General features: G+C 69.3%; 96 protein-coding genes and 1 riboswitch (1 of these 97 running past the window's edge). Of the genes, 43 read left to right on the top strand and 53 right to left on the bottom strand.

The genetic code is table 11. From position 1 onward, the window contains the following. Nucleotides 1–432, top strand: partial view of an HAD-IA family hydrolase gene (locus tag M2317_RS10095; protein WP_429459774.1) — the 3' portion only. The gene continues 219 nt to the left of window position 1, outside the view; 432 of the gene's 651 nt are visible here — the last part of the coding sequence; its start codon lies beyond the left edge, outside the window; the stop codon is at nucleotides 430–432. 8 nt (nucleotides 433–440) lie between these two features. On the opposite strand, the gene M2317_RS10090 is transcribed toward M2317_RS10095, so the two are convergent. After that, nucleotides 441–1502: a winged helix DNA-binding domain-containing protein gene (locus M2317_RS10090; protein WP_429459772.1), complete on the bottom strand. Its 1062-nt coding sequence runs from the start codon at nucleotides 1500–1502 to the stop codon at nucleotides 441–443. Nucleotides 1503–1639: 137 nt separating this feature from the next. Here M2317_RS10090 and M2317_RS10085 point away from each other — a divergent pair, with 137 nt between their 5' ends. Together M2317_RS10085 and M2317_RS10080 are read left to right on the top strand one after the other, a co-directional pair. Beyond that, nucleotides 1640–2641: a LacI family DNA-binding transcriptional regulator gene (locus tag M2317_RS10085; protein WP_429459770.1), complete on the top strand. Its 1002-nt coding sequence runs from the start codon at nucleotides 1640–1642 to the stop codon at nucleotides 2639–2641. After that, the gene (locus tag M2317_RS10080) at nucleotides 2629–3525 is read left to right on the top strand and encodes a glycoside hydrolase family 43 protein (protein ID WP_429459768.1); all 897 of its coding nucleotides are present in this window, start codon (nucleotides 2629–2631) and stop codon (nucleotides 3523–3525) included. Before M2317_RS10085 ends, M2317_RS10080 begins: the two co-directional genes overlap by 13 nt. 17 nt (nucleotides 3526–3542) lie before the next feature. On the opposite strand, the gene M2317_RS10075 is transcribed toward M2317_RS10080, so the two are convergent. Both M2317_RS10075 and M2317_RS10070 read right to left on the bottom strand, forming a co-directional pair. After that, entirely contained in the window at nucleotides 3543–5183 is a 1641-nt protein-coding gene (locus M2317_RS10075) for an MGH1-like glycoside hydrolase domain-containing protein (RefSeq protein WP_429459766.1), read from the bottom strand. Between the two features lie 22 nt (nucleotides 5184–5205). Beyond that, a complete protein-coding gene (locus M2317_RS10070) occupies nucleotides 5206–6531 on the bottom strand; it encodes an ABC transporter substrate-binding protein (RefSeq protein ID WP_429459764.1) in 1326 nt (441 codons plus the stop codon). A 264-nt stretch (nucleotides 6532–6795) separates the two neighbouring features. Between M2317_RS10070 and M2317_RS10065 the strand changes: the two genes are divergently transcribed. The 3 genes from M2317_RS10065 to M2317_RS10055 are packed head-to-tail and all read left to right on the top strand — an operon-like array spanning nucleotide 6796 to nucleotide 10005. Next, nucleotides 6796–7737: a carbohydrate ABC transporter permease gene (locus M2317_RS10065; protein ID WP_429459762.1), complete on the top strand. Its 942-nt coding sequence runs from the start codon at nucleotides 6796–6798 to the stop codon at nucleotides 7735–7737. After that, entirely contained in the window at nucleotides 7727–8629 is a 903-nt protein-coding gene (locus tag M2317_RS10060) for a carbohydrate ABC transporter permease (RefSeq protein WP_429459760.1), read from the top strand. The genes M2317_RS10065 and M2317_RS10060 overlap by 11 nt, the downstream gene beginning before the upstream one ends. A gap of 32 nt (nucleotides 8630–8661) precedes the next feature. Next, nucleotides 8662–10005, top strand: coding sequence for a Gfo/Idh/MocA family protein (locus M2317_RS10055; RefSeq protein ID WP_429459758.1), 1344 nt, complete (start codon nucleotides 8662–8664; stop codon nucleotides 10003–10005). Between the two features lie 6 nt (nucleotides 10006–10011). Here M2317_RS10055 and murQ read toward each other — a convergent pair whose 3' ends face one another. The 7 genes from murQ to M2317_RS10020 are packed head-to-tail and all read right to left on the bottom strand — an operon-like array spanning nucleotide 10012 to nucleotide 16959. Further along, complete coding sequence (murQ, locus tag M2317_RS10050; RefSeq protein ID WP_429459756.1) at nucleotides 10012–10947, bottom strand: N-acetylmuramic acid 6-phosphate etherase; 936 nt, start codon at nucleotides 10945–10947, stop codon at nucleotides 10012–10014. Next, the gene (locus tag M2317_RS10045; protein WP_429459754.1) at nucleotides 10937–11827 is read right to left on the bottom strand and encodes a BadF/BadG/BcrA/BcrD ATPase family protein; all 891 of its coding nucleotides are present in this window, start codon (nucleotides 11825–11827) and stop codon (nucleotides 10937–10939) included. The genes murQ and M2317_RS10045 overlap by 11 nt, the downstream gene beginning before the upstream one ends. A 4-nt stretch (nucleotides 11828–11831) precedes the next feature. Continuing rightward, nucleotides 11832–12935, bottom strand: coding sequence for a DUF998 domain-containing protein (locus tag M2317_RS10040; protein ID WP_429459752.1), 1104 nt, complete (start codon nucleotides 12933–12935; stop codon nucleotides 11832–11834). Nucleotides 12936–12981: 46 nt separating this feature from the next. Further along, the gene (locus tag M2317_RS10035) at nucleotides 12982–13491 is read right to left on the bottom strand and encodes a phosphoribosyltransferase (RefSeq protein ID WP_429459750.1); all 510 of its coding nucleotides are present in this window, start codon (nucleotides 13489–13491) and stop codon (nucleotides 12982–12984) included. 26 nt (nucleotides 13492–13517) lie between these two features. Continuing rightward, a complete protein-coding gene (locus M2317_RS10030; RefSeq protein ID WP_429459748.1) occupies nucleotides 13518–14363 on the bottom strand; it encodes a transglutaminase family protein in 846 nt (281 codons plus the stop codon). Continuing rightward, nucleotides 14360–15286: an alpha-E domain-containing protein gene (locus M2317_RS10025; protein WP_429459746.1), complete on the bottom strand. Its 927-nt coding sequence runs from the start codon at nucleotides 15284–15286 to the stop codon at nucleotides 14360–14362. The genes M2317_RS10030 and M2317_RS10025 overlap by 4 nt, the downstream gene beginning before the upstream one ends. Then, the gene (locus tag M2317_RS10020) at nucleotides 15280–16959 is read right to left on the bottom strand and encodes a circularly permuted type 2 ATP-grasp protein (RefSeq protein WP_429459744.1); all 1680 of its coding nucleotides are present in this window, start codon (nucleotides 16957–16959) and stop codon (nucleotides 15280–15282) included. The genes M2317_RS10025 and M2317_RS10020 overlap by 7 nt, the downstream gene beginning before the upstream one ends. Before the next feature lie 189 nt (nucleotides 16960–17148). On the opposite strand from M2317_RS10020, the gene M2317_RS10015 reads away from it, so the two are divergent. Continuing rightward, complete coding sequence (locus M2317_RS10015) at nucleotides 17149–18885, top strand: thiamine pyrophosphate-binding protein (protein ID WP_429459742.1); 1737 nt, start codon at nucleotides 17149–17151, stop codon at nucleotides 18883–18885. Nucleotides 18886–18989: 104 nt separating this feature from the next. Here M2317_RS10015 and M2317_RS10010 read toward each other — a convergent pair whose 3' ends face one another. From M2317_RS10010 to M2317_RS09990, 5 genes are all read right to left on the bottom strand, one after another. Beyond that, the gene (locus M2317_RS10010; protein WP_429459740.1) at nucleotides 18990–19604 is read right to left on the bottom strand and encodes a response regulator; all 615 of its coding nucleotides are present in this window, start codon (nucleotides 19602–19604) and stop codon (nucleotides 18990–18992) included. Then, nucleotides 19601–20695: a sensor histidine kinase gene (locus tag M2317_RS10005; protein ID WP_429459738.1), complete on the bottom strand. Its 1095-nt coding sequence runs from the start codon at nucleotides 20693–20695 to the stop codon at nucleotides 19601–19603. Before M2317_RS10005 ends, M2317_RS10010 begins: the two co-directional genes overlap by 4 nt. An 18-nt stretch (nucleotides 20696–20713) precedes the next feature. Beyond that, nucleotides 20714–21469: an ABC transporter permease gene (locus tag M2317_RS10000; RefSeq protein ID WP_429459736.1), complete on the bottom strand. Its 756-nt coding sequence runs from the start codon at nucleotides 21467–21469 to the stop codon at nucleotides 20714–20716. 2 nt (nucleotides 21470–21471) lie between these two features. After that, entirely contained in the window at nucleotides 21472–22431 is a 960-nt protein-coding gene (locus M2317_RS09995) for an ABC transporter ATP-binding protein (RefSeq protein WP_429459734.1), read from the bottom strand. 87 nt (nucleotides 22432–22518) lie between these two features. After that, a complete protein-coding gene (locus M2317_RS09990; protein WP_429459732.1) occupies nucleotides 22519–24288 on the bottom strand; it encodes a Na+/H+ antiporter in 1770 nt (589 codons plus the stop codon). Nucleotides 24289–24411: 123 nt separating this feature from the next. Here M2317_RS09990 and M2317_RS09985 point away from each other — a divergent pair, with 123 nt between their 5' ends. After that, a complete protein-coding gene (locus M2317_RS09985; protein WP_429459730.1) occupies nucleotides 24412–24846 on the top strand; it encodes an NUDIX domain-containing protein in 435 nt (144 codons plus the stop codon). Further along, a complete protein-coding gene (locus M2317_RS09980; RefSeq protein ID WP_429459728.1) occupies nucleotides 24843–25661 on the top strand; it encodes an alpha/beta fold hydrolase in 819 nt (272 codons plus the stop codon). The genes M2317_RS09985 and M2317_RS09980 overlap by 4 nt, the downstream gene beginning before the upstream one ends. Before the next feature lie 50 nt (nucleotides 25662–25711). Here the strand turns inward: M2317_RS09980 and M2317_RS09975 are convergent, their stop codons facing one another. Further along, complete coding sequence (locus M2317_RS09975) at nucleotides 25712–26902, bottom strand: Cmx/CmrA family chloramphenicol efflux MFS transporter (RefSeq protein WP_429459726.1); 1191 nt, start codon at nucleotides 26900–26902, stop codon at nucleotides 25712–25714. A 264-nt stretch (nucleotides 26903–27166) separates the two neighbouring features. Between M2317_RS09975 and M2317_RS09970 the strand changes: the two genes are divergently transcribed. Further along, nucleotides 27167–28750, top strand: a complete 1584-nt coding sequence (locus M2317_RS09970) for a DUF222 domain-containing protein (RefSeq protein WP_429459724.1) — start codon at nucleotides 27167–27169, stop codon at nucleotides 28748–28750. A gap of 300 nt (nucleotides 28751–29050) precedes the next feature. On the opposite strand, the gene M2317_RS09965 is transcribed toward M2317_RS09970, so the two are convergent. Then, the gene (locus tag M2317_RS09965) at nucleotides 29051–29464 is read right to left on the bottom strand and encodes a hypothetical protein (RefSeq protein ID WP_429459722.1); all 414 of its coding nucleotides are present in this window, start codon (nucleotides 29462–29464) and stop codon (nucleotides 29051–29053) included. A 652-nt stretch (nucleotides 29465–30116) separates the two neighbouring features. Here M2317_RS09965 and M2317_RS09960 point away from each other — a divergent pair. After that, nucleotides 30117–30524, top strand: coding sequence for a RidA family protein (locus M2317_RS09960; protein ID WP_429459720.1), 408 nt, complete (start codon nucleotides 30117–30119; stop codon nucleotides 30522–30524). Between the two features lie 41 nt (nucleotides 30525–30565). Here M2317_RS09960 and M2317_RS09955 read toward each other — a convergent pair whose 3' ends face one another. The 4 genes from M2317_RS09955 to M2317_RS09940 form a co-directional block, all read right to left on the bottom strand. Then, nucleotides 30566–30922, bottom strand: coding sequence for a TfoX/Sxy family protein (locus M2317_RS09955; protein WP_429459718.1), 357 nt, complete (start codon nucleotides 30920–30922; stop codon nucleotides 30566–30568). An 18-nt stretch (nucleotides 30923–30940) separates the two neighbouring features. After that, a complete protein-coding gene (locus M2317_RS09950) occupies nucleotides 30941–31327 on the bottom strand; it encodes a VOC family protein (RefSeq protein ID WP_429459716.1) in 387 nt (128 codons plus the stop codon). A gap of 80 nt (nucleotides 31328–31407) precedes the next feature. Continuing rightward, nucleotides 31408–33264 (bottom strand): FAD-dependent monooxygenase, encoded by a 1857-nt coding sequence (locus M2317_RS09945; protein ID WP_429459714.1) that lies wholly within the window; start codon nucleotides 33262–33264, stop codon nucleotides 31408–31410. A gap of 42 nt (nucleotides 33265–33306) precedes the next feature. Further along, nucleotides 33307–34680 (bottom strand): MFS transporter, encoded by a 1374-nt coding sequence (locus M2317_RS09940; protein WP_429459712.1) that lies wholly within the window; start codon nucleotides 34678–34680, stop codon nucleotides 33307–33309. Nucleotides 34681–34766: 86 nt separating this feature from the next. Between M2317_RS09940 and M2317_RS09935 the strand changes: the two genes are divergently transcribed. The 6 genes from M2317_RS09935 to M2317_RS09910 are packed head-to-tail and all read left to right on the top strand — an operon-like array spanning nucleotide 34767 to nucleotide 41188. Then, entirely contained in the window at nucleotides 34767–36248 is a 1482-nt protein-coding gene (locus M2317_RS09935; RefSeq protein WP_429459710.1) for a fumarylacetoacetate hydrolase family protein, read from the top strand. Next, complete coding sequence (locus M2317_RS09930) at nucleotides 36245–36925, top strand: GntR family transcriptional regulator (protein ID WP_429459708.1); 681 nt, start codon at nucleotides 36245–36247, stop codon at nucleotides 36923–36925. The genes M2317_RS09935 and M2317_RS09930 overlap by 4 nt, the downstream gene beginning before the upstream one ends. 15 nt (nucleotides 36926–36940) lie before the next feature. Continuing rightward, on the top strand, nucleotides 36941–38437 hold the full coding sequence (hpaE, locus tag M2317_RS09925) for a 5-carboxymethyl-2-hydroxymuconate semialdehyde dehydrogenase (protein WP_429459706.1): 1497 nt from the start codon (nucleotides 36941–36943) through the stop codon (nucleotides 38435–38437). A gap of 25 nt (nucleotides 38438–38462) precedes the next feature. Beyond that, nucleotides 38463–39599 (top strand): 3,4-dihydroxyphenylacetate 2,3-dioxygenase, encoded by a 1137-nt coding sequence (gene hpaD / locus M2317_RS09920; protein ID WP_429459704.1) that lies wholly within the window; start codon nucleotides 38463–38465, stop codon nucleotides 39597–39599. A 36-nt stretch (nucleotides 39600–39635) separates the two neighbouring features. Next, entirely contained in the window at nucleotides 39636–40421 is a 786-nt protein-coding gene (locus tag M2317_RS09915; protein WP_429459702.1) for a 2-keto-4-pentenoate hydratase, read from the top strand. Then, nucleotides 40406–41188, top strand: a complete 783-nt coding sequence (locus M2317_RS09910) for an HpcH/HpaI aldolase family protein (protein WP_429459700.1) — start codon at nucleotides 40406–40408, stop codon at nucleotides 41186–41188. The genes M2317_RS09915 and M2317_RS09910 overlap by 16 nt, the downstream gene beginning before the upstream one ends. Here the strand turns inward: M2317_RS09910 and M2317_RS09905 are convergent. From M2317_RS09905 to M2317_RS09885, 5 genes are read right to left on the bottom strand one after another with little or no spacing between them, the layout of a single operon-like run. Beyond that, nucleotides 41169–42341, bottom strand: coding sequence for an ROK family transcriptional regulator (locus M2317_RS09905; protein ID WP_429459698.1), 1173 nt, complete (start codon nucleotides 42339–42341; stop codon nucleotides 41169–41171). The two genes, M2317_RS09910 and M2317_RS09905, sit on opposite strands and share 20 nt — an antisense overlap. A gap of 9 nt (nucleotides 42342–42350) precedes the next feature. Then, nucleotides 42351–44768: a glycoside hydrolase family 3 N-terminal domain-containing protein gene (locus tag M2317_RS09900; RefSeq protein WP_429459696.1), complete on the bottom strand. Its 2418-nt coding sequence runs from the start codon at nucleotides 44766–44768 to the stop codon at nucleotides 42351–42353. 30 nt (nucleotides 44769–44798) lie between these two features. Then, nucleotides 44799–45686: a carbohydrate ABC transporter permease gene (locus tag M2317_RS09895; RefSeq protein WP_429459694.1), complete on the bottom strand. Its 888-nt coding sequence runs from the start codon at nucleotides 45684–45686 to the stop codon at nucleotides 44799–44801. Beyond that, the gene (locus tag M2317_RS09890) at nucleotides 45683–46693 is read right to left on the bottom strand and encodes a carbohydrate ABC transporter permease (protein WP_429459692.1); all 1011 of its coding nucleotides are present in this window, start codon (nucleotides 46691–46693) and stop codon (nucleotides 45683–45685) included. The genes M2317_RS09895 and M2317_RS09890 overlap by 4 nt, the downstream gene beginning before the upstream one ends. An 8-nt stretch (nucleotides 46694–46701) precedes the next feature. Then, a complete protein-coding gene (locus M2317_RS09885) occupies nucleotides 46702–47991 on the bottom strand; it encodes an extracellular solute-binding protein (RefSeq protein ID WP_429459690.1) in 1290 nt (429 codons plus the stop codon). 152 nt (nucleotides 47992–48143) lie between these two features. On the opposite strand from M2317_RS09885, the gene M2317_RS09880 reads away from it, so the two are divergent. The 6 genes from M2317_RS09880 (at nucleotide 48144) to M2317_RS09855 (ending at nucleotide 55066) form a co-directional block, all read left to right on the top strand. After that, nucleotides 48144–49142, top strand: coding sequence for a LacI family DNA-binding transcriptional regulator (locus M2317_RS09880; protein WP_429459688.1), 999 nt, complete (start codon nucleotides 48144–48146; stop codon nucleotides 49140–49142). 74 nt (nucleotides 49143–49216) lie between these two features. Then, complete coding sequence (gene xylA, locus M2317_RS09875; RefSeq protein ID WP_429459686.1) at nucleotides 49217–50407, top strand: xylose isomerase; 1191 nt, start codon at nucleotides 49217–49219, stop codon at nucleotides 50405–50407. A gap of 1 nt (nucleotide 50408) precedes the next feature. Beyond that, nucleotides 50409–51737 carry a xylulokinase gene (xylB, locus tag M2317_RS09870; protein ID WP_429459684.1) on the top strand — a complete coding sequence of 443 codons (1329 nt, stop codon included), beginning with the start codon at nucleotides 50409–50411 and terminating at the stop codon, nucleotides 51735–51737. A 121-nt stretch (nucleotides 51738–51858) separates the two neighbouring features. Continuing rightward, the gene (locus M2317_RS09865) at nucleotides 51859–53097 is read left to right on the top strand and encodes an MFS transporter (protein ID WP_429459682.1); all 1239 of its coding nucleotides are present in this window, start codon (nucleotides 51859–51861) and stop codon (nucleotides 53095–53097) included. Nucleotides 53098–53119: 22 nt separating this feature from the next. Next, a complete protein-coding gene (locus M2317_RS09860; protein WP_429459680.1) occupies nucleotides 53120–53845 on the top strand; it encodes a DUF6882 domain-containing protein in 726 nt (241 codons plus the stop codon). Between the two features lie 132 nt (nucleotides 53846–53977). Then, on the top strand, nucleotides 53978–55066 hold the full coding sequence (locus tag M2317_RS09855; RefSeq protein WP_429459678.1) for an N-formylglutamate amidohydrolase: 1089 nt from the start codon (nucleotides 53978–53980) through the stop codon (nucleotides 55064–55066). A 13-nt stretch (nucleotides 55067–55079) separates the two neighbouring features. Here the strand turns inward: M2317_RS09855 and M2317_RS09850 are convergent, their stop codons facing one another. Further along, a complete protein-coding gene (locus M2317_RS09850) occupies nucleotides 55080–56423 on the bottom strand; it encodes an anaerobic C4-dicarboxylate transporter (protein WP_429459676.1) in 1344 nt (447 codons plus the stop codon). A gap of 130 nt (nucleotides 56424–56553) precedes the next feature. Here M2317_RS09850 and M2317_RS09845 point away from each other — a divergent pair, with 130 nt between their 5' ends. Further along, entirely contained in the window at nucleotides 56554–57096 is a 543-nt protein-coding gene (locus M2317_RS09845; protein WP_429459674.1) for a phage holin family protein, read from the top strand. A gap of 104 nt (nucleotides 57097–57200) precedes the next feature. On the opposite strand, the gene M2317_RS09840 is transcribed toward M2317_RS09845, so the two are convergent. Further along, complete coding sequence (locus M2317_RS09840) at nucleotides 57201–58082, bottom strand: bifunctional methylenetetrahydrofolate dehydrogenase/methenyltetrahydrofolate cyclohydrolase (RefSeq protein WP_429459672.1); 882 nt, start codon at nucleotides 58080–58082, stop codon at nucleotides 57201–57203. Beyond that, nucleotides 58079–59353: a serine hydroxymethyltransferase gene (gene glyA / locus M2317_RS09835; RefSeq protein ID WP_429459670.1), complete on the bottom strand. Its 1275-nt coding sequence runs from the start codon at nucleotides 59351–59353 to the stop codon at nucleotides 58079–58081. The genes M2317_RS09840 and glyA overlap by 4 nt, the downstream gene beginning before the upstream one ends. A 37-nt stretch (nucleotides 59354–59390) precedes the next feature. Beyond that, a riboswitch (ZMP/ZTP riboswitch) is annotated at nucleotides 59391–59475 on the bottom strand. 63 nt (nucleotides 59476–59538) lie between these two features. Between glyA and M2317_RS09830 the strand changes: the two genes are divergently transcribed. The 6 genes from M2317_RS09830 (at nucleotide 59539) to M2317_RS09805 (ending at nucleotide 67072) form a co-directional block, all read left to right on the top strand. Further along, the gene (locus M2317_RS09830) at nucleotides 59539–61038 is read left to right on the top strand and encodes a beta-N-acetylhexosaminidase (protein WP_429459668.1); all 1500 of its coding nucleotides are present in this window, start codon (nucleotides 59539–59541) and stop codon (nucleotides 61036–61038) included. Continuing rightward, complete coding sequence (gene nagA / locus M2317_RS09825) at nucleotides 61035–62186, top strand: N-acetylglucosamine-6-phosphate deacetylase (protein ID WP_429459666.1); 1152 nt, start codon at nucleotides 61035–61037, stop codon at nucleotides 62184–62186. Before M2317_RS09830 ends, nagA begins: the two co-directional genes overlap by 4 nt. 416 nt (nucleotides 62187–62602) lie before the next feature. Continuing rightward, a complete protein-coding gene (locus M2317_RS09820; RefSeq protein ID WP_429459664.1) occupies nucleotides 62603–64873 on the top strand; it encodes a sigma-70 family RNA polymerase sigma factor in 2271 nt (756 codons plus the stop codon). A 74-nt stretch (nucleotides 64874–64947) separates the two neighbouring features. Next, complete coding sequence (locus tag M2317_RS09815) at nucleotides 64948–65319, top strand: YrdB family protein (protein ID WP_429459662.1); 372 nt, start codon at nucleotides 64948–64950, stop codon at nucleotides 65317–65319. Next, entirely contained in the window at nucleotides 65316–66674 is a 1359-nt protein-coding gene (locus M2317_RS09810) for an FAD-binding oxidoreductase (protein ID WP_429459660.1), read from the top strand. Before M2317_RS09815 ends, M2317_RS09810 begins: the two co-directional genes overlap by 4 nt. After that, nucleotides 66671–67072, top strand: a complete 402-nt coding sequence (locus tag M2317_RS09805; RefSeq protein ID WP_429459658.1) for an NUDIX hydrolase — start codon at nucleotides 66671–66673, stop codon at nucleotides 67070–67072. Before M2317_RS09810 ends, M2317_RS09805 begins: the two co-directional genes overlap by 4 nt. Nucleotides 67073–67113: 41 nt before the next feature. Here the strand turns inward: M2317_RS09805 and nagB are convergent, their stop codons facing one another. The 5 genes from nagB to M2317_RS09780 form a co-directional block, all read right to left on the bottom strand. Then, nucleotides 67114–67893, bottom strand: a complete 780-nt coding sequence (gene nagB, locus M2317_RS09800; protein ID WP_429459656.1) for a glucosamine-6-phosphate deaminase — start codon at nucleotides 67891–67893, stop codon at nucleotides 67114–67116. Further along, nucleotides 67886–68833, bottom strand: a complete 948-nt coding sequence (locus M2317_RS09795; RefSeq protein WP_429460213.1) for an ROK family protein — start codon at nucleotides 68831–68833, stop codon at nucleotides 67886–67888. The genes nagB and M2317_RS09795 overlap by 8 nt, the downstream gene beginning before the upstream one ends. Before the next feature lie 94 nt (nucleotides 68834–68927). Further along, on the bottom strand, nucleotides 68928–70115 hold the full coding sequence (locus M2317_RS09790; RefSeq protein WP_429459654.1) for an ROK family transcriptional regulator: 1188 nt from the start codon (nucleotides 70113–70115) through the stop codon (nucleotides 68928–68930). A gap of 79 nt (nucleotides 70116–70194) precedes the next feature. After that, nucleotides 70195–73437: a family 20 glycosylhydrolase gene (locus tag M2317_RS09785; RefSeq protein WP_429459652.1), complete on the bottom strand. Its 3243-nt coding sequence runs from the start codon at nucleotides 73435–73437 to the stop codon at nucleotides 70195–70197. Further along, complete coding sequence (locus tag M2317_RS09780) at nucleotides 73428–74645, bottom strand: amino acid deaminase (protein WP_429459650.1); 1218 nt, start codon at nucleotides 74643–74645, stop codon at nucleotides 73428–73430. The genes M2317_RS09785 and M2317_RS09780 overlap by 10 nt, the downstream gene beginning before the upstream one ends. 25 nt (nucleotides 74646–74670) lie before the next feature. Here M2317_RS09780 and M2317_RS09775 point away from each other — a divergent pair, with 25 nt between their 5' ends. Both M2317_RS09775 and M2317_RS09770 read left to right on the top strand, forming a co-directional pair. Continuing rightward, nucleotides 74671–75078 carry a RidA family protein gene (locus M2317_RS09775; protein WP_429459648.1) on the top strand — a complete coding sequence of 136 codons (408 nt, stop codon included), beginning with the start codon at nucleotides 74671–74673 and terminating at the stop codon, nucleotides 75076–75078. A 124-nt stretch (nucleotides 75079–75202) separates the two neighbouring features. Further along, nucleotides 75203–76684 (top strand): L,D-transpeptidase family protein, encoded by a 1482-nt coding sequence (locus M2317_RS09770; protein ID WP_429459646.1) that lies wholly within the window; start codon nucleotides 75203–75205, stop codon nucleotides 76682–76684. A gap of 74 nt (nucleotides 76685–76758) precedes the next feature. Here M2317_RS09770 and M2317_RS09765 read toward each other — a convergent pair whose 3' ends face one another. After that, nucleotides 76759–78975 carry an NADP-dependent isocitrate dehydrogenase gene (locus tag M2317_RS09765; RefSeq protein WP_429459644.1) on the bottom strand — a complete coding sequence of 739 codons (2217 nt, stop codon included), beginning with the start codon at nucleotides 78973–78975 and terminating at the stop codon, nucleotides 76759–76761. A gap of 128 nt (nucleotides 78976–79103) precedes the next feature. On the opposite strand from M2317_RS09765, the gene M2317_RS09760 reads away from it, so the two are divergent. Next, complete coding sequence (locus M2317_RS09760; RefSeq protein WP_429459642.1) at nucleotides 79104–79562, top strand: GNAT family N-acetyltransferase; 459 nt, start codon at nucleotides 79104–79106, stop codon at nucleotides 79560–79562. An 81-nt stretch (nucleotides 79563–79643) separates the two neighbouring features. On the opposite strand, the gene M2317_RS09755 is transcribed toward M2317_RS09760, so the two are convergent. The 8 genes from M2317_RS09755 to M2317_RS09720 all read right to left on the bottom strand — a co-directional run bounded on the left by M2317_RS09755 (nucleotide 79644) and on the right by M2317_RS09720 (nucleotide 90306). Beyond that, nucleotides 79644–80447, bottom strand: coding sequence for a hypothetical protein (locus M2317_RS09755; protein WP_429459640.1), 804 nt, complete (start codon nucleotides 80445–80447; stop codon nucleotides 79644–79646). A 53-nt stretch (nucleotides 80448–80500) separates the two neighbouring features. Continuing rightward, complete coding sequence (locus M2317_RS09750) at nucleotides 80501–82309, bottom strand: ABC transporter ATP-binding protein (RefSeq protein WP_429459638.1); 1809 nt, start codon at nucleotides 82307–82309, stop codon at nucleotides 80501–80503. Then, nucleotides 82306–84207 (bottom strand): ABC transporter ATP-binding protein, encoded by a 1902-nt coding sequence (locus M2317_RS09745; RefSeq protein ID WP_429459636.1) that lies wholly within the window; start codon nucleotides 84205–84207, stop codon nucleotides 82306–82308. Before M2317_RS09745 ends, M2317_RS09750 begins: the two co-directional genes overlap by 4 nt. Before the next feature lie 270 nt (nucleotides 84208–84477). Next, nucleotides 84478–84972: a methylated-DNA--[protein]-cysteine S-methyltransferase gene (locus M2317_RS09740; RefSeq protein ID WP_429459634.1), complete on the bottom strand. Its 495-nt coding sequence runs from the start codon at nucleotides 84970–84972 to the stop codon at nucleotides 84478–84480. Next, nucleotides 84969–86483: a DNA-3-methyladenine glycosylase 2 family protein gene (locus M2317_RS09735; protein WP_429459632.1), complete on the bottom strand. Its 1515-nt coding sequence runs from the start codon at nucleotides 86481–86483 to the stop codon at nucleotides 84969–84971. The genes M2317_RS09740 and M2317_RS09735 overlap by 4 nt, the downstream gene beginning before the upstream one ends. A gap of 183 nt (nucleotides 86484–86666) precedes the next feature. Beyond that, on the bottom strand, nucleotides 86667–88274 hold the full coding sequence (purH, locus tag M2317_RS09730) for a bifunctional phosphoribosylaminoimidazolecarboxamide formyltransferase/IMP cyclohydrolase (RefSeq protein ID WP_429459630.1): 1608 nt from the start codon (nucleotides 88272–88274) through the stop codon (nucleotides 86667–86669). Between the two features lie 34 nt (nucleotides 88275–88308). Next, nucleotides 88309–88896 (bottom strand): phosphoribosylglycinamide formyltransferase, encoded by a 588-nt coding sequence (purN, locus tag M2317_RS09725; protein WP_429459628.1) that lies wholly within the window; start codon nucleotides 88894–88896, stop codon nucleotides 88309–88311. A 9-nt stretch (nucleotides 88897–88905) separates the two neighbouring features. Then, on the bottom strand, nucleotides 88906–90306 hold the full coding sequence (locus tag M2317_RS09720) for a cell division protein PerM (RefSeq protein ID WP_429459626.1): 1401 nt from the start codon (nucleotides 90304–90306) through the stop codon (nucleotides 88906–88908). A gap of 91 nt (nucleotides 90307–90397) precedes the next feature. On the opposite strand from M2317_RS09720, the gene M2317_RS09715 reads away from it, so the two are divergent. After that, nucleotides 90398–91822 (top strand): NCS2 family permease, encoded by a 1425-nt coding sequence (locus tag M2317_RS09715; RefSeq protein WP_429459624.1) that lies wholly within the window; start codon nucleotides 90398–90400, stop codon nucleotides 91820–91822. A gap of 256 nt (nucleotides 91823–92078) precedes the next feature. Here the strand turns inward: M2317_RS09715 and sucD are convergent, their stop codons facing one another. Further along, nucleotides 92079–92981 (bottom strand): succinate--CoA ligase subunit alpha, encoded by a 903-nt coding sequence (gene sucD, locus M2317_RS09710; RefSeq protein WP_429459622.1) that lies wholly within the window; start codon nucleotides 92979–92981, stop codon nucleotides 92079–92081. Nucleotides 92982–92999: 18 nt separating this feature from the next. After that, nucleotides 93000–94166 (bottom strand): ADP-forming succinate--CoA ligase subunit beta, encoded by a 1167-nt coding sequence (gene sucC, locus M2317_RS09705; protein ID WP_429459620.1) that lies wholly within the window; start codon nucleotides 94164–94166, stop codon nucleotides 93000–93002. 130 nt (nucleotides 94167–94296) lie between these two features. On the opposite strand from sucC, the gene M2317_RS09700 reads away from it, so the two are divergent. After that, nucleotides 94297–94959 (top strand): TetR/AcrR family transcriptional regulator, encoded by a 663-nt coding sequence (locus tag M2317_RS09700; protein WP_429459618.1) that lies wholly within the window; start codon nucleotides 94297–94299, stop codon nucleotides 94957–94959. A gap of 55 nt (nucleotides 94960–95014) precedes the next feature. Further along, entirely contained in the window at nucleotides 95015–96250 is a 1236-nt protein-coding gene (locus M2317_RS09695) for an acyl-CoA dehydrogenase family protein (RefSeq protein ID WP_429459616.1), read from the top strand. 87 nt (nucleotides 96251–96337) lie between these two features. Here the strand turns inward: M2317_RS09695 and M2317_RS09690 are convergent, their stop codons facing one another. Beyond that, complete coding sequence (locus tag M2317_RS09690) at nucleotides 96338–96850, bottom strand: hypothetical protein (RefSeq protein WP_429459614.1); 513 nt, start codon at nucleotides 96848–96850, stop codon at nucleotides 96338–96340. Nucleotides 96851–96915: 65 nt separating this feature from the next. On the opposite strand from M2317_RS09690, the gene M2317_RS09685 reads away from it, so the two are divergent. From M2317_RS09685 to M2317_RS09675, 3 genes are all read left to right on the top strand, one after another. Further along, on the top strand, nucleotides 96916–98364 hold the full coding sequence (locus M2317_RS09685) for a phytoene desaturase family protein (RefSeq protein WP_429459612.1): 1449 nt from the start codon (nucleotides 96916–96918) through the stop codon (nucleotides 98362–98364). A gap of 46 nt (nucleotides 98365–98410) precedes the next feature. After that, a complete protein-coding gene (locus M2317_RS09680) occupies nucleotides 98411–99460 on the top strand; it encodes an ATP-dependent DNA ligase (protein ID WP_429459610.1) in 1050 nt (349 codons plus the stop codon). 76 nt (nucleotides 99461–99536) lie between these two features. Continuing rightward, on the top strand, nucleotides 99537–100292 hold the full coding sequence (locus tag M2317_RS09675; protein ID WP_429459608.1) for a hypothetical protein: 756 nt from the start codon (nucleotides 99537–99539) through the stop codon (nucleotides 100290–100292). Between the two features lie 3 nt (nucleotides 100293–100295). Here the strand turns inward: M2317_RS09675 and ligD are convergent, their stop codons facing one another. The 6 genes from ligD to M2317_RS09645 form a co-directional block, all read right to left on the bottom strand. Next, nucleotides 100296–101360 (bottom strand): non-homologous end-joining DNA ligase, encoded by a 1065-nt coding sequence (ligD, locus tag M2317_RS09670; RefSeq protein ID WP_429459606.1) that lies wholly within the window; start codon nucleotides 101358–101360, stop codon nucleotides 100296–100298. Between the two features lie 68 nt (nucleotides 101361–101428). After that, nucleotides 101429–102559: an SseB family protein gene (locus tag M2317_RS09665; RefSeq protein ID WP_429459604.1), complete on the bottom strand. Its 1131-nt coding sequence runs from the start codon at nucleotides 102557–102559 to the stop codon at nucleotides 101429–101431. A gap of 46 nt (nucleotides 102560–102605) precedes the next feature. Next, nucleotides 102606–105023: an ATP-dependent helicase gene (locus tag M2317_RS09660; RefSeq protein WP_429459602.1), complete on the bottom strand. Its 2418-nt coding sequence runs from the start codon at nucleotides 105021–105023 to the stop codon at nucleotides 102606–102608. A gap of 140 nt (nucleotides 105024–105163) precedes the next feature. Beyond that, nucleotides 105164–107710, bottom strand: a complete 2547-nt coding sequence (locus tag M2317_RS09655; protein ID WP_429459600.1) for a lamin tail domain-containing protein — start codon at nucleotides 107708–107710, stop codon at nucleotides 105164–105166. A gap of 127 nt (nucleotides 107711–107837) precedes the next feature. Continuing rightward, on the bottom strand, nucleotides 107838–108857 hold the full coding sequence (locus M2317_RS09650; protein WP_429459598.1) for an ABC transporter permease: 1020 nt from the start codon (nucleotides 108855–108857) through the stop codon (nucleotides 107838–107840). Further along, a complete protein-coding gene (locus M2317_RS09645; protein WP_429459596.1) occupies nucleotides 108854–109846 on the bottom strand; it encodes an ATP-binding cassette domain-containing protein in 993 nt (330 codons plus the stop codon). The genes M2317_RS09650 and M2317_RS09645 overlap by 4 nt, the downstream gene beginning before the upstream one ends. A 114-nt stretch (nucleotides 109847–109960) precedes the next feature. Here M2317_RS09645 and M2317_RS09640 point away from each other — a divergent pair, with 114 nt between their 5' ends. Next, the gene (locus M2317_RS09640) at nucleotides 109961–110359 is read left to right on the top strand and encodes a YccF domain-containing protein (RefSeq protein ID WP_429459594.1); all 399 of its coding nucleotides are present in this window, start codon (nucleotides 109961–109963) and stop codon (nucleotides 110357–110359) included. Nucleotides 110360–110375: 16 nt separating this feature from the next. Here the strand turns inward: M2317_RS09640 and M2317_RS09635 are convergent, their stop codons facing one another. Next, complete coding sequence (locus M2317_RS09635; RefSeq protein WP_429459592.1) at nucleotides 110376–111359, bottom strand: glycerophosphodiester phosphodiesterase family protein; 984 nt, start codon at nucleotides 111357–111359, stop codon at nucleotides 110376–110378. An 87-nt stretch (nucleotides 111360–111446) separates the two neighbouring features. Here M2317_RS09635 and M2317_RS09630 point away from each other — a divergent pair, with 87 nt between their 5' ends. From M2317_RS09630 to M2317_RS09620, 3 genes are all read left to right on the top strand, one after another. Further along, complete coding sequence (locus M2317_RS09630) at nucleotides 111447–112358, top strand: Bax inhibitor-1/YccA family protein (RefSeq protein WP_429459590.1); 912 nt, start codon at nucleotides 111447–111449, stop codon at nucleotides 112356–112358. A gap of 108 nt (nucleotides 112359–112466) precedes the next feature. Further along, nucleotides 112467–113684: an ROK family transcriptional regulator gene (locus tag M2317_RS09625; RefSeq protein WP_429459588.1), complete on the top strand. Its 1218-nt coding sequence runs from the start codon at nucleotides 112467–112469 to the stop codon at nucleotides 113682–113684. Between the two features lie 106 nt (nucleotides 113685–113790). Beyond that, entirely contained in the window at nucleotides 113791–115143 is a 1353-nt protein-coding gene (locus tag M2317_RS09620) for an extracellular solute-binding protein (RefSeq protein ID WP_429459586.1), read from the top strand. Nucleotides 115144–115343: the final 200 nt, after the last annotated feature.

The following is a 115343-nucleotide window of genomic DNA, read 5'->3' as shown; positions in this document are numbered from 1 at the left end:
GAGATGCTGCAGCGGGAGAGCGCGGACGTCGACGGTGTCGTGGAGATCCCTGGTGCTGCCGCGTTCCTCCGGGCGCTCGCCCCGTTCCCGCACGCGATCGTCACCTCGGCCGATGTGCGTCTGATGACCGCGCGGATGGGAGCGGCTGGCCTGACCGTTCCTGCCCTGGCGATCACGGCCGAGAGTGTGGCACGCAGCAAGCCGGACCCCGAGGGCTTCCTGCGTGCGGCGGCGGAGCTCGGCGTCGACCCGGCGGACTGCGTCGTCTTCGAGGACTCGGCAGCCGGCATCCGCGCGGGTCTGAATGCCGGGATGACCGTGATCGGTGTCGGCCCGCATGCTCCGTCGTTCGATCCGTCTCATCACGTCGATGACCTCACCGCGGTGCGGATCACCGCGTCGGACGACGGATTCGACATCACGATCGGCTGATCGCCCGGTCAGCCCCGGACGAACGCGGCGTATCCGGCGAGCGCGGCCGCGACGTCTTCCTCCGGGACGTCGACAAGCAGATCGACCGTCGGATGCTCGGTATGACGCCCGAGTGCCGTCGACTGCCGCCACGTGCCGACGATCTGCCCTTCGGCCAGCAGGATCGGCCGGACCATGCCGTTCTTTCCCGGCCCGACGGCATCGAAGCGCTCCGCGGGACCCGCCGCCGATCGGTCGGCGTAGGAGATGTAGTACTCCTCGAACGATGCGAGGGCCCGGACAGCGGGCGCTGCGCTGCGCCGTGGACGGGCAGGTGCCCGATACACGCCATCGTCGATCTCCTCCACCTGGTCGGCCGCGGCGGCGGCCGCCGCTCGTGATGCGGTGAGCGTGAGACCGGACCACCATGCGAAGTCCTGGACGGTCGCCGGACCGTGTCCGCGGATGTAGCGCGCGAAGAGCTCGGCGGTGGGATCGGCGGGCGCATGCACGTCCGTGATGTGCTCCTCGACCAGCACGAAGAACTGCTCGCGGCTGACGCCATCAGGGCGCCGGACGACCGGGCCCTGGCAGATGATCCCCTTCAGGGCGAGGTTGCCGATGGCGTGGGCACCGCGCTGTCCGGTCGGATCGATGCCGATGCCGGTGAGCACCTCGAAGAGCTCCGCACGGGTCATGCGGTTGCCGCCGCTCAGCGCCGCACGCACGGCGCGCTCGATGCGCTCGAGCACCTCGGCGTCGAGGCCGAGCTCGCGATAGCGCGGTGCGGCGGCCTGCAACTGGCGCCCGGCGGTCACCTCCAGCATCCAGCCGAAGTCGCGCGCGCGGACGATGTGCAGCGTGCCGCGCTGAGTCCAGCCCCGCACGAGCGTGCCGTCGTCGAAGAGCGCGTCGACCTGGCGAAGCGTCGGAGCACCGCGTGTGCGAGATGCGAGCGCCCAGCGGCCGCCCCAGAACTCCTGGCTCTGCACCGCGAGCATGTGCCCCGCGGCTTCGGAGAGGCTCGGCGCGGGTGCGGTGAGCAGGTGCGAGCGCAATCGCTCGGTACGCAGCTGTGCGGTCGTGGTCACGGTGACATCCTCGCGGATGCCACGGACACGCACCTCGCGACATGAAGGCGTACATTCGGAGAAAGCGGTTTCAGCGCTACACTGACCGGAACACGGACCGTCGCCCGCCTCGCGGCTCGGTCGGGAAGGACACAGCAGTGGTGCGACGGTCGAGTGCGACGACCATCAGCTCGGTCGCGCAGGCAGCCGGGGTCTCACCCGCGACGGTGTCGCGGGTGATGAACGGACGGTTCTTCGGGGAACCGGAGATCGCGGATCGCGTGCGCGCCGCCGCCAGGGAACTGAACTACTCCCCCAATCACCTGGCGCGCAGTTTCGCCATGGGCCAGACGAACGCGATCGCCTTCCTCGTGCCCGATCTGGCGAATCCGACTTTCCAGGCCGTCCTGACCAGCCTCAGCAAGGCCGCAGCAGAGGACGGCTATCGCGTGCTCGTCGCGGACTCCGCCGAGTCCGCCGAGGACGAGCCCCAGCTCGCCGCCGAGGTCAGGAACCGCTGCGATGCGCTGGTGCTCTGCGCACCCCGGATGTCGGAGGCGGCGCTCGGGAACGCCACCGCGACGCTCGGCCCGGTGGTGCTGCTGAACAGGTCGAGTCCGGCGTCCTCCGCACCGACGCTGACGGTGGACTCCCGAGCCGGATTCGAGCGTCTGGCCCATCACCTCTACGCGCTGGGTCATCGGCGATTCGCCTACGTCGAGGGACCAGAGGGGCCGGCGAACGAAAACCGCCTTCGTGGAATCGGCGATCTCCAGCGCGACGTCGAGGGCCTCCAGCTCGAGCGCGTACAGGGCGGCACGAGCAGCCAGGCCGGCCTCGAGGCCGTCGAGGACGTCATCGCGACCGGTGCGACGGCGGTCCTGGCGTTCAACGATCTCGTCGCGATCGGTCTGGTGCACGGTGCGACCAAGCGCGGCATCCGCGTACCGGAGGACATGTCGATCACGGGGTTCGACGACATCCCGTTCGCGCGGTTCATGACACCGGCGCTCACGACCGCGTCCGTGCCGCACGAGTCGCTCGGAACCCTCGCGTGGAACAGGATGCGGTCGCTGATCGCGGGCGAGACGCCGGATCACGATGTGAAGTTCCAGCCGCGGCTCGAACTGCGCGAATCGACCGGGCCGTGCCCGCGCTGACCTCCGGACCGCGGTCCGTGCGACTCGATCAGATCCAGATCCGGGACCCGTTCGTGCTGCGCGTCGAGGACGGGTACTGGCTGTACGGAAGCACCGACCCGAACATCTGGGATGGACCGGCGACCGGGTTCGACACGTACTGGAGCGCGGACCTCGAGAACTGGTCAGGGCCCTTCCCCGCCTTCCGTCCGGATGACGACTTCTGGTCGCGCACCCAGTACTGGGCTCCTGAGGTGCATCGGTACCGCGACGCGTACTACCTGTTCGCGACCTTCACAGCGCCCGGCCGCCGTCGGGGCACGCAGGTGCTCCGATCCGAAGACCCGCAGGGACCGTTCCGCCCGTGGTCGGACGGCCCTCTGACGCCGTCGCACTGGGAATGCCTGGACGGGACTCTGCACGTCGAAGCGGGGATCCCGTACCTCGTCTTCTGCCACGAGTGGAAGGACGTCGGCGATGGGGAGATCCTCGCGGTCGCCCTGAGCGACGACCTCCGTGCGGCGACGGGCGAGCCCGTGATGCTGTTCCGCGCCTCCGAAGCGGCATGGGCGCGATCGATCCCGCGGCCGGAGTTCCCTGCCGTCTACGTGACGGACGGCCCCTCCCTGCACCGCACGTCCGATGGTCTTCTGCGGATGCTGTGGTCGAGTTTCGGGGATGCGGGGTACGCGCTGGGCGTTGCCACGTCCGCCGACGGCATCCTCGGCCCGTGGGTCCAGGCGCGCGAGCCGCTCTGGCCGGCCGACGGCGGTCACGGCATGATCTTCACGGATGCCGACGGAGTGCTGCGTCTCGCACTGCACGCACCCAACCGCACCCCGGACGAGCGTGCCCGCTTCATCGCGCTCGAGGAGACCAGAGACGGGCTGCGGCTGCACGAGTGAGCGGCGCCGCCCGCGGCTCACTCGAAGACGGGCGCGACGAAGGTCGTGCGATGGCGTGCCACGACGGTGAGGCCATCGAGCTCGACCCGCTCGTTCGGCGCCAGCTCCAGCGCCAGTGCGCGCCCCCGGATGACCAGTTCTCCGGCGACCGGAGCGGATGCCAGATTCACCGCGCCCCGCACGACGCCGTCCGCGTCGGTCATGACGCGCCACCCCCGGGGGAACGAGAAGGCAGGAGCTCCGTCGCGGTGCACCTCCACGAGCTGGTCATCCGCGGCCAGCTCCCAGGCACCAGCGGCGGTCCGTCGCGACACGGCCACGACGGACGCTGCGGCGTCGTGACCGAGGCGGGTCGGAGAGAGCCCCGAGAACCACACATCGCCGTCCGGAGCGGACAGGATGCCGAACCATCGCTCGACGGCGTCGAGAAGCCACAGGATCGACGGCGAATACCCCTCGGCGAAACCGGCCTCGCCGGACCAGGGATCCAGACACTGCGGGAATCGATCGGCCGTGGCGAGGGCGGCCAGCACGGGCTGGGCGGCGAGCGCGAGCTCTGCGGGGTGGCCGTGATGCTCGAAAGCGTCCGATGCACGCAGGAGCGCGAGGAAGTTCACGGGCCCGCCCCAGGAGTTCCGCGACGCGTCGTTGTCGAAGCGCGGATCGTCCATCGCGATCGAGGTGAACCCGTAGTGCGCCAGGAACTTCCTCGTGTTCAGCAGGTAGCGGCGGAGGCTCTCGACGAAGAACTCCTCATCGCCGACCTCGCAGGCGAGCACGCGGAGCAGGACATCCGATTGGACCCGGACGCGACGACCGCGCCGATCGAGGTCGTAGAAGAAGCCGTCGTCCTCGTCGAAGCACTCCGCCCACAGCGCCTGACTGCTCCGCTCTGCGGCGGCCAGCCATGGTTCGCCCTCCTCGCCCAGCTCCTCGGAGATCCGAGCGAGGTAGGCCCGCTGGCAGGCGACGTTGGCTGTGAGATCCGGGGCGATGTAGGGCAGCGTCGCGGAATCCGGGTCGCAGTGCAGCGCGTCCGATCGGTAGGCGCGCTCGGGCGCGAACCAGAACCGGGGCGACAGGTCGTGGCCGGTGTCGTACGTGCAGAATGCCTCGACGGCTCCGGTGCCGCGGGTGTCGCGGTGGCGCGCGAGCCATTCATCGTTTCGCACCATCGCGTCGTACATCGTGCGCAGGAAGGCACGGTCGCGGCCGGTGGCGAGATAGTGCCGCCAGACCACTCGTGCGAATGGCGTCACGATCTGGATCTGGCTGAAGGCGGGCCCGTCGGCCGTGATCTTGTAAGGCAGCAGGCCGTCTTCGCGCTGATGCTCGGCGAAGGCGGCCAGCGTCCGCGTGGCGATCTCCGGCGCCCACCGCCGCACGACGTCGGCGCTGATGGACCCGGTGCTCTCGATCCAGGTGCCGGAGTACCCGCCGCCCTCACGGAGCACGTCCCGCCCGTCCGGTCCCGGTGCGACGCAGGCCGCCAGTTCCGTCAGTGCCGCATGCCACCGCTCCTCCAGCGGCCCTCCGACTGCGGCGAAGCGAATCCCTGCCGCGTCGATGCCCTCGCCCAGACCGGTTCCGGTGATTCCGGCTCGTGAGACCGGGTCGCTCACGCGCATCCGCCGCAGCGCAGCCTCACGAGCCGTCATCGCCGTCCCTCCGAGCCCCGCGTCATTCCAGCGCCGCTCCGAGCTCGGCGACCCACTGCTCGCCCGCCTGCTGCGGCGTCGCACGGTCGAAGAGCACGTCCGCCTCCATCCGCTGGGACAGCTCGTTCATGATCGAACCGCCGGCCGGCTGCGGCGGCGCGACGACTCCGCTCTCGAGGACGACGTCGACGTACTCGGCGGCGACCTGACTCGGGCCCTCGAGGAGCGGGGCGACGACGGCGAGTGTGTCAGGGTTGAACGGCACGCCGCGCGTGTCCAGGATCAGCTCCGCGGCGGCCGGTTCGTTCAGGAACCAGTTCACGAGCATGGCTGCGGCCTCCGGATGCTCGGTCGCGGCGTTGATCGACCAGAATGCCGACGGCAGCAGCGCGACACCTGTGACGTCAGTGGACGTGGGCGGCAGCGAGATCCGCACGTCCTCGCCGGCCGCGCCGTACACGTTCATCAGGTTGCTGTAGCCGAAGGTGATCGCGGCCTGGCCGAGTGTGAACAGCTGCTGATCCGGCGGGAGTGCGACGCCGGACGTCACGACCGACGGGTCGGGCATGCCACCGCCGTCCGAGAGCTCCTTCTCGATGTCGTACAGACCGGCGATCTGCTCGGCATCCACTCCGAGCTGACCGTCCCAGTCGTACATGCCGACCTCGCTGACCTGACCGGAATACGTCCCGATGATGTCGGCGATGCGCATGTCGACCCCGTAGATCGGCTGACCGCCTTCGGTCGTGAGACCGGCCGAGCCGATCGCAACGGCGGCGTCGATGAGGTCGTCCCAGGTCCAATCCTCCTCAGGCAGCGGCACCCCGGCCTGCTCGAACACATCCGCGTTGATGAACGCCGCCGTCGCGTTCCCTCCCGTCGGCAGACCGTACAGGGTGTCGTCGACAGTCGAGTTGGTGAGAGAGAAGTCCGGGTACTGCGACGAGTCCAGGACGTCGCTCACGGTGGCGAGGTCGAGGAGGGCACCGAGCTCGCCGTACTCCTGAGGCTTCGCGCCGCCGAGCGCGAACACGTCAGGCGCCGTGTCTCCCCCGCCCGCGAAGTCCGTGGCCAGACGGTTGAACAGATCGTCTGGCGAGCCGACGGGTGTCTGCGTCACGCTGATGTTCGGGTACTCGTCTTCGAACATCGTGATGACCTCGTCGAACAGTGCCGCACGGGCGTCGTCGCCCCACCAGGACATCTCCAGTTCGATCTCCTCATCAGGGTCGAACCCGTTGCCGGTCGTTCCCGAGTCGCCCGAGCATCCGCTCAGCGCCAGAGCGGAAACCGCAGCGAGGGATCCGAGGGTCAGTACGGTCGCGCGGGACCGGGTGCTACGCGTCATTGCGCCTCTTTCGATAGGGCGGGCTTCGTCCGCAGGAGGAAAGGTCACGATTCATCAGCGGTGAAACCGCTTTCTCGCAAGCTAGCATCGCCCGCCGATGCTGTCAACGATTCCGTTTCTCAATGATCAGCCCAGTACCGAGCAGACGACGTCCTCCGTTGAAACTCCGCGACTTGACTTCCGGATCAGTCGGTGTGAATAATCGTCCTGTTCGTGAAACCGCTTTCTCTTCGCGCAGCGGCTCACGCAGGACAAGGAGGTCGAATGAGCAGTCTCGGCGAACTGCGCACCATCACCCGCGCCCCACGCGGTCCGGGCGTGCGCTTCAGAGAGAAGTACCCCGATAACAAGGCGGCGCTGGTGTTCCTGCTGCCCTGGATCATCGGCATGCTCGGGCTCACCATCGGACCGATCGTGGCCTCCCTGTACCTGTCCTTCACCGACTACAACCTGGTTCAGCCGCCGTCGTGGTCCGGCGTCGAGAACTTCGTGCAGATGTTCTCGGACGCCCGGTTCTGGAACTCGTTCCGCGTCACGGTCGAGTACGTACTGATCGGAGTGCCACTGCAGCTCATCCTGGCGCTCGCGCTCGCGGTGCTGCTGGACAAGGGGATGCGCGGGCTGCCGTTCTACCGTTCGGTGTTCTATCTCCCGTCACTGCTGGGCGGATCGGTCGCGATCGCGATCCTCTGGCGCCAGGTCTTCGGCAAGGACGGCCTGGTCAACGGGGTCCTCGCCTGGTTCGGGATCGACGGTCCCGGATGGATCGGGCACCCCGATTTCGCCCTGGGCACGCTCATCGTGCTGAACGTCTGGACGTTCGGATCTCCGCTGGTGATCTTCCTCGCCGGCCTGCGGCAGATCCCGGCGATGTACTACGAGGCGGCGTCGATGGACGGCGCGGGCCGGATCCGTCAGTTCCGCTCGATCACGTTCCCTCTGCTGACCCCGGTCATCTTCTTCAACCTGGTGCTGCAGATCATCTTCGCCTTCCAGTCGTTCACCCAGGCCTACGTCGTCTCGGGCGGGACGGGTGGTCCGAGCGACTCCACCATGTTCTTCACGCTCCTGCTGTACAAGGAGGCGTTCACCGAGCTCGACATGGGCTACGCCTCGGCGATGGCCTGGTTCCTCCTGGTCGTTATCGCCGCCTTCACCGCCTTCAACTTCTGGCTCTCCAAGTACTGGGTGTTCTATGACGACTGAAACCGAGACCCTCATCCGCCCGGCGGACGCCGCTCCCCTGCGCCGTCGCCGACCAGGGCAGGGGCGGGCGCCCTGGCGCTCGATCCTCAAGCACATCGCGCTGGTGATCCTGTGCATCGTGATGGTGTACCCGCTCATCTGGCTCGTCGCGTCCAGCCTCAAGCCGAACGACGAGATCTTCCGAGACCTCAGCATCTTCACGACGCGTCTGACGACCGAGAACTACGTCAACGGATGGAATGACCTGCAGCATCCGTTCGGACTGTTCCTGCTCAATTCGGCGATCATCGCGTTCGGGGCGATCCTCGGCAATCTGCTGTCCTGTTCGATGGCCGCGTACGCCTTCGCCCGGATGCGGTTCCGATTCCGCAATCTCGCGTTCGCCCTCATGCTCGGCTCGATCATGCTCCCCTTCCAGGTGCTGCTCGTACCGCAGTTCATCATCTACAAGGAGCTGGGCTGGCTGAACACGTTCCTGCCGCTGATCGCGCCGAAGTTCCTCGCCACCGAGGCCTTCTTCGTCTTCCTGATGGTCCAGTTCATCCGCGGGCTGCCCAAGGAACTGTTCGAGGCGGCGCGGATCGACGGCGCCGGACACGCGCGCAGCTATTTCCAGATCACACTGCCGCTGATCGTCCCGGCGCTGGCCACGACGGCGATCTTCACCTTCATCTGGACGTGGGGGGACTTCTTCGGTCCGCTGATCTATCTTCGGCTGCCCGAGCTCTTCCCGGCTTCGCTGGCGCTCAAGGGCTTCCTGGATGCGCAGTCCAGTTCGGACTACGGCTCGATGTTCGCGATGAGCGTGGTGTCACTCGTGCCGCTGTTCCTCGTCTTCCTGTTCGGGCAGCGGTTCCTCATCAAGGGCGCCGCGACCAGCGGCATCAAGTGAACACCGCGACGACCCCATCGAAGGGACCCCGAATGAGCAGGACGCGCTATGCGCTGATCGGCACCGGCTCACGAGCGCAGATGTATCTGGAGGCGCTGGCGGGGGCGCACGCGGATGTCGCGGAACTGGTGGCGGTCGCCGACACGAACCCCGGGCGCATCGAATGGTCCCTGGACCGTCATCCCGCGCTCGGCGATCTGCGGAGATTCGAACCGTCCGAGCTCGCGTCGATCATCCGCGAGCTCGACATCGATCGCGTCATCATCACCTCACCGGATTCCACGCACGCGGATCTGATCGTGAGCGCTGCGGACTCCGGCGCAGACGTCGTGGTCGAGAAGCCGCTGACCACGACGGACGACGGAGTCCGGCGCATCACCGAGGCGGTCGAGCGGTCTGGGCGTGCCGTGACCCTCACTTTCAACTACCGCTACTCGCCTCGGAACAGCGCCCTGAAACAGGTCATCGCCTCCGGGGAGATCGGCGAGGTCACCAGCATCCACTTCGAATGGGTGCTGGACACCGGCCACGGGGCCGACTACTTCCGGCGCTGGCACCGGGACAAGTCGCAGTCCGGCGGCCTGCTGATCCACAAGTCCAGCCACCACTTCGATCTGGTCAACTGGTGGATCGACGACGTCCCGACCCGCGTGTTCGCCTCAGGCGGCCTGCGGTTCTATGGAGCAGCCAACGCCCGTGGGCGCGGGATGGGGCCGCGGCCCGAACGCGGCACGACGGATTCGCCGTTGCGTGACCGCTTCAGCCTCGATCTGCGCACCGACAGCGTCTGGCGCGGTCTCTACCTCGACCAGGAGCATCTCGACGGCTACCTGCGTGATCGCGACGTGTTCGATGACGGAATCACGATCGAGGACAATCTGTCTCTGATCGTCGACTACTCCCGCGGGAGCACCATGTCGTACTCGCTCAACGCGCATTCCCCGTGGGAGGGCTACACGGTCGCCGTCAACGGGACCAGGGGGCGTGCAGAACTGACCGTCGTCGAGCGCGGATCCGTGCTGGTGGACGAGGACGGCAGGACTGTCGTCGACCCGAGCGCCCGACCCGATCTCATCACCGATGACCTCGCCCGTCCCGTCTCAGAGCGTCTGGTCGTGCAGCAGCACTTCTCCACCGCACGAGAGGTGCCGATCCCGGACAGCGGCGGCGGGCACGGAGGCGGAGACGCCCTGCTGCTGCGCGACGTGTTCGTGGGGGAAGACGATGATCCGCTCGGTCGGACCGCGGACTGGACCGACGGGGTGCGCAGCATGGTCGTCGGGCTCGCGGGCAACCGGTCGCTCGAGACCGGTCAGGCGGTCCGCGTCACCGATCTGGACCTCGGCGACGCGCACGAGGCGCTCGTCCGGCGTTGATCCGGTTCAGCTCAGCGCGCTGATCGCCACCCGCAGGATCCCGCTCGCCTCGTCCAGCGCCAGGGCGGCCACCGGAGCATCCGCACCGGTGGCCAGCATCAGCAGCGCGAGCTTGACCGAGCCGTCGGCCCGGCCGAGAGCGTCGGAGGCTTCCGCGACGCCGACGCCTGCCAGCTGCGCCACCGTCCGAACGCTGCGCACGCGCAGCTTCTCGTTCGTCGCGAGCAGGTCGACCATCACTCCGCGATACGTCTTGCCCAGTTTGATCATCGAGAGCGTCGTCAGCATGTTCACGACGAGCTTCTGCGCGGTGCCCGACTTGAGCCTGGTCGAACCGGAGACGAATTCGGGGCCGGTGACGACCTCGATCGCGATGTCGGCTGCCGCTCCGATCGCGGAATCCGCGTTCGCCGCGAGCGCCACCGTCAGCGCGCCGGCCTCGCGGGCGTGCACGAGTCCGCTCACCACGTACGGCGTCCGTCCGGATGCCGAGATCCCGACGACCGTGTCGTCTCCGGTCAGGGACAGCCGGTCCAGGTCGGCGACGGCGGCATCCACGTCGTCCTCGGCGTCCTCCACGGCGGAGCGGATCGCGGTGTCGCCACCGGCGATCACGCCCACGACCATCGACGGATCGGTGCCGAACGTGGGCGGGCACTCGCTCGCGTCCAGAACTCCGATGCGGCCGGCGGTTCCGGCGCCGATGTAGATCAGGCGGCCGCCGCGGCGGAAGCGCTCGGTGATCCCGTCGACGGCCAGCGCGATCTGCTCGGCTGGCTCGGCGACGGCATCCGCGACGCGACGGTCCTCGGCGTTCATGGCCCGCACGAGTTCGATCGTGCCGAGCAGATCGAGATCGCCGCGGTCGGCGGTGTGCGCCTCGGTCGTCAGGCCGGAGAGTTCGGCCAGCATCTCGGCGAAGCGGGAGGAGTCATCCGACACGGTGCAGATACCTTTCGTGGGGCAGATCAGAGCGCGCGGCGAGCAGCAGCGCGCCGTCCAGGGCGTCCCCGCGCGCCGGCACGATCGTGCGGCCTGCGGCGAGCAGAGCGGTTTCGAGAGCGGCGCGGAACCAGGCGTGATCGGTCAGCCCGCCATGGAGGGCGACGTCGGTCGTGGATCCGGATGCCGCCGCAGCGGACGCCGCGAGCAGCCGCACCGCCTCGTCGGCGATGCCGCGGGCGATGGAGTCTCCGGTGGCCGCGGCATCCAGCACCGACGGCGCGAAACTCGCGAGGCGACGTGCGACGGGGACGGGGCCTGCCAGCCAGGCGTGCACATCGGAATCGGGAGCGATATGCGCCTGCAGCGCTTCGGCGAGCGCGGTCGGCTCCGCCAGCCCGGCGTCCGCTCGAAGCACCGCACGGATGCCGGAGCGGCCGAGCCAGGAGCCGCTGCCGAGATCGCCGAGCTCCGGACCCCATCCATCGATCAGCCGCACGCCGTCGCCGTCGACGCCGAGGGCGGCGGCCCCTGTCCCGGCGATGAGCAGCACGCCGGTGTCTCCGCCGAGGGCACCGGCGTGGGCCGTGACGACGTCGGATGCGACCACGACGGATGCCGAAGTGCGCGCGGCGAGCTCCTCGGCGAGTCCGCGGGCGGCAAGAGGAGCGGCCCAGGCGCCGGCGGCGCCGACGCCGAGCACGTCCACGACTCCCCCGGCGGCATCCAGCAGCGGCAGGATGGCGTCGAGCGCGGCATCCACTCCGTCGGCAGCCGCAAGCCCGGGGGCGCCGTCGCCGTCCAGGCGGACCGGAGAATCAGGGTCGGCGATGACGAGTCGGCAGCGCGTCTTGCCGAGATCGATCGCCGCTGCACGCATGGGATCAGTCTACGTTTTCGCGTACCGGCATCCCGACGCTGGCCGTGCGCAGGAACACGATGATCCAGCTGAAGATGAGGATCGCGGCGATCAGTTCGACGGCCGTGAGGTTGTAGTACCCCGTGGCGAAGAAGACGCCGAGCAGGGCGATCACCGCCACATAGATGTAGCCCAGGACGATGAACACGCGCGAAATGGTCGGCAGCAGCCACGGCAGTCCGATCACGACGCCGGCGAAGGCCACGGCCATGCCCGTGGCGACCGTGTTGTGCACGAGGAAGAACTCGTCGACGGGGAAGATTCCGACGCAGGCGAGGAACAGTCCGATCAGCGCCAGCGCGATGCGCACGAACAGGCGCCCCCGCTGCTGCTTCGCCGTCTCGACGGGCAGCTGCGCTGTGGCGTATCGGCCGATCGTGGTGACGATGATCCCCGCGACGATGAGCGTGCCGTTGAAGATCCACGCCGAGGCGTTGCTCGACATGCCCAGCGCCGAGAGGTTGTCCTGCCACCAGAGCGGATCGGTCGCGGTGAGCATGCTCGCGAAGGCGCCGACCACCAGGAAGATCGCGAGCACGAGCGACAGCGACATCGGCGTGAGCGTCGCGGCGCTGAGGTAGCAGACGTACGCGGTCAGAGCGAAGGCCACGGCGATGAGGATCGCCCCGGGGAACGCGAACACCGGTGCGCCGGTGAAGCTGCGCGACAGCAGCACGGCGATCCCGTCCCAGCCGAGCAGAGCCGTGACACCGTACGCCAGGGCGATCGCGGCGCTCTCGTACCAGCGCACATTCGCGTCCGGCAGCGCGAGCCCGTCAGGCCGCACGACCGGTCGCGCGCCGCGCGCGTGCACGCCGACGCGTCCGAGCGCGACCGCGAGCAGGGCGACGATCGCGCCGCCGACCGCGGCGAAGGCGCCGATCGACCCTGGGCCTGCGATCTCGAGCGTGCGGCCCCAGAAGCTGAAGAACGCGACGGGGAAGGCCACCACGAAGAATCCGGCGCCGACGAGCAGCGCCACGGCTTCGAGTGAGATCGTCGTCTCCCCCGGTCGTCGGACGAATCGGCCGACCCAGTCGGTCACGGGATTCACGTCGGCAGTGTGCATGCCCTCACGATAGGGCCTGCACGTGCACCGCCGATGTCACCGGGGGTCACGCCGTCGGCGGGAGCCCTTCATCCTCTTCACGCACGGTGCCCTTGTACGACCACGGGAAGTCGATCCACAGGTCGGTGTCCTTCCAGGCGTAGTCCGGCTGGATGATCGTGGATGGCTTGGTGTAGATGGTCACAGAGCGCACCTCGGCGCCGATGTCCTCCAGCAGGTGGGCGGCGAGCGCGAGCGTTCGACCCGAGTCGGCGACGTCGTCCACGAGCAGGACTCGGCGGCCGTCGAGGTAGGCCATGTCCAGCTCCGGCGGCAGCACGGCCGGCTCATCCAGGACCGTGCCGATGCCGGTGTAGAACTCCACGTTGATGGCGCCGCAGTTCTTGGCACCGAGCCCGTACGCGATCGCACCGGCGGGCAGCAGACCGCCGCGGGCGATCGCGACGACGACCTCCGGCACGAAGCCGCTGTCCAGGATGCTGCGGGCGAGGTCTCGCGTCGCCGCACCGAACCCGTCCCAGGTGAGCGTCTCGCGTTCGATCGCAGCGTCAGTCACTGGCGTTCCCCTCGTATCCGAAGCCCTCACTCTAGCCGCGTGACCTCGACGGACACGAACAGCTCCGAACCGCTCGGACCGGCATACACGCCTCGCAGCGGTGCGACATCGCCGTAGTCGCGGCCGTGTCCGACATACACGTGCGATTCGCCGATCTCGACGAGATTCGTCGGGTCGTAGCCGCGCCATTCCCCCGCGAACCACTCGACCCACGCGTGGGACTCTCCGACCACGGGGTGACCTATGGGAGCCGTGGCATCCGGGTGCAGATAGCCGGAAACGTACCGGGCCGGGATGCCGGCGGCGCGGAGCACTCCGAGGGCGACATGTGCGATGTCCTGGCAGACGCCCGAACGCGTCGGCCATGCATCGCGCGCCGTCGAGCTCACTCCGGTGACGCCGCTGCGGTACTCCATGTCCTTGCCGATCGTGCGGCAGATCTCGCGCGCCGTGATGTCGACCGACGCGCCGGCCGCGCGCATCCTGGCGGCCATGCCGAGCATCTCGTCATCCGGCTCTGTGGCCGGAGTCTGCTCCAGGCTCTCGGCGAGATCGAGCGAGGTCGGGATGCGGGCGGCGAGCTCGTCCCAGCCGAAGTCGGCTTCGGTGAGCGCACTCGGGCGCACATCCACGATGCTCGTCGCGGTGACGGCCAGCTCCTGGTGCGGGGTGAGCACCTCGAACGTCGACACCCTCGTGTCGAAGTAGTCGACGTACGAGTGCTGGGTCGCGGCCGGGGAGATCTCCAGCGATGCCTGCAGCACGAACTGTCCCTCGCGCGAGTGCGGCAGCATCCGCGCCTCGTTGTAGGACGCCGTCGCCGGAGCGTCGTAGGCGAATCCGGTGCGGTGCACGATGCGCAGGCGGCTCATAGCGCCTCCCCGATCCACATCGGCATCGCGATCGAGGGGAAATAGCGTTCCCGGATCGCATCGCTCGCCATCGACACGCCCACCTGGACCTCCTCCATGCTCTCGGACAGCTGCCGGACGATGTCGCCGATCGGGCGGTACTCCAGTTCGGAGCGCAGACGCCCCAGCACCCGCTGCGCGCGGTCGACGCCGCCGAAAGCGACGGCGGGGTCGATGCCGCGCAGGCACTCCTCCGCTCGCAGGACGCTGGAGAGGACGGACCGGGGGAACAGCCGGTCGACCAGCAGGAACTCCACCGCCGACGCGGCCGTCGGCACCGCCCTGTGGCTGCGCAGGTGCGCCTCGTACGCGCCGCAGCTGCGCAGCAGGGTCGTCCAGCTCGGTCCGCCCGCCTCGGTCAGCGAGCGCGTGGCGAGCAGGCGCGCCGTCATGTCGGCGCGCTCGATCGCGCGTCCGAGCGAGAAGAAGTGCCACGCCTCGTCGCGGCTGGTCGACGAGTCGACGACGCCGAACGCGAGCGCCGACCGGTCGCGCACCCAGCGGAAGAACGGGTGGGTGCGATCCGAGGCGACCCGCCGCGGCATCCGGGCGTTGGTCTCGTTCAGCGTCTCCCACAGGTCGGTCGAGATGATCTCCCTGGCCCGCCTCGCGTTCTCGCGCGCCGAGGCGACGGAGTGCGCGATGGATGCCGCGTGCTCACGATCCAGGGCGAGCATCCGCACGACGTCGTCGCGACCGAGCGTCCGAGCGGACTCGACCGTCGTCCCCATCACCGACAGCAGCGCGCGGCACGCGGTGTCCTCATCGACCCAGGGGTCCTCGAGGAGCAGCTGCAGGTGCACATCGAGGATCCGCGCGGTGCCGTCGCCGCGCTCGACGTAGCGGCCGATCCAGAACAGCGCCTCCGCGATCCGACTCAGCATGACGCCACCTCCCCGGCCTGCTGCTGTTGTTGCTGCTGCTGCTGGTGGTGTCGCAGTTCGAGGTCCTCGTCCTGCGGAGACGAGCGGAACGGCGTGTGCGGCTCTTCTCTCGCCGCGGCCACGACCGAGATCGCCCCTGTCGCGAGCGAGACCTCGTCGGATGCCGCATCATCCATCCCGCCCAGGACGGTCGTCGGCGCCGTGAACACCGAGGGGTCCAGGACCCAGGTGTCCTTGGACCCGCCGCCCTGGCTGGAGTTCACGACCAGCTGCCCCTCCGGCAGCGCGACCCGCGTCAGGCCACCGGGAAGCACCCACACGCCCTCGCCGTCGTTGACCGCGAACGGGCGCAGATCGGCATGCCGGGGACGGAAGCCGTCCTCGACGAGCGTCGGGATCGTCGAGAGCTGCACCACCGGCTGCGCGATCCACCCGCGCGGGTCGGCGATCAGGTTGCGGCGCAGTTGTTCGAGCGTCTGCTTCGAGGCATCCGGACCGACCACCAGTCCTTTGCCGCCGGATCCGTCCACGGGCTTCACCACGAGCTCGTCGAGACGATCCAGCACCTCCTCCAGAGCATCCGGCTCCTCCAGGCGCCAGGTGTCCACGTTCGGGAGGACCGGCTCTTCGCCGAGGTAGTAGCGGATGAGCTCGGGAACATAGGTGTAGACGAGCTTGTCGTCCGCGACGCCGTTGCCCACGGCGTTCGAGATCGTGACGTTGCCCAGGCGCGCGGCGAGCATGAGCCCCGGCGCGCCGAGCACGGAATCGGGCCGGAAGTGCTGCGGGTCGAGGTACTCGTCGTCGACCCGGCGGTAGATCACGTCCACGCGCGTGGGGCCCGCGGTCGTGCGCATCCACACCCGACCGCCGGAGCAGAACAGATCGCGCCCTTCGACGAGCTCGACGCCCATCATCCGCGCCAGCAGCGTGTGCTCGTAGTAGGCGGAGTTGTGCACGCCAGGCGTCAGCACCACGACCGTCGGATCCTCGATGCCGTGCGGCGCTGCGGCGCGCAGCGCCTGGAGCAGCCGGCTCGGATAGTCCACGACCGGCCGGACCCGGAGGCTCGTAAACAGCTCGGGAAGCGTCTGCGCCATCACCTGCCGGTTCGCGAGCACGTAGCTGACGCCGCTGGGCACTCGGACGTTGTCCTCGAGCACCCGCCAGGCCCCGGTCTCGTCGCGGATCACGTCGATGCCCGCGACGTGGATGCGCACGCCGTTGGCGCCGACGATCCCTGCCGCCGCGCGATGGAAGTGCGAGGACGAGCTGATCAGGGATGCCGGGATGACCCCGTCGCGCACCGCCGCACGCGGCCCGTACACGTCGGCGAGGAACGCCTCGAGCGCCTTGACGCGCTGCGCGACTCCTGCCTCGACGTACGACCAGTCGTCGGCGGCGATCACGCGCGGGACGACGTCGAGCGGGAACGGCCGCTCCTCGCCCGCGAAGTCGAACGTGACGCCCTGAGCGAGATACGAACTCGCCAGCGCTTCGGTCCGAGCCCGCAGCTCGGCGTCGTCCATGCGCGCCAGCGCCGGGTACATGTCGCGGTACGAGGACCGCACCTCCGCGCCGCCTGGCACCACGCCCGCGGGGAACATCTCGTCCCACGGGGCGGTTCCCTTGCGGATCCGGCCCGTGGCGTATCCGGTGAACAACGACTCCATGAGGGCATGTTTCCGTGCGACGGTTTCGCGCACGTTACGTCGTCGCGTCGCCCGTGCGTCGGGGATAGAATCGGCCTGTCCGGCAGCAGACGCCGGTGCCCGAAAAAGGGGCACGAAGACCGCGGCGATGACGCCGCAGGGCGAGACACATACGGAACCTCATCTCCGTCCGTGTCGAAAGGCCTTCGCATGCCCACCGTCTCCGCCCACGTCGCCAGCACCCTCGCTCAGCACATCGACGCCGTCTTCGGCGTGATGGGCAACGGCAACGCCTACTTCCTCGATGCCATCGAGACCCGGACCTCGGCCGTGTTCACCGCGGTCCGGCATGAACAGGGTGCGGTGGTCGCGGCCGATGCGCACTACCGCGCTTCGGGGCGCATCGCCGCCGGAACCGCGACCTACGGCGCCGGCTTCACCAACACGCTGACCGCGCTCGCGGAGTCGGTTCAGGCGCGCATCCCCCTCGTGCTGGTCGTCGGCGACGAGCCGACCTCGGGCCCTCGCCCGTGGGATGTCGACCAGATCGCGCTCGCCTCGGCCGTCGGCGCGCGGACGTATACGGTCGGACGAGCGGATGCCGCGGCCACGACCGTCATCGCGATCGAGCACGCGCTGCGGTACCGGGTCCCTGTGGTGCTGGCGATCCCGTACGACGTGGCGGCGCTCGAGGTCGCGGCGGTCGCCGACGGCGGGGATCTCCGGCTGCCAGCGCCGCTCGCGCCTGCCGGCGCCTTCGCCGAGGGGATGCTGGACGAGATCGCCGCGGCTCTCGCCGGTGCCGAGCGGCCGTTCCTGCTGGCCGGCCGCGGTGCCTGGCTCGCGGGGGCCGGTGCGGCGCTCGGACGGCTGGCGGATGAGACCGGTGCGCTCACGGCATCCACCGCGCTCGGGCGAGGGATCTTCCCGCGCGGCGAGTCCGATCTCGGTGTGACGGGCGGCTTCGGCGCCGACGGCGCGATGGAACTGGTGTCGCAGGCGGATGTCGCGGTCGTGTTCGGCGCTTCTCTGAACCAGTTCACGATGCGCTTCGGCGCCCTGTTCTCGCCCGGCACGCAGGTCTACCAGGTGGATGTCGCGCCGGCCGCGACCCACGCGCACGTGGGTGGATACGTCCGCGGCGATGCGCGGCTCGTCGCCGAGGAGCTGGTCGCGCGGCTGCGGAGCGCGGCTGCCGCGACGCGCGCTTCGCACAGAACGGTGCGGAGCTCGCGGGACTCCGGAGAGATCGTGCGAGATGAGCGCGATTCTGCGCGACCCTCGTCGGCGCCGTGGCGCGAGTCGGTCGACGTCGCCGCCGCGCGGGCGTACGCGCCCGGCGACGCCCTCGCCGCGGACGGCCGCCTCGACCCGCGTTCGGCCGCGCGCCGGATCGCCGAGCTGCTCCCCGACGATCGCGTCGTCGTCTCGGACGGCGGCCACTTCATCGGTTGGGCCAACATGTACTGGCCGGTGGCATCACCCGATCGCATGATGATGGTCGGCACCGCGTTCCAGGCGATCGGTCAGGGCTGGCCCAGCGTCGTCGGCGCGGCGCGCGCCCGTCCGGAGGCGACGATCGTGCTCACCTCGGGTGACGGCGGCGGTCTCATGGCGATCGCGGACCTCGAATCCGCCGTCCGCACGGCCGGCGGGCGCGGGTGCGCGGTGATCTGGAACGACGCGGCGTACGGCGCAGAGGTGAACCTGTACGGCTTGAAGGGGCTCGCCGAGGAGCCGATGCGCATCCCCGAGGTCGATTTCGCCGCCTTCGCCGCGGCGGTCGGCGCCGAGGGCGTGGTCGTACGCACGCTGGCGGACCTCGACCGGCTGGGCTCGTGGACCGCGGAGGATGCCGCATCTCGGCGCTTCCTGCTGCTGGACCTGCGCATCTCAGGCGACGTGATCGCGCCGTATCAGCAGGAGATCATCCGCGTGAACTCCTGAAACGGCTCGTGCCGGCTCGCCGGGGGTGCCGCCGCACGCGGGCCCGTGCGTGCCTGCCGACCGGCGTCCGCTCCGACCGCACGTGCGGAAGACGAGGACGCGCTTCAGATCCAGCCGTTGTCCTGCGCGATGCGGACCGCCTGGGCGCGGTTGGCGGCGCCGGTCTTGCCGATCGCCGACGACAGATGGTTGCGCACGGTGCCCGGCGAGAGGAACACCTCGGAGGCGATCGCCGCCGCCGACCGGCCGTCCGCCGCGAGCCGCAGCACCTGGCGTTCGCGCTCGCTGAACGGGCTCGTCCCGGTGAACAGGCTCTCCTCGGCCAGCGCCGGATCGACGACACGATAACCGGCGTGCACCCGCCGCACGGCGTCGGCGAGCTGCTCGGCAGGGGTGTCCTTAACGACGAACCCGCTGGCTCCGGCATCCAGTGCCTGACGGAGGTAGCCGGGGCGGGCGAAGGTCGTCACGATCAGCACTCGCGTGCCGGGGCTGGCCTCCCGGATCCGTGTGGTCGCGTCGATGCCGTCGGTTCCCGGCATCTGGATGTCCATCAGGCACACGTCCGGCGCGTGCTCGCGCACCAGCCGCACCGCCTCGTCGCCGTCCGCCGCAGCGCCCACGACCACGAGGTCGCCTTCGAGCTCGAGCAGCGCGGCGAGGGCGCCTCGGACGAGGGCCTGGTCGTCGGCGATCACCAATCGGATGCTGTCGCTCACCACGTCACCTCCACGACCGTGCCACCGGCCGGTTCGTCCTCGAGTCGGAATCGCGCCCCGGATGCGGCCGCGCGCTCGCGCATACCCCGGACGCCGTTGCCTTCGCCGGCGCCGCGGCCTCGGCCGTCGTCCGCGATGGACAGATGCCCTGCGGCGACGCGCACGCGCACGCGGGACGCGCCGGCATGGCGCAGCACGTTGGTCGTCGCTTCGCGGAGGATCCAGGTCGCGGTGAGCGCCTGCGCCGGCGACAGCGCCGCCGGGTCGCCGTCCACCGCGAGCGCAACGCCTCCGGCACGCAGCGCGTCACTGCTCGCGGCGAGCTGCTCGTCCAACGTGACCGTCCGCGCGCCGGAAACCGTCGCTCTGACCCCCGCGATCGCCTCGGCCGTGAGCGACTCGATGTCGGCGAGCTCCGCCTTCGCCCGCTCCGGATCGGAGTCGATCAGGCGCCTGGCGAGCTGCGACTTCAAGCGCACGACCGTCAGCGAGTGACCGATCAGGTCGTGCACATCGCGGGCCACGGCCTCGCGGCCCTCACTCGTGGCCAGTTCGAGCCCGAGCTGCTCGGCTTCGGCTGAGCGCCTGATCAGTGACGTCGACACGGTGTTCATGACGGCGAGCAGCGCGATGATGATGAGAACGGTGACGAAGCCGATGCCGCCGGGGGCGAGGAAGACGAACAGGGCCGCGATGACGAGAGCGGCGGAGGACGTGATCCAGTGCCAGACGCGGGTGAGGCCGAAAGCCGCGAACGACATGATGAACGGCAGGAAGCTCAGCGCAGCGCCGCCTTCGGCCGGCACCGACAGCAGCGCGCAGACGATCAGTCCTGCGTAGAACAGCCACGGTCCCGGTCCGACCGGTGAGCCGATCCGCGCTTCGCTGCGCATTCCACGGACAGCACCGACGACGTAGAGCGCGATGAACAGGCCAAGGGCGACCCAGCCGACGACGATCCACCCCATCGCCGCCTGGGAGCGCACCAGCGCGACGATCGGATAGATCAGGAACACCAGCCAGATGAGGGCCATCACCAGGGAGAAGCGCTCCCACGGGTGCTTCTGCGCATCGGCTCTCTCACTGGTCACGGAACACACCTTGCCACGTCAGCGGCGCGAACGCGCACGCCGCATCCCGGCGAAGACGAGCAGGACGAACACCAGCAGCCACACCGCGACGTTCAGCAGCACCGCCCACAACTGGTCGCTCTGGCCGGACATCAACGCACCGTCCGTCAGCGGCCAGCGGCTCAGCGCGACATAGCCGTACAGCGGCGTGAACCGGGCGATGTCGAGCATGACACCGTCCAACGGCATGAACACGTTGCCGAAGAAAGCGAAGAAAGTCAGCGAGATCGATGCCAGCGCGGCGGCCGAATCGGAGTTGAAGAACAGGCCGACGCCCAGGCCGTAGAGCCCGTAGATCAGGCCGAGTCCGAGGATGATCGCGGCACACGCGCCCCAGCGCCAGAGGTCATCGGCCTCGGCACCGGTGAGGACACCTGCGACGAAGACGGCGAGCACTGCGAGAGCGGCGAAGGCGACGGCGGTGATCAGCTTGGTGGCGGCATACCCTGCGGTGCTGAGCGGGGTCATGGCGAGCTGACGCCCCCAGCCCTGCTTCGCCTCGGCCGCGGCGAGCGAGGTGAGCGAGCTCATGGCGACCGCCGTGCCGTAGGCCGCCATCGAGACCATGACGGAGAACGCGACGTTGCCATGGCCGGCGGACTGGTCGCCGTAGGCGGCGACGCCTCCGAACAGGAGGTACATCACCACCGGCATCGTGAGCGTGAACGCGAGCGTGTAGGGATTGCGCAACTGGCGGACGCCCTCGATGCGCAGCATGGTCGGTGAGATCAGCATGGTCAGTCCTCCGTGAGGGCCGTGAAGGCGGTTTCGAGGGTGGGAGCGGCGATCTCCAGATCGGTCGCTCCGGCGGCCAGCAGGACGCGGGCGACGGCGTCGGAGTCGGCGGCACGCAGGCTGACGCGCTCCGCGTCACGACGCAGGTCGGTGACGCCGTCGTCGGCGTGCAGCGCCGCGAGGAGGCTGTCGACGGCATCCGGTGCATCCTGCGCAAGCGTGGCCGAGACGAGCCGGACGCCCAGTCCGGCGCGCAGCTGCGCGGTCGGCGCGTCCGCGACCACTCTGCCCCGGTGCATGACGACGGTGCGGTGGGCGAACTGCTCGGCCTCTTCCAGGTAGTGCGTGGCGAAGACGATGGTGCGGCCGGCCGCGGCATCCGCGCGCATGACGTCCCAGAAGTGGCGACGGGCCGTCACGTCCATCCCGGCGGTGGGCTCGTCGAGGACGAGGATCTCGGGGTCGGCCACGAGGGCGAGGGCGAACTTGATGCGCTGCTGCTCGCCGCCCGAGCACTTCGACACGCGGCGGCGGGCGAGCTCCGCGATGTCGGCGCGCTCGAGCACCTCCGGCACACGGGCGAGCGCAGCGCGGCCGTACAGGGATGCCACGAGGCTCACCGTCTCCCGCACGGTCAGGTCGGACAGCAGGCCGCCGGTCTGCAGCACGGCGGCGATCGCGCCCCGTGCCGTGGCCTGCCCAGGACGCTCGCCGAGCACGCGCACCGTGCCCTCGCTGGGGTCGGAGAGCCCCAGCAGGATGTCGAGAGTGGTCGTCTTACCCGCGCCGTTCGGCCCGAGCAGTGCCACCACCTCGCCGCGCGAGATGCGGAGCGTGACGTCGTCGACGGCCTGGACGCGACGGTCACCGTGCCCGAAATGACGGCGGAGTCCTGCGATGTCGATGATCGCGCCGGCGGAGGTGCTGGTCGTCGCGGGCTGCGCCTGCGTGATCGTGTTCATGCCTCCAGCCTGGCTGTGCGTCGAGCCTGGATGCCGGAGGGCGATGTCATCAGTCGGGCATGACGCGTGTCATGCCCGTTCGTCTGCTCAGTCGATGTCCTCGATGCCCTGCAGCCGCACTTGTTCCAGATCGAGGCGCGCCGCGATGCGGCGCACGACGACGTCATCGACCGTCCCGGAGCGGCGCAGGCTCAGCAGCACTTCGCGCTTGTGATCGAGCAGAACGAGCTTCAGGCGGGAGTACTCCTCGTGCCGCACGAGCGGCGAGCGCTGCACGAGATCGACCTGGGCCGATGCCGCCACCATCTGCAGGATCGCGCCGTCGCGCGGCGCTGCGGCCGCCGCTCCGGTCGGCTCGAGGTCGGCTCTGCCCTCCTCGGCCTCGGTCGCCCGGGGCGCAGCGAGCGGGTCCGGCGCGTCCAGCAGCTCTTCCATCGCGCCCACCTCGGCGTCGATGAGCGCACGCTCCCTCGCCATCGACTTGGCGTTGGCGAGCTCCAGGGCCTCGTACCCGTCGCGCCGGATCCGATCGCGGACGTCATCGCTGATGCCGTGTTCGGCGGCGAGGGCGTCGAGGGCGGACATTGCGGCGCCGGAGATCGCGCGCTCGGCGAGTTCGTACTCCTCGTCCTCGGCGTGATCCACCGGGAAACCGGCCCAGCGCACGATGGCCGGAAGGAGCGGCCCCTGCACGAGGAGGCTGAGCAGGATCACTCCGGCGGTGACGAAGATGACCTCGTTGCGCCCTTCGAGGGGTGCGCCCGTCGACGTCGTCAGCGGAACGGACAGGGCGATGGCCAGGGACACCGCTCCCCGCATCCCGGCCACAGTGCTGACGACCTGCGCCCGCGTGCGCAGGCCGCGCGGGTGCACGGCGCCGCCGCCCAGACGCTGGAAGGGCACGGAGAGCAGCTGGAAGAGGAACCGCACGATCAACAGGGTCGCCCAGACGACCAGCGTGATCAGCACGAGTCTGCCCACTTCGCGCAGCGATGTCTCGTGGACCACCCACTGCACCTCGAGCCCGATGAGCACGAACAGGGCGCCGTTGAGCAGGAACACGCCGAACGGCCAGACCGCCTCCGCCTGCCTGCGCGAGGCCGCGGTGCTGATCTGCGGGCTGATGTAGGCCGCGATGAGCCCCGCCACGACGACGGCGAGCACGCCCGAGGCGTGCATCATCTCGGCGATCAGGAAGGCGGTGAACGGCACCAGCAGCAGGGCGACGTTGATGGTGATCGTCGTGCGCACGCGTCGCAGCAGCAGCCAGGCGGCCGCGGCGACCGCGACGCCGGTCGCGATGCCCCCGACGTACGAGACGAGGACCGTCCAGGTGACCGACAGCGGCGTCACCTGGCCGCCGACCGCGAGCGACACCGCGATGGCGTACAGGACGAGGGCCGTGCCGTCGTTGGTGAGGCTCTCGGCCTTCAGCTTCATGAAGCTGCGTCGCGGGAGCAGCCGACCGAGAGCGGCCACGGCTGTGGCATCCGGTGGCGCGACGGCGGCTCCGAGGATGAGGGCGATCTCCCACGGCATCCCGAACAGCACGGCGATGCCGGCGACCGCGAACGCCGAGGCGACCACGAGCAGCGTGCTCATGGGCAGGATGTAGCGGAAGTCGCGACGGATCGATCGCAGCGAGGTCGTGAGGCTCTCCCAGAAGAGCATCACGGGCAGGAACAGCAGCAGCACGGTCTCCGGCGGCAGCTGCACTTCGCGCAGCGCAGGGACGAAGCCGAGCAGCAGCCCGAAGACCACCAGGAGCAGCGGCAGCGCCAGGCGCAGTCGCGGCGCGAGCATCGTGCCCACCAGGATCGTCAGCCCGAGCAGGACTGTGATCTCGAGACCTTCCATCTGAACCACCACCTCTGTCGCCGCGTGACGGTCCGCGAACGTGCTCAGGACACAGCGTCCGTCGACGCCAGGGTATTCCCCTGGACCAGCCGGGGCGAGAGTTCGGGGCCGTAGGGTCTTGGTATGCCTGCCATCCGCAACATCAGCGTCGGTCTGCCCGTGAAGGAGGGTCATGTCCTGGTCCTGTCCGGTCGGGACGTCTCGAAAGGACAGGACTTCTATCGTGCGATCGGCGGTGGCATCGAGTTCGGAGAGCGGGCGGACGAGGCGCTGCGGCGAGAGTTCCTGGAGGAGCTGGGCGTCGTGCTCGACGGCTCCCGTGTGCTGACTGTGACGGAGAACATCTTCACCTACGAGAGTTCGCCAGGACACGAAGTCGCGCACGTCTTCGCCGTCGAGTGCGCTGCGCTGGATGCGCTGCCGCTGGATGCCGAGTTGCACATCCTCGACGAGGGATCGCCCGTGCGGTGGGTGCCCATCGAGGATCTGCGGGACGGCGTGCGTCCGCTGTTCCCGGCCGGGGCGCCTGAGGCGCTGTTCGCGCTGGTGGACGGATGACGGCCGTGCGGCGACTCGCGCGCGGGCGCGCGGAGATCGCGTTCGAGGATTCCGGCGGGGCCGGCCCTCCAGTGGTGCTGTGCCATGGCGCTGGGATGGACCGGAGCATGTTCGCGGAACAGGCGGCGGCACTCACGGGTGCGGGGTTCCGGGTCATCGCCTGGGATCTGCCCGCTCACGGCGAATCGATGCTGCCGGCGGGGACCCGCTTCACGGCGTCCGTCGCACTCGAGGACCTGACGGCTCTGCTGGACGCTTGCGGAATCGACCGGGCCGTGCTGGTGGGGCACTCGCTCGGGGGCAACCTCGCGCAGGCGTTCGTGCGTGCGCATCCGCAGCGCGCGGCAGGACTGATCGTGATGGATTCGACGTGGAATGCCGGCCCGCTCGCGTGGTGGGAGCGCCTCGCCCTGCGGCTGGCGGCGCCGTCGCTGGCGCTGGTCCCCGCGCACCGGCTCCCCGGCCTGATGGCGCGGGCCTCCGCCGTCACATCGGACGCGATCGCGCGCACGGAGGCGACGTTCGCACGGATGCCCAAGCCGGTGTTCCTGGATGTCTGGCGTGCCACCGTGTCGTTCGTGGATCCCGATCCGGAGTACCGCACTCCCGTGCCGCTCGCGCTGGTGCGCGGCGCACAGGATCGCACCGGGAACATCGCGACGGCGATGCCTGCGTGGGCTCGGGCGGAGGGCGTCCTGGAGCACGTGGTCCCGGATGCCGGGCACATCGTCACGTGGGATGCGCCGGAGGAATCTGCACGGGTGCTGGTGGGGATTCTCGAGGCGTGGGGATCGGCGGGTCGCGACGGCGCGTGAGGCGCCGCCGCGACGAGCCGGCCCGGTGTCACCGCGTCACCGCCACGGTGTCACCGCATCACCGCGTCACCGCGTCGCCGGCGGGATGGATTCGCTCTGCGCGCGGATCGCGTCGCACCCAGGAGGATCAGGGCGGTCGCGACCAGCATCCCGGCGACCCAGATCGGCGCGGTCGGAACCCGCCAGCCGGCGAGCGCGACCGCACCGAGAACGGGTCCCGCCGCGGCACCGATGTTCAGCGCGGCGGTGGCGTAGGAGCCGCCCATGGTCGGCGCATCCGACGCGGCGTACAGCACCCGCGCGATCAGAGTGCTGCCGACGCCGAACGACAGCATCCCCTGAACGAAGATGATCGCGATCAGCGACGCCGGACAGCCGGCCGTCGACGCCAGCACGACCCAGCCGACCAGGAGCAGTGGTGCCCCGACGGCCAGCACGAGACCCGGCCGGCGATCCGACAGCCGCCCGGCGATGGTGACGCCGAGGAACGATCCGCTGCCGAACACCACCAGGACGACGGGCACCCACGCATCGGGCAGCCCTGCGGTCTCGGTCGCGACGGGGGCGAGGTAGGTCAGCACCGCGAACGTGCCGCCGTTGATCATCGCGCCGAGCACCATCGCGAGGATGAGCGGCGGCGAGGCCAGCACGCCGAGCTCGGCGCGGAGCGTCGGCGTGCCGAGGCCGTGCGCCCGGCGCCCGTCCGGGATGCCGAAGAGCACTCCGAGAGCGGCGGGAACGCACAGCAGCGCGATCGCCCAGAACGTCGCACGCCAGCCCAGCACCTCACCGAGGAGCGCACCGGCCGGAACACCGGCGACGGTGGCGATCGTCGTGCCGGCGAGCAGGATCGACAGCGCGCGTCCTTTCCGATCGGGTGCCACCAGCGCGGTCGCCGTGCTCAGTGCGACCGCCAGGAATCCGGCAGTCGCCACGGCGCTGAGCGCGCGGCTGATGAGCAGGACGGAGAAATCCGGCGTCAGGGCGCCGATCACATGGCATCCGGCGAAGGCGAGCAGGCATACGAGCAGGGTGAGCCGCGGTGGCCACCGACGCGCGAAGGCTGCCATGAGCGGCGCGCCGATGACCATGCCGACGGCGAACGCCGAGGTCAGCAACCCTGCGACGCCGATCGTGACGTCGAGGTCGGCTGCTGCTGCGGGGATCAGCCCCGCGAGCATGAACTCCGAGGTGCCCATGACGAAGACCGCCAGGGCGAGCAGATAGAGGGGAAAAGGCATCGAGTACTCCGAGGTGAGAGATCAGGAAAGGGTTCTTCTCGTCACCACGGCCGGCAACCGGAGTACGCCGCATCGCGCCCGCTCGGAAGGCGGGCGTCGTTTCAGCGGATCATGGGGCTGGCGGTGTGAACGACAGCCCCTGACCTGTCTGATTCAGGACTCGACATGACACAGAACGTTACAGCAGGAGCCCGGTGTCGGAAGTTATCCACAGATCATCTGTTCTATGGTTGAGTGTCGATGGCGGGGTATTCAATAGTAGTTATGAACAGCACCGCGGCAGTTCTCGGAAGGGTCGTCTCCGACCTGGATGGGTCGATCGAGTCCGCGGTGCGTTCGTCCGGGTTGGACGGGATGTCGGATGCGGAGAAGCTGGATGTGCTGCGGCTCGCGGGTGAGGCGCAGCGCCGGTTGGATGCGCTGGTGACCGAGACGGTCGCGTGCGTGGATGGGCGTCCGGCGGGGTCGGGGGTGCCGACGTTCCCGGCGGTGTTCGGATGCCGGAACATGAACGAGTTGCTGCAGCGGGTGCTGCGGGTCGACGCGTCCGGGGCGTCGCGGGTCGTGAAGGCCGCGGACGCGGTGCACCGGAATGCGGAGATCACGACCGGGGCCCGACTGCCGGCCCGGTGGCCCGCGCTGCGGGAGGCACTGCTGGACGGGGTGGTCGGGATCGCGGGACTGTTGGCCGCGATCGATCCGATCGACCGGACGAGGGGCCGGATCGACGGGACGGATCGGTTGCGAGCCGATGCCGCGTTGGCGGACTGCGCCCGCGGCATCGACGACACCGTCACGGACCCCAGCGGCGCGGATGCCGAGACCGACGGGGCGGAGGCGGACGCGGCCGAGGCCCGTCGGGCCGAGGCGGGTCCGGCGGCGACGCCGGACGACCTGCGCCAGTACGCGCAACTGATCGCCACCTATCTCGACCCGGACGGATCTGCACCGTCCGAGGCGCAGGCCGCGGTGAACCGGTCACTCACATTCGGGCGGCTCCGCGACGGCGTCTACCCGATCCGAGGCGCCCTGCTGCCCGAGGTCTACGCGCAGCTGAAACTCATCATCGACGCGCAGACCAACCCCAGAACCACCGGCCCCGCCGACCTCGGCGTCGCCTTCACAGGCAGTACCGACGACGCCGGACTCGGTGCCGGTGCAGGTGCCGGTGCCGGTGCCGGTGCCGGTGCGGGTGCGGGCGATGACCTGGCGGGTGGGTGCGGAGCACCGGAGGACCCGTTCAACTCCGACCCCCGCCACGTGATCGATTCCCGCACCAGGCCGCAGAAGCAGCACGACGCCCTCGCCGCAGCGCTCTCGATCGCAGCCCGCCACGACGAGATGCCCACGTTGGGCGGGGCAGCCCCGACCCTGGTCGTCCAAGTCGAAGCATCCGACTTCGCGCACGGCACCGGATGGGCGCACATCGCCGGCATCGACGCCCCCGTCCCCGTCTCGGTCGCTTCCCACATCACCTGCCAGGGGATGATCCAACGCGTCCTGTTCGACGAGGGCCGCATCGTGGGGATCACGACCACCGACCGCCTCTTCAACGCCTACCAGCGGCGAGCGATCGTGCTGCGCGACAAGGAGTGCATCATCCCCAGCTGCCACGTCCCCGCCACCTGGTGCGATATCCACCACGTCGAGGAGCACTCCCACGGCGGCCCCACCTGCACCAGCAACGGCGTCCCCCTCTGCTTCTGGCACCACCTCACCATCGACAAATCCGGCTGGCACATCCGCATGGTCGACGGCAAACCCCAAATCCGCGGACCCGCCTGGTGGGACCCCGAACAGAAATGGCGCACCCCACGCCCCCTCCTCCCCCAATGGGTCGGCGGATGACGCGCGACATACGAGGGTGGGTATGGAGTCGGCGGTTGATGAGACAAAGCCGACCCCGCCGTAGGGCGCGAGCGGCGCGAGGTCGAGACGGCTCCAAACTCACGAAGCCTCTTCGTTGGAGCGCTTCGGCCCGAGGCCTCGATTCGCATGCCGAAAACGTCGAACGGTCCGTTTTTCAGGGTATTTCGGCAGGGACATAGTCGGCGCCCCTGCACGCGACCGCCCGAGGCCGCCAACCTGCCTTACCGGGCGCGTTCGGCGGCCACGGAGAGAGGTCATTGCCGTCGTCGCTCGAACTCGTCAAGTGCAGGAGAGGCTTGAATACACTTCGATAACTCGCTCCGTATCGGGATAGCCAGCCTCGTCGAGGGCTACCCGCACGTCCTCCCGTACAGATTCGAGGTAGGCCGAGCCCCGGAGCCTGATCTCAGGAACGGAGTCGAGGTCAGGGTCGTCATCGAGGAGGCTGTACCAGTCCGACCATTGCGAATCGCTGACCCTCGCATCTTCGAGAGCCTTGGCAGCAATGCGGCCCGCCTCCGCGGGCGGATCGTCGATCGCCGGGCTGAGCCACCAGCTGATGTCGCACGTGCCACCTGGAACAGGAACCGCTTCCGAACGATCGGGACCACCGACCGGCGGGACGGGCGCACACGCGGTCATTGCCAGCGCACTCGCCATCAGGGAAACACCAAGCAGAGAACGTCCACGCATGCAGAGATCCTAGGTGACCACTACGAGCAGACGCCGTGACCGGTTGAGTCTCAGAACCTTCACCGCAATGATCTTCGGAGGCGATGAGCGTGGGTTGCGGTAGCACCGACCCCCGAGTTCGTCGACACCCTCCTGCGATGCGCGACCGTCGCTCATGGCGCCGGCATAAGCATGCACATGGGGGCGCTGGACTTGACGCCCGACGACGCTGAGGTACTCGATCGAGTCCGCACCGGTGGCCCCGAACCAGTGCGGGGTGCGGGTGCCGAACGCGGCAGCTGGACCGGCCGCAAGAGCGGTCTTGATCGCCGGCACTCGGCGGAAGAGATGAGGCTGAGTCAGAAGCAATCGAATCCGACGGGCAGTCGGCATACATCCATCTGGGATACCACGGGCGACGCCCCTCGCATGATGTTTCACCAGGGCACCCCGATCGTCAACCGTTGACGATCGCTTCTGGCAGCCATCTGGCAGGTTTTCTATCTGAAACTCACCGTGTTCGACACTCACTCGCGCCACCCCGTCCCAGCGCGGTGAGCCGCCGTCTTGACGGACGGCCGCGGCCCGCACCAGCAGCGCCAGGCTCGGAGCTCTCCTTCCGGCAACCCGCGTGGAAGGATGGGAGAACGATTCGTGATTCGGAGGGCGCATCTTGTCCAGAGCAGTAACGCTGATTCGCTCGTCCTCTCTCTCCGATGTGGCCGAGTACGCATACGCCGCGACCGCCCCCGCAGAGGCCAGGTTGATCTTCCTCGCAGGCTCTTGTCCTTTGAATGAAGACGGCTCTACAGCTGGAGTCGGGGACTTCGCAGCACAGGCAGCGAAGTGCATCGAGAACATGGCTCTAGCGCTTGCCGAGGCTGGAGCTGACATCAACGATGTCATCACCACTCGCGTTCTTGTTGCGTCGACGCAGCAATCGGACCTCGTCACTGCTTGGGAGGTCGTGCGCAATGCGTTCGGTGATCATGACGTGCCGAGCACGCTTCTTGGTGTCACTGTTCTCGGCTACGACGATCAGCTCGTAGAGATCGAGGCAATCGCCGCAGTTCACGACTGAGTGAGCGGTCGCGTAGCGCAGGGATGCGCCACCGAACGACATCACACCGCCCCACCCGTCACGGCACGGTTGTACGCCATCGCCGCCGCGACCCAGAACGCCAGCCCGTCGTCCTCCGCGATGACGGCAGGTGCGACCTCGATCCAGCCCGGCCCCATGTCGCGCCCCGCTCCCATCTCGGCTTGCGCAGCGCCAGGCTTCGCGAGGAGCTCCTCGTGCCGATCCGCAGCGACCCGCACCAGCAGCGCCCCGTCGCGCTGCACGGCGACGATCATCTTCTCGTTCACCATGATCGATCTGCCGCCGAACATCGACACCTCGCGCACGGTGGGCTCCGCGGAGAGCAGGCCGCGGAGGCGTTCGACCAGCGCAGCCTGCTCCGCCGTCGTCGTGCTCACGACGCTCGTCCGTCCGCGTCAGCTCTGCGCGGCCGCCGAGTAGTCCGGCAGTTCCTGCAGCGTCCAGGTGTTGCCGTCGGGGTCATGGAAGGTGACGAACCGGCCCCACGCCTGTTCGTCGACACCGTTCGCCTCGACACCCGCGTCGCGCAACTGCGCGAGCGCGGCATCCGCATCCGGCACGACCACCTGGATCGAATCCTGCTGTCCCGGCTCCAGACCTCCCCCGAGACCCGTGCCGAACGCGATCGAGCAGGCCGAACCCGGCGGGGTCATCTGCACGAAGCGCAACTCCTCGTTCACTCTCTGATCGTGGTCGGCGTTGAAGCCGATCTTGACGTAGAAGTCCTTCGCCCGGTCGACGTCGGTCACCGGCACGAAGATCAGCTCGATCTTCCAGTCCATAGCGCACACCTCCACGGCGAGACCGTCCCGCCCGAGACCAAGGTAGGCCCGGCCTCCGACACGCACCACCCCGACGTGGCTCAGGATGCCTGCAGGAACACACCGCTCAAGAACGAGTCCAGCTCCCCCACATCGTCCAGCGGCAGGATCGCCGCCACATACTGATCGGGGCGTACCACCACGACGACGCCGTCCCTGGACAGTTCGCGAGCCTCGTAGATGTCCGTCGGGGTCCATTTCGACGGCCCGGCCGCGTACACCTTCTCCCAGTCGGTCAGGCCGAGAGGCCCGGTCTGCGGCTGGAACAGCGCGGGAACCGACGGGAAGTCCACGTTCTCGAACGGCTGCTGATACACCGCCTTGACGTCGAACACGGCATCCTCATCAGCATCCGACGGGGTGAAGCGGGCGAACACTTCCGACGCCGCAGATGCCCAGGCCGACAGCCCCGCACCATCCCGACCGCCGAACGCGTAGATCCTCCAGCGCCCGTCCGCCCTGGCGTGATGACCGAGGTGCACGACGTTGCCGTCGCAGACCCGCACGACCTCGGCGGACTTGAACCGCTTGCCGAGCGGGAACCCGGCCGCGAGCGCCTGGTGCGCGTCCGAGCTGACCAGCATCGACGGACCGTACTGCGTCATGAATCCCGACGGGAACTCCGCCGTCGCGAGGTAATAGGTGGCCAGGTCGTTCGGGTCCGAGATCTCCTCGGGCTTGCGCGCCATGAGCGATGACCACTCCCGGTCGAAGTCGATCAGCTGCTGCGCCACCGGACGCCGCTCCGCACCATAGGTCGCCAGCAACTCCTCCGGCGAGCGTCCAGTCAGCACCGCCCCGAGCTTCCAGCCCAGGTTGAATCCGTCCTGCATCGACACGTTCATGCCCTGGCCCGCCTTCGCGCTGTGCGTATGGCAGGCATCGCCCGTGAGGAAGACGCGCGGCGTGCGGCCCGATCCGTCGATCACGTCGTCGAAGCCGTCCGTGACGCGGTGCCCCACTTCGTAGACACTGTGCCACGCGACCTCCTTCACGTCGATCGAGTAGGGATGCAGGATCGCGTTGGCCTTGGAGATGATCGACTCGATCGGCGTCTGCCGCACGCGGTGCTCGTCGTTCTGGGGCACCTCGCCGAGATCGATGTACATGCGACTGAGATAGCCGCCCTCCCGCGGGATGTGCAGGATGTTGCCCGCCTCGGCGTTGATCGCGCATTTCGTGCGCCAATCCGGGAAGTCGGTGTTCACGAGCACATCCATCACGCCCCACGCGTGCGCCGAGACGCCGCCGACGTGCGTGCGCCCGATCGCTTCCCGCACGCCGCTGCGCGCACCATCGCAGCCCACGACGAACTTCGCACGCACGGCCCGCTCGCCACCGGCATCCCGCACCCGGACCTCGACAGGGAATGCGCCGTCGTCGTGCACCGTCAGGCCGATGAACTCCACGCCGTAGTCCGGTGCGATGCGCCCTGGTCCGTGCGCCGCCGCCTCGGCGAAGTAGTCCAGCACACGCGCCTGGTTCACGATCAGGTGCGGGAACTCGCAGATGTCGTACGCGTAGTCGGCCGTCCGCGTGGTCCGTCGGATGTTCGCAGGGTTCTCGGGGTCAGGCCCCCAGAAGTTCATCCAGCCGATGTTGTAGGCCTCGGCGATGATCCGCTCCGCGAACCCGAACGCCTGGAACGTCTCGACGCTGCGGGGCTGGATGCCGTCGGCCTGACCGAGCTCCAGCCTCCCGGCGCGCTTCTCGATGATCCGCGTGGTGATCTCGGGGAACTGCGACATCTGCGCCGCCAACAGCATCCCGGCCGGTCCCGATCCGACGATGAGCACGTCGACCTCGTCCGGCAGGTCCCTGGGCCGGTCGACCCCGGTACCGGATGCCGGCAGCACCCGAGGATCCTGCGAGACGTAGCCGTGGTGGTGGAACTGCATAGTGAATGACTCCTGATCGAAGGCGAGGCGGACGGACGCGTCTCAGGCCCTGGCCATCCCGCGGATCGGGCTGGCCGCCTGCTCGGCCTCGTGGTCGGGCCCGAGCGGGATGCCGCTGCGATCGCGCAGCAGCAGCGTCGCGACGAGACCGATCAGGGTCATGCCGGCGAGATACCAGGTGACCGCGTCGGTGGAGCCCGTCTTCTCCACGAGCCACGCGGCGATCATCGGAGCGAAGGCACCACCGGCGATCGCACCGATCGCGTACGAGATCGAGACGCCAGAGAACCGGATGCTGGCGGGGAAGAGTTCGGTGTACAGCGCGGCCTGCGGGCCGTACGTGAAGCCGAGGCCGATCGTGAGGACGGCGAGGGCCGTGAACAGCAGCCAGATGTTGCCGGTGTTCACGAGCGGGAAGAGCAGGATCACGCCACCGAGCTGGAGGATCCAGCCGATGATGTACGTGCTGCGGCGACCGATCCGATCCGAGACCCAACCCGCGAGCAGCGTCGTGATCAGCCAGGTGACTGCGGACCCGGTGACCGCCCACAGCACCGGTCCGCGGTCGAGCGCGATCGGGCCCTCGGGGTTCGTCGAGTAGTTCTGGATGTACCCGCCGGTGGTCATGTACCCGACCGCATTGTTGCCGGCGAAGACGAGGGCGGCGATGACCACGAGCAGAGCATGCTTGCGGAACAGCTGCACGATCGGCATCTGCGCCTTCTCCTTGCGCTCGGCGAGCTCGGTGAACACCGGGCTCTCCTCGACGCGACGTCGCACGTAGTAGCCGACCAGGATCAGCACGACGCTGAGCAGGAACGGAATGCGCCAGCCCCACGCGAGGAACTGGTCGCCCGGGGCGACCGCCGTCATGATCGCCATCACACCGGACGCGAGCAGCAGCCCGAGGGGAACGCCGATCTGCGGCGAGGCGCCGAAGATGCCGCGGCGCGTCTTGGGCGCGTGCTCGACGGCCATGAGCACAGCACCGCCCCACTCGCCGCCGGCCGACAGCCCCTGGAGGATGCGCAGCAGCACGAGCAGGATCGGCGCCATCACGCCGATGGCCTCGGCTGTCGGCAGCAGACCGATGAGCGCCGTGGCCGCGCCCATCAGGACGAGCGTCCACATCAGCACGGTCTTGCGGCCGTACTTGTCACCGAAATGTCCGGCGAGGAACGCGCCGAGCGGACGGAACAGGAAGCTGATCCCGACGGTGGCGAACCCGAGCAGGACGCTGTTCGCGCCGAGCGCGGAGAAGAACAGCTCGTTGAAGACCAGCGCCACCGCGGTCGCGTAGATGAAGTAGTCGTACCACTCGACGGTGGTGCCGACGACCGTCGCGAACACGACGCGTCGCCGGTCGGCGGATGTCGCGATCGTGCCGGTCGGGGTGAAGCCCGGGTGATCAGTCATTGATGCTCCTTGGTCGACGTCATCGTCTGCAGGGCGGGTGGATCATTGCTTGCCACCCGATACGGCGATGATATACGATTTCGAATATGCCGCACAAGACCGGCGGCCACGACGCAAGGAGGCGCCCCGTGACGGACCCGATCGCCCGCCCCGGCAAGATCATCGCGATCCACCTCAGCTACGCCTCCCGTGCCGAACAGCGAGGCCGACGCCCCGAGCACCCCTCGTACTTCTTCAAGCCAGTGAGCTCCCTCGCAGCATCCGGTGGCACCATCGAGCGTCCGGCCGGAACCGAGCTGCTCGCCTTCGAGGGCGAGATCGCCCTGATCATCGGAGCGCCCACCCGTCGCGTGAAGCTCGCGGATGCCTGGGCGCACGTCGCGTGGATCACGGCCGCGAACGATCTCGGGCTCTACGACCTGCGCGCGAACGATAAGGGGTCGAACGTCCGATCCAAGGGCGGTGACGGCTACACGCCGCTCGGCCCGCAGCTCATCGACGCGAGGGACGTCGACCCGTCGGACCTGCGCGTCCGCACCTGGGTCAACGGCGAGCTCCGTCAGGACGACACCACCGCCGGTCTGCTCTTCCCGCTCCCCCAGCTCGTCGCCGACCTCTCCCAGCACTTCACGCTCGAAACCGGCGACGTCATCCTCACCGGCACCCCGGCCGGCTCGAGCGTCATCGTTCCGGGTGACGTCGTCGAGGTCGAAGTGGATGCCGCTGGTGCCACATCCGGCCGGCTCATCACGACCGTCGTGCAGGGCGAGGTGCCGTTCGATCCGGCGCTCGGCTCGCTCCCCTCGGTCGACGACCTGCAGCGCGCCGAGGCCTGGGGCTCACGCGAGGCAGCAGGCCTCCCCGATGCCGCACCCCGTCTGGACCCTGCCCTTCGCGCCAAGCTCGAAGCCGCACCCACCGCGGGGCTCTCCACCCAGCTGCGCAAGCGCGGCATCACGGCCTGCTTCATCGACGGCGTCACGGCGAACATCGCCGCGGCGAAGATCGTCGGCACCGCGAAGACACTGCGCTTCGTGCCGTTCCGCGAGGATCTGTTCGCTTCGCACGGCGGCGGCTACAACGCGCAGAAGCGCGCATTCGACACCGTCGACGAGGGCGAGATCATCGTGATCGAGGCCCGCGGGGACGCGAGCACCGGAACACTCGGCGACATCATGGCCCTGCGTGCACAGACCCGCGGTGCTGCCGGCGTCGTCACCGACGGCGGTGTCCGCGACTTCGATGCGGTCGCCGCGAGCGGGTTCGCCGTGTTCTCGCGCGGTGCGCATCCGGCGGTCCTCGGGCGCAAGCACATCCCGTGGGAGGTCGACGTCACGATCGCGTGCGGCGGCGCCACCGTGCAGCCCGGCGACATCATCGTCGGCGACGGGGACGGCGTGATCGTGATCCCCGCGGCTCTGGCCGAAGAAGTCGCCGATGCCACCCTCGCGCAGGAGACCGAGGAGGCGTGGATCGCCGAACAGGTCGCCGCAGGGCACCCCGTCGATGGGCTCTTCCCGATGAACGCCGAGTGGCGCGCCCGCTACGAGGCCCGGAGCATCTCGTGACGGCCCCGACGCTCAGCAAGTCCCAGCGCGCGTATCACTGGATCAAGGAGCGCATCGCGGCGCAGACGTACACGCCGGGCTATCGCCTGGTGCTCGGTGCGATCGCCGGCGAGCTCGACATGAGCGTGGTCCCCGTCCGCGAGGCCATCCGTCAGCTCGAGGCCGAGGGCCTCGTCGAGTTCGAGCACAACGTCGGCGCGCGCGTGGCCATGGTCGACGATGCCCAGTACCGGCACAGCATGGAGGCCCTCAGCATCCTGGAGGGCACCGCGACCGCCATGGCGGCCCGCGCGCTCACACCGGACGACCTGCGTGCGGCCCGCGCGATCAACGACGAGATGGTCCGCACGCTCGACCACTTCAACCCTTCTGCTTTCACGGCCCTCAATCAGCGCTTCCACTCGACGCTCATCGCTCCCTGCCCCAACCCGCGGCTGCACGAGCTCGTGACACTCGAGTGGGCTCGACTGAGCCGGCTGCGCGACTCGACCTTCAGCTTCGTGCCCGGTCGCGCGCACGAGTCCGTTCAGGAGCACGAGCAGATCGTCGCCCTCATCGAGAACGGTGCCCCGCTGAACGAGATCGAGCACGCCGCACGCCGCCATCACGCCGCGACCCTCGACGCCTACCTCGACCACGAGCATCCCGACGAAGCCGTCGGAATGCACATCCTCTGATCCCCTGGAGAAGCCATGACCGACTCCCGCATCCCCGCAGACCTTCCCGATCACATCCAGCACTACATCGACGGAGCCTTCGTCGACTCGGCGGACGGTGACACGTTCGACGTGCTCGACCCGGTGACCAACAAGACGTACACGACGGCATCCGCGGGCAAGAAGGCCGACATCGATCTGGCCGTCGCCGCCGCCAAGCGCGCGTTCGACGAGGGGCCATGGCCACGGATGCTGCCGCGCGAGCGCAGCCGCGTGCTGCACCGCATCGCCGACATCGTGGAATCCCGCGATCAGCGTCTCGCCGAACTCGAGAGCTACGACTCGGGCCTGCCGATCACGCAGGCGCTCGGACAGGCGCGCCGTGCGGCGGAGAACTTCCGCTTCTTCGCCGACCTCATCGTCGCCCAGGCCGACGACACGTTCAAGGTCCCCGGTCGCCAGATCAACTACGTCAACCGCAAGCCGATCGGCGTCGCCGGCCTCATCACCCCCTGGAACACGCCGTTCATGCTCGAGTCGTGGAAGCTCGGCCCCGCTCTCGCGACCGGCAACACGGTCGTCCTCAAGCCCGCCGAGTTCACTCCGCTGTCGGCATCCCTGTGGGCCGGCATCTTCGAGGAGGCCGGGCTCCCCCAGGGCGTCTTCAACCTCGTCAACGGACTCGGCGAGGATGCCGGAGACGCGCTTGTCAAGCATCCGGACGTCCCGCTGATCTCCTTCACCGGCGAGAGCCGCACCGGGCAGATTATCTTCGCGAACGCCGCCCCTTTCCTCAAGGGCCTCTCGATGGAGCTGGGCGGCAAGTCCCCGGCGGTCGTCTTCGCCGACGCGGATCTGGATGCTGCGATCGACGCCACCATCTTCGGAGTGTTCTCCCTCAACGGCGAGCGCTGCACCGCAGGTTCCCGCATCCTCGTGGAGCGCAGCATCTACGACGAGTTCGTCGAGCGCTACGCCGCCCAGGCGAAGCGGGTGAAGGTCGGCTATCCGCATGACCCCGCGACCGAGGTGGGCGCACTCGTGCATCCGGAGCACTACGACAAGGTCATGTCGTACGTCGAGATCGGCAAGGGCGAGGGTCGTCTGGTCGCCGGCGGCGGCCGACCCGAAGGATTCGCGACGGGTAACTTCGTCGCCCCGACGGTGTTCGCCGATGTCTCCCCGGACGCCCGGATCTTCCAGGAGGAGATCTTCGGCCCGGTCGTCGCGATCACCCCGTTCGACACCGAGGAGGAGGCCCTCGCCCTCGCGAACGGTGTGAAGTACGGTCTCGCCGCCTACATCTGGACCAACGATCTCAAGCGCGCGCACAACTTCGCGGGTGCCGTCGAGGCCGGAATGGTGTGGCTCAACTCGAACAACGTGCGGGACCTGCGCACCCCGTTCGGCGGCGTGAAGGCGTCGGGCCTCGGCCACGAGGGAGGCTATCGCTCGATCGACTTCTACACCGATCAGCAGGCCGTGCACATCACGCTCGGCGCTGTGCACAACCCCACCTTCGGCAAGAACTGACCCTTCGACCAGCAAGGACGCTGACATGACGAACCGCCAGGACATGACGCTGACATCCTCCGGCTTCTACGTGAGCCAGGAGGCGCCGATCCACCCCGACAACCCGACTCCGACGCCGACCAGCACGCCGCCGGACGTGCTGCGATGCGCCTACATGGAGCTCGTCGTCACAGACCTCGCGGCCTCGCGCACGTTCTACGTCGACATCCTCGGCCTGTACGTGACGGAGGAGGACGACGAGGCGATCTACCTGCGCTCGACCGAGGAGTTCATCCACCACAACCTCGTGCTGCGCAAGGGCCCGATCGCGGCCGTCGCCGCCTTCTCGTACCGCGTGCGCACTCCGGAAGACCTCGACAGGGCCGTCGCCTTCTACACCGAGCTCGGCTGCGACGTCCGCCGCAACCCGGACGGCTTCGTCAAGGGCGTCGGCGACTCGGTGCGCGTTGTCGACCCGCTCGGCTTCCCGTACGAGTTCTTCCACCAGAGCGACCACGTCGAACGGATGTCGTGGCGGTACGACCTGCACATCCCAGGCGAGCTCGTGCGCCTGGACCACTTCAACCAGGTCACCCCCGACGTGCCCAGGGCCGTGAAGTTCATGCAGGACCTCGGATTCCGCGTCACGGAGGACATCCAGGACGAGGAGGGCACCGTCTACGCCGCCTGGATGCGCCGCAAGCCCACCGTGCACGACACCGCGATGACCGGCGGAGACGGTCCGCGGATGCATCACGTCTGCTTCGCGACGCACGAGAAGCACAACATCCTCGCGATCTGCGACAAGCTCGGCGCCCTTCGCCGCTCGGATGCCATCGAGCGCGGCCCCGGCCGGCACGGCGTGAGCAACGCGTTCTACCTGTATTTGCGCGACCCCGACGGGCACCGCGTCGAGGTGTACACCCAGGACTACTACACCGGCGACCCGGACAACCCCGTGATCACCTGGGACGTGCACGACAACCAGCGCCGTGACTGGTGGGGCAACCCGGTCGTGCCGTCCTGGTACACGGATGCCTCGCTCGTACTCGACCTGGACGGAAACCCGCAGCCCGTCGTCGCCCGCACCGACGACAGCGAGATGGCCGTGACCATCGGCGCCGACGGTTTCAGCTACACGCGCGCCGACGAGCGCGAAGGCAAGCTCGGCCACCAGCTGTGAAAAGGCCAGTCATGACCAGCTGAGAAGGAGATCCGGATGCTGACATCCACGCAGATCGAACAGATCGCCGCCGAACTGGCTGAGGCCGATCGGACGCACGGCGTGATCCCGCGGATCACGGCCCGTTTCCCCGAGGCGACGATCGACGACTCCTACGCGATCCAGGGCGTGTGGCGGGATGCGCAGATCGCCTCCGGTCGCCGGCTGGTCGGGCGCAAGATCGGGCTGACGTCGAAGGCGATGCAGCAGGCCACCGGGATCACCGAACCGGACTACGGAGTGATGTTCGACGACACCGTCCACGATTCCGGCGCCGACATCCCGTTCGCGAACTTCTCCAACGTGCGTGTCGAGGTGGAGCTGGCGTTCGTGCTCAAGCAGCCCCTCGAAGGTCCGGACTGCACGCTGGACGATGCCCTCGCCGCGATCGACTACGCCGTCCCCGCGCTCGAGGTGCTGAACTCGCACATCGAGCTCGAGGGCCGCACGATCGTCGACACGATCAGCGACAACGCCGCCTACGGCGCGATGGTGCTCGGCACCGTGCGCAAGCGCCCTGATGAGATCGATCTGCGCTGGGTACCCGGCGTGCTCAGTCGCAACGGCGAGATCGAGGAGACCGGCGTCGCCGCGGGAGTGCTCGGGCATCCGGCCACCGGTGTCGCCTGGCTCGCGAACAAATTCCACCAGCACGGCGCGCGCCTGGAGGCCGGTGAGATCATCCTGGCAGGATCATTCACACGTCCGATGTGGGTGTCGAAGGGCGACACCGTGCTGTGCGACTACCGCGAGATGGGAACGATCGAATGCCGCTTCATCTAGCCCCGACCTTCCGTGAGACTCTCGCGGATGCCGACCGCTCGCAGATCGGCATGTGGGTCTGCTCCGGCAGCCCGGTGATCGCCGAGATCGCCGCCGGTTCCGGCGTCGACTGGCTGCTGATCGACATGGAGCACGCCGCGAACTCGCTCGAGAGCATCCTGCACCAGCTGCAGGCGGTCGCGCCCTACCCCGTCGTTCCGGTCGTACGCGTGCCGTGGAACGACGCCGTCATCATCAAGCAGGTGCTGGACCTCGGCGCCCAGAACATCATCGTGCCGATGGTGTCGTCGGCTGACGAGGCCGCCGCCGCGGTGGCCGCGACGAGATATCCGCCGCTCGGGATCCGTGGCGTCGGCAGTGCGCTTTCGCGCAGCGCCCGCTGGAACCGCGTGGACGGCTACCTGCAGGATGCCGCAGCCCGCGTCTCCCTGACCGTGCAGATCGAGACGTCAGCCGGCGTGGAGCACGCGGCCGAGATCGCGGCGGTCGATGGAGTGGATGCGGTCTTCGTCGGTCCGTCGGATCTCGCGGCCTCCCTCGGACTGCTCGGTCAGCAGGCGCATCCGGAGGTTCTGGATGCCGTGGCACGAACGTTCGCCGCGGTGAAGGCCGTCGGCAAGGCCGTGGGCGTGAACGCGTTCGACCCCGCGGGCGCGGATGCCTACATCGCGCAGGGCGCGGACTTCGTGGCGGTCGGGGCGGATGTCGCGATGCTCGCGCGGAGCTCGGAAGCCCTCGCTGCTCGCTTCAGCGGGCCGACGAGCTGAGCGGATCCGACAGCAGCGGCGCGAACGCCGCCTCGGCGGCCCCGATCAGGAGGCGATCGGCGCCGAGCGCGGCCGCCCTCAGCTCGACCTGCTCGGCCGGCGCCTGCAGCGCACCGGCGCGCACCGCCGCGTCGAAGGCGCCCGCGTCGCGATCGCGGAGCATGGCGAGGAATCCGCCCAGCACCACGATCGACGGGTTCAGCACATTGACCGCGTTCGCCAGCGTTGCGATCAGGATGCGCCGCTGCCGGTCGATCTCGGCGACGACTCCGGCGTCGCTGGTCGCGGCGAGCACGGCGGCGAGCGCCGCGTCGTCGACCGCTCCGAGCTGCGCCGCCGCAAGCAGCCGCGCCCGATTGACCTCGTCCTCGAGCACCCCGCCGTCCGTCCGGCGGTCTTCGTCCGACAGGATGCCCGGGCGCGTCTGGCCCCACTCCCCGGCGTATCCGCCGGCGCCCGAGATGAGCCGGCCGTCCAGGATCAGTCCACCGCCGATGCCGCTCGCACCGCCGTTGAGGTAGACGACGTCGTGGTGCTCCCTGGCAGCCCCGAACAGGCGTTCCGCTCTCGCACCGAGGGATGCATCGTTGTCGATGAGCACCGGGATCTCCAGCGCCGTGCCGAGCTGCTCCGCGATCGGCTCGTCGTGCCACCCCAGGTGCGGCGCGAGCCGCACGATCCCGTCGTCCGCGCGCACGAGCGCCGGCACCGCGAGGCCGACGCCGACGATCCGTGCCTGAGCCGCCCCCGCCTGCCACGCTCGCACGAAACGGGTGACCGCCTCGACGACGTCTGCGGGTGTCGGTGGATGCGCGAACGCGACGCGCGTGCGCTCGCGCACGACGCCACCAAGCGAGATCACGCCGATCTCGATCGCATCGACCTCGGGGTTCACCGCGATCGCGACGACATCAGGGCTGGGCGCGACGATCGGCGATGGCCGCCCGACGCGACGCGTGGCGTCCGGCTCCTGCTCGATGACGAGGCCACGTGTGGCCAGCTCCGACACGAGGTCGGCGACCGTCGAGCGGTTCAATCCGGTGTCCGCTGTGATCGTCGCGCGCGAGCGCGCGCCGTGGTGGTGCACCAGCCGCAGGACCTCGCCCAGGTTCGTGCGGCGCACGCCCTCCACCGTCGTCGCTCGTTCGCTCATCCGCCCAGGCTATCGAGGCTCCGCCGCAACGCTCGTCTCTTCGACCACGACCGACACGATTCGCGCATCCGCGGCCGTCACCTCGTGGACGTCTCCCGTCAGCGCCACGACGCGCGCGTCGGTCGCGACGCTCGCGATGTCGCGACGTACAGCGGCTCGCTCGTTCGAGATGGCACCGCCGGTTGCATCGGAGATCTCGCCGGCAGCCGAGGCCTCGGCGTGAGAAGCGACCCACACGTGCACGTCGCCCGGCTCGACGACCCGCGTCAGGCTGCGGTTCGTGAAGGCGAACCGTGCCGCGGGGACCTCGAACCGCACCGTGCGACTCTCACCGGCGGCCAGCTCGACCCGCGCATAGGCGAGCAGTTGGGCGACAGGCCGCGTGAGGGAGGCCGCGACATCCCTGCCGTACAGCTGGACGACGTCCGCACCGTCCCGCTCGCCCGTGTTCGTCACCACGACGGATGCCGTGAAGAACCCGTCGGTCGCAGCATCCTCCGACACCGAGAACGCGTCGTACGCGAACGTCGTGTACGACAGGCCGAAGCCGAACGGCCGCAGCGGCGTCGAGTCGAGCGCGGTGACCGCCGAGGGCCCGCCGAGAATCGGACGGAGGTAGCTGTACGGCTGCGACCCGGACGAGCGCGGCAGGCTCACCGGCATCCGGCCGGACGGCGAGACGTCGCCGATCAGCACGTCGGCGATCGCCGTCCCACCCGCTTCGCCGGGGAAGAACGCCTGCAGCACCGCTGCCGGTCGCGCCCCCTCGGCGTCGAGCGCCCAGTCGATCGCGTACGGACGCCCGGTGATGAGCACGACGACGACCGGCGTGCCCGTGGCCACCAGGGTCTCGACGAGCTCGCGCTGCACTCCGGGCAGGTCGAGCGAATCGACGTCGTTCCCCTCGCCGACCGTGCCGCGGCCGAAGAGGCCGGCCTGGTCGCCGACGACGACGATCGCGACGTCCGAGGATGCCGCGGCCGCAGCGGCCTCGGCGAAACCGGACCGGTCCACGCCTTCGACATCCGCACCGTGCACATGGACGATCTGGGCATCCGGCAGCGCGGTGACCAGCGCCTCGCGCACGGTGGGGATCTCGAAGCCGACCTCGTACTCGGCGTGATGGGCGAGCACGTGGTTCGCGAACGAGTAGCAGCCCTGCAGGGCGTCGGCGCGATCGGCGTTCGGACCGATCAGCGCGATCCGGCGCGCCGTGCGCGCGAGCGGAAGCGCGCCGTCGTTCGACAGCAGCACCAGGGATTCCGCGGCCAGGCGGCGGGCCACTTCGCGGTGCCGCGGCGTGTCGACATCGATGACGGCCGGCGGCTCGTCCTCGAAGGCCTCCGGGTCGAGCAGACCGAGGTCCTCCTTCTGCATCAGCACGCGGATCACCGCCCGATCGAGGTACCGCTCGTCGAATGAGCCCGCGCGGACCCGCTCGACCAGCGGTGCGAGGTAGGCGTCGCCCGAGGGCAGTTCGACGTCGATGCCGGCGCTGAGCGCCAGCTCAGCGGCCTGACCGCGGTCGGTCGCGACCGCGTGCATCACCTCGAGGAACGCGACGGCGAAGTAGTCCGCGACCACGACGCCGTCGAAGCCGAGCTTCTCGCGCAGCAGACCCGTGAGCAGATCCGGGTCGGCCGCGACCGGCATCCCGTCGATCTCGGCGTAGCTGTTCATGACGCTGCGCACGCCGCCGTCGCGGATCGCCATCTCGAACGGCGGGAGGAACACGTCGGCGACCTCACGCGGACCCGCGGCCACCGGCGCATGGTTGCGCCCGGCGCGCGAGCCCGAGTATCCGAGGAAGTGCTTCAGCGTGGCGTGGACGCCGGACGACTGCAGCCCGCGCACGAAGGCCGTCCCGACCGTCCCCACCAGATACGGGTCCTCGCCGATGCACTCGTCCACACGTCCCCACCGAGGGTCGCGCACGACGTCGAGCACGGGCGCCAGGCCCTGATGGATGCCGAGGCTGCGCATCGATTCCCCGATGAGCGACGACATCTCGGCGACGAGCTCCGGGTCGAACGACGCACCCCACGCCAACGGCGTCGGGAAGGTCGCGGCCTTCCAGGCGGCGAGGCCCGTCAGGCACTCCTCGTGCACGATCGCCGGGATGCCGAGGCGCGTCTCGCGCTTCAGCCGCCGCTGCTCGGTCCACAGCCAGGCGGCGCGCTCCGCGGCATCCACCGGCCTCGTGCCGTACACCCTGGTGTAGTGGCCGATGCCGTCACGGGTGATCTCCGCGAGCGTGTCGCCGGCGGCATCCCCGACCATCTCGTCCTGCATCGGGGCGACGACGTCGCCGCCCTGGTCGAGCCAGTAGCCGACGATCTGTGCGGCCTTCTCCTCCAGGGTCATCCGCGCGACGAGGTCGGCGACGCGCGCTGAAGGGGTCGGGAATGCGGGGATGTCCGCGGTCATAGAGGTCTCCATGGATCGTGCGTGCGGGCTTCAGCCCTTGACGGCGCCGGTCAGACCGCCGACGATGCGGCGCTCGAACATGCTGAAGAAGATCAGCGCAGGCAGCATCGACAGCGACGTGTACGCGAGCACGCGAGCGGTGTCGACCGAGTACTGCGACGCGAAGTTCTGCACACCGAGCGGCAGCGTGAACAGGCTGGAATCGTTGAGGATGAACAGCGGGAGCATGTAGCCGTTCCAGGCGCCGATGAAGGCCAGGATGCCGACGGTGATGACACCGGGCAGGCTCAGCGGAACCACCATGCGCCAGAAGAAGCCCAGGCGCGAGGCCCCGTCGATCGACGCCGCCTCCTCGAGCTCCTTCGGGATGGCCCGCAGGAACGGCACGAGGATGATGATCGTCGTCGGCAGCGCGAAGGCGATCTGAGGCAGGATGATGCCCGCCAGGCTGTTCACGAGGCCGAGGTTGCGGATCAGCAGGTACAGCGGCGTGATCGCGACCGTCACGGGGAACATGAGCCCGGCGGCGAACACGGAGTACATCACGGCCTTGCCCGAGAAGTCGTATCGGGCGATCACGTAGCTCGCCATGACGCCCAGGATGACCGCGCCGAGCGTGGTGCCCACCGCCGAGAGCGTGGAGTTCAGCATCGCGGTCCAGAACTCGCTGCTGGCGAGCACATCGGTGTAGTTCGCGATCTGCCACGGGTCCGGCCAGGCGGCCGGGTCGTTGGTGATCTGGGAGTTCGTGCGGAAGCCGCCGACGATGATGTACAGCAGCGGCGTGACGCAGATCGTGATGAGCACCAGCGCGAGCAGGTACACGCCTGGGCTGCCCCACTTGACACCGGATGCCGCACGGCGACGCCGCGGGCCGACGGCCTGGATGGCCACGGAGGTCTTGAGTGTGTCGGTCATCGCCTGCGACCCTTTCGGCTGTCTCCGGTCAGTGCGCCCTCGGTGTCGCGCCGCAGCACGAACCGCTGATAGATGAGCGCGACGACCAGCGAGATGAGGAACAGCATCACGGCCACGGCGTTTCCGAAGCCGTAGTTCCCGGCCAGATGACCGTTCTGGTACATGTACGTGGCCATGGTCGAGGTGCCGGCGGTGGCGGCGATGTACTGCCCCCAGATGATGTTGACGAGGTCGAACAGCTGCAGCGAGCCGATGATCGACAGGAACGCCCAGATGCGGATGGTCGGGCCGAGCAACGGCAGCGTGATGCTCCACTGCGCACGCCAGAATCCGGCGCCGTCGATGGCCGCGGCCTCGTACAGCTCCTCCGGGATCGACTGCATGCCCGCGAGCATGAGGATCACCGCGAAGCCGATGTACTTCCACGTGATGATCACCATGAGCGACCACATCGCGATCGACGGGTCCGCGATCCACGAGTGCTGCCACGACTCGAGACCGATCTTCTCGAGGAACGAATTCAGCGCACCGGCATCCTGCAGCATCAGGCTCCAGCCGGTGCCGACGACGACCTCCGCGATGACGTACGGGGCGAAGATCAGCACGCGGATCACGGAGCGTCCGCGGATCTTCTGATTCAGCAGCAGGGCGAACAGGATCGCGATCGGCCCCTGCATGACCAGCGAGAGGATCACGATGATGAAGTTGTGCAGCACGGCCTGCCGGAACGTCTCGTCCTGCAGCATGAGCACGTAGTTGTCGAGTCCGACGAATTCCGTGGGCCAGCCGAAGCCGTTCCAGCGGAAGAACCCGTAGAAGCCAGCCATCAGCACCGGGAAGATGACGAAGCCGAGGAAGACGAGGAGCGCGGGGCCTGCCAGCAGCACGATCTCGCCGCGCTTGCGCCAGTCCGGCCGCGGGGATCGCCGTGCCGGGACCTGGTCGGTCCCGGCACGGGTGCTGCTCGCAGGCGCCGACGTCTCCGTCAGCGTCTGTGAATCGGTCATGTCGCTGATCAGCCCCTCGCAGCGGCTGCTTCGACGCCGTCGACGAGCTTCTGCGGGTCGCCCTGACCCGCCAGCATCTCGACCACACCGGTGTTCAGCGCGTTTCCGACGTTCTGACCCAGCGAGGTGTCCAGCCACAGCGACACGTACGGCGCCTCGCTGTACGCCGCCATGAGCGGCTCGAGCGACGGGTCGGTCACGGCACCGGCGGCATCCTTCGATGCGGGAATCGTCTGGAAGGCGACCGCGTACTTCTCCTGCCATTCCTGCGACGAGACGAAGTTCAGGAACTCCTCGCAGGATTTCGGAGCGTCCGCAGCGCACGAGTAGCCGTCAGCGCCGCCCATCATGGCGCCGGCCTCGCCGTCGCCGCCGTCGACCTCGGGGAACGGGAACCAGTCGAGATCCGCGAGCGGCTCCTGGTCCGGCGTGAGGCTGGCGATGACGCCGACGTTCCACGCGCCCATGAGCTCCATCGCGGCCTTGTGGTTGGCGACGAGACCGGCGGACGAGTTGGCTCCCTCCTGCGCGGAGGTGGTCAGGAAGCCCGCGTTGAACGGCTCGATCGAAGCGAACTCGTTCAGGTTCTCGGCCGCTTCCAGCCAGCATCCGTCCGAGAAGTCGGGGTCGGTGGCGAGGTTCTGCACCACATCCTGGCCGCAGGCGCGCAACGCGAAGAAGTAGTACCAGTGCGCGGCAGGCCACGCGTCCTTCGCGCCCAGCGCGATCGGCTGGATGCCGGCGGCCTTGAGCTTCTCGACGGCATCGGCGAGGTCGTCCAGCGTGGTCGGCGTCTCGGTGATGCCGGCCTCGGCGAACAGGTCCTTGCTGTAGAAGATGCCCCCGGGCAGGACGGCGCTGGGCACGCCGTAGATCTTGTCATCGACCGTGAACGCGCTGAAGGCCGCGTCGCCGAACGATGCCTTGACGTCGTCGTCGATGAGGTCGGTGAGGTCCTTCACCTTGCCGGCGGACACGATGTCGGCGAGTTTGCCGCCGCCGCGCGCCATGAAGATGTCGGGCATATCGCCAGAATTCACGGCGGTCTGCAGCTTGCCGTCCATGTCCTCGTTCTGGATCGACGTCACCTTGATCGTGACGTCGGGGTTCTCCTCGTGGAAGGCGGCAGCAGCGTCCTCCCAGTACTGCTTGCCGTCACCGGTGGTGGAGTTGTGCCACATCGTGAGAGTGCCGCTGTCGCCGCCGTCGCCGCTGCCGCCGGCGGTGCAGCCGGTCAGGCCGAGCATTCCCAGCGCCGCGACGGCCGCACCGGCGGCCCATGCCTTGCGCATCTTCATGCTGTGTTCTCCTCTTCATCGAGTCGTGGGGCCGGACGAACGCATTTGTTGCCAGCCACACCAATGTGTTGTGCGCCCACTCTCACACGCTCGACGCACCGGTGTCAAACGATATCGATAACGTTTTCTCCCCGATTGGCTAGGCTGTGCCCATGAACCGACGTCCCACCATCACCGACGTCGCCCGCACTGCGGGCGTCTCCGTCGCGACGGTCTCCAAGGCGATCAACGGCCGGGACGGGGTCTCGGCCGCGACGCTCGCCCACGTCCTCGGCGTCGTGGCGGATCTCGGGTACGAGAGCTCACTGGTGGCGACGTCCATGCGGCGAGGGCGGACGAACGTGATCGGGGTCCTCGTGGCCGAGTTCGAGCCGTTCGCGCTGCAGCTGCTCCGGGGCGTGTCGGCCGCACTGCAGAACACTCCATACGACGTGCTCGCCTACGCCGGAAGCGTCTCGGCGGGCGACCACCTCGGCTGGGAGCGGCGATCGCTCTCGCGACTGGGCGGGACGCTGATCGACGGAGCGATCCTGGTGACCCCGACGGCGATGCCGGACCAGACCTCCATCCCGCTCGTCGCCGTCGACCCGCACACCGGGCCCGACGGACCCGCGACCGTGTCGGTCGCGAACGTGACGGCGTCGCGCACCGCGACCGAGCATCTGATCTCCCTCGGGCACCGTCGCATCGGCCACCTCCGCGGACGCACGGATCTGGAATCCGCCCACCAGCGCGAGCGCGGATACCGCGAGGCGCTCGCGGCCGCCGGCATCCCGTTCGACGGCGCACTCGTCGAGGACGGCGGATACCGGACGGCCGCATCGACGCCAGGAGCAAACGCTCTGCTCGATCTGACCGATCGGCCGACCGCCGTGTTCGCCGCGAACGATCTGTCGGCCATCGAGATGATCAGGGTCGCGACGGAGCGCGGACTGCGCGTCCCGGACGACCTGTCCGTGGTCGGCTTCGACGACATCCCGGAGGCGTCGTCGCACACCCCTCGGCTCACGACCGTGCGCCAGCCGCTCGCCGACATGGGATCCGCGGCCGTCGGCATGCTGCTGGACATGCTCGGCGGCGGCGATGCGGAGCACATCCGGATGCCGGCCGAGCTCATCGTGCGCAACTCGACGTCCGCCCCTCCTGGCTGACCTTGCGGTCGGCGCATCGGGTTGATATGTTCGAGCTCACAACAATTCACCACCGATGTTGAAAGCGATGCGCCATGGCACTCACACCCACCCGCGAAGACAAGTTCTCGTTCGGCCTCTGGACGATCGGCTACAACGGTACCGATCCGTTCGGCGGACCCACCCGTCCCGCTCTCGACGTCGTGCACGCCGTCGAGAAGCTCGCTGAGCTCGGCGCGTACGGTCTCACCTTCCACGACGACGACCTGTTCGCGTTCGGATCCACCGACGCCGAGCGTCAGACCCAGATCGACCGCCTCAAGGGCGCTCTCGCCGACACCGGCCTGATCGTGCCGATGGTCACCACCAACCTGTTCAGCGCCCCAGTCTTCAAGGACGGCGGCTTCACCTCGAACGACCGCGACGTGCGCCGCTACGCGCTGCGCAAGGTCTTCCGCCAGCTCGACCTCGGTGCCGAGCTCGGCGCCAAGACGTTCGTGATGTGGGGCGGCCGCGAGGGTGCCGAGTACGACTCCGCCAAGGACGTCCGCGCAGCCCTCGAGCGCTACCGCGAGGCCGTCAACCTGCTCGGCGACTACGTCACCGACAAGGGCTACGACATCCGCTTCGCGATCGAGCCGAAGCCGAACGAGCCCCGCGGCGACATCCTGCTGCCGACCCTCGGCCACGCGATCGCCTTCATCGACTCGCTCGAGCGACCGGAACTCGTGGGTGTGAACCCCGAGGTCGGACACGAGCAGATGGCCGGGCTGAACTTCACCGCCGGCATCGCGCAGGCCCTGTTCCACGGCAAGCTCTTCCACATCGACCTCAACGGTCAGCGCGGCATCAAGTACGACCAGGACCTCGTGTTCGGTCACGGAGATCTGCACAACGCGTTCTCGCTCGTCGACCTCCTCGAGAACGGCGGCCCCGGCGGCGTCCCCGCCTACGACGGCCCCCGTCACTTCGACTACAAGCCGAGCCGCACCGAGGATGAGAAGGGCGTCTGGGAGTCCGCTGCGGCGAACATGCGCACGTACCTGCTGCTCAAGGAGCGGGCCGCGGCCTTCCGCGCCGACCCCGAGGTGCAGGAGGCTCTGGCCGCAGCCAAGGTCGACGAGCTGTCGACCCCGACGCTGAACCCGGGCGAGAGCTACGACGCCTTCCTCGCCGACCGTTCGGCGTACGAGGACTTCGATGCGAACGCCTATCTGGGCGGCAAGGGCTTCGGCTTCGTCCGTCTGCAGCAGCTCGCCACCGAGCACCTGCTCGGAGCCCGCTGAGATGACGCTGGTCGCCGGAGTCGATTCGTCGACGCAGAGCTGCAAGGTCGTCATCCGCGACGCGTCGACAGGAGCCGTGATGCGGACGGGGCGCGCTTCGCACCCCGACGGCACGTCGGTCGATCCGGCGGCGTGGTGGGATGCCCTGCAGACCGCGCTGTCGGATGCCGGTGGGCTCTCCGACGTCGCGGCGATCGGCATCGGCGGCCAGCAGCACGGACTCGTCGCGCTGGATTCCGACGGCCGCGTCATCCGTGACGCGCTGCTCTGGAATGACACGCGCTCGGCGGATGCCGCCGCGGCGCTCACCGAAGAGGTGGGCGCCGCGGAGTTCGCCCGGCGCACCGGACTGGTCCCGGTGGCCTCGTTCACGGTGACGAAGCTGCGCTGGCTCGCGGACGCGGAACCGGCCAATGCTGCACGGGTCGCCGCCGTCGCACTGCCGCACGACTGGCTGACCTGGCGCCTGCGCGGCTACGGGCCGGTCGACGAGTCGGACCTCGGGCCCGTGCTGACCGAGCTGGTGACCGACCGTTCGGATGCCAGCGGGACCGGCTACTTCGACCCCGCGCGCGACGAGTACGACCGCGACCTGCTATCGCTCGCGCTGCGTCGGGATGCCGCGGACATCGTGCTCCCCCGTGTGCTCGGACCATCCGACCACGTCACCGGGCTCGACGGTCTCGTCGTGTCCGCGGGTGCCGGCGACAACGCCGCTGCCGCCCTCGGGCTCGGTGCGCGCCCCGGTGATGTCGGTGTGTCGATCGGCACGAGCGGGACCGTGTTCGCGGTCACCGACGCGCCGGTCGTCGACCCCAGCGGCACCGTCGCCGGCTTCGCGGACGCGTCGGGGGCCCGCCTGCCGATCGTGACCACGCTGAACGCCGCGCGCGTGTTCGACGTCACCGCGGCGCTGCTCGGCGTCGACCACGACGAGCTCTCGCGCCTGGCTCTCGCAGCGCGCCCCGGAGCCGACGGGCTCTCACTGCAGCCGTGGTTCGAAGGCGAGCGCACGCCGAACCGGCCGGACGCCACGGCGACCCTGTCTGGGATGACCCTGGCCTCGACGACACGCGAGAACCTCGCCCGCGCCGCGATCGAGGGCGTGCTGAAGGGCCTGGCGTTCGGGCTCGACGCGATGCGCGCGCACGGCGTCACCGCCGAGCGCGTCCTGCTCATCGGCGGCGCCGCGCAGAGCCCGGCCGTCTCGGCGATCGCCGCCGAGATCTTCGACGCACCTGTCGAGGTGCCGGAGCCCGGGGAGTACGTCGCTCAGGGCGCGGCCGTCCAGGCGGCCTGGGCACTCACCGGCATCCGTCCCAGCTGGTAGCCCCCGTCCGGTTCGAATCGCTCGAATGACCCTTCCGCACGCCGGAACAGGGTCATTCGAGCGATTCGAACCCACCGCGGGGATGCCAGGATAGACGGATGCCGACGAAGATGGCCCTCCGATGATCCGCGGCCTCGCCGCGATGCAGGACCGCAGTTTCCGCTGGTTCTTCATCGCCAGGGCGATCACCATGACGACCGGCTCGATGTCCTCGATCGCGCTCGCGTTCGCCGTCCTCGAGATCGACAACGACGCCCGCTCGCTGTCGTACGTGCTCGCCGCGTTCACCGTGAGCAACATCGTCTTCATCCTGTTCGGCGGCGTCGTCGCGGATCGGATGCCGCGGGCGCTCGTCATCCAGACCTGCTACGTCGTCGACATCCTCTCCGTCGGGGCGATGGCCGCTCTGCTCTTCACCGGCACGGCAACGGTGCCTCTGCTCGTGATCCTGTCGATCGTGAGCGGCGCATCGACGGCGTTCGTCATGCCGGCGATGCAGGGGATCATCCCGCAGCTCACGACGCCAGAGCACCTCCAGCAGGCCAACGCGATGCTGTCGTTCGTGCGCTCGACGGTCACGATCGGCGGGCCGATCATCGCCGGCATCCTCGTCACAGCGGCCGGCCCGGCCTGGGCCATGGTCGTCCAGGCGACCGGATGGCTCGTCGCCATCCCCGTGCTCGCACTCGTGAAGCTGCCCCCGCCGGCCGGCAACGGCGGTTCGTCGCTGTTCCACGACCTCCGACTCGGCTGGAACGAGTTCTGGGGACGCACCTGGCTGTGGACGATCGTGCTGGCCTTCATGATCATGAACGCGATCCACGTCGGCGCCTGGAGCGTCGCAGGGCCGTACATCGCGAAGAACGACGACCGACTCGGCATCGCCGGCTGGGGGTGGGTGCTCAGCGCCGAGGGAGTCGGCGTCCTGCTGATGACGCTCGTGCTCATGTGGGTGCCGCTGAAGCGCCCGTTGCGCCTCGGCATGATCGGCATGGCCGTGTTCGCGATCCCGCTGACGATGTTGGGCGTGCACCCGGCCGCGATCCTCCTGGCGATCGTCGCCTTCCTCGCCGGAGCGGGGCACGAGATCTTCAGCACCGGCTGGAACGTCGCCATGATGGAGAACGTCCCGGTGGACCGGCTGTCGCGCGTGTCGAGCTACGACATGCTGGGCAGCTGGGTCGCGATGCCGATCGGCACGCTCATCTACGGCTGGCTGATCACGAACGCCGACGTCACGACTGTCCTCATCGCCTCCGGCATCCTGTACGCGGTCGTCGCGCTCGCAACCCTGGCGGTGCCGAGCGTCTGGCGCATGGGTCGCGTGGTCGCCGCGGAGAGGCAACTGGCGGATTCATAGCGTCCCAGGCCAGACTGGTGCCATGAGCTTCGCCGCACTCCAGCCCCTGGCCGATCGGGCCGCCCTGTTCACCGCCCTCCGCCAGGACGCGCTCGTCACGGCGACGGATGCTCTCGGCGAGCACCGCTGGGATGCCGACCTGAACGCGGGGACGCTGACGTTCACGTCCAATGCCGACGCCACCAGGCAGCTCGTCACCACGCCGCATCTGATCGCGACGCTCGCGCCGGGTCCGCGCTCGCTGCTGTGGGCATGGGCGCACCCGCAGGGTGACGCGCAGGGCGTCGCCGCACAGCTGCGCGACTACGGCCAGCAGTACGGCATCGCCGAGCTGACGCAATCGGAACTGCCCTTCCCTGAGGATGCCGGAGACGACGCCGAGGCGTGGATCGCGCAGGCGACGCACGTGATCGGCTCGGTCGCCGTCGAGATCACCGGACGCTCGCCGTACTACTCCGCCCCGGTCGGCGGCGGCACGCGCGCCGTCTTCCTGCTCGATGCGCCGATCGCTCCGCTCACGGTCTCGGATGCCGTCATCGCCGCGCCTCGGATGCTCTCGACGCTGACCCTGCCCGACGCCCGGTCGTCGGTGTGGGATGCCGCGCGTCTGGCCGGCTGGAACCTGGAGTGGACCGACGAGGCGTTCTCCGGCGCGGTCGTGAGCGACACGACCGGTTCGGCGATGTTCCGCTTCGACGAGCAGGCCCGCATCACCGGCATCGAGGGGTCGATGGGCCCGACGGCCTGACCTCCGCCTCGGCATCCACGTCCCGTCGATCGGAGAGATCCCCGCTGTCGGACGCGATCGCACGACCGGCTCCGACGCGCGGGATGTCTCCGGCCCCTGTGGTGCGCGGTCCGACATCGCTAGCATGAGCGCATGTCCGCACTGGAGCTCATCCCCGCCGGCAAGACGTTCACGGAAGCCGAGATCGTCGTCTACGCCGACGCCGACAGGCGCACGCTCGACGATGCGATCAGGGACGCCGATGTGCTCATCAGCTGTCCGCACGCCGGCGCCGCCATCCCCGCCGAGATCGCGGAGTTCCTCTCCCCCGCGCTGACCAAGCGGCTCCAGTACGACTTCACCGACGTCGCCACCGACGCGATCGTGCGCCGCTGGGCATCTCAGGATCCGCGCGTCGTCGCGGTGCTCAACCCGCATCCGCGCCTGGTTCGGGATCCGAACCGGGCGAAGCCCGCCGACGTCGCAGCGGGCCTCACCGAGGCGATCGAGCGCACGAGGGTCGCCGGCGCCTGGCAGAAGGTCGATCTCACCGGCGTCGACGCGATCCGCCCGGTGACGTTCTCGTTCTTCCCGATCCTGCAGGTGCCTGATACGGATGCCGGGCTGCATGCGCTCGTCGACGCCTTCGTCGAGGTGGCCGAGCGCGGACTCGGAGTGTACGAGCGCATCCGGGACGCCCTCACCGAGCGTTTCATCGCCGAGAGGCTGCGCACGGGCGGACGCTTCACGCGACTGTCGTTCCACGACACGATGAACACGACGACGACGAAGGACGGAGCCGTGAACGTCCCCCGCGACGAGAAGGACCGGCTGCCGGATGTCGTCGCGCTGTCCAACCGCGGCGATGCCCAGGGCGAGGAACGCGATCCTGCCGACCCGCCCACCATGGATCCGTCCCGGCTGCGCATCCTCGCCGAGGCGCATCGCGCCGGGTTCGGCGTCCGCGCCCCCGCCGACGTGGCCCTCAACAAGCCCTACCTCGGCAGCCAGGAGATCCTGGCCGCCGGCATCCGCTTCCGGGAGCTCGCCGACCAGGCGCAGGCCCGAGGCGCGCACTTCGATGCGGTCCAGGCGGAGTTCCGACGCGAGTTCCTCCTCGGCGACGCGGCCGTGGCCGAGTTGCACGAGCCGGGAACGGACTGGATCGCCGAAGACTCGTCGCACGTCGCAGAGATCGCGGCGGCCTGCCGTTCGGCCTGGGACCTCTACCGCGAGTTCTGAGGTCTGCCGACGGTCATCCGCCCCACAGCGCACCGAACGCCGCACCGGCGCCGATGGTGGTCACAGCGAGCACGAGCGTCGGCAGGAAGAACGAGTGGTCGACGAGCTTCGTCCCCAGCTTGGTCGTGCCGGAGACGTCGAAGTTCGCCGCCGCGATCTGCGATCCGTTGGTCGGCAGCAGATAGATTCCGGCGAACGCACCAGCCCACATGCCGCTGAGCACGCCGAGCGGGATGCCCGCGGCGAGGCCGATCGGCACGATCGTCCGCGTGGCGGTCGACTGGCTGGTCGTGAGCACGCAGACGAGGAAGACGCCGAGCGCGAAGATCCACGGTGCCGCCCCGACCAGCGCTCCGATGCTCTCGGAGATGAACTCGACGTGTGCGGACAGGAAGGTGTCGGTGAGCCAGGCGAGACCGAACAGCGCGATCGCCGAGACCATGCCGGCCTTGAACACGGTCGCCGTCGGCACGTCGCCGACCTTCGGCCGGGACACGATCAGGATGAGCGTGCCGACGAGGAACATGATGATCTCGATGATCGGCGTCATCCCGACCGGAGCACCGTCGGCATCCAGTGGACGGATCCCCTTGAACAGACCGAACACCACGATCGTCAGCACGCCGAGCAGGAAGATGATCGCCGCGTTGCGCCCGGCCGTCGTCACGGTGACGTCCGCCTTGACCTCGGCCGCGTCGGAGCGAGGAGGGGCGAGGGTGCCGTCGGCGATCTTCGCCTGCACCTCGGGGTCGTCGGCGAGGTCCTTGCCGAGCCGGTTCACGACCAGCGAGCTGAGCACGATGCCGACGATCGCCGCGGGGATCGTGACCTTCAGGATGTCGATGAGTTCGAAGTCGTACGGCGGAACGTCGGTGAGGGTGACCATCGCCGCCATCGCCGCGGAGACGGGGCTGCAGGCCAGCGCCACACCGGTGGCGACGACCGAGAGCGACAGCGGCCGGGACGGTCGGATGCCGTTGCGGTACGAGAGGTCCTGGATCACCGGCAGCAGCGGGTACAGGATGTTCGACGTGCCGGCGCCCGCCGCGAACAGGAACGACACGAGCGGCGCCACCAGCGTGATCTGCTTGGGGTTGCGCGCGATCAGCTTGGCCGCGACCGAGACCATCCAGTCGATGCCGCCCGCGACCTGCATCATTGATGCCGCCAGCACCACGGACAGCACGATGAGCAGCGCGTCGACCGGGGGCGAACCCGGCGAGAGCTGGAACACGAACACGAGGATCGCGACACCCGCGCCGCCCCAGAGGCCGAGGCCGACACCGCTCGAGCGGGTGCCCATGATGATGCAGCCCAGGACGACGAGCAGTTGCAGGATGAACAGGACGGCTTCCATGGCGTGCTCCTTCGTCCGGCGCTGATTCGGGCGTCAGACTATCGGTGCGTGCCACGACGCGCCAGGCTTCGCGCCGATCGCATGCCGCGCGGCGGTTCACGTCGGCCCGAGAATATGCGAACCTGAGCATATGAGGAACGGCATCATCCGCTTCGGCGCGCTCTACGTGTTCAACGTCGCAGTCCTGCTCATCATCGGGCTGGTGCTGCCGAGCGTGAGCGTCGGATGGCATGCTCTCTGGGCATCCGTGATCCTGACGCTGGCTGCCCTGTTCATCAAACCGCTGCTGAAGGGCGCCTTCCAGAAGTCGGCTGCGCGCTCCGCCGCCGACCGCACGAGGACCGGCGAGAAGGTCGTGCAGTATGCGCTCGTCTACGTGGTCGAGCTCATCATCTGGGTGCTGACCGTGTGGCTGAGCCCCGTCGGAGTCCACGGGTTCTTCTGGGGCTATGCTCTGCCGCCGCTGCTGCTCCTGCTCGGTTGGGTGATCTACGACCAGGTCGACGACGTCCTGCGTCGCAAGGCGGGCGAGGTGTACGACAAGGTCACGGGCAGCGTCACGCCGAAGGACGGCGCCGCACCCGCTGCTTCTGCGCAGCCGGCTCCGCGCGCCGAGACGGAACCGGACGACGGCCTGACGCCAGAGCAGCGCCGGATGCTGGACGAACTGTAGGCCGCGGCATCCGCGTCCGGAACGTCGGAGAAACGCAGAATGTCGGGGCAGATCCTGCGATCTGCCCCGACATCCGGGTTCTTCCGACGCTGTGGTGCCAGCGGTCAGGCCACGAGGCGCTCGGCGGCCTCCACGACGTTGGTCATGAGCAGCGCGACCGTCATCGGGCCGACGCCGCCGGGGTTCGGCGAGATCCATCCGGCGACCGAGGCGACGTCGGGGTGCACGTCGCCATGCACACGCGACTTGCCGGTCTCGGGGTCCGTCTCACGCGTGACGCCCACGTCGAGCACTGCCGCCCCCGGCTTGACGTCCTCGGCGCGGATCAGGTGCTTGACCCCCGCACCGGCGACGATCACGTCGGCCTGACGCAGGTACGGTGCCATGTCCGGCGTGCCGGTGTGCACCTGCGTCACGGTCGCGTTGATGTCGCGACGCGTGAGCAGGAGTCCCATCGGACGACCGATCGTCACGCCGCGCCCGACCACGACGACGTGCTTGCCCTTGAGGTCGTAGTCGTTGCGGAGCAGCAGTTCGATGACGCCGCGGGGCGTGCACGGCAGCGGCGTGCGGATCGGACTGCTGACGTTCAGCACCAGTCGGCCGAGGTTGGTCGGGTGCAGGCCGTCGGCATCCTTGGCCGGGTCGATGCGCTCGAGGATCGCGTCGGTGTCGATGTGCTTCGGCAGCGGCAGCTGCACGATGTATCCGTGGCAGGTCGGATCCGCGTTGAGCTCATCGATCAGCGCCTCGACGTCCTCCTGCGTGGCGTCGGCCGGCAGCTCGCGCTGGATCGAGTTCATCCCGATCGCCTCGGACTGCCGGTGCTTCATCCCGACGTACAGCTGGGATGCCGGGTCGGCCCCGACGAGCACTGTGGCGATGCCGGGGACGATCCCCTTCTCCTTGAGCGCGGCGACCCGCTCGGTGAGCTCCGCCCTGATCTCGGCCGATGCGGCCTTGCCGTCCAGGACGACAGCAGTCACTGGGACAGTCCCGGGTAGAGCGGGAAGGCGGCGGCGAGCGCGTCGACGCGGGCCTTGAGGGCCGCGACATCCGCACCGGGCAGCAGCGCCAGTGCGATGATGTCGGCGACCTCGGTGAACTCGGCATCCCCGAATCCGCGCGTCGCGAGCGCCGGAGTGCCGATGCGCAGACCGGAGGTGACCATCGGCGGACGCGGGTCGTTCGGGACCGCGTTGCGGTTGACCGTGATGTGGATGTCGTGCAGCAGGTCTTCGGCCTGCTTGCCGTCGATCTCGGCGTCGCGCAGGTCGACGAGGACCAGGTGCACATCGGTGCCGCCGGAGCGGACCTTGATGCCGGCATCCTGGACGTCCTGACGGCCGAGACGCTCTGCGAGCAGCGCAGCACCGCGGACGGTGCGCTCCTGACGCTCCTTGAACTCCGGTGTCCCCGCGATCTTGAAAGCGGTCGCCTTGGCGGCGATCACGTGCATGAGCGGTCCGCCCTGCTGACCGGGGAACACGGCCGAGTTGATCTTCTTGGCGAGGTCCGCGTCGTTGGTGAGGATGAAACCGGAGCGGGGTCCGCCGATCGTCTTGTGCACGGTCGACGAGACCACATGCGCGTGCGGGACGGGGCTGGGGTGGATGCCCGCGGCGACGAGACCGGCGAAGTGCGCCATGTCGACCCACAGGTACGCGCCCACCTCGTCGGCGATCTCGCGGAACTTCGCGAAGTCCAGCTGACGCGGGTACGCCGACCAGCCGGCGATGATGACCTTCGGCTTGTGCTCGATGGCGAGGCGACGGACCTCGTCCATGTCGACGAGCGAGGTCTCCGGGTCGACGCCGTACGCGACGATGTCGAACAGCCGGCCGGAGAAGTTGATCTTCATGCCGTGCGTCAGGTGGCCGCCGTGGTCGAGCGACAGGCCGAGCAGCGTGTCGCCGGGGCGGGCGATGGCGTGCAGCACTGCCGCGTTGGCGGTGGCACCGGAGTGCGGCTGGACGTTGGCGAACTCCGAGCCGAACAGGCTCTTGGCGCGCTCGATCGCGAGCGACTCGGCGACGTCCACCTCTTCGCAGCCGCCGTAGTAACGGCGACCGGGGTAGCCCTCGGCGTACTTGTTCGTGAGCACGGAGCCCTGCGACTGCAGCACGGACACGGGCACGAAGTTCTCGGAGGCGATCATCTCGAGGAAGCCGCGCTGGCGGTTCAGCTCCCGCTCGAGGACCTCGGCGATCTCCGGGTCGACTTCGGACAGCGGGGCGTTGAAGTACGGGTCGGTCATGACGTGCTCCTGATCTCACGGTGGAAAGGGGTTGTTCCTGATCGGCCCAGGCGCGCGGTCGATTCCCATGAGAAGTCGCTCCCCGGTGGTAGTCCACCCAGACGCCAGTCGCGACGGTTCGAGCATAGCGGATCGAGTAGCCCGCAACGCTTGGATGTCGCAGCCCTCACCGGTAGGTTTTGTTCATGGTCCTTACTCTTGTACCGCTGCCCTCGTCGGTCACGACCGGCCCCGGCGCGTTCGTCCTCACGCCCGCCACGCGCATCGTCATCGCCGACGGTGCGGATGCCGCGGCATCCGCTCTCTCCGACCACCTGGCGGAGCTCACCGGCCTGCGGCCGGAGACGACGGAAGGCGAGCCCGTCGCCGGCGACATCGTCCTGCGGGCGACCGCCGCGGAAGACGAGGCGTACCGGCTGGAGACGACGGACCGCGTCGAGATCGCCGGGTCGGCTGCCGGACTCTTCTACGGCATCCAGACGCTGCGTCAGCTGCTGCGCGAGGACGCCGGTTCCTGGACGATCGCGCAGGTGTCGATCACCGACGCGCCGCGCTTCGGCTATCGGGGTGTGATGCTCGACGTGGCCCGCACGTTCTTCGACGTGGCGACCGTGAAGGAGTTCATCGACCGCGCGTCGTCGCTGAAGTTCAATCGCCTGCACCTGCACCTCAGCGATGACCAGGGCTGGCGTCTGCAGATCGACAGCCGTCCGCTGCTGACCGAGAGGGCATCCGGAACCTCGGTGCTCGGCCGCCCAGGCGGCTTCTACTCGAAGGACGATTTCCGCGAGATCGTCCGCTACGCGGCCGCGCACCACATGGTGGTCGTTCCGGAGATCGATCTGCCGGGGCACACGCATGCGATCGGCCTCGCGTACCCCGGCGTGGTCGAGGAGCCCGTGATGAACGACATGCTCCTCGCGCAGTCGGAGGCGCTGGGCCAGCCGCTGCCGGTCGCCGGCGAGCCCTACGAGGGCTGGGGCGTCGGGCATTCCTCCGTGCGCATCCACGAGGAGTCGACATGGGAGTTCCTCCGCGATGTGCTCGGCGAGGTGGCCGAACTGACCCCCGGCCCGCAACTGCACGTCGGAGGCGACGAGTGCCTGGGCACCGCGCAGGCCGATTTCGACGCGTTCATCGAGCGCGTCACCGCATTGACCGTTGAACTGGGGAAGACGCCGGTGGCCTGGCACGAGGCGGGGTCCGCAGTCGTCGCCGAGGGCACGATCGGCCAGTTCTGGGGCAGCGATGCCCCCACGGCCGAGCACATCGAGCACACGCTCCGATTCGCCGAGCGCGGCGGATCGGTCATCCTCTCGCCCTCCACCCGTGCGTACCTCGACATGAAGCCTTCACCCGAAGACCCGCTGGGGCTCAGCTGGGCCGCGATCATCGATCTCGAGTCGGCCTACGCCTGGGAGCCGAACGCGATCGTGCCCGGTCTGGACGAGAGCGCCATCCTCGGGATCGAGGGGCCGCTGTGGTCCGAGACGATCGCGACGCTCGATGATATCGACCACCTGTTCTTCCCCCGAGCCGCGGCCCTGGCCGAGATCGCGTGGTCGCCGGCATCCGCCAAGGACTGGGCCTCGTTCCGCGAGCGCGTCGAAGCACTCGGATCGGTGTGGGATGCCGAAGGATGGGGCGGACAGCGACCGACCCCGACCGAGGGAAGCACGCCATGACCGCAACCGTGATCCACTCCGCGCGCATCGTCTCGCATGGCGTCGAGACGGACGACGCGTGGGTCCGCTTCGAGGACGGTGTCATCGCGGAAACAGGAACCGGCACGACGTGGACGGCTGCCGACGTCGTCGTCGACGCCGCGGAGCTCGCCGGCCCCGGTGCCGTTCTCGCACCCGGGTTCATCGACATCCACGGCCATGGCGGTGCCGGTGCGTCCTACGACGACGGCGCCGAGGCGATCCGCACCGCGCGCGCTCTGCACCGCGCGCACGGCACGACGCGCGCCGTGGTCTCGCTGGTGACGGCGTCGCTCGACGATCTCACCCGTCGCATCGCCGAGATCGCCGATCTGACCAGGACGGATGCCGACATCCTCGGCTCGCACCTGGAAGGTCCGTTCCTCGACCCCGGGCATCAGGGTGCCCACGAACCGACTCTGCTTCAGGCACCGGATGCCGCGGATGTCCGGCGCCTGCTGGACGCCGGAGGCGGAACCGTCCGCCAGGTCACGATCGCCCCGGAGCTCCCCGGCGGCCTCGAGGCGATCCGTCAGACCGTGGCCGCCGGGGCCGCCGCGGCGATCGGCCACACCGATGCGGATGCCGAGATCGCCGCTGCCGCGTTCGACGCCGGCGCCACGATCCTCACGCACGCCTTCAACGCGATGCGGGGCATCCATCATCGGGCTCCCGGCCCTGTGCTGGCGGCGGCCGCCGACCGACGCGTGGTGCTCGAGGCGATCGCCGACAACGTGCATCTCGACCCGCACGTGATCAAGCTGGTGTTCGACGTGGCGCCGGATCGCGTCGCGCTGGTGACGGACGCGATGGCCGCGGCCGGCAGCGCGGACGGCCGGTACGACCTCGGCGCGGTCAAGGTGACCGTGACCGACGGCATCGCCCGCACGGATGCGACGGGCTCGATCGCCGGCTCGACGCTGACGCAGGATGCCGCGCTACGGAACGCCGTGCAGGCCGGCGTGCCCCTCGCGGCCGCCGTGCGTGCTCTCACGGAGACGCCGGCATCCGTCATCGGGGAAGGCGAGAGGTTGGGGCGTCTGGAGCACGGGCTGCTCGCGGATGCCGTCCTGCTGGACGCCCGTCTGCATGTGCGACGCGTGTGGGTGGGCGGTCGACCCGCCGTCTGACCGCCACGGCGCGCGCGAACACATCGGGAGTAGAGGGGAGGCCGCCGCACCCCAGACCGCGGCGGCCTCACTCCCTCCTGGACGAGCGGGCGGCTCGGGAACTCCTCCCCCGAGGGTCCCGAGCCCGCCCTGAGCCGGCGCAGTTGCCCCCCGCGCCGGCACTGCCCGATCTCCGCCCCCCGGTGGTGATCGTGCAGCGTGCTCTGATGATGAGACGGGCGACGTCGTGATTCATCACGCGAATCGAGGAACTTTTTCTGAGATTTCTTCGGCGGCCCTGGCAGAGAGTTCGCTCCGAGTTATCCACAGGACTGGTCAGGCTGGGAAAACGGGGTGAGAATGTATGAGGCGCGTGATGGGGACCCGATTCACGCGTCTCTTCCTGTGGAGCCGACCCGATGCTCCACGAGATCTGGATGACTGTGCCGAACGAGAACAACGACAACGCGGAGATCGCTGACGCCGATCTGATCCTGCGCACCCGGTCCGGCGACCGCGAGGCGTTCGGCGAACTCTGGCGACGCCACTACCCGTCGGGCATCGCCGTCGCGCGATCGATCACGTCTTCCCTCGACCCGGACGATCTCGTCCAGGAATCGTACACGCGCATCTACAACGCGATCCTCAAGGGCGGCGGACCCAACGGGTCGTTCCGCGCCTACTTGTTCACGAGCATCCGGAACACCGCGGCCGGCTGGGGCAAGGCGCGCCGCGAGACGGCCATCGACGAGATGGATGCCGTCCCCGACCCGGACACGACCGAGCAGGCCACCGATGAGGCGCTCGACCGCGGGCTCACCGCGAAGGCGTTCCGCAGCCTCCCCTCGCGCTGGCAGGAGGTGCTCTGGTACACCGAGATCGAGCAGATGAAGCCGGCCGAGGTCGCTCCCCTGCTCGGCATGAAGGCCGGCGCGGTCGCGCAACTCGCCTTCCGAGCACGCGAAGGTCTGCGCGAGGCATGGATCCAGGCGCACCTGCGCAGCGCCGCCCCCGGGTCAGAATGCCAGTGGAGCATCGAGCACATGGGCGCCCATTCCCGGGGCAACCTCAGCAACCGCGACCAGAAGCGCTTTGACGAGCACCTTTCGGATTGCGCCCGCTGCATGATCGTCGTCGCCGAGGCGAAGGACGTCTCGGATCGCCTGGCCATGGTGCTGCTGCCGCTCGTGCTCGGCATCACCGGCGCGACCGGCTACCTGGCTGCGTTGCAGGGTGGTGGCGCGCCGATCGTCGCGCTGGCCGCGATGCCCTCGAGCGTCGTCGAAGGTGCTGTCGTGGTCTCCGGCACCGGCGGCGCAGCGATGGCCGGTGCCTCGGCCGGTTCCGGCTCGACCGGTGGCGCGGGCGGTGCCGGTGGAAGCGCTGGCGCAGCAGGAGGCGGAGCAGCTGCCGGAACGACCGCGGGCGCCGTCACCGGCATCGGTGCACTGGTCGGTGTCGGCTCTGCCGCGCTGATCGTCGCCGGTGTCGTCGCCGCAGCCGCGATCATTCCGGGCCTGACGGCGTCCACCCCGGTGGCGAGCCTTCCGAGCGCGAGCCAGGTCGACGAATCGTCCTCGATCCCGGCCGAGGTCGGTCCGGATGAGAAGCTCGAGGCGCTGAACAACCAGCCGTTCGTGATCGATGAGCCGGTCAAGGACGAGGATGCCGGCGATGCGCCGATCGCCGAGTCCGATCCGGTCGTCGAGGCGCCTCTCACGATCCCCGTCGTGCCCGCGCCGGGCGATCCGGGCGGCTCGGGCGGCGAAGACGCCCCTGAGCAGCCGGCCGAACCCGTGGATCCGCCGGAGGTTCCGGTGGCACCCGTGCCGGGGCCTTCGCCGACCCCGACTCCCACGCCCACGCCGGAGCCCCCCGCGGCGCCGAAGCCCGAGCCGACGCCGACGCCGACTCCCGAGCCAACGCCCACTCCTTCGACGGCCCCGGAGCCGACTCCGGAACCAACGGAAACTGCTGAGCCGACGCCGAGCCCCACGCCCACGCCGGAACCGACGGAGACTCTCACGCCGGAACCGACCGAGCCCCCGGAGCCGACTCCTAGCCCGACGCCGGGTCCGACGGAGACCCCGGAGCCGACGCCCACACCAACACCGACTCCGACTCCGACGCCGACTCCCGAGCCGACAGAGACTCCCGGGGCGACTCCGAGCCCGACACCGACTCCCACACCGGAGCCAACGGAGACCCCCGAGCCGACTCCGAGCCCGACACCGACTCCCACACCGGAGCCAACGGAGACCCCCGAGCCGACTCCGAGCCCCACCCCGACAACCACCCCAACGCCGACTCCCACACCGGAGCCAACGGAGACGCCCGAGCCGACTCCGAGCCCCACCCCGACACCGACTGACCCTGCGGCCCCGACTTCACCAGTAGCTCTTACGGACGCCTCAATGTGCATCGGCACGGACAACAAGACCTACGTAGCGCTCGATGTGCTCGGCGAACCAGGTGCCCAGATTCAGGCTCTTCTGAACGGCAGCCCCGACGGCGCGGACGACGCGATGCTGGGTGCGGACGGCGCTGCGACGGTAAGCCTTCGGCCCACCGGTGAACAGATTCTGTTGGATGCCGACGTCGAGATCCATTACGTCACGATGAACGGCCCAGTTCAGGCGTACAGCACCACGCTCGGCGACCTCGGCGTGAACGTGCTGACGGTGATCTTCGCCCCTAACTGCCGATGACGGCCGTCGTCTCCCCTGATCTCGAATTGAGCGCCGCAAACGAGCCCGCCTCACCCGCCGAATAGACTGGGAGCATGACCCAGGAGACACCGGCAGAACCGGGCGTGAACCGCCCGAACGTCACCCCGCTCGACATCATCCGGGTCGTCGTCCTGCTCGCCGCTCTCGCGTCGCTCGCGATCTGGGGACTCGCGACGTGGGACATGCCGTGGAACATCGTCGTCGGCATCGGCGCACCCGTCGTGGTGCTGCTCGTGTGGGCCCTGTTCCTGTCCCCGCGCCCGGTCGTGCACCTGCATCCGTTCCTGCGCGCAGCCGTCGAACTGCTGCTCTACGTGGGGGTGACCATCGCGTGGTGGTCGATGGGAGAGGCTGTGATCGGCTCGGTCTTCGCCGTGATCGCCATCGCCGCGGGCGTCATCGCAGGGCGGCGAACTCTGGCATGAGCGCACTCGCGGCGCTGCGCGCAGCACTCGGCGACATCGTCGACGTGTCCGACGCATCGCTTGAGGCCGCCCGCGCCGATCGCTCCGGCCACGTCGCCGTCGGCCGACCGCTCGCCGTCGTGCACGCCGAGTCCGTCGAGCACGTCCAGCAGACGATGCGCATCGCAACCGAGACGCACACGCCCGTCGTCGTCCGCGGCGCGGGCACCGGACTCGCCGGAGCGGCCAACGCCGGCGACGGCGAGATCGTGCTGTCCCTGCGGCGCATGACCCGGATCCACGAGATCCGCCCAGACGACCTCCTCGCGGTCGTCGAACCCGGCATCCTGAACGCCGAGCTGAACGCCGCACTCGCCCCGCACGGCGTCTGGTGGGCACCGGACCCGGCCAGCCGCGACATCTCGACCGTCGGCGGCAACATCGCCACCGGCGCGGGCGGACTGCTCTGCGCGAAGTACGGGGTCGTCCGAGACGCGGTACTCGGCGTCGACCTGGTGCTGGCTGACGGACGCCTGCTCCGCCTCGGTCACCGCACGGTCAAAGGCGTCACCGGACTCGATCTCACGTCCCTCGTCATCGGATCGGAGGGCAAGCTCGGCGTCGTCGTCGGCGCCACGCTCAAGCTGCGCCGCCTCGTCCCCGGAATCACGTGCACGATCGCCGCGGTCTTCCCGGATGTCAGATCCGCGGCCACGGCATCCGCTGCCGTCACGGCCGCCGGCATCCAGCCCGCGATCATGGAACTGATGGATGCCGCGGCCCTCGCCGCCGTGCACCGGCTGCTCGGTCTCGCCGCTCCCCCGCCGATGACGGCGCAGCTGACCATCCAGACCGATGGCCCTGCGGCGCGTGACGAAGCCGACCGCATCGCCGAGATCCTCACCGCACACGGCGGAACGACCGCGGTGTCCGATGACTCGGCCGAAGGCGAACGGCTGCTCACGATCCGCCGATCCATGCATGCCGCAATGGCCGCACTCGGAACGACGCTCATCGAGGACGTCGCCGTTCCCCGCAGCGCCCTGCCCGCGATGTTCGACGAGATCGCGCGGATCGAAAGGGCCTACGGCCTGACGATCCCGACCGTCGTGCACGCCGGCGACGGCAACCTGCACCCCAACTTCATCTTCGACGGCCCGGACGTCCCCGAACGCATCTGGCGAGCGGCCGACGAGCTCTTCCGGGCCGCGATCCGCCTCGGCGGCACGCTCACCGGCGAGCACGGCATCGGCAGTCTGAAGAGCCGCTGGCTCGCCGAAGAACTCGGCGACGACCAGTGGCAGCTGCAGCGCGATGTCGTCCGCGTGTTCGATCCGGCTGGCATCCTCAATCCCGGAAAGGTGTTCACCTCATGAACGACATTCACGTGAGCGCGGCGATCATCCGGGACGCCGACGATCGCGTGCTCGTGGTGCGCAAGCACGGCACGGTGCGGTTCATGCAGCCGGGCGGCAAGCCGGAGGCTGGTGAGAACCCGGCCCAGACGCTCGCCCGCGAGCTCGAGGAGGAACTCGGCCTTCAGGTCGCGGAGGCCGACCTCACTCCCCTGGGCCGGTTCATCTCGGATGCCGCGAACGAACCGGGTCACCGCGTCATCGCGACCGCCTTCGCGATGCGCGCCGAGCCCGGCGACGTCACGGTCCAGGCCGAGCTCGCCGAACTGCGCTGGATCACCCCCGCCGACGTTGCGACTTTGCCGCTGGCCCCGCTCAGCCTGGAGCACCTGCTCCCGCTGGCGTGGCCGAACGCCTGAGCGAGCGCTCCGGCCTCGGCCGCTCCCGCCTTGGGTTCAGCTCAGATCCCCTGCCACGCCGGCTTGTTCGCGAACGTGTACCGGTAGTAGTCCGCAAGCTTCAGCTTCGACGCGGCCGCCTCATCGACGACGACCGTCGCGTGCGCGTGCAGCTGGATCGCCGACCCGGGCAGGAAGGCCGAGAGCGGCCCCTCAACGGCATCCGCGACGGCCCGGGCCTTGCTCTCGCCGAACGCGAGCAGCACGAGGTGGCGGGCCTGCAGGATCGTGCCGAGCCCCTGCGTGATGCAGTGCATCGGGACGTCGTCGATCGAGTCGAAGAAGCGCGCGTTGTCCTCGCGGGTCTGCTGCGTGAGCGTCTTGACCCGCGTACGCGACGCGAAGGACGACCCCGGTTCGTTGAACCCGATGTGCCCGTCGGTGCCGATCCCGAGGATCTGCAGATCCACTCCTCCGGCCTCGGCGATCGCGGCCTCGTAGTCGGCGCCGGCATGCTCGATCCCCGCAGCGGCGCCGTTCGGGACGTGGATGCGCCGCGGATCCAGGCCGAGCGGCTCGACCACCTCGCGGGTGATGACCGAGCGGTAGCTCTCCGGGTGCGCGGGGTCCAGGCCGACGTACTCGTCGAGCGCGAAGCCTCGCACCTGCGAGACGTCGACACCGCCGACCCTGCTCTGCAGCGCCTCGTAGACGGGCAGCGGGGTCGACCCCGTCGCCAGGCCGAGCACGGCATCCGGACGCGCCGCGATGAGCGCGATGATCTCGTCCGCGACCAGCGCTCCCGCTGCCGCGCTGTTCTCGACGATGACGACTTCAGCCATGGGTCACGATCTCCTTGTCGACGGGTGCAGATTCGGTTGCGGAATCGGATGCCGCGACCAGCGCCGCGCCCAGTGCGGCCGCCGGTGAGCCGCTCGGCAGCAGCTCGATCCTCTCATCCAGGCGCAATGAGCGCATGAACGCCGAGCCATCGGCTTCGCGGCGCAGCGCCTCGACGATGTCGGTGCGCAGTCGGTCGCCGAGCGCGGTGAGCCCGCCGCCGATGACGACGGTCTCGACGTCGACGGAGAGGACCAGAATGCGCACGGCGGCCGCGGCTCCCCTGGCGAGATCCGCGCGCAACGACGACGCCAGCGGGTCGCCGGCATCCGCGGCATCGAAGATGTCGCGGACCGGCAGCGCCCCGGGCCGACCCCAGGCCTTCGCCAGCGCACCGCCGCCGCAGAGGGTCTCGACGCAACCGCGCTGACCGCAGCCGCACAGCCGTCCTCCGGGGTCGACGCTGATGTGCCCCACCTCGCCGGCCGTGCCGTGCGCTCCGCGCCAGATCCGTCCGTCGGCGACGATCCCGGCGGCGACGCCGGTCCCGAGATTGAGGTAGGCCATCGAGGTTCCGTCGCCGCGAAGCGCCGCCGCGCCGAGCGCCGCCGCCTTGACGTCGTTCTCGACCGCGATCGGCACGTTCAGCTCAGCGCCGGCGCGCGCCGCGATGTCGAGCGACTCGACGCCGAGATTCACCGCGTGCAGGACGCGTCCGGTGCCGGCCTCGACGAGGCCGGGAATACCGACGCCGACCGATTCGAGATCGGCCGCCGTGAAATCCCCCTCCTGCACGAGCGCCTCGACGCTCGCCAGGATGCTGGCGATGACGGCGTCGTCACCCCAGCCGGTGGCGCGGCGCACGCGTGCGACGATCTCGCCGTCGGCGGTCACGGCGACGGCATCCGTCTTGGTTCCACCGACGTCCAGGCCCACCCGGATCGACCGACCACGACGGCCGGTGCTCACGCGCGCGACCATCAGCGGATGTTGTCCTGTCCGACGGCCGCGGTGACGGACGAGAGCGGGATGCGCATCACGAGACGCCCAACTGACCGGACAGCACCATGACGGCGGTCCCCCGCAGCACGATGTCCTCCTGCGCAGTGAGACGGATCACGACGTCGTCGAAGACCCCGTCCAGGGTGCGCGCGCGCAGCGTCGCGGTGGCGGCGTCGAAGAAGGTGTCATCCAGCAGATCGGCGGGTCCGGAGAGCACGATCTCGGAGAGGTCCAGTGCGCTCACGATCGGTGCGATCGCCACAGCCATCCGCGTCCCCGCATCGCGCAGCAGGGCTTCGCGCGACTCCGGAGCCTCGGCGATCGCTGCGGCGAGCCGACTGCCGCTGAGCCAGGCCTCCAGGCATCCGTCCTTGCCGCAGACGCAGCGCGGGCCGCCATCCGTGCCGACCACCACGTGCCCGATCTCGCCTGCGGCGAAACGGCTGCCCAGCAGCGGCTGGCTGCCGGTGATCAGACCCGCACCGACGCCGCGGCCGATCTTGATCAGCATGACGTCGGCCTGCGCCTCGCCGAACGTGTACTCGGCGAGGACGGCGGCGTTGGCGTCGTTGCGCGCGGTCACGGGCAGGTCCAGGTCCAGTCCGAGACGCGCCTCCAGCGGGAAGTTCGTCCAGCCGAGGTTCGGCGACTCGATCACGACGCCGTCAGGACGCACGATGCCGGGGGTTCCGACACCGACGCCGAGCAGCGTCGTCGTGGCCGCCGCTTTCAGCTGCCGCGCGAGGTCGAGCAGCGCATCGTAGGTCGCCGTTCCGTCCGGCTGCGCGGGCCGCGGGACCTCGCGTCTCTCGAGCACCTCGCCGTCGAGGCTGAGAACCGCGCCGAGGAAGGCCTCGGGGCCGGACAGGTCGAGGCCGAGGATCTGGTGGCCCTCGCGATCGATGTCGATGAGGATCGGCGGCTTGCCGGGTCCCGCAGTCTCGCGGATGCCCTTCTCCACGACGATGCCGTCGGCGATGAACTCCGCGACGAGGTCCGAGATGGTGACGCGCGTGAGTCCGGTCCCCCGCGACAGGTCGGCACGGCTCATGGCACCGGCGTGATAGAGCGTCTGCAGGACGAGGGCTCGATTGTGTCCGCGTGCGTGCTCGGGAAGCACCTTCGCGCGCGAGCGGAGGTGCCGGGCACCCGCGAATCCGTGCGCACTCGCACCGGTGTACTCGGCCGCGGCCGGCACACGTGTCTCATCCGATTCGGACATGTTTGTTAGTAGACCTTACGAACACATGATCGCGCAACCTCTGCGCGGATGGCGGGGTGGAGGGTTACCGAAACGTTACCTAAGGATGCGCGCTCTCCGTGCCCCCGTGGGATCCCAGACCGGCGACGAGATCGGCGACGATCCGCCGACGGTCCTCGACGCTCATCGGCTTGCCGGGGACGCCCGGACGGCGCTGGTCTGGTGCAGGGCCGTCGAGGGGACGATACCGCACCCCCATCGCCGCCAGACGCCGCAGCTGCACGGGCAGTCGGCGCACGAACTCATCCCACTCCCGCGGCTCGCCGCCGGACCACAGTCGCTCGGCGATGGCCGACAACCGGGGGAACATCGCGTAGTCAACGCGATCACGGCTCGGCAGGTGCTCGGTCCAGATGTTCGCCTGGCCTCCGAGGGCCCGCTCATCGATGCGCAGCGTGTACGCGTGCTCGATGGTCAGGGGCGGACCGACCGGTACCGGCTCGTCAGCCGATTCGGATTGGCGGTAGTCCAAGTAGACCTCCAGGTCCGGGCACGCGATGACCGGGATGCCTCGGTCCAGCGCCTCCCGAAGCGCGACCGGTGCGCGCCAGGCGAGGATCTCGACTCCCCCGGGGACGTCGCCCTCGAGCACCTCATCCCAGGCCAGAGTCGTCCGCCCGCGGGAGCGCACGTGGGCTGCGAGATGGGCTGTGAACCAGGGCTGGATCTCCTGCGGCGAAACCAGGCCCAATTCCCTCATCCGCGCGGCCGCAGCGGGGCTGCGCTCCCACTCCGACACCGGAACCTCGTCGCCGCCGATGCCGATCCAGGGCGAATCGAACACGTCGCACAGAGCGTCGATCGCCGCACGGCCGAAGGCGAGCGCCTCCTCGGTCGGCGCGAGGGTCCGGTCATTCACCCCGAAACGCTCCCAGGGTCCGTCGGCAGGCTCCGAGGCATCCGTGTTGCCGAGGTCGGGGTACGCGGCGAGCGCCGCCTGCACGTGACCGGGCAGTTCGACCTCCGGCACGAGCGTGATGAACCGCTCGGCGGCGTACCGCACCAGGTCGCGCAGCTCCGCCGTCGTGTAGTGGCCCTCATGGACGCCCTGTTCGACGGTGGCGAGCGGCCCGTGCCCGCGCTGGGTCGCAGCCCGGCGGGCTCCCACCGAGGTGAGCCTCGGGAATCCGGGCACCTCGAACCGCCAGCCCTGGTCGTCCGTGAGGTGCAGATGCAGGATGTTCAGCTGATGCGCGGCGAGCACATCGATCAGACGCCGGATGTCCGCCGCCGGACGGAAGTGCCGCGCGACATCGAGCATCGCGCCCCGCCAGCCGAACGCGGGTGCGCCCCGCCACTGCCCTGCCGGCAGCCGCGTGCCCGAGATCGCTTCGGGAGGCAGGAGCTGTCGCAGCGCCATGACGCCGCGGAAGGCGCCGACCGGCTCGGCGGCGTGCACCTCGATGCGCGTCGCGCCGACGTCGATGCGGAACGACTCGGGCGCGCTCTCATCAGGGTCGCGTACGAGCGCGATGATCGCGGCATCCGGATCAGAACCATCGCCCAGAGCCAAGACATCCCGAAGTCGATCCGCGACACCGGCGAACTCGGCCGGGGCCTGCACTCGTGCACCCGATACGAGGACGAACGGCGGAGCCTGTGCGTCGATGTCCGCGTCGATCAGAGGGACCGTGGCACGATGCGCCGGAGGCGGCATGCGCAGGGCCGCGCCCGGAGTCCGGCCGGTCGGCGCACCGCCCTCGACGACAGGAACGCCGCCGACGAGCACCTCGACGATGCCGATCGGGTCCGCCCGCGGGTCATCGAACGTGGCACCGGCCGCCACGGCCTGCGGATCGAACAGCACGAGATCGGCCGTCGCCCCAGGGCGGATGACGCCGCGCGGCGCGTCCCCCCGGTCGAGTCCGAGCCGGCGCGCAGGCGTCGCGGACAGGTGCTGCACGGCCTCCTCGAGGGTCAGCACCCCGCGCTCGCGGACATAGTGGCCCAGGTAGTGCGGGAACGTCCCGTAGCCGCGCGGGTGCGGCTTGTCGCCGATGAGGATGCCGTCGCTGCCGCCGCTGTGCCGCGGATGCCGCATGATCGCTCTGACGTTCTGCTCATCGCCGATGTGCATCAGGATGCCGGTGGCGCCGGCATCCCGGACGACGATGTCGAGCACGATATCGACCGCCGGGCGTTCCAGGGACTGCGCGATCTCGTCGATGCGACGGCCGACGAGGCCGGCCAGTGCGGGGTCGCCGACGCCGGAGATCTCGATCGTCGACCAGTCGGCGCGTTCCCCGTGGAAGCCGTCGCAGCCGACGTCCTCGAGCTCGACGCGCACCTGCTCACGGCCGGACGCATCGAGCGCTGCGATCGCGGCGACGAGGTCGCCGCCGGCCGCGAGTCGGCTGGGGAGCAGCGCTGCGAGCGTCGTCGCACCCGGAAGGTACGGGTACGTGTCGAGCGTCACGTCCACGCCGTCCGCGACGGCCTCATCGACCAGAGCGAGCAGTTCCGCCGCGCGCCCCCGATTCGGGGCGAAGTTCATGGTCGCGTGGGTGAGATGGATCGGGCACCCGGTCCGCCGCCCGATGTCGAGCACCTCGCGGTACGCCTCCAGCGCCGCGGCGCCGTAGCTGCGGGTGTGCGGAGCCCAGTAGCCGCCGCGCTCGGCGACGACACGGCACAGCACCTCGAGCTCAGTGGTCGACGCGTACATTCCCGGCGTGTACGTCAGCCCGCTCGACATGCCGAACGCCCCGGCGTCAAGCGCCGCATCCAGCAGCTCTGCCATGCGTGCGAGCTCATGCGGCTCGGCTGCGCGGTCCTCGTGTCCGATCACCATCATGCGCAGATTGCCCTGCGGGACCAGGACTGCGACGTTCGCCGCGGTGGCGGCGTCGATCGACTCGAGGAACTCGGCCATCGACCGCCAGGGCACCTCGGCCCGCCCGTTCCAGCCGGCGATCTGCGCCGGGATCACGACGGCCGACGACTCGTCCAGCGGTGCATAGCCGAGGCCGTCCTGACCGACGACCTCGCAGGTCACGCCCTGCCGGATCTTGGCCGTGTGGTCCGCACCGCGGAGCACAGCGAGGTCGCTGTGGGCGTGCATGTCGATGAAGCCGGGGGCGAGGACGAGCCCCGTGGCATCGATCTCGACGGATCCGTCCGGCAGCCCGAAGTCCTCGACCCCTCCGGTCCGGATGCCGACGACCCGCGCTCCTTCGACCGCGACGTCCGCCGTGTACTGCGGGGCGCCGGTGCCGTCGACGACGCTCGCCCCGCGGTACACGCGCACGCGGCCCGCAGCCGCCCGCTCTGCGCTCAGAAGCACGTCGCCACTGCCCCGATCACGTGCGGGTCCTCGGCATCGGGATCGTCGATCACCGGGACCACCCGCCACTTGTCGAACGCCGTGCACGGGTGCGACAGCCCGAGGCGCACGACATCGCCGACGGCGACTTCGGCGCCGTCGTCGAGCGCGAGGAACGCATGCTGATCGTTCAGTGCGGTGACCCGCCCGGCGACGGATTGCGGGACCGGGAGGTCGATGTCGAACGGGACGTCGCGGCGTCCGGCATCCAGCAGCACCAGCTGCGGCTCCGGATGCGAGACGACGCGCGCCCAGGCGTGCATGGCCGAGCGCAACGGCGCGGTCGGCAGCGCTGCTCCGAGCGGGGACATGCGCGTGTAGAAGCCGTCGTCGTGGATCTGGAAGGCGCCGGAGCGGAGCACGATGTCAGCCTCCTGCCGGTGCGGTGCGAGCACGGCAGCCGCGCGGTCGGGGAACGAACTGCCGCCCGCGGACAGGACAGGCCGCACGCCCGCAGGGTAGGTCAGCCGCTCGTGCAGATCGACCAGGGTCTGCAGGTAGGCGTCGACCGCCGCGACGGATGCCGAGGTGCGGTCGGGTCCGAACGGGCCCTCGTATCCGGCGACACCCGCCAATCGCAGTCCGGGTGCCAGCGAGACGGCCGCGGCGATGCGCTCGCCCTCGGCGATCGTGCGCGCTCCGGTACGGCCGCCGACGCCGCCCATCTCCACCAGCACATCGAGCGGGTGCGCTGGGTCGGTGGCAGCATCGGCCAGGATCGCGACCGTGGCCTCGGCATCGGCCCAGCAGAGGATGCGCAGGCCTTCGTGCTGCGCGAGCAGGGCGACCAGGTGCTCGGCGGCCGCGGCATCCGTCAGCCCGTTGGCGATCAGCACCGTCCGCACCCCGGCGTCGACCGCGACGCCGGCCTGCCAGGGCGTTGCGACTGAGATGCCCCACGCACCTGCATCCAGAAGGCGCTGCCAGAGCGCCGGTGCCATGGTCGTCTTGCCGTGCGGCGCGAGACGGATGCCGAGGTCATCGGCCCAGTTGGACACCGTCTTCTCGTTGTGCGACAGGGCGTCCGCATGGACCGTCATCACGGGCGTCGAGAACTCGGACAGCCGCAGCCCGGCATCCGGCACCTCCGACAGACGAAGTCCGTGGGCGCGAGCGGGGAAGGCCTTGGCCCAGGGGCCGAGCACGGGGTTCGGAATTTGTAGAGGCACCTAACAAGGCTACTAGGCTTGACCCATGAGCTCGAAGATCCGTGTCACGACCGACGCCGCCCCTGCACCGGCGCACACCTTCTCGCAGGGCATCCGCAAGGGCCCGTTCGTGCAGGTCTCCGGACAGGGTCCCGTCGACCCGGCCACGAACGAGTATCTGTTCCCCGGTGATGTCGCAGCGCAGACCACCCGCACGCTCGAGAACGTCAAGGCGATCGTCGAGGCGTCCGGCGCGACCTTCGACGACGTCGTGATGCTGCGCGTCTACCTCACGAAGCGCGAGGACTTCGCGATCATGAACGAGGCCTACGGCGCATTCGTCGAAGCCCACACGCCCAGCGGCGTCCTGCCGTCGCGCACCACCGTGTTCACCGGCCTCCCGCGTGAGGAGATGCTCGTCGAGATCGACGGCATCGCCATCGTCGACGCCTGAGATCGCCATCGCCCGCCGGCTCCCGGTGAACAGCGGTGAAGTTGCCGACCGTTGCCATTCCGTGATAAGCGATCCCGTACGATAGAGGGACATACGCGTCACGCCGATCACGGGGGGTGAGATCGTGACCGATCTTGTTGCAGCATCCGGCTCCGACACCGCGAAGACCGCGGTCGTCGACGAAGCCGTGACCTTGAGCGCGTCCGGCACGGGCGAGCAGCCTCCCACCGATCAGCACGCGGAGTGGGCTCCGCTCGAACCGGCGCCCAAGAAGAAGCGCATCGGCCTGTGGGTCGGCATCGGGGCCGGCGTCGTCGTGCTCGGTGCCGCCGCGGCATCCATGGTCCTCATCGCCCCCGGCACGAGCGTCGCCGGCGTCCAGGTCGGTGGGCTCACCCCCGGCATGGCGGCCGAGACCATCAGCAACCGTCTCGCCGAGACCGAGATCACCCTGACCGGCATGGGCGGCGACGTCGTCGTCACCGGCGCCGACCTCGGCGCCTCCGTCGACGCCGAGGCGCTGGCCGATCAGGCCTTCGCCGACCGGCCGCTCTGGAACATCAGCCAGTGGGGTGCTGACCCGATCCCTGCGACGATCTCACTCGACGCCGGAACGGCCGAGAGCGCACTGCGTTCGGCATCGCCCGCGTCGTACTCCGAAGCCACGGATGCCACGATCGTCTTCGACAGCGCCACTGGCACCTACGTCACCACCCCCGCCGAGCCCGGAACCGGGATCAGCGTCGACGCGCTGTCGGCCGCTTTCGTCGAGGCGATCGGCGACGGCAAGTCCGAGCTGGAATTCACCGGCGACCCCACCGAGGCGCTGCCCCAGATCTCCACCGAGGCCGCGCAGGAGACCGCGACGCAGCTGAACACCATGCTCTCCACCATCGGCTTCTACGTCGGCGAGGAGCGCACCGTTCCCGTCGCACCCGAGGTCGCCGCCACGTGGCTGACCGTCGAGAACGTCGACGGACAGCTGGCCATCACGGCGGACTCCGCCGCGATCCAGCCCACGGTCGACGGATTGGCCGCCGCGGTGGATCGCGCACCGGTCAACGCGACGAACATCACCGACTCGAGCGGCAACGTGCTGCGCGAGGTCCAGGCAGGCCAGACCGGCCGCGCCCTCGGCGACACCTCTGCGGTGGCCGACGACTTCGCCGCGCAGTTGGCCGACGGTAACGCCAACTTCGCGCTGGCCGTCACCGAGACCCCGTTCGAGACGACTGGACTCGTCCGTCGCGCCGAGGTCGACCTCGGATCGCAGCGCGCCAACTTCTACGAGAACGACAAGCTGGTCAACTCCTGGGCCATCTCCTCCGGCAAGCCCGGACACGAGACCGAGACCGGCAACTTCAAGATCCGCGCGCACGTGCGCATCCAGGACATGGTGGGCAACAACGGCGACGGCACGAAGTACCGCACGCCTGACGTCCCCTGGGTCACCTACTTCAACGGCGACCAGGCCTTCCACGGCGCGTACTGGCACAACAACTTCGGCAACGTGATGAGCCACGGCTGCGTGAACATGCCGGTGTCGGCCGCGCAGTGGGTCTTCGAGTGGGCGCCGGACGGCCTCGAGGTCAACGTCCACAACTGACACTCGCCTGCGCCACAGGCGCAGGGTACGGAAAAGGCGGATGCTTCAGCATCCGCCTTTTCCGTACCAGTGGGTCAGAGGGAGTCGATCACCGCGTTCAGCGTCACGGACGGGCGCATGACCGTCGCCACCTTCGCGACATCCGGACGGTAGTACCCGCCGATGTCGACAGGCGAGCCCTGCACGGCGTTCAGCTCGGCAACGATCTCCTGCTCCTTGGCGGCGAGCGCCTCGGCGACGGGAGCGAAGGCGGCGGCGAGCTCGGCATCCTTCGTCTGCGCGGCCAGCTCCTGCGCCCAGTACAGCGCGAGGTAGAAGTGGCTGCCACGGTTGTCGATCGTACCGAGGGCGCGTCCGGGCGAACGGTCCTCCTCGAGGAACGTGCCGGTCGCGGCATCCAGCGTCTCGGCCAGCACGCGGGCCTTCTCGTTCCCGGCGAAGTCCGCGAAGTGCTCGAGCGACGCGGCCAGCGCGAAGAACTCGCCCAGCGAGTCCCAGCGCAGATAGTTCTGCTCGACGAGCTGCTGCACGTGCTTGGGGGCCGATCCGCCGGCACCCGTCTCGAACAGTCCGCCACCGGCGAGCAGCGGGACGATCGAGAGCATCTTCGCCGAAGTGCCGACCTCGAGGATCGGGAACAGGTCGGTGAGGTAGTCGCGCAGCACGTTGCCGGTGACCGAGATGGTGTCCTCGCCGCGACGCAGGCGCTCGAGCGAGTAGCGCGTGGCGTCCTCGGGAGTGAGGATCTCGATCGTGAGGCCCGCGGTGTCGTGATCCTTCAGGTACTCGTTCACCTTCGCGATCAGGGCGGCGTCGTGCGAGCGCTCCGGGTTCAGCCAGAACACCGCCGGCGACCCTGTGGCGCGGGCGCGCGACACAGCCAGCTTCACCCAGTCGCGGATCGCGATGTCCTTGGTCTGCGTGGCGCGCCAGATGTCGCCCGGCTGCACGGTGTGCTCGAGGACGACCTCCCCATTCGAGGCGACGACCTGGATGCGACCGGCCGCGGTGACCTCGAAGGTCTTGTCGTGGCTGCCGTACTCCTCAGCCGCCTGCGCCATGAGACCCACGTTCGGCACGGTGCCGATCGTGGCCGGGTCCAGCGGTCCGTTCTCGATGACGTCGTCGATCGTCGCCTGGTAGACGCCGGCGTACGAGGAATCCGGGATGACCGCGAGCGTATCGTCCTCGCCGCCGTCGACACCCCACAGCTTGCCGCCGTTGCGGATGAGCGCCGGCATCGAGGCATCCACGATGACATCGCTCGGGACGTGCAGGTTCGTGATGCCCTTGTCGGAGTTCACGTACGAGAGACGGGGTCCGTTCTGGATCGCGCGGAAGAAGTCCTCGGCGATCGTCTCGCCGCCCTCGAGGTCCGCGAGACCCGACAGGATCGAGCCGAGCCCGTCGTTCGCGCTCAGCCCGGCGGACGCGAGCGCGTCGCCGTGCTGCGCGAACACGTCGGCGAAGTAGGCCTTGACGACGTGACCGAAGATGATCGGGTCGGAGACCTTCATCATGGTCGCCTTGAGGTGCACGGAGTACAGCACGTCGTCGGCCTTGGCGGCGGCGAGCGTCTCGGCGAGGAAGGCGTCCAGCGCCGCAGCGGAGAGGAAGGTGGCGTCGATGATCTCGCCGGGGAGCACCTTGAGGTTCTCCTTCAGCGCCGTGGCGGTGCCGTCCTCGGCCACGTGCTGGATCGTCAGTACATCGTCACCGGGGGCGACCCAACTCTTCTCGTTCGCCTTGAAGTCGTCGTGGCCGAGCGTCGCGACGCGCGTCTTCGAACCCGCCGCGAACGGCTTGTTGCGGTGCGGGTGCTTCTTGGCGTAGTTCTTCACGGCCAGCGGAGCACGACGGTCGCTGTTGCCCTCGCGCAGTACGGGGTTCACAGCCGAGCCCTTGATGCGGTCGTAGCGCGCGCGGACGTCCTTCTCCTCGAGCGTTGACGGCTCGTCCGGGAAGTCGGGCACGTCGAAGCCCTGCGACTGAAGTTCGGCGATCGCCGCCTTCAGCTGCGGGATGGACGCCGAGATGTTCGGCAGCTTGATGATGTTCGCCTCGGGCGTCGTGGCAAGGCCGCCCAGCTCGGCGAGCGCGTCGGAGACCTGCTGGTCGGCAGTCAGCCGCTGCGGGAACGCGGACAGGATGCGCCCGGCGAGCGAGATGTCACGGGTCTCGAGCGCGATCGCCGCCTTTCCGGCGTACGCCTTCACGATCGGCAGGAGCGAAGCGGTGGCCAGAGCCGGTGCCTCGTCCGTGTAGGTGTAGATGATGGCGTCGTCGGTCACCGGGAGATCTCCGTTCACGAGGGCATTTGTCTCGATACCAAGATACCTGAGGGCTCGACACGGCGTTCATCGACGGATTCATGACGCGCTCTGGTGTCAGAACCACCGTGACCGGTTACCCTGGGCTTATGTCGGAACTGCAAGTGGTCGAACTGTCTGCTGCGACGATCGTCGCCGTCAACAACCTGTCCCTGAAGCCTGGGCAAGAGCAGTTCCTCGCCCCGGTCTCGTACGGGATCGCCGCCACGGTGATCAACCCGAAGACCTCCTGGCAGCGCGTCGTGCTCGACCGCAACGAGGTCGTCGGCTTCGTCAGCGCGAACTTCGACCCCGAAGCGCCGGAGGAGCACTTCCGCTCCGTGCTCTGGCGGATCAACGTCGACGCCGACGACCAGGGCCGCGGCGTCGGCCGCTTCGCGGTCGAGGCACTCGTCGAGGAAGCGCGCAAGCGCGGCTTCGATCACGTCGATGTCATCTACGAAGCGGGCGAGGGCGGTCCAGAGGCCTTCTTCAACCGCGTCGGCTTCTCGCCCGTCGGCGAGACCGAGTACGGCGAGGTCATCGCCGAGATCCGCATCGACTCCTGAGACCGGCGGCGGGGCCTCGGATCCCCTCCCCCACCGAGACCCCGTCGCCTCCTTCTCCGTGCCCGAACGGCGCGGAGAAGGTCAGCGCGCGTTCCCGCCGTTGCCCGAGCCCGGCCGCTCGCGCCAGGCCGCGATGGCGGATGCCGCGGCGGCTGCGGCGCGATCGAGCGCATCGGCCGAGAGCGTGATGACCTGCTGTGCGGCATCCTGCCAGCCCTGGCCGGGCGGGGTGCGCTCTCCGGCGGCGGCATGCGCGGCTTCCTCTGCATCGTCGAACGCGCGCTCCAGACGCACGACCGCAAGCCGATAGGCGGTGAACTCGGCCGGTGCGACCTTCCCCGGCGCCGGGCGATTCTGCTGCGCCTGCTCGAGGGCTGCGAGGAACGCCGCCGTCGCCGGAGCATGCGCGTCGCTCATGGTCGGATACGCGATGAGTCGCGCCGGGTCCGTCTCGTACTGCATCCATCGCACGAGCACGGTGTCGTGCTGTGCGCGCAGCCGCTCCAGGGGCGTCGGCTCCGACCTCGACGGGATCTCCGTGCGTGCAGCGGCCACCCGGACGCGCAGCGCCTTGACGGCGGCTGAAGACGCCTTCGCATCGCGCTGTGCCGTCTGCAGGTCGCGTCGAGCACGGTTGACGTCCTCCAGGCTCGCCCGCGATGCAGCACGATCGGCGGACATCCGCGCGAGATCCGCTCTGGCGACGCGTGCCGCGTTCTGCGCCGCGGTCGCCGCCGCGACCGCCTCACGCAGTTCGATCCTCGCCGCGTCGTACGCGAGCCGTCGTTCGGCGTTCACTCGGTGCACTCCCCACGCCCCGACCCCCACGGCGCCGGCAACCGCAGGCACCGCCCACCAGAACTCGGCCAGCAGCAGGGGGTCCATGTCCTTCATGCTAACCGGGGGCGGATGCCGAAGCATCCGCCCCCGGTCAGGCATCAGACCAGTGTCTCCTGCCAGGCCGCGTGCAGCTGGGCGAACTTGCCCGTGCCGCCGATGAGCGCAGCAGGGGTGTCGTCCTCGATGATCCTGCCGTGCTCCATCACGAGCACACGGTCGGCGATCGCGACCGTCGACAACCGGTGCGCGATGATGATCGCCGTGCGGTCGGCGAGCAGGGTCTGCAGTGCGTCCTGGATGAGCCGCTCGGACGGGATGTCCAGCGACGCCGTCGCCTCATCGAGGATCAGCACCGCCGGGTCGGCGAGGAACGCACGCGCGAACGAGATCAGCTGACGCTGACCGGCCGACACGCGGCCACCGCGCTTGTTGACGTCCGTGCTGTAGCCGTCCGGCAGCGAGGAGATGAACTCGTCGGCGCCGACCGCCTTCGCGGCAGCCCTGATCTCGTCCAGCGTCGCATCCGGCTTGCCGAGCGCGATGTTGTCCGCGACCGTCCCGCTGAACAGGTAGGCCTCCTGCGTCACCATGACGATGGCGCGGCGCAGATCCTTCGGGTGCAGCGAGCGCAGATCCACATCGTCCAGCGTCACGCGCCCCTTCGACGGGTCGTAGAAGCGCGAGATCAGCTTCGCCAGGGTCGACTTGCCCGCACCGGTGGTGCCGACCAGCGCGATGGTCTGACCGGCCGGGATGTCGAGCGAGAAGTTCGGCAGGATCGTCTTCTCGCCGTTGTACCCGAAGGTGACCTCATCGAACGAGATGTGCCCGCGCGACTCCCACAGGTCGACAGGCTTCGTCGGATCCGGAACGGTGGGCACCTCCTCGAGGACACCCGAGACCTTCTCCAGCGCAGCCGTCGCCGACTGGTAGGAGTTCAGGAACATCGCGATCTCCTGCATCGGCGCGAAGAAGTTGCGCACGTACAGCACCGCGCTCAGCAGCACGCCGACGCCGATCGCACCGGTCGACACGCGAACCCCGCCCCACAGCACGACGAGCGCGGTCGTGAAGGCCGCAACGGCCATGAGCCCCGGCTCGAACGTGCCGAACAGCACCATCGACCGGCGGTTGACGTCACGGTAATCGCCCGCGAGCTTCTGGAACGTCTTATCGTTGCGCGGCTCCTTGCGGAACGACTTGACGGCGCGGATGCCGGTCATGGTCTCCACGAACTGCACGATGACCTTCGCGCTGATCACCCGCGACTCGCGGTACACCAGTTGCGATCGCGAGTAGAACCAGCGCATCAGCAGCATCAGCGGGACGCCGGCGAGCAGCAGGATGACTCCCGACTGCCAGTCCCACACGACGAGCGCGATGAACGTGAACGCGCCGAACAGCACGCCGGAGACGAGGTTGTTCAGCCCGCCGTCGAGCAGTTCGCGGATCGAGTCAAGATCGCTCGTCTGGCGGGAGATGATTCGTCCGGAGGTGTACGACTCGTGGAACTCAAGACTCAGCCGCTGCGTGTGCAGGAAGATGCGCTTGCGCAGATCCAGCAGCACGGCCTGGGTGATGCGGGCCGCGATGACGACGTACCAGCCGATCAGCGCCGCGGCGGCGGCACCGGCGAACAGGTAGACGCCGGTGACGACGATCGCCGGCATCCAGTCCGCCTCGTTCAGCAGTCTGGGCAGGGCGTTGTCCAACCCGATGCCGATGAGGATCGGGCCGGACACCTGCAGCGCGGTCGAGATGACGAGCACCACGGCGGCGAGCGTGATCCGACCGCGCAGCGGCGCGACGAGCGTACCGAGCAGGCGCAGCGAACGCTGCCGGATGGCGCGGCTCTCCTCGCGGGTGTAGTTCGAGCGATCCTCGCCCTGGGTTCCGGTGAGGGTCATGCCTGCACCTCCTCGTCCTCGGTGGCCGATCCTTCCGTGGCGAGCATCTCCTCGGTGATGATCGGAATGGTGCCCGTGCGAGCCGCTTCCTCCGCCTCGAGGCTCGAGATCACGTGCCGGTAGTGCGCGCTCGTCTTCAGCAGGTCGGAGTGCGTGCCGACGGCGGTGACTCTGCCCGCCTCCAGCAGCGCGACCCGGTCGGCCAGCGCCACGGTCGACGGCCGGTGCGCGACGATCAGGGCCGTCGTCTCGGCGAGGACGTGCCGCAGGGCCTCCTCCACGAGCGCCTCGGTGTCGACGTCGAGCGCCGAAAGCGGGTCGTCGAGCACGAGCACCTTCGGCGCAGCGGCGACCGCGCGTGCGAGAGCAAGACGCTGCCGCTGGCCGCCGGAGAGGCTCAGACCCTCTTCACCGATGACTGTCTCGGTGCCCTCGGGCAGCGTGTCGACGAAGCCGGCCTGGGCGACGTCGAGCGCCTCGCGGAGCACGCGCTCTCCCTCGTCGCTGTTCGGATCGAGATCGGCGCGGCCGAGCAGCACGTTCTCGCGGACGGTCGCCGAGAACAGCGTCGCGTCCTCGAACGCCATCGCGACGTGCGTGCGCAGCTCGGCCAGGGGGAGCTCGCGCACGTCGACGCCGTCCAGCGTCACGCGACCACCCGTGACGTCGTACAGGCGCGCCGGCAGCGTGGTGAGCGTCGTCTTTCCCGAACCGGTGAGTCCTACCAGCGCCATGGTCTCGCCGGGGCGCAGGACGAGGTCGATGCCGTCGAGCAGGTCGCGCTCGGCGGCCCCGGCATCCTGGTAGCGGAAGTGCGCGTTCTCGAACGCGAGCTCTCCGCGGGGCTCGGCGATGTGCACCGGGTTCGCCGGGTCGGTGATCGTGTTCGTCTCGTTGAAGATGTCGAACACGCGATCGGTCGCGGTGCGGGCGTCGAGCATGAACGAGAACAGGAAGCCGATCGACTCGATCGGCCACCGCAGCACGGTCGCCATCGCGAAGAACGCGAACAGCTGCGGCAGGTCGATCGCGCCCTGCCAGACCAGCCAGATACCGGTGATGAGGCTCAGGCCGAAGGCGACCTGCGGCATGAGATCCAACCAGAACCAGATCTTGCCGACGGCACGGGCCTTGTTGAGCTCGGTCTCCCTGAGCGTCTCGGCCTGCGAGCTGAACCGGCGAAGGGCGTGCTGTCCACGCCCGAAGGCCTTGAGCACGCGGATGCCGTGGACGCTCTCCTCCACGCTCGTGGCGAGGTCGCCGGCCTGATCCTGGCTCTGCCTGGCGAGGGCGCCGTAGCGCTTCTCGAAGAGATAGCCCTGGATCCACATCGGCACGCCGGTGACGAGGAAGATGACGCCCAGCAGCCAATGCCACTGGAACAGCAGCACCGAGCCGATGATGATGGTCAGGATGTTGACGACCAACAGGATCAGCCCGAACGCGATCCACCGCCGGATCAGGCCGATGTCCTGCATCATGCGGCTGAGCAGCTGGCCGGACTGCCAGCGGTCGTGGAATGCGACCGGCAGGGTCTGCAGGCGCGCGTAGATCTCCGACCGCATGCGGTACTCGACCTCGGTGGCTGGGGTCAGCACGAACCAGCGGCGCAGCCACACCATGGCGGCCTCGCCGAAGCCGAGCAGCAGCACGACGGCGGCACCGCCGACGATCAGACCCATGTTGACCGTGCCGGTGTCGTCGTCGAGGCCGCGCACGACCCGCTCGAGGACGATCGGCACCATCAGCGCGATGACCGCGGCGGCGAGGGCGCTTCCGGCACCGCCGACGAGGCGCCAGACGATGGGACGGACGAAGGGCTTCAGGCGCCAGAGGGCGGCTGGAGTGGAGAGAGAGGCGGACGAAGGAGGGGTGTGCGTAGCAGGCGTGGCAGACATGACTCTCAGAAGTGACGAGGCGAGAAGAGGTGACGAAGAGGGGCGCCGACGGTGATCACCGCGGCGACGGAGAAGCGGAGACGGGTGCGGAACTACCCGCGGCGGATCGCCACACGGATACCCGGGGCGAAGACCTGTGCGACGGCGATCGAGATCATGATGTCCTCCTCGGGTTCAGTGATGCCGCCCGGTCGGCGCGACAGCCCTCCAGCCTATGCCTGTGAACCGGCTGAGTGCAATACTTCGCGGGGACGAAATGAATCGTGTCAGTCAGGCCGCGGCTTCGCGCGCCAGCAGGGACTCCTTCACATCGAGGCCCCACGCGAAGCCGCCGAGCGTCCCATCGGTCCGGAGCACCCGGTGGCACGGCACGAACAGCGCCGGTGCGTTGCGGGCGCAGATGGATGCCGCGGCGCGGACCGCCCCTGGCTGCCCGAGCGCCGCGGCGAATCCCGTGTAGGTGAGGGGGTCGCCCGCTTCGATCCGCCGCAGCGCGGCCCAGCCGCGCAACTGCATCTGAGTGCCGGACTGGGCGACGCGGACGGCGTCGATCGCCGCGAGGTCGCCACCGTAGTAGGCCAGCGCGGCGTCCGCGGCATCCGTCTTCCCGGGCCGCACGTCGGAGGGTCGGCCGGTCGCAGCCAACCGTCCGAGGATCTCATCCCGGTCTGCCGTCCAGCCCGACGCCAGCACGCGCTGCTCGTCGTCGGCGAGGATCGTGAAGGCCCCGTCCGGAGTGTCGATGGTCTGGATGATCGCGGTCATGAGGACTCCTCGGTTCGGATCGGGCGGGTTCGGATCGGGCGGGTTCTGGTGGGGCGCACCGGCGCCGCACGCCACAGATGGGCGGTGAGGTAGCTGCGCCACGGGGCGGTGCGGCCCGCCCAGACGGTCAGGCCTGCCGGGTCCGCGGGGATGCCGAGGGCGGCGGCACCGGCGCGCACCGCGACGTCGCCTGGGAGGAAGACGTCGGGATCGCCGAGCACCCGCATGCCGACGTAGTCGGCTGTCCAGGGTCCGATCCCCGGCATGGCGATGAGCGCCGCACGCTGCTCCGCCGCGTCGTCGCCGACCGTGAGGCGCAGGCTGCCGTCGGCCAGGGATGCCGCGGCGTGAGTGATCGCGCGGATGCGCGCCGCCGGCCCCCGGAGCACCTCGGCACCGCGCTCGGCGATCGCCGTCATGGTGGGGAACAGGATGCCTTGGTCACCGCTCTCCGAGCCTGTCGACGCCTCGCCCAGAGCATCGGCGAGCGAGGTGAGCGCTGTGCGTGCCGCCACGACCGTGATCTGCTGACCGACCATCGCGCGGATCAGCATCTCGTGCGGGTCGGCCGCACCGGGGACGCGGATGCCGGGGGTGCGCGCCACCGCGTCCGCGAGCTCCGGATGCGCCGACAGCGCGGCATCCACCGCCATCGGGTCGGCATCGAGATCGAACAGCCGGCGCGCCGTCGCGACCAGCGGCGTGAGATCGCCCAGCCTGGTGACCCGCGCGCGCAGGCGGAGTCGCCCGTCCTGCTCGCGGATCTCGAACCAGGCGGGCCCGCCCGGCATCCGCAGGTGACGGGCGAAAGACGTCGGTGTGGCCTGTTCCACGCCAGGCAGCGCCCGCGCGGACATCCATGCGAAGATTCCTGCGGCGTCGAGCGGCTCGCGATGCGGCAGCAGCAGATCGATCTCGCCCGGGGCGCACGCCCCGGTGCGGTGGCGTCGTGCCCGCAACTCGGAGGGCGTCATGCCGAACACCTCGCGGATCGTGTCCCCCGCCTGCCTGATGCTGGCGAAACCGGCGGAGAACACGACGTCGGCGATGGGCATGTCCGTGCCGACGAGCAGCATCCGCGCCGTGTGGGCCCGGTGCGCTCTGGCGAGGGCGAGCGGGCCGGCTCCGAGTTCGGTGGTGAGCAGCCGGGTGAGGTGGCGGCTCGAATACCCCAGCCGGGCGGCGAGCCCCGGTACGCCCTCGCGCTCGACGACGCCGTCCGCGATCAGACGCATGGCGCGCGCCGCGGCGTCGCCGCGCAGGTTCCACTCCGGTGAGCCCGGTGCCGCCTCGGGGAGGCATCGCTTGCAGGCCCGGTAGCCGGCCTCGTGGGCTGCCGCGCTGGTCGGGAAGAACGTGACGTTCTCGGGCTTCGGAGTACGGGCTGGGCAGCTGGGCCGGCAGTAGATCCGGGTCGAGCGGACCGCCGTGACGAACTGCCCGTCGAAGCGGACATCGCGTGCGTCGATGGCGCGGTACCGCTCATCGAAGGTCATCACCGGAAGGCTCATGCCTCAACCCTGACACGTCCGGATGCCGCGTGCGCGCGGAAATCGGACATGGCGGTCGAAGCTCGGTCCCGCACGCCGCGCCCCCGCGTGTCCTGGTCGATGCGCGGCGGCGCCGCCATCACCCGCAGAAACCAGGACACCCCCGGCGAATGCACGCCGGGGGTGTCCGCAGAAGCACGGGGATCAGTGGAAGAAGTGGCGTTCCCCCGTGAAGAACATCGTGACACCGGCGGCCTTCGCCGCAGCGACGACCTCGTCATCGCGCACCGATCCGCCGGGCTGCACGATGGTGGTGATCCCGGCATCCAGGAGCACCTGCGGCCCGTCGGCGAATGGGAAGAACGCGTCGGATGCCGCGACCGAGCCGGCCGCCCGGTCACCGGCGCGCTCGACCGCGAGACGGCACGAGTCGACGCGATTGACCTGGCCCATGCCGATGCCGACCGTCGCGTTTCCCTTGGCCAGCACGATGGCGTTGGACTTGACCGCACGGCAGGCCTTCCAGGCGAAGATGAGGTTCTCCATCTCCTCCTCGGCCGGACGCTCGCCCGAGACGAGTTCCCAGTTCTTCGCCACGGACTCGATGTCGTCCGGGAACCGGTCGGCGTCCTGCAGCAGCAGACCGCCGGAGACGAGGCGCACATCCATCTGCTCCTGACGCCAGTCGGCGGGCAGCTGCAGCAGGCGCAGGTTCTTCTTCGCTTTGAAGACCTCGAGCGCCGCCGGCTCGAACGCCGGGGCGACGATGACCTCGGTGAAGATGTCCTTGAGATTCTCGGCCATCTTGAGCGTCACGGTGCCGTTGGTGGCGATCACGCCGCCGTAGGCCGACACGGGATCGCACTCGTGCGCGCGCAGGTGGGCGCTGGCGATCGGGTCGAGCGCGTTGGGCGCCGTGGTCGCGATGCCGCACGGGTTGGCGTGCTTGACGATCGCGACGGCCGGCAGCACCATGTCGAACGCGGCGCGCAGCGCGGCATCCGCGTCGACGTAGTTGTTGTACGACATCTCCTTGCCCTGCAGCTGCACCGCCTGGGCGATGCCGTGCCCGCCGACGCGCGAGTAGATCGCGCCGCGCTGGTGCGAGTTCTCGCCGTAGCGCAGGGTGGCGAGGCGCTCGGCCTTGATGGTCAGATGAGCGGGCAGCTCACCGCCGTCGGAGAGCGTGCCCTCGGCGAACCAGGCGGCGACGGCGGTGTCGTACGCGGCGGTGTGCGCGAACGCACGGGCGGCCAGCTCGCGCCGCTGCGAATGCGTGGTGCCGCCGTTCGCGACGGCCTCGACGATCGCGGGGTACGACTCCGGCGAGACGACGATCGCGACGTTCGCATGGTTCTTCGCGGATGCGCGCACCATGGCGGGTCCGCCGATGTCGATCTGTTCCACGACGTCGTCGCCGACGGCTCCGGAGGCGACGGTCTCGACGAACGGGTAGAGGTTCACGACGACGAGCTCGAACGGCGCGATCTCGAGATCGGCGAGCTGGCGCTCGTGGTCGGCCAGACGCAGGTCGGCCAGCAGGCCGCCGTGGATGCTGGGGTGGAGGGTCTTGACGCGGCCGTCGAGCATCTCGGCCACACCGGTGACGGCCGCGACGTCGGTGACGTCGTATCCGGCATCCCGGATGGTCGCCGCAGTCGAGCCGGTCGACACGATCTCGACGCCGGCGTCTGCGAGCGCCGCGGCGAGCACCAGCAGGTCGGTCTTGTCGCTCACCGACACCAGCGCGCGCCGGATCGGGACGATGTCGCGGTCACGGTAGAGAGAGGGGTCGTGGCGGGGGCCGGCCATGGAGGGCTCCTTCGTGCGTCGGGGGCGTCGGGTATCAGGAAGCGGTGGTCAGATCGATCTCGCCGGTCGCGACGGCGCGGACGACCTCGATCAGGAGGCGCCGCTCGACGGGCTTGATGCGTTCGTGCAGAGCGTGCTCGGTGTCGCCGGGGTGCACCATGACGCGCTCCTGGGCCAGGATCGGCCCCGAGTCGACGCCGTCATCGACGACGATGACGCTCGCTCCGGTCTCGGTGACGCCGGCGGCGAGAGCATCGCGGACGCCGTGCGCACCAGGGAACTCCGGCAGGTACGCCGGGTGGGTGTTGATGATGTGCGGCGCGTAGCGCGCCACCAGGGAGGCCGGCAGCAGGCGCATGAGCCCGGACAGCACGATGAGATCCGGAGACCAGACCTCGAGCTGGCGTCCGAGTTCTTCGCCCCACTCGTCACGGGATGCGAAGGAACGGAACGGCACGGCGAAGCTCGGAATCCCGAACTCTTCGGCGTGCGCGAGACCGTCCGCATCGCGATCGGCACCGACGACGACGATGCGGGCGGGGAAATCGGGGTGGCGGGCGGCTTCGAGGAGGGCCCGAAGATTGGAGCCCGCGCCCGAGATGAGGACGGCGACCGTGAGCACCCGGTCAGTCTACCGGCGGTCGGGCGTGCCGCTGTCGCCGCGGTGCCCGCGGAAGAACTCGGACTCCTCGATCGGCGCCGTCTCGTCGTCGGGTGAGCCCGCCGCCGCTGACGCCCCTGCCGCGTGCGGTGCCGAAATCGGCTCGTCCACCGCGACCGGCGACATCCCCATCCGGGCGGTCCAGCGATCGGTGCGCTCCTCGGCCAGCTCGTCCCTGTTGCGCGGCGACAGCAGCAGGATGCCTGCGCCGACGAGCACCTCTGCGCCGATGGCCAGAGCGAACCAGCCGGGATGAGGGCCGACTTCGGCCAGGCGACCCGGCCCCATCGACCCGGAGGCAGCCAGTGCGGCGAGCGCCGCAACGGCGGCGGACAGCAGCGCGATGCCGACCGCGATCGCCGTGCGCGGCAGGACACCGACCGCGGACTGCTCCCAGACCAGACGCGAACGCACCATCCAGCCCGCCACCGCACCGGCGGCGACCGGGATCAGGACGACGATGAGCATCCAGACCGAGCTGTTCTCAGGGATCAGCCCGAAGATCGGGATGCCGGGGACGACGCCGAGCTGCGTGCTCGCCGGGGAGACGGCTGTGCCGACGCCCACGGCGAAGCCGGGACCCGCCAGCCAGGAAACCGCCCACACGACGGCCGTGGGCAGATACGCGAGGTGGCCGAGAGTGATGACCGTCACCCCGAGGGCGTCGACCCTGGCCGCTTCGAACAGCGTCACGACCTCGCTGCCGCGCAGCAGGACGGAGAGCGCGAGCGACAGCGCCCCGACGCCGGTGAGGATCACGGTGACGATCGCGGTGCCTCGCACGGTCTCGGCGACGACGGGCCCGTAGTCCCCCAGGGCATCGACCGCATCATGGATGCGATCGATGATTCCCCCATCGCCCTCGCGCCACGCCTCGACCACCGCACCGCCGAGAGCACCGGCGAGGTAGCAGATGGCGGGCAGCAGGATGCCGAGCACCGGGGAAGCGGTGACACCGGCGATGCGCGACGTCAGGGCGACGCCGACCGCGATCGCGGTGAAGGCGACGGTGCCGGAGAGCACTCCGATCCCCCAGGCGCCGGATCGCGCGGCCCGCCGTCCGGATCGGGCGGCGGCGACGAGCGTGAACAGCAGGAACACCATCGGTGTGACCGAGAGCGCGAACGCCGCGGCATCCGATCCGATCCCGACGGCGACGAGCATCTCATCGGACAGCGCGATCCCCAGCGGGACCGCGTGCCCGAATTGCCAGAGGAGCCCTGTCGCCGGCCAGAGGGCACCCCAGTCGGCCGCGCCGCCGAAGGCGAACGTCCAGAGCAGCGTCAGCGGCGCGAGCAGCACAGTCAGCCCCACGGCGGCCGCGATGGCGGCATCGACGGCGGCGAGGAGCGCGACGAGGAGGCGTTGCATGACTCAACGAGACTACGACGAGTTGCCGACAGTCCACCGGGGGCGCGCGCGACGCCCGCGACACGATAGCGTTTCTGCGGAGGTCCCCCCGATGACAACTGCCCCTGCGCCCGCTCAGACCCAGCCCGCGGAGCCGAAGAACGCTCTCGACCGGTTCTTCGAGATCACCAAACGCGGATCGACGATCGGCACCGAGATCCGCGGGGGTCTCGTCACCTTCGTGACGATGGCCTACATCGTGATCCTCAACCCGATCATCCTCTCCACCCCCGACGTCGCGGGCGAGATGCTGCCCGGCCCGGCGGTGGCGGCGGCGACCGCGCTGACCGCGGGTGTCATGACGGTGCTGTTCGGCGTCATCACCCGCCTGCCGTTCGCGTTCGCAGCAGGCCTGGGGATCAATGCGTTCCTGGCGTTCTCGGTGGTCGGATCCGTCACCTGGGCCGAGGCCATGGCCCTGGTCATGATCAACGGCGTCGTGATCGTACTGCTGGCCGCCACGGGGCTTCGCAAGATGATCTTCGACGCCGTGCCCGTGCAGCTCAAGCTCGCGATCACGGTCGGCATCGGCCTGTTCATCGCCTTCATCGGCTTCGTGAACGCCGGATTCGTCACGGCGACGGGCAACGCGTCCCCGCCGGTCGACCTCGGCGTCGGCGGCTCGGTCGCCAGCGTCCCGACGCTGCTGTTCGTCATCACGCTGCTGCTGGGCGGGGTGCTGATCGCTCTGCGCATCAAGGGCGCGATCCTGATCGCCCTCGTCGGCGGAACCGTCATCGGCGCACTCATCAACCTCATCTGGAAGGTGGAGGGCCTCGGCTTCGACTTCTCCGGCGGCATCGTCGGCCTGCCGGATCTCAGCCTCATCGGCGCAGTCGACTTCTCGTTCGACTTCGCCAAGGTCAGTTTCGTGGCGCTGGTGATGTTCGTGTTCACGCTCGTGTTCTCGAACTTCTTCGACGCCATGGGCACCATGACCGGTCTCGCCAAGGAGGCCGACCTCGCCGACGCGAAGGGCGACTTCCCGCGCATCAAATCGGCGCTGGTCGTCGAGGGCGTCGGTGCGATCGTCGGCGGTGGTACCTCTTCGTCCTCGGCCACGGTGTTCGTCGAGTCCGGCGCCGGCATCGGCGAAGGGGCGCGGACCGGTTTCGCGACCGTCATCACGGGCGGCCTGTTCCTGCTCGCGATGTTCTTCACGCCCCTGACGGCTCTGGTACCGGGCGCGATCGCCGGAGCCGCCCTCGTGCTCGTCGGAGCGATGATGCTGTCGCAGATCAAGAACATCGACTTCAGCGACTTCCGCGTGCTGCTGCCGGTGTTCCTCACGATCACGGTCATGCCGATGACCTACTCGATCGCCAACGGCATCGGCGCCGGCTTCGTGAGCTGGATCGTCGTGCACGCCCTGTCCGGCAAGGCCAAGACGATTCACCCGCTGCTGTGGATCGTCGGCATCGGCTTCGTGCTGTTCTTCGCCCGCGGCCCGATCGAGGCGGCCTTCGGCGTCGCCTGAGATTGAGATCACGACGGAGGGGCGGATGCTGCGGCATCCGCCCCTCCGTCGTCTCGTGCTGCGCAGTAGGCGGCGTACGCCGCGGCGATCTCTGGGGCCCATCCTGGCGAGAAACCACTTGCCGCGCGAGAAACCATCGCGGATGTGGTTTCTCACGCGCGGAGTGATTTCTCGCCGGGAGGCGCGGGCCTGGCTCCGCCCGAGACGCAACGAAGGCCCGGGGTGGAGCCCGGGCCTTCGTCTACAGCTTACCGCGTCAGAGCGATTCGACGATCTCGCGCATGAGAGCGGCGGTCTCGCTCGGCGTCTTGCCGACCTTGACACCGGCGGCCTCGAGGGCCTCCTTCTTGGCCTGCGCCGTACCGGCCGAGCCCGAGACGATGGCGCCGGCGTGGCCCATCGTCTTGCCCTCCGGTGCCGTGAAGCCCGCGACGTAGCCGACGACCGGCTTGGTCACGTTCGCCTTGATGTAATCCGCCGCGCGCTCCTCGGCGTCGCCGCCGATCTCGCCGATCATGACGATCGCCTTGGTCTCGGGGTCGGCCTCGAACGCGGCGAGCGCGTCGATGTGGGTCGTTCCGATGACCGGGTCGCCGCCGATGCCGATGGCGGTGGAGAAGCCCAGGTCGCGCAGCTCGAACATCATCTGGTACGTCAGGGTGCCCGACTTCGACACGAGGCCGATCGGCCCCTTGCCCGTGATGTTCGCCGGCGTGATGCCGACGAGCGCCTCACCCGGGGTGATGATGCCGGGGCAGTTCGGTCCGATGATGCGGGTCTTGTTGCCCTTGGACTGCGCGTACGCCCAGGCTTCGGCGCTGTCGCCGACCGGAACGCCCTCGGTGATGACCACCAGCAGCGGGATCTCGGCGTCGATGGCCTCGACCATCGCCGCCTTGGTGAAGGCGCCGGGGACGAAGGCGATCGACACGTCGGCGCCGGTCTCCTTGATGGCCTCCTCGACGGTGCCGAAGACGGGCAGCTCGACCGCGTTGCCGTCCTTGTCGGTGTGCGCGACCGTGGTGCCGGCCTTGCGGGCGTTGACGCCGCCGACGACCTGCGTGCCGGCCTTCAGCATCAGAGCGGTGTGCTTGGTGCCCTCGCCGCCGGTGATGCCCTGGACGATGACCTTGGAGTCCTTGTTGAGGTAGATCGACATTTCTCTGATTCCTTCGTCTCAGGCGTTCGCCAGCTCAGCGGCCTTGTCGGCGCCCTCGTCCATGGTGGCGGCGAGGGTCACGAGCGGGTGCGCGTACTCCGCGAGGATCGCACGCCCCTCCTCGACGCGGTTGCCGTCGAGACGGACGACCAGCGGCTTGGAGGCCGTGGCACCGAGGGTCTCGAGGGCGCCCTTGATGCCGTTCGCGACGGCGTCGCACGCCGTGATCCCGCCGAAGACGTTCACGAAGACGCTCTTGACCTGCGGGTCGCCGAGGATGACGTCGAGGCCGTTGGCCATGACCTCGGCCGACGCTCCGCCGCCGATGTCGAGGAAGTTCGCCGGCTTCACGCCGCCGTGGTTCTCGCCGGCGTAGGCGACGACGTCGAGCGTCGACATCACGAGGCCCGCGCCGTTGCCGATGATGCCGACCTCGCCGTCGAGCTTGACGTAGTTCAGACCGCTCTTCTTGGCCTTGGCCTCGAGCGGGTCGGCGGCGTCCTTGTCCTCGAGCTCTTCGTGCTCGGGGTGACGGATCTCGGAAGCGTTCTCGTCGAGCGTCACCTTGCCGTCCAGCGCGATGATGTCACCGGCCTCGGTGCGCACCAGCGGGTTCACCTCGACGAGCGTGGCGTCCTCGCCCTTGTAGACCTCGTAGAGCTTCACGAAGACGTCGGAGACCTTCTCGATGAGCTCGGCGGGGAAGTTCGCGGCCTCGGCGATCTCGACCGCCTTGGCCTTGTCGATGCCGGTCAGCGGGTTGACCTCGACACGCGCCAGCGCCTCGGGCTTCTCGACGGCGAGCACCTCGATCTCCATGCCGCCCTCGACGGAGCACAGCGACAGATAGGAGCGGTTGGCGCGATCCAGCAGCACGGAGAAGTAGAACTCCTCGGCGATGGCAGCACCCTGTGCGACCATCACGCGCTTGACGATGTGACCCTTGATGTCGAGTCCGAGGATGGCCTTGGCCGCCTCGTACGCCTCGTCCGGCGTCTTCGCGACCTTCACACCGCCGGCCTTGCCGCGGCCACCGGTCTTGACCTGAGCCTTGACGACGACCACACCGCCGATCTTCTCGGCTGCCGCTTTCACCTCCTCAGGAGTGTCCGCGACGATGCCGGCGAGAACCGGCACCCCGTACTTCTCGAAAAGGTCTCGTGCCTGGTACTCGTAGAGATCCACGTGCAGTCCTTCGCTGGTTGCGGCGGGTGGGACGCGACAAGAATGTCGGTTGCCGATAGATGAATCGACCCGAGAAACCAGCCTACTACCGTCTGTCATCAGCCTTTCGCGCCGGTCTAGGCTTCTCGCTATGCACGAATCCGCAGAACCGCGCTCCGTCGTCGTCGCCGCAGCGCTCGAGCTGTTCCAGGCGCAGGGCTACGACCAGACCTCCGTGGAGCAGATCGCGAGGGCGGCCGGCGTCAGTCGATCGACCTTCTTCCGCCAGTTCGGCGGCAAGGAGGATGTGGTCTTCGCCGACCACGAAGTGTTGCTGACCGAGTTGCGCGGATTCCTCGCCGAGGGGCACGACGACCCCTGGGCCGCGGTGTGCGAAGCATCCGAGCGGGTGTACGCGCACTTCGCGCACGACCCGGAGATGGCCCGCCAGCGCTACCAGATCGTGCGGCAGGTGCCCGCGCTGCGCGAGCGCGAGATCATCACGGTGTTCCGCTACGAGCGACTGTTCGACGAGTACCTGCGCTCTGCTCTGCCCGGCATCGACCCGCTGGATGCCGTGGGCTTCGCCGCGCTCGTGACGGCCGTGCACAACCATGTGCTGCGGCGCCTGCTGCGCGAGACGAAGAAGGTGCCGGTGTCGACGCTGCAGACCGCGCTGGTCGATGTGCGCCGCCGGTACGGCGTCGGAACGGATGCGGTCGACTCCGCCTCCGACGACGTCGTCGTCGCCGTCTTCCCCCGTTCGATGCCCGTCGCCGAGATCACCCGCCGGCTGGGAGCCGAGCTGCGTTGACACTCGGTGCCCTTTGACGTGAAACCGAGTGCCGCCACCGGGTAGAGTGGCGCGCATGAGCGATGAAGCCACCTCCTTCCCCGGCGAGCGCGTCTCCGGATACGACACGACGAGTCGCCGCGACAGCGACTACTACGCCGTGTTCGCCGACATCCCCGCCGACGACCGCCTGGCGTGGGATCGCGCGAAGGCGTACGTCGACGAGGTCGGCCCTCGCATGGTGGACGCCTGGGATCGCGGCGAGTACCCGCTCGACATCGCTCGCCGCATGGGCGAGATGGATCTCGTCGTCGACGGCATCGACCATCCGAAGCTGACGCGGTTCTCACCGCTGGCCGCGGGCCTGGTCAACATGGAGATATCCCGCGGCGACGGGTCTCTCGGCACGGTGCTGGCCGTGCAGGGCGGTCTCGCGCTGCGTACGCTCGCACTCTTCGGCAGCGACGAGCAGCAGGAGCGGTGGCTGACGGCGCTGGCCGACGGTTCGGTGCTCGGTTCGTTCGCGCTCACCGAGCCGGATCACGGGTCGGACTCGGTGTCGCTGGAGACGATCGCCCGTCGGGAGGACGACGGCTGGGTCCTCCGGGGAGCCAAGAAGTGGATCGGCAACGGCGCTTCCGGCGGCATCACGTTCGTCTGGGCCAGGGTCGATGACGAAGGCGCTCCCGAGCACGGCGCGGTGCGCTGCTTCCTCGTCGAGCAGTCTGCGACCGGATACGTCGGCACCGTGATCCCCGGCAAGGGGTCGCTGCGCGGCATCCATCAGGCGCACATTCTGCTCGATGACGTGCGCGTGCCGCTGGATGCCGTGCTGCCGGGTACCCGCAGCTTCAAGGATGCGTCGACCGTGCTGTACGCCACCCGCTCCGGCGTCGCGTGGTCGGCCCTGGGGCACGCGACCGCGTGCTACGAGGCGGCGCTGTCGTACGCGTCGCAGCGCGTGCAGTTCGGCAAGCCGCTGGCGAAGTTCCAGATGGTGCAGGAGCGCCTGACCCACATGCTCGAGGATCTCACCGCGATGCAGCTGTACTGCCGCCGCCTCGCAGATCTCGAGACGGCGGGTGAACTGCGCCCGACGCAGGCGTCATTGGCGAAGTTCCACAACACGCGCGCCGCCAGGCGGGTCGCGTCGACGGCGCGCGACCTGCTCGGCGGCAACGGCATCCTGCTCGAGAACGGCGTGATCCAGCACATGGCCGACATCGAGGCGATTCACACCTACGAAGGCACCGAGAGCGTGCAGGCGCTGCTGCTCGGTCGCGACATCACCGGCCACTCGGCGTTCGCCTGAGCATCCCTTCGCGAGACTTGTGCTGCGGGGTGAAGCTTGGTCCGGCAGGCCGAGTCCGACGCTGCAGAGCAAGTCTCGCGGAGGGCGTCAGCCGTTGCAGCCGCAGGCGCCGGACGGCCCCTTGACCATGAAGCAGACGTCGCACACGCCGTAGTCGCGCTCCTCGAGCTTCGTCGCGCGGACGGGCTTCGCCGCGGCTGCGGCCCGCGGAGCCGCCGGCTTGTTCGAGCCGGGGGTGCGCTTGGTGGATGCTTTGAGCGGCGTGGCCGCGGCGTACTCGCTCGGGTGCGTGACGAAGAAGAAGGGCGCGCGCCCCTCGCTCGGCTGCAGACGGAGCGTGATGGTGCCCACGACGATCTGCTCCCACGACTCGAAGCCGTTCGTGTAGGTCTTGCCGATGTGCAGCGGCGCGCCCTCTCCGACGCGGACGGCCTCGATGTAGCGGCCGCGGTCGATGAAGGACGAGATGCCGATGGCATCCGTGATCGCCGTGATGAATGCGTGATTGACGGGATCGATCCGATGCGCACGCAACGCCTCGGGAAGGTTGCGGTACGGACGGGAGGTGCCTGCGGGGGTCGGCCCCTGTGCTTCGTTCATTACCTCAAGGATCTCATGGCCGCAGGGTCCGCACGCACCGTTCTCGAGCGTGCAAGACTGGCCCCATGGTGCGCGCGACGATCATCGGCAGCGGTCCGAACGGACTGGCGGCGGCGGTGACGATGGCACGGGCCGGCTACGAGGTGCGCGTGCTCGAGGCGGCCGCCACGATCGGCGGCGGTGTCCGGACTCTGCCCTCGACGCTCTCGGGCTTCCGTCATGACGTGTGCTCGGCCGTGCACCCGGTTGCGCCGACCACGCCGTTCTTCCATGCCTTCGGGCTCGGAGAGCGCATCGAGTGGATCCGTCCGGCGATCTCCTACGCGCATCCTCTCGACGACGGCCGCGCGGGCATCGCCTGGCGCGACATCGAGCGCACCGCATCCGGCCTCGGAGTCGACGAGCGCGCCTGGCTGAGCCGGCTGCGCCCGCTCAGCTCGCACATCGCCGGGGTCATCGACTTCACCGGCAATCAGATGATGCGCATCCCGCACGACCCGATCACCTCGGCCCGCTTCGCCCTGCGGATGCTGGAACAGGGCACGCCGCTCGCCTCCCGCGCCTTCCGCACCGAGGAGGCCGCAGCACTGCTCTCCGGGGTCCTCGCGCACGCGAACACCCCTCTCCCCTCGCTCGCCGGATCGGCAGCCGGGCTCATGCTCGCCGCGCACGCCCACGCCGGCGGCTGGATGTATCCGCGCGGCGGGGCGCAGCGCATCGCCGATGCGCTGGCCGATGACGTCGCCGCGCACGGCGGGACGATCGAGACCGACTCCCACGTCACCGATCTCGGCGCGCTCGATTGGGGCGACCCGACGCGCGGCGATGTACTGCTGCTGAACACGTCGCCGCGTCTGCTGCTGACGCATCCGGATGTCCCGTCCCGCTACTCGCGCGCGATTCACGCGTACAAGTACGGCCCGGCAGCGGCCAAAGTGGACTTCGCTCTCGACGGACCGGTGCCGTGGGCGAACGCCGACGTCGCGAAATCCCCGACCGTGCACCTCGGCGGCACCCGTGCGGAGGTCTGGGCCAGCGAGAACGCGGTCGCCGACGGCCGCGTCAGCGAACGTCCGTATGTGCTCGCGGTGCAGCCGTCAGTGCTCGACGACACGCGCGCGCCCGAGGGCAAAGCGGTGCTGTGGGCCTACATCCACGTCCCGCAGGGCTCCCGACTCGACGCGACCGAGCTGATCACCCGCCAGGTCGAGCGCTTCGCTCCCGGCTTCCGCGACCGCATCCTCGCGCACCACGCCGTGCCGGCATCCGCCAGGGAGGCGATCAATCCGGCCGAGATCGGCGGCGACATCCTCGGCGGCGCGTTCACGCTCGCGCAGGCGTTCCGCCGGCCCACGCTCTCGACGGCGCCCTGGCGGACGCCGATGGCCGGGGTGTACCTGGCCTCGGCATCCACTCCCCCCGGCCCCGGCGTCAACGGCATGGCCGGCTGGCACGCGGCGCGCACGGCCCTGGCGGATGCGGGCACCCGCGTGACGCTCGCCGATCTGTTCTGACCTCGCCGACCTATCGTCGCCGCCCGGCAACGGGCAGGATGGCAGCATGGCCTACGACATCCCCGCCCCGATGCTCGCCAAGGCGGCAGCCGCCGTCCCCGACCCGGCGAAGACGCCAGGCGGACTGCTGTACGAGCCCAAGTGGGATGGCTTCCGCGGGCTGCTCTCCTGGGACGGTGAAACGCTCGAGATCGGCTCCCGGGGCGCGAAGCCGCTGACGCGCTACTTCCCCGAGCTGGCGGATGCCGCGGCCGCTGCGCTTCCCGGCCCCTGCCTGCTCGACGGAGAGATCGTCGTCGCCACCGGTGAACCGGGCACGCAACGGCTGGACTGGGAGGCGCTCAGTCAGCGCATCCATCCGGCGGCGTCGCGCATCGCCCGACTCGCCGCCGAGACGCCGGCGATGTTCATCGCGTTCGATCTGCTCGCCGACGGCGACGAAGGGCTTCTCGATCGTCCGTTCCGCGAGCGCCGTGAACGGCTGGAACGGCTGCTCTCCGGCATCCCGCATCCGTTCCATCTGACCCGCACCACCCGCGAACGCGAGGTCGCCCAGCACTGGCTGGCCGAGTTCGAGGGCGCTGGGCTCGACGGCGTCGTCGCGAAGCCCCTGGATCAGCCGTACGCGCCGGGCAAACGCACGCTCATCAAGATCAAGCACGCCAGGACCGCCGATGTCGTGGCGCTGGGATACCGCATCCACAAATCAGGATCCGGCGTAGGCTCGCTGCTGGTGGGGCTGTACGGCGCGGACGGGGTGCTCCGCCAGGTCGGCGGGGTCGCGGCGTTCAGCGACGCGCGGCGCCAGGAGCTCGTCGACGAGCTCGCACCTCTCGTCGAGCGCGATGCCGAGGGAGCGGCCGTCACCGGCGAGGGCGAGCGCAGTCGGTTCGCCGGCAGCAAGGACGTATCGTTCGTACGGTTGCGTCCCGAGCGGGTTCTCGAGGTGCGGTACGACCAGATGGAGGGCGCGCGATTCCGGCACACGGTCCAGTTCGAGCGCTGGCGGCCGGATCGCGAGGCCGCCTCGTGCACCTACGCGCAGCTCGAGACGGTCGCCGGCTACGATCTGGACGCCGTGCTGGAGCACGTCTGACCGCACCCGTGCGCGGGGCATGGCTCGCCCGGGCTCTGCGGCACCCTACGATCGGAACCGATGGAGGGAGCCGACCGTGAGCGGAGAATGGCGAGTCGGCGGGGCGACCGCGCTGGTGGTGCTGGGGGTCGGCGGAGTGATCTGGGCGGCCTTCACCGCCGCTGAGGACATCATCGGAGCGCGCACCTGGGCGGATGCGCCATCGGCCACGTGGTGCGCCCTGCTGGCCGTGCTCTGCGGCGCGATCGCGGTGCTGGGCTCGCGGATTCTCGCCCGCGCGGACGAGTGGCTGGATGATCTTCCGGCGAAGTCGTACCTTCCGTCCGTCGCCCGCTTCGCCGGCGTCGCCCTCGGCGCCGTCGGCGCGGTTGCGACCACCGGCCAGCTCGAAATGCGGATCATCGCCGGTGCGGTCGCTGTCGCGGCGGTCGTGTTCACGGTGCTGCGCGCCCGGATGCTCCGTTCCGAGATCGTCGAAACGCGGGTCGAGCGCGCACGGGTCGACGCCCTGCGAGCGCATGGGCGCCGCGTACGCGCCGAGGTGATCGACGCCGAGTTCACCGGGGTCTGGGTCGGCGCGATGATGCTGTTCGAGGTGACCGCCCAGTACTCAGCGCGATCCGGCACCCATCAGGTCCGCGAGCGGCTGCTCACCGGAGTCGATGATGCGCCCGTGGTCGGCGGCACCGTGCTGCTGTGGGTTGCGGCCGACGGATCCGCACCCGCAGACGTGCTCATGGAAACGGACCCCGACAGCATCCGCCACCCCGAGCCGTCCGCGCTGCTTCCGGTGGTGGATCCGCCTCTGCCTCGCCGACCCTGGCTGGCCTGACGATCAGTCGACCCGGTCGCCGTTGGAGTCCCAGTTCTCGGCGACCTTCTTGCTCGGCTGCACGCGGGGCGGCTCGCCGGGCATCTTGGGGAACTCCGGCGGGAACGACAGTTCGCCGAGGCCGTTGTCGACATCCCGCTGCCACCACTCCAGCAGCGTGTCGATGCGCCCTGGCGCGGCCTGCAGATCCGCCCACGGATCGCCGACCTCGGCCAGGCGCTCGGGGATGCTTCGGACCGTGAAGCCCTTCGGGTCGACGTCATCGAGCTCGTCCCAGGCCACCGGCGTGGACACGGTGGCACCGGGAAGGCTGCGCGGACTGTAGGCGCCGGCCATCGTGCGGTCGCGGTTGGCCTGGTTGAAGTCGACGAAGATGCGCTGGCCCCGCTCTTCCTTCCACCAGCTCATCGTCACCCGGTCCGGCATCCGTCGCTCGAGCTCGCGTCCGGCGGCGATGACCGCGTGCCGGACGTCGAGGAACTCGTGCTCGGGGACGATCGGGCAGAACACGTGCAGACCGCGGTTGCCGCTCGTCTTGATGAACGGCTCGAGCCCGCCCTCGCGCAGCACCTCGCGCAGGCCATGGGCGGCGACGACGGCATCCGCGAAGTCCGTCCCGGGCTGCGGGTCGAGATCGATGCGCAGTTCGACCGGATTGTCCGGGTCGTCGGCGAGCGACGCCCAGGGGTGGAACACGATCGTGTTCATCTGCACCGCCCAGACGATCGCGCTCGGCCGGTTGAAGACGATCTGAGGGTGTCGTCGTCCGCTGTTGTACGTCACCGTCACGGCGTCCACGAAGTCCGGTGTGCCCTTGGGCGGATTCTTCGAGAAGAAGCTCTCGCCCTCGATGCCGTCGCGGAACCGCTCGAGGGACACCGGGCGGTGGCCGTTGGCGTTCAGGAACGGTGTCGCCACGAGCTGGGCGTACTCTGCGAGCTCGGCTTTCGTGATCCCTCCCGCGCCCGCCGAGGGGGCCGGCCACACCAGCCGGTTCGGGCTCGAAAGGGCGATCTCGCGCTCGCCCTCGGGATCGGAGACGGTCAGCGTGACGCGTTCGGAGGCCATGCGTCGACCCTATTGCGAACCGGAGACGTCGGCCAGGGGTCCGATCGTCGAGTCCATCACCGGTCGGATCAGTCGCCGAGGTCGACCGCGAGCACCAGGACGGGCGCGAGGGCGTCGCGCTCGACGATGATCGACGGGCCTGCGGCGTCCACCAGGATCCCGGCCATCTCGGGATGCGTGGACAGCACCTTCGCGAGCTGCTCGGGGGTGAACGGCATCGGCCGGTCACCGCGACCGAGTGCGACGACCTCGAGCGGGTGCGAGAACAGCTGCAGGAACCGCTTGCCATCCGGTGTCTGCGCCTCGGCGATGCCCACCTGGCCGCTGGATGTGCCATCGTTCACCGCGACCCAGGCCTTGGTCTTCGCCAGCGCCTCGCCGACCTTCGCAGCCGTGTCGGCCTCGCGCGGAGCCGCGAGCAGCGTCTTGATCGTCAGATCGGCGTCGGCCTGATCGAGGGCGCGCTTGACGACCTCGGTCGGGAAGACCGCGCGGTGGACCCCGGAGGCGTTGTCGAGGATGAGACCGGTGAAATCGCCGTCGATCACCTGCTGGAGCACCGAGGTCACCGGCTGCGCGACGGCGGACGTCGCCGTCGGGTCGCTCTCGCGCTGCACGGAATCGCGCACGGACGCGGCGTTGCTGAACGCCAGCATGAACGAGCGCTCCTCATCGCGGACGACCGCGATCGACAGCGCCTGGCCCTCGGCGATCTGAGCGCGCGCGTCCCCGTTGACTCGGAGATAGAGGTGGCCCTGCATCGCCTGGCGCAGCACACCGAGCAGCTGCTCGTTGGTCGCGCCCGCTTCGATCTCGGCGAGCGCCTCACGCAGCAGGACGTTGTCCTTCATGCCGGGCACGGTCTCGGTCTGCTCTGGTGGGAGCGCCGCAGCAAGCGGCAGCTTTCGTGCGACGGGAGCTGCGGGGGCTGCGGGGGCGGATGCCGCGGGGGCGGACGGTGCGGATGCCTGGACCGGCGGTCGCTGCTCGGCCGGCTGGTCGCTGGGGAGCGTCACCTCTGGGCCTGCCTCGGCTCCGACACCGCGGAAGGCCTGCACGGAGATGCCGACCGTGGGCGCGGCCGGCTCGGCCTCGGCCGCTTCCGCGGGCCGATCCGCTTCGTCGGCCTCGGTCGCGGTCGGTTCCGCGACCGGGACGGCGTCGTCGGCGGACTTCTTGCGGCGGGAGAACAGAGCCATGCCAGCCAGCCTAATCGCCGTGGGGACGCGGATCGCGCCGTCGCCGCTACAGCTTCTCGATCGGTGCGATCTTGATGAGCAGCTTCTTCTGACCGGCAGCGTCGAACCGGACGTGCGCGATGCGCTTGGCGCCTTCGCCGGTCACGGCATCCACTCGCCCCTCACCGAAGTCGTCGTGACGGATGCGGTCGCCGGGGGCGAGTTCCAGATCGCCGTTGTCGCGCACTTTCGAGGTGACTTTGTTCGGGAACCGATCCATCGAGGTGGACAACGGCTTGAGCGAGCCGCCGAGCGGCTTCACGCCGAAGCGGTCGCTGCCCCCACCGGGCCGGCGGGCGTTGAGCGCACGCGACTGAGTCCCCCCGCGCGAGTTCACGTCACCCGGTGACTGCCGCCAGTCGATCAGGCCGGCCGGGATCTCCTGCAGGAACCGGCTCGGCATCGCCACGGTCACCTCGCCGAACTGGGCCCGCGTCATCGCCAGCGACAGATGCAGGCGCTTGCGCGCACGCGTGATGCCGACGTAGAACAGTCGCCGCTCCTCCTGCGGACCACCAGGCTCTCCCGCCGAGATCCGATGCGGGATGAGGTCCTCCTCGACGCCCGTGACGAACACCGCGTCGTACTCGAGGCCCTTGGCCGTGTGCATCGTCATCATCGACACCGAGCCGGACTCGTCGTCCAGGTCGTCGGCATCCGACACCAGCGCGACGTCGGTGAGGAAGTCGACGATCGTCCCATCGGGGTTGTTGCGGGCGAAGTCGCGGGTCACGGCCACGAACTCGTCGAGGTTCTCGACACGCGCCTCGTCCTGCGGGTCGCGGCTGGCCCGCAGCGCGTCCAGGTAGCCGCTCTTCGCGAGCAGGACGGTCAGGCCGTCGGCGACGGACGTCGCGGGCGGCACCTCACCGGACGACGGCAGCAGGATCTCGGATGCCTCGGCCAGCACCGCGTCCAGATGACCGATGGCGGCCTGGAGCTTGGGTCCGACCCCGAGTTCGGCTGGTCGCGAGAGCGCCTCGCGGAAGGTGATGCCGTGGTCGTCGGCGAATCGGGCGATCGCCGTCTCCGTGACGTCGCCGATGCCGCGTCGCGGCTTGTTCAGGATGCGTCGCAGCGACATCTCGTCGGCAGGGTTCGCCACCGCGACGAGATATGCGAGGGCGTCCTTGATCTCGGCCCGCTCGTAGAACTTCGTGCCGCCCATGATCTTGTACGGGACAGCCGAGCGGATGAAGATCTCCTCCAGCGCGCGGGACTGCGAGTTCGTGCGGTAGAACACCGCCATCTCGGAGTACGGGAATCCCTTGCGGTGCAGCGCCTCGACCTCGTCCGCGACGAACTGCGCCTCATCGTGCTGCGAGTAGCCGGTGAATCCGATGATCTGGTCGCCGTCGCCGCGATCCGTCCACAGCTTCTTGTCCTTGCGGTCGAAGTTGTTGCCGATCACGGCGTTCGCTGCCGACAGGATGTTCTGCGTCGACCGATAGTTCTGCTCGAGGAGCACGACCTTCGCACCGGGGAAGTCGCGCTCGAACTCGCTGATGTTGCGGATGTCGGCACCGCGGAACGCGTAGATCGACTGATCGCTGTCGCCGACGACGGTGAGCGATGCGCCCTCGAGCGCGGGTGTCGTCTCGGGCTCGAAGATCATCATGCCGTTCGAGGCATACGGGTCCGGCGCACTCGACGTCACCGGTCGCGTCAGCTCGTGGATCAGCGCGTACTGGGCGTGATTGGTGTCCTGGTACTCGTCGACGAGGATGTGCCGGAACCGGCGCCGGTACGTGTTCGCCACCTCGGGGAACGCCCGGAACAGGAACACCGTCTGGCCGATGAGATCGTCGAAGTCGAAGGCGTTCGCCTTCTGCAGCTGACGCTGGTAGTCGCCGAAGATCTCGACGAAGAGGCGCTCGGCGGGATCCGACATGTTCGCCTGGCGTGCGTATGCCTCGGCATCCGACAGTTCGTTCTTGAGCTTCGAGATCCGGGACTGGACGGATGCCGGAGTGAGCCCGTACGCGTCGGCCTCGTGCTCCTTCACGAGCCGCTTGATGAGGGCCCGGGAGTCGCCGGAGTCGTAGATCGTGAACGTCTTGGTGAAGCCGAACTGCTCGGCCTCGCGACGGAGGATGCGCACGCAGGCGGAGTGGAACGTCGAGATCCACATGCCGCGGGAGGCCTCTCCGACGAGAGCGCCGACCCGCTCGCGCATCTCACCCGCCGCCTTGTTCGTGAACGTGATCGCGAGGATCTGGCTGGGCCACGCCTCGCGCCCGCGCAGCAGCGAGGCGATCCGACGCGTCAGCACGCTCGTCTTTCCCGACCCGGCTCCCGCCACGATGAGCAGCGCGGGGCCGCGGTAGGTCACGGCTTCGAGCTGCTGCGGATTGAGGCCGGCGAGGAGGTCGTCCTGCGCCTGGGGTCCTGCGGTTCCGGGAACGATGAGGGGTGCGTCTGTCATGTCCTTTCGAGTCTAGGCGGCGCCGCCGACACTGCGATCGTCCGGCCGTGCCGTCAGCCCCGGGGACGGAGAGATCCCGTACGTCTGGAGACTTCGGGCTGAAGTCTCCGACGGACGGGATCTCTCCGACGAACGGACGGTCAGACCCGGTGCCCCCGACGTGCACGCAGGAGCAGCGCACCGGCGGCGAGCAGAACGACCGCGAACGCCGTCGCCGCGACGGGGAGCTCGGCGCCCGTCGTCGCGAGTTCCTCCGCGGCCGCGCCACCGGGCAGCGGTGCCGCACCGGGGTCGCCGGCGACCGGGTTCTCAGCACCGGGGTTCCCGGCACCGGGGTTCTCAGCACCCGGTTCGCCCGGCGCCTCCGGCGTCTCGCCGCCCGGGTTCTCGCCCGGGACCTCGCCGGCGTCCGCCACCGGCAGCGTCCCGACGCGCAGCGCCTCCGTGGCGAAGCCGTCGGCGAACCACCACACCGGCCGCTCGCCGTCGACCGCCAGCGACGCGGGCGCCGTGGCGAAACCCTCGTTGTTGATGTCCGGCATCCCTGCGGGGCGTGCGAAGCGGACGATGTCGGGCGTCGCCGTTCCGTTCAGTGCGATCTGCGCCGAACGCCCATGGCAGCCGTCATCGCACACCGCCCACAGCACGTCCAGCACGCTGTCGTAGTCGAGCGCCATCACGCCGGCGAGCCCCGGAGCGATCTCGGACACGAGCGTCGCCGAGCCGTCCGCGCGGAACGCGAAGGCGTAGACGTGCCCGGTGTCCTCGACGGCGACGAAGAACAGGCCGTCGCCGTGGTCCGCGTGCGCGGACGGATCGTAAGCGGCGCCGGTGGTGTCGTCGAACAGGGCGCCGGCGAGGACGTCATCCGAGATCCATTCGACCGCCTCGATGCCGAGGTTCGCGCCGACGGAGGGCAGCAGGGAGGTGAGGTCCCATTCCTGCTCGGCGACGAGATCGCCATCCGCGGCATCCGGATCCACCTTCAGCACGAGGTTCTGGTTCACGCCCTTCGCGCTGTTGTCGCGCTCCGATGCGACATAGACCGAGCCATCGCCGGCGACCGTGATGCCCTCGGTGTCCGGGCCTGCGGCATCCGGATCGGACGCATCCCGCTGGAACCGGACGCGTTTGCCCTCGTCCCACCCGTCGGCCTTGATGACCGAGCCGTCGGCCTGGGCCTCGAGCTTCCAGATGCGCCCGTCGCCGTTGTCCACGGCCCACAGGAAGACGCCGTCCGACGTCTCCTGGACGTCGAGGCCGGAACTGTCCTCGAGGAAGGTCGGGATGCCGTCGAGCACCCGCACCTCGGCCGAGCCGGGCCACGGCGCGACCTCGTCGTCCCCCGGCTCCTCGCCGGGGGTCCCGCCGGCGTCGCCGCACGCGTTCGCCGCGCCCTTGGTCGATACGGCGATGTCGACGAACTCACCGGTCCCGTCGGGGCACCGCGCCCAGACGCCGTCGGCGTGATCCGCGTAGACGTGCTCGGCGACCGTGCTGCCGTCGGCGTCGCGGATCGTGACGGTGTCGCCGCCGCCGAGCCCGAACACGAAGTCGCGCGGCTGGTCGAACACGAAGAACGCGCCGGGCTCGAGCACCGTGCCCGCCGGCAACGGCGTGGTCTCTGCTGCGTGTCCGACGGGGTCGGCGTCCATGAGCGTCCAGCTGGAGAGGTCCACAGCCGTGCTCTCGCGGTTCACGACCTCGACCCAGTCGGTCGCGTCCCCGTTCGACTCGATCTCGTTGATCGCGACGTCCGGTGCGACGCACGAGTTCGCCGCGTTCGGCGTCGCGTGCGCCAGGACGAACGCGCCGACGCCGTCGGGGCACCGGGCGAGCGTCGCGGAGGTGGAATCGCCGTCGATCTCGGCGTGCCCCTCCCACGGCTCGGTGTCGTCCAGCAGAGCGCCCGACGCGTCGAACAGGCGGATGCGATCGGCGCTGCCGATCCCGATCGGATCGCGGAAGGCCGTCTCGGTGCCGTCGACGACGCCCATCGATCCTTCCTCGACCACGAGGAACTCGCCGCCGCCGATCTCCGACCCCGCCGGGAACCGCCAGCGGTGGTCGTCGGAGTTGTCACGGATCTCGTAGCCCGAGATGTCCAGCGCCTCGGTGCCGGGGTTGTAGAACTCCACCCAGTCCGCAGGCTGCGAGTCCACCTCGTTGATGCGGATCGACCCGTCCACCGGCGCGATGGCGCAGTCGTTCGCCGCCCCGGGTGTCGCCGCGGTCGCGGGCGCCCACTCCCCCGTGCCATCGGGGCAGCGCGCCCACACCGCGAGCGGTGCGGTGTTCTCGTACGCGTAGCTGTCGATCTCGGCATCCGACGCGTCGAACAGGACGACCTCGTCGCCCTTGCCGAGCCCGAAGTCGAAGTCGACGTCCTTCACGAGCACGACGAATCCGCCCGGTTCGAGGATCGTGCCGGCCGGCACCGCACCGAACGCGTCGCGCTTCTCGTCGGCGATGCGCCAGCCGTCGAGAGCGACCGCCTCGGTGCCGGCGTTGAACAGCTCGACCTGGTCGGCGAGGCCGGTAGCGGCGTCGTCGTAGACGATCTCGTTGAGGACGATCATGGGCGCCGTGCTGGTTTCAGCATTGGCGGCGAGGGGTGCGGCGAGCAGGGCGGCGGCGCTGAGAGCGCCGACCGCCGTGAACGCGACCCCGCGGTGCAGGCGGGACATGGGACTCCTGGGTCGGAACGGAACGGGTGTTCCCCCAGATCACCGATCCCGCGTGGACGCATGACGACGCGTCGGTGTACCGGCGGTGAACGGCGGGTGGCCGTTCCCTGCGCATCCCGCAGGCGGTTCAGGCGATGCGCGTCCCCGGGGGCAGGCGTCGAGCCGGCGTGCGCGTGCGCGACCAGGCGCCGGCGAACAGGCCGCCAGCGATGAGGACCTGGATGCCGAGGCCGACGAACCAGCTCGGGACCGTGCCTTCCATCGACTCCTGCGGCGTCGGGTAGTCCTCGAAGCCGCCGTCGCATTCGTCCCACCGCTGTTCGACCGGCGACTGCTGCGCCATGCGTACGCCGTATTTGATCTGGCCGAAGAGGTCGACCGGGTAGCCGTCATCGGTGAATTCGGTCGGCGTCGCGTCCGCCAGCACGACGAACGGGTTCGCGGCCAGCGCCCACCACACCCGGTCGAACCGTGGCACCTCGTACGTGTAGGTGTCCCATTCGTCGCAGATGACCTCGCCCTGTGCATCGTACGGACGGCTGTAGTTGGTCGCTTCGCTGCGGAGTGCGGCACCGCCGAGTCCGAACACGATGAGCGTTCCGATCGTGAGCCCGGCGACGACGAGGTAGGTCGCGGCCACGGAGAACAACGGCCGTGCGATGAGACCGCTCAGCCCGACGCCGATCGCCGCGACGATCACGATCTCGATCGCCAGCACCACGAGGGAGACGAGCAGGGCGAGCGGACTCACCCCGCCGCCGAGCAGGGCGATCGAGAGGAACGGCAGGGCGATGAGCAGGAAGGCGCCGCCCGTGGCGATCGCCGCGAGCAGTTTGCCGAGCATGATGTCACCCGTGGATGCCGCCGTGACCTGGATCGCCGCGAGGGTCGCCGCATCCCGGTCGCCGTTGATCGCGTTGCCGCTGAGCGTCGGCGAGACGAGCACGACGAGCAGCAGCACGACGTTCACGACGATCGAATACACCCCGGCGCCGACGAAATCGCCCCAGGAGTACACCATGAACGCGAGGGCGGTGACGCCGACCAGCACCAGCGCGAACACTCCGAGGAGGACGTACCAGCCGACGCTGCGCAGTCGCTGCGTCAGTTCGAGGCGGGCGATCGTGGCGATGTGCGCGGCGCTCATGCGTCCGCCTCCGTTCCTGACGTGGGCTGCGCCGGCGGCGAGGCGGCCGGCGGCCGCGACACGGGCTGCGATGTGCTGCGGAGGTTGAGGAACGTGTGTTCCAGTGCGCTTTGGGCGGGCGCGAACTCCGAGACCGCGAGTCGCGCCTCGACCAGGCGTCGAAGGGCGTCCGCCGCGGCATCCTCACCCGGGAAGCCGACCAGGACGGCACCCCGATCGGCGCCGAGGGACTCCACCGGGATGCCGAGGGTCGACGCCACCTGCCAGGCATCCGCGTTGAATCGCTCCGGCGTCACTCCGGCCAGCCGCACGCGCCACGCCCGCGCAGCGGACTGCGCAGGTGCCGCATCGACGACGGAGCCGGCGACGAGGAACACCGCATCATCGACGACCTCTTCGAGCTCGGACAGGATATGGCTGGAGATCAGGATCGTCCGCCCCTCGCTCGCCAACCGGCGCAGGAGCAGACGCAGCTGCACTCGCGCCTCCGGGTCGAGACCGGAGGCCGGCTCGTCGAGCAGCAGCACCCGCGGGTCGTGCACGAGGGCACGCGCCAGACCGAGCTTCTGCTTCTGGCCGCGCGAGAGCACCTTCGCCGGGGCGTCGGCGAGCTCCTGCAGCCCGACGAGCGCCAGCAGCTCGGCGGCGCGCGCCGCGGCATCCGGCTTGGACAAGTCGTACAGCCGGGCCGTCGTCACGATGGTCTCCCTGGCCGTCAGCGAGGGCCATGCTCCCAGCGCATCCGGCATCCAGCCGAGAAGGCGTCGTGCAGCGAGCGGATCGACGATCGGATCGATCTCTCCGATGCGGATGCTGCCGGCGTCCGGCGACAGCAGCGACGCGAGCATCAGCAGCAGCGTGGTCTTGCCTGCGCCGTTCGGTCCGACCAGGCCTGTCACCCGGCCCGCCCTGGCCTGGAAGCTGGCCTGTCGGACGGCGTGCACATCGCCGAATGATCTGCTGACGCCCTCGGCGATGATTCCGCTCATGCGGTCATCATGACAGCCGATCGATCTCCGGCCGTGGAACTCGCAGACGACCCTCAGCAGTCCGCGGCGACACGAGCAGGCGGATGCCCAGGAGCGCACTGGCAGAATCGGAGCATGCGCACGATCCTCAACATCATCTGGCTGATCCTCGCCGGATGGGCTCTGTTCCTCGGCTACGTGCTGGCGGGCATCCTGCTGTGCATCCCGATCATCACGATCCCGTGGGCGATCGCGTCCTTCCGCATCGCCGGCTACGCGATCTGGCCGTTCGGCCGCGAGGTCATCAGCAGGCCGACGGCCGGCGTCGGTTCGTTCCTCGGCAACGTCATCTGGGTGATCCTCGCCGGCTGGTGGCTCGCGATCGGGCACATCGTCTCGGGCATCGCGCTGTGCATCACGATCATCGGCATCCCGATGGGAATCGCCGATTTCAAGCTCGTGCCGGTCTCGCTCATGCCGCTGGGCAAGGAGATCGTCAAGTCGGGTACCGGAGCCTTCGACCGCACGCTCTGAGCGTCGCCTCCGGGGCTCAGCCGCGGAAGAATCCGACGCCGAGATCCGGGTGATCCACGAAGACCCCGTCGACGCCGGCGCGCGCGATCGCCTGCCATTCCCCCTCGTAGTCGCCGTAGTCGCTCCGCCCGCCGGCGCCGCGGAACTCCGGCGCGAGGAACGCGTTCTCCGGGCGGCACGTCCAGGTGAAGACCGTCAGACCCCTGGCATGCGCGTCGGCGACGATCGAGTTCGGCACCAGCAGCATCCGCTTGCTCACGCTGATGCCGTCGACCCGGCCGACGAGCCCGTCGAGACCCGCCGGCGTCACCGTCGCCGGATACGAGAGCGCCTGCTTGCCCTGAGCGACGAGCAGGTCGTACGGGCGCCCCTTCGCCTCGATCAGGTACACGTACGATGCCGCGATGCCGGCCGCGCGCAACTGCGCGAGCACGGTCGACTCGAACGATTCGATGATCAGCGGAAGCTCGCCGTCCGCCCAGCCGGCGGCACGCAGATCACGGGCGATCAGCGGTGCCAGATCCAGACCGATGCTCTCGAAGTAGGTCGCATGCTTGATCTCGAGCACCACGCCGATCTCGCGTCCGTGCTCCGCCGAGCCGTCGCGGACGATGTCGAGCACGTCGACCAGACGCAGGATCGGCTGAGCGCTGTCGAAGCTGGCACTCGAATGACGCAGCTCCGGCACGCGTTCCCGAACCCGGAGGGTGGAGAGCTCGGCCCAGGTGAAGTCCTCGGTGAACCAGCCGGTCAGCGCCTGGCCGTCGATCCGCTTCGTCGTCCTGCGGTCGGCGAACTCGGGGTGCTCCGCGACGTCCGTCGTCCCCGAGATCTCGTTCTCGTGACGGACGACGAGCACGCCGTCACCTGTCGCGACGACGTCGGGCTCGACCGCGTCGACGCCCATGGCCAGCGCGAGCTCGTAGGCCGATCGGCTGTGCTCCGGCCGATACCCGGATGCGCCGCGATGACCGATGACGAGGGGCGCATTCCTGGGCATGCTCTCAGCGTAGAACAGCGCACGCGTCCGGCCGCCCGGGTACTGTGGATACAAGCGATATCAAGACCCCCTTGGAGTGAGGCCACGATGAGCAACTTCGCATTCAACAACCCTGCTTTCCAGCAGCAGGACCCGCGCAATGTCGCGACGTACCCGGGCGGACCGCAGGCGGCTCAGGGTGCGCAGGCGGCGTCGTTCCAGCACGCCGGAGTGGATGCCGCGACGAACGCGCAACTGGAGGGCATGTACGCCGCTCCCCCGGCCGGCGCGGTCGAGACGGATCGGATGAGCGTCGAGGACACCGTCTGGAAGACCGTCGGACTCTTCGCGATCCTGCTCGTCACCGCAGCCGTGGGCTGGGTGTGGACGTTCGGCGGAACGCCGTTCCCCGAGCAGGTCGTCTCTGTGTCGATGGTGCCGTGGATGCTCGGCGCGCTCGTCGGCTTCATCCTCGCAATGGTCGTGACGTTCACGTCCCGCAAGAAGGTGCGCCCGGCGCTGATCTTCGCGTACGCCGCCTTCGAGGGTCTCTTCATCGGAGCGATCTCCGCGTTCTTCGAGTACATGTGGCCCGGCATCGTCGGCCAGGCTACGCTTGCCACCGTCGCCGTCGTCGGTGTGACCCTGGCGCTGTTCGCCAGCGGCAAGGTCCGCGCGTCCAAGAAGATGACCAAGATCGTCATGATCGCGATGATCGGCTACCTCGTCTTCGGCGTCCTGAACCTCATCGGCATGTGGACGGGACTCATCGACCCGCAGCTGACCTTCGGTCTCTACAGCGCGAAGATCGCGGGCATCCCGGTCGGCCTGCTCATCGGGCTGCTGGTGGTCTTCATGGCCGCGTACTCGCTGGTCATGGACTTCGACCAGATCCAGCAGGGCGTCCGCAACGGCGCTCCCCGCAAGTACGGCTGGCTCGGTGCCTTCGGCATCATGGTCACAGTCGTGTGGCTGTACGTCGAGATCCTGCGCATCATCGCGATCGTCCGCGGCGACTGACGCGCGTTCTGCATCGACGAAGGGCCGTCCCATCGGGGCGGCCCTTCGTCGACGCGGCGCAGGCCGGGTACGGTCTGCGGGGACGATAGTGTGCGCTCGGGAGGAACCATGAAACGCGGATCCAACATGCCCGCCGTCGGGACGTACAACCAGACCCTCGTGCTCGATATGATCCGCCGCTCGCCTTCCGGCCTGAGCCGGATCGAACTGGCGGAACTGACCGGGTTGTCCGCACAGACCCTCAGCAACGTCGCGCGCAAACTGTCGCTCGCGGGTCTCATCCTCGAGGGAGATCGCGTCGTCTCCGGCCCTGGCAAGCCGCGGACCATGCTCCAGTTGAACCGTCGTGCTCGATTCGCCGTCGGCATCCACCTCGATCCGTCGATCGACACCTTCGTGGTGGTCGATCTCTCGGGAAGCATCGTCGCGCACATCGAGGCGCCACCGGAGGACACCGACGCGACACCGGATCTGATCGCGGGGCTCGCCGCCAGCGCACACGCGCTCCTGAGATCAGCCGACGTCCCTTTCGACCGCGTCCTCGGCATCGGCGCAGCACTGCCCGGCCCGATCGACGACGCGGCGGGGATGGTGCTGACACCGCCGCTGCTGCCGAACTGGCACCACACCCGGGTCCGCGATCTCCTGATCGAATCGACCGAGCTGCCGGTTGTCGTGGAGAAGGATGTCATCGCAGCGATGGTCGGCGAGCTGTGGGCGGATGCCGACCATGCGCTCAGGGATGCCGCTCTTCTGTACTACGGTGCGGGCGTAGGACTCGGCATCGCTCATGACGGCGATGCCGTCCGTGGACGCACCGGCAACGCCGGTGACATCGGGCACCTCATCGTGGATCCGAGCGGTCCGCCGTGCCAATGCGGGATGCGAGGCTGTCTCGGTGTCACCGTGGCGCCGGAACGGCTGCTCTTCGATGCAGGCATCACCGACTCCCTCGAGACGCCCTGGGGCGCGGTGCCTGCGGGTCTGGACGAACTCCGCACGCGAGCGCAGGGCGGCGACGCTCGCGCGCTCGCGGTCTGCGCTCGAGCCGCCGAATCGCTCGCCCGGGCGATCGTTCTCGTGAACAACATGCTCGATACCGGGACAGTCGTGATCGGCGGCCCGGCGTGGAGTCGCCTCAGCGAGCTCCTGGAACCGCCGCTACGCGCCGCCCTGCCCACGATCCCGCAGATCACCACGACCCGCCCGCTCCGCCTCGTGGAAGCGCGATTGGGCACGGACCTCGCGGCGGCCGGCGCCGCGTGCCTCGTCCTGGACAGCATGTTCACGGCGCGCGCCTCCGACCTGATGATCAGCGCCTCCTGACCGCCGTTCTCCTTCGGTGAAGAAAACGCTTGACTTAATATATAAACATGTTTGAATAACACGAGCGCGACGTCTGCGCACGACAAGTGTGAGCAAAGGAGCTTCGATGAAGAAATCACTGACCGGATTGAGCATCCTCGCCGTCGGCGGCCTGGCCGTCGCCCTGAGCGGTTGCACCGGCGCCACGTCGGGCGGAGGCGACGACGTGATTCGCGTCGCATACCAGAAGACGTCGTCGTTCACCGCGATGGACGATCTCATGAAGACCGTCAAGGAAGAGTACGAGAAGCAGTATCCGGACCGCGAGGTCGAGCTCGTGCCGATCGAGGCGGAGCAGGATCAGTACTTCACCAAACTCGCTCTCATGAACGGCTCCGCGGACACCGCTCCGGACGTCATCTACGAGGACACCTTCCAGATCCGCTCGGATGCGGCCGCCGGCTACCTCCTTCCGATCGACGAGTACCTGGCCGAGTGGGACGGCTGGGACCTGTACGACGACGGCGCGAAGCAGGCCGGGCTGGGCGACGACGGCAAGACCTACGGGGTCTCGCTCGGCACGGACACACGCGGCATCTACTTCAACAAGGACCTCTTCGAGGCCGCCGGGCTGTCCGCTGACTGGCAGCCCACCTCGTGGGACGAGATCCTCGAGGCGGCGCGCGCGATCAAGAAGAGCAACCCCGATGTCACCCCGCTGAACATCTACGCGTCGAAGACCCTCGGCGAGGCCACCTCGATGCAGGGCTTCGAGATGCTGCTGTACGGCACCGGCGACGAACTCCTGGACACCGCGTCGAACAAGTGGGTGACCGAGTCAGCCGGATTCCGCGACGCACTCGCCTTCTACGAGACCGCCTTCAGCGAAGGACTCGCCCCCGACCCCGCCGATGCCCTCGACCCGGGCTGGGGGTCCAAGGTCCAGAACGAGCTCATCCCGCAGGGCGAGCTCGCGATCGCCATCGACGGCTCGTGGCTGCCGAGCGGCTGGATCGCAGGCGACAACGCGTGGGCGGAGTGGGAGGACACCATGGGCCTCGCCGCGATGCCGACTCAGGACGGCGACGGCGACGGCTTCACCTCGATGTCGGGGGGCTGGACGCTCGCCGTCGGCGCCAATGCCGACGACCCGCAGGCCGCCTTCGACTTCATCGCCCAGGCGATGACGCCCGAGAACGCGCTCACGTACCACCAGGAAGCGGGACAGATCGCGGTGCGCTCCGACGTGGCCTCCAGCCAGGAGTATCTCGACTACAACCCGTCGTTCGAGTTCTTCTCGTCGCTGGTCAAGTACACGCACTTCCGGCCCGCAACCCCCGACTACTCGCAGATCTCGTCGAACATCCCGGTCGCGACCGAGTCGATCATCACGGGGCAGTCCTCGCCCGAGGAGGCGCAGAAGGCGTATGACGAAGCGCTGATCGGCATCGTCGGCGAAGACAACGTCACCGCTGGCTGATCGTCCCATGACCGCCGTCACCGCCGGCGGGCTCGGGCGGGGGGGGGGGGGGGGGGGGGGGCCCCCCCCCCCCCCCCCCCCCCCCCCCCCCCGCACGGGGGCCCCACGACTCGGAACCATCGGCCGGCTCCACGCCCGCGCCTGCGGGCCCGTCCGCGAACTCGGCCTCGAACTCCTCGAAACCTGCGGGAATCACCGCC

Origin of the sequence: Microbacterium sp. ZKA21 (assembly GCF_050434165.1) — a bacterium.
Lineage (GTDB): Bacteria > Actinomycetota > Actinomycetes > Actinomycetales > Microbacteriaceae > Microbacterium.
The sequence above is the reverse complement of the archived record's forward strand: the minus strand, read 5'-3'. Positions and strand labels throughout refer to the sequence as shown.

What these genes read in the sequence shown, in the direction of transcription:
- glyA (WP_429459670.1), bottom strand. Translation starts at nt 59,353, where the DNA reads ATGACCGACCCGTACTTCAACGCCCCGCTGTCCGAAGTCGACCCGGAG.
- M2317_RS10045 (WP_429459754.1), bottom strand. Translation starts at nt 11,827, where the DNA reads ATGCGTGCAGCGGCGATCGATCTCGGCAAGACGCGCTGCCGACTCGTC.
- M2317_RS09965 (WP_429459722.1), bottom strand. Translation starts at nt 29,464, where the DNA reads ATGCGTGGACGTTCTCTGCTTGGTGTTTCCCTGATGGCGAGTGCGCTG.
- M2317_RS09625 (WP_429459588.1), top strand. Translation starts at nt 112,467, where the DNA reads ATGAAACGCGGATCCAACATGCCCGCCGTCGGGACGTACAACCAGACC.
- nagB (WP_429459656.1), bottom strand. Translation starts at nt 67,893, where the DNA reads ATGGCTGAAGTCGTCATCGTCGAGAACAGCGCGGCAGCGGGAGCGCTG.
- M2317_RS09645 (WP_429459596.1), bottom strand. Translation starts at nt 109,846, where the DNA reads ATGAGCGGAATCATCGCCGAGGGCGTCAGCAGATCATTCGGCGATGTG.
- M2317_RS09945 (WP_429459714.1), bottom strand. Translation starts at nt 33,264, where the DNA reads ATGCAGTTCCACCACCACGGCTACGTCTCGCAGGATCCTCGGGTGCTG.
- M2317_RS09715 (WP_429459624.1), top strand. Translation starts at nt 90,398, where the DNA reads ATGACAACTGCCCCTGCGCCCGCTCAGACCCAGCCCGCGGAGCCGAAG.
- M2317_RS09720 (WP_429459626.1), bottom strand. Translation starts at nt 90,306, where the DNA reads ATGCAACGCCTCCTCGTCGCGCTCCTCGCCGCCGTCGATGCCGCCATC.
- M2317_RS09700 (WP_429459618.1), top strand. Translation starts at nt 94,297, where the DNA reads ATGCACGAATCCGCAGAACCGCGCTCCGTCGTCGTCGCCGCAGCGCTC.
- M2317_RS09950 (WP_429459716.1), bottom strand. Translation starts at nt 31,327, where the DNA reads ATGGACTGGAAGATCGAGCTGATCTTCGTGCCGGTGACCGACGTCGAC.
- M2317_RS09855 (WP_429459678.1), top strand. Translation starts at nt 53,978, where the DNA reads ATGTCCGCACTGGAGCTCATCCCCGCCGGCAAGACGTTCACGGAAGCC.
- M2317_RS09690 (WP_429459614.1), bottom strand. Translation starts at nt 96,850, where the DNA reads ATGAACGAAGCACAGGGGCCGACCCCCGCAGGCACCTCCCGTCCGTAC.
- M2317_RS09935 (WP_429459710.1), top strand. Translation starts at nt 34,767, where the DNA reads ATGCCGCACAAGACCGGCGGCCACGACGCAAGGAGGCGCCCCGTGACG.
- M2317_RS09760 (WP_429459642.1), top strand. Translation starts at nt 79,104, where the DNA reads ATGTCGGAACTGCAAGTGGTCGAACTGTCTGCTGCGACGATCGTCGCC.
- M2317_RS09735 (WP_429459632.1), bottom strand. Translation starts at nt 86,483, where the DNA reads ATGAGCCTTCCGGTGATGACCTTCGATGAGCGGTACCGCGCCATCGAC.
- M2317_RS09815 (WP_429459662.1), top strand. Translation starts at nt 64,948, where the DNA reads ATGACCCAGGAGACACCGGCAGAACCGGGCGTGAACCGCCCGAACGTC.
- M2317_RS09655 (WP_429459600.1), bottom strand. Translation starts at nt 107,710, where the DNA reads ATGTCCCGCCTGCACCGCGGGGTCGCGTTCACGGCGGTCGGCGCTCTC.
- M2317_RS09740 (WP_429459634.1), bottom strand. Translation starts at nt 84,972, where the DNA reads ATGACCGCGATCATCCAGACCATCGACACTCCGGACGGGGCCTTCACG.
- M2317_RS09650 (WP_429459598.1), bottom strand. Translation starts at nt 108,857, where the DNA reads ATGAGCGCCGCGCACATCGCCACGATCGCCCGCCTCGAACTGACGCAG.
- ligD (WP_429459606.1), bottom strand. Translation starts at nt 101,360, where the DNA reads ATGGCCTCCGAACGCGTCACGCTGACCGTCTCCGATCCCGAGGGCGAG.
- M2317_RS10040 (WP_429459752.1), bottom strand. Translation starts at nt 12,935, where the DNA reads ATGCACACTGCCGACGTGAATCCCGTGACCGACTGGGTCGGCCGATTC.
- M2317_RS09970 (WP_429459724.1), top strand. Translation starts at nt 27,167, where the DNA reads ATGAACAGCACCGCGGCAGTTCTCGGAAGGGTCGTCTCCGACCTGGAT.
- M2317_RS09905 (WP_429459698.1), bottom strand. Translation starts at nt 42,341, where the DNA reads ATGAGCGAACGAGCGACGACGGTGGAGGGCGTGCGCCGCACGAACCTG.
- M2317_RS09685 (WP_429459612.1), top strand. Translation starts at nt 96,916, where the DNA reads ATGGTGCGCGCGACGATCATCGGCAGCGGTCCGAACGGACTGGCGGCG.
- M2317_RS09880 (WP_429459688.1), top strand. Translation starts at nt 48,144, where the DNA reads ATGAACCGACGTCCCACCATCACCGACGTCGCCCGCACTGCGGGCGTC.
- M2317_RS09680 (WP_429459610.1), top strand. Translation starts at nt 98,411, where the DNA reads ATGGCCTACGACATCCCCGCCCCGATGCTCGCCAAGGCGGCAGCCGCC.
- M2317_RS09695 (WP_429459616.1), top strand. Translation starts at nt 95,015, where the DNA reads ATGAGCGATGAAGCCACCTCCTTCCCCGGCGAGCGCGTCTCCGGATAC.
- M2317_RS09830 (WP_429459668.1), top strand. Translation starts at nt 59,539, where the DNA reads ATGGTCCTTACTCTTGTACCGCTGCCCTCGTCGGTCACGACCGGCCCC.
- M2317_RS10055 (WP_429459758.1), top strand. Translation starts at nt 8,662, where the DNA reads ATGAGCAGGACGCGCTATGCGCTGATCGGCACCGGCTCACGAGCGCAG.
- M2317_RS09620 (WP_429459586.1), top strand. Translation starts at nt 113,791, where the DNA reads ATGAAGAAATCACTGACCGGATTGAGCATCCTCGCCGTCGGCGGCCTG.
- M2317_RS09845 (WP_429459674.1), top strand. Translation starts at nt 56,554, where the DNA reads ATGAGGAACGGCATCATCCGCTTCGGCGCGCTCTACGTGTTCAACGTC.
- M2317_RS10015 (WP_429459742.1), top strand. Translation starts at nt 17,149, where the DNA reads ATGCCCACCGTCTCCGCCCACGTCGCCAGCACCCTCGCTCAGCACATC.
- M2317_RS09900 (WP_429459696.1), bottom strand. Translation starts at nt 44,768, where the DNA reads ATGACCGCGGACATCCCCGCATTCCCGACCCCTTCAGCGCGCGTCGCC.
- M2317_RS09865 (WP_429459682.1), top strand. Translation starts at nt 51,859, where the DNA reads ATGATCCGCGGCCTCGCCGCGATGCAGGACCGCAGTTTCCGCTGGTTC.
- M2317_RS09995 (WP_429459734.1), bottom strand. Translation starts at nt 22,431, where the DNA reads ATGAACACGATCACGCAGGCGCAGCCCGCGACGACCAGCACCTCCGCC.
- xylA (WP_429459686.1), top strand. Translation starts at nt 49,217, where the DNA reads ATGGCACTCACACCCACCCGCGAAGACAAGTTCTCGTTCGGCCTCTGG.
- M2317_RS10060 (WP_429459760.1), top strand. Translation starts at nt 7,727, where the DNA reads ATGACGACTGAAACCGAGACCCTCATCCGCCCGGCGGACGCCGCTCCC.
- M2317_RS10020 (WP_429459744.1), bottom strand. Translation starts at nt 16,959, where the DNA reads ATGGAGTCGTTGTTCACCGGATACGCCACGGGCCGGATCCGCAAGGGA.
- purH (WP_429459630.1), bottom strand. Translation starts at nt 88,274, where the DNA reads ATGGCCGGCCCCCGCCACGACCCCTCTCTCTACCGTGACCGCGACATC.
- M2317_RS10030 (WP_429459748.1), bottom strand. Translation starts at nt 14,363, where the DNA reads ATGAGCCGCCTGCGCATCGTGCACCGCACCGGATTCGCCTACGACGCT.
- M2317_RS10075 (WP_429459766.1), bottom strand. Translation starts at nt 5,183, where the DNA reads ATGACGGCTCGTGAGGCTGCGCTGCGGCGGATGCGCGTGAGCGACCCG.
- M2317_RS09980 (WP_429459728.1), top strand. Translation starts at nt 24,843, where the DNA reads ATGACGGCCGTGCGGCGACTCGCGCGCGGGCGCGCGGAGATCGCGTTC.
- M2317_RS09985 (WP_429459730.1), top strand. Translation starts at nt 24,412, where the DNA reads ATGCCTGCCATCCGCAACATCAGCGTCGGTCTGCCCGTGAAGGAGGGT.
- M2317_RS09975 (WP_429459726.1), bottom strand. Translation starts at nt 26,902, where the DNA reads ATGCCTTTTCCCCTCTATCTGCTCGCCCTGGCGGTCTTCGTCATGGGC.
- nagA (WP_429459666.1), top strand. Translation starts at nt 61,035, where the DNA reads ATGACCGCAACCGTGATCCACTCCGCGCGCATCGTCTCGCATGGCGTC.
- M2317_RS09750 (WP_429459638.1), bottom strand. Translation starts at nt 82,309, where the DNA reads ATGACCCTCACCGGAACCCAGGGCGAGGATCGCTCGAACTACACCCGC.
- M2317_RS09810 (WP_429459660.1), top strand. Translation starts at nt 65,316, where the DNA reads ATGAGCGCACTCGCGGCGCTGCGCGCAGCACTCGGCGACATCGTCGAC.
- M2317_RS09790 (WP_429459654.1), bottom strand. Translation starts at nt 70,115, where the DNA reads ATGTCCGAATCGGATGAGACACGTGTGCCGGCCGCGGCCGAGTACACC.
- M2317_RS09775 (WP_429459648.1), top strand. Translation starts at nt 74,671, where the DNA reads ATGAGCTCGAAGATCCGTGTCACGACCGACGCCGCCCCTGCACCGGCG.
- M2317_RS09820 (WP_429459664.1), top strand. Translation starts at nt 62,603, where the DNA reads ATGACTGTGCCGAACGAGAACAACGACAACGCGGAGATCGCTGACGCC.
- M2317_RS09990 (WP_429459732.1), bottom strand. Translation starts at nt 24,288, where the DNA reads ATGGAAGGTCTCGAGATCACAGTCCTGCTCGGGCTGACGATCCTGGTG.
- M2317_RS10000 (WP_429459736.1), bottom strand. Translation starts at nt 21,469, where the DNA reads ATGCTGATCTCACCGACCATGCTGCGCATCGAGGGCGTCCGCCAGTTG.
- M2317_RS09910 (WP_429459700.1), top strand. Translation starts at nt 40,406, where the DNA reads ATGCCGCTTCATCTAGCCCCGACCTTCCGTGAGACTCTCGCGGATGCC.
- M2317_RS09890 (WP_429459692.1), bottom strand. Translation starts at nt 46,693, where the DNA reads ATGACCGATTCACAGACGCTGACGGAGACGTCGGCGCCTGCGAGCAGC.
- M2317_RS09660 (WP_429459602.1), bottom strand. Translation starts at nt 105,023, where the DNA reads ATGACAGACGCACCCCTCATCGTTCCCGGAACCGCAGGACCCCAGGCG.
- xylB (WP_429459684.1), top strand. Translation starts at nt 50,409, where the DNA reads ATGACGCTGGTCGCCGGAGTCGATTCGTCGACGCAGAGCTGCAAGGTC.
- M2317_RS09665 (WP_429459604.1), bottom strand. Translation starts at nt 102,559, where the DNA reads ATGGCTCTGTTCTCCCGCCGCAAGAAGTCCGCCGACGACGCCGTCCCG.
- M2317_RS09630 (WP_429459590.1), top strand. Translation starts at nt 111,447, where the DNA reads ATGAGCAACTTCGCATTCAACAACCCTGCTTTCCAGCAGCAGGACCCG.
- hpaD (WP_429459704.1), top strand. Translation starts at nt 38,463, where the DNA reads ATGACGAACCGCCAGGACATGACGCTGACATCCTCCGGCTTCTACGTG.
- M2317_RS09635 (WP_429459592.1), bottom strand. Translation starts at nt 111,359, where the DNA reads ATGCCCAGGAATGCGCCCCTCGTCATCGGTCATCGCGGCGCATCCGGG.
- M2317_RS10070 (WP_429459764.1), bottom strand. Translation starts at nt 6,531, where the DNA reads ATGACGCGTAGCACCCGGTCCCGCGCGACCGTACTGACCCTCGGATCC.
- sucD (WP_429459622.1), bottom strand. Translation starts at nt 92,981, where the DNA reads ATGTCGATCTACCTCAACAAGGACTCCAAGGTCATCGTCCAGGGCATC.
- M2317_RS09640 (WP_429459594.1), top strand. Translation starts at nt 109,961, where the DNA reads ATGCGCACGATCCTCAACATCATCTGGCTGATCCTCGCCGGATGGGCT.
- hpaE (WP_429459706.1), top strand. Translation starts at nt 36,941, where the DNA reads ATGACCGACTCCCGCATCCCCGCAGACCTTCCCGATCACATCCAGCAC.
- M2317_RS09915 (WP_429459702.1), top strand. Translation starts at nt 39,636, where the DNA reads ATGCTGACATCCACGCAGATCGAACAGATCGCCGCCGAACTGGCTGAG.
- M2317_RS09745 (WP_429459636.1), bottom strand. Translation starts at nt 84,207, where the DNA reads ATGTCTGCCACGCCTGCTACGCACACCCCTCCTTCGTCCGCCTCTCTC.
- M2317_RS09805 (WP_429459658.1), top strand. Translation starts at nt 66,671, where the DNA reads ATGAACGACATTCACGTGAGCGCGGCGATCATCCGGGACGCCGACGAT.
- M2317_RS09940 (WP_429459712.1), bottom strand. Translation starts at nt 34,680, where the DNA reads ATGACTGATCACCCGGGCTTCACCCCGACCGGCACGATCGCGACATCC.
- M2317_RS10025 (WP_429459746.1), bottom strand. Translation starts at nt 15,286, where the DNA reads ATGCTGAGTCGGATCGCGGAGGCGCTGTTCTGGATCGGCCGCTACGTC.
- M2317_RS09860 (WP_429459680.1), top strand. Translation starts at nt 53,120, where the DNA reads ATGAGCTTCGCCGCACTCCAGCCCCTGGCCGATCGGGCCGCCCTGTTC.
- M2317_RS09850 (WP_429459676.1), bottom strand. Translation starts at nt 56,423, where the DNA reads ATGGAAGCCGTCCTGTTCATCCTGCAACTGCTCGTCGTCCTGGGCTGC.
- M2317_RS09895 (WP_429459694.1), bottom strand. Translation starts at nt 45,686, where the DNA reads ATGACCGACACACTCAAGACCTCCGTGGCCATCCAGGCCGTCGGCCCG.
- M2317_RS09755 (WP_429459640.1), bottom strand. Translation starts at nt 80,447, where the DNA reads ATGGACCCCCTGCTGCTGGCCGAGTTCTGGTGGGCGGTGCCTGCGGTT.
- M2317_RS10065 (WP_429459762.1), top strand. Translation starts at nt 6,796, where the DNA reads ATGAGCAGTCTCGGCGAACTGCGCACCATCACCCGCGCCCCACGCGGT.
- M2317_RS09885 (WP_429459690.1), bottom strand. Translation starts at nt 47,991, where the DNA reads ATGAAGATGCGCAAGGCATGGGCCGCCGGTGCGGCCGTCGCGGCGCTG.